The sequence below is a fragment of the Streptomyces sp. NPDC059255 genome, from assembly GCF_042752355.1.
Classification (GTDB): Bacteria; Actinomycetota; Actinomycetes; order Streptomycetales; family Streptomycetaceae; genus Streptomyces.
On the sequence record NZ_JBHYZP010000006.1, the window covers coordinates 180,001 to 283,803 of the forward strand.

The window sequence follows — 103,803 nt, forward strand, 5'->3', positions numbered from 1 at the left end:
GTACGTCGGCACCACCACCGTGATCTTGACGGCCGTCACCGGCCCACCCCCGTGGTCATCCTGTGCAGTTTTCGTGAAACATACCCAGGTGAACGCGGGAGGGGCTACTGAGTTACGGGCTCCGTGGCCGCCGCCGAGGCCTGGGCCTGGCCCCGGCCGAGGATCTGACGGAAGGTGAACTCGGCGACGTCGTCACCGATCGCGTAGACGTCCTCGTCGGTCTTGGCGACGTTCTTGCCGCTGGTGAAGCCGCCGACGGTGAAGTAGACGTACCGGCCGTACGAGTTGGTGGTCTTGCGGCAGATAGAGGGCGCCCGGCAGAAGGTGTCGACCCCGGAGCCGGAGAGCGAGGCGACGCCGCCCTGCGCCTGGTCCTTGGCCTTCAGCGCCTGGGCCTCCCGCTCGAAGACGGCGACGCCGACCGTGACGGCGACACCATCCTTGTGGTACGTGGCGCGGATGACCTGGTCGCAGCTGTTCGACGCGAGTACGGAGCCCAGGGCGCCCTGCGTCGCGGCGGCACAGTTGGTGGTGACGGTCGTGGCGGCCTTGAGGTAGACGCGGTCGCCCATGGTCAGCTTCTTGCCGGGGAACAGGGTGTCCTCGCTGAGCGGGGCCTTGTCCTTGTCGGCGCTGGATATGAAGTCCTTCGGGTCCGCGGGCGGCAGTGGCGCGGCCGACGGGAAGGACGGGACGGGATCGGCGTTCTGGTTCGGCGCATCGTTGCCGGGGGTGGGGAGTTGACCCGAGGCGTTCTCCGTACCACTGGCGCCGTTGCCGCTGCCGCCGTTCATCGAGACGACGGCCGTCGCGACGATCGCGGCGACGGCGCCGGTGGCGAGCACCCCGCCGCCGACCAGCAGCCAGCGCTTGCGTCGGCCGCGGGCGGCGGACGCGTCGGCCAGCGCCGCCCAGTCGGGTGTCTGTGTGCCGTAGGAGTCGCGCTCCGGGGGCTCGTACGGGTCCTGGTATCCGTACCCGCCCCGCGCCTGCTGTGATCCGTACGGATCCTGGTCCGGTGAACCGGGGCCGCCCCACGAAGGGCCCTGCCCCCCCTGCCCATGCCCAAAGCTCATGCCGCGCAGTTTAAGCCCCGCGGGGCGTCGCGCGCGCGTGCGTGCTGCCCCGGGGGCGGGGCCGGGAAACGGAACCGGTGCCCGGACCTGCGGCGGAAATGCTTCGGGACCGGGCCCAATTGGTTCGGGCTCCGGCCCGCACGGTCAGGGTCCGGACCCACATGGCCGGGGCCCCGGACCCAATTGGTTTGGGCTCCGGGCCCACCTGCGCCGACAATGCGGGGCATGGGACATCTAGAGGCCGCGCACCTGGAGTACTACCTCCCCGACGGGCGGGTGCTGCTCGCCGACGCGTCGTTCCGCGTCGCGGAAGGCGGTGTCGTCGCCCTCGTGGGGGCCAACGGCGCGGGGAAGACCACGCTGTTGCGGATGATCGCGGGAGAGCTGCAGCCGCACGGCGGCACGGTGACCGTGAGCGGCGGCCTCGGGGTCATGTCGCAGTTCGTGGGGTCCGTACGGGACGACGGCACGGGGCGCGACGAGCGTACGGTGCGTGACCTGCTGGTCTCGGTCGCGCAGCCCCGGATCAGGGAGGCCGCCGAGGCCGTCGACCGGGCCGAGCACGCGATCATGACCGTCGACGACGAGGCCGCGCAGATGACGTACGCGCAGGCGCTGAGCGACTGGGCGGAGGCACGCGGCTACGAGGCGGAGACGCTCTGGGACATGTGCACGACGGCGGCGCTCGGCATCCCGTACGACAAGGCCCAGTTCCGCGCGCTGCGCACGCTCAGCGGCGGCGAGCAGAAGCGGCTGGTGCTGGAGGCGCTGCTGCGCGGCCCCGACGAGGTGCTCCTGCTCGACGAGCCGGACAACTATCTGGACGTCCCGGGCAAGCGCTGGCTGGAGGAGAAGCTGAAGGAGACCCGCAAGACGGTCCTCTTCATCTCCCACGACCGCGAGCTGCTGGCCACGGCGGCCGAGAAGATCGTCAGCGTGGAGCCGGGTCCCGGCGGCTCCGACGTGTGGGTGCACGGCGCCGGGTTCGACACGTACCACCAGGCGCGGCGGGAGCGCTTCGCGCGGTTCGAGGAGCTGAAGCGGCGCTGGGAGGAGAAGCACGCGCAGCTCAAGCGGCTGGTGATCAATCTGCGGCAGGCGGCCTCGGTCAGCCACGAGATGGCGTCCCGGTACGCGGCGGCGCAGACCCGGCTGCGGAAGTTCGAGGAGGCGGGGCCGCCGCCCGAGCCGCCGCGCGAGCAGGAGATCACGATGCGGCTGCGCGGCGGCCGTACCGGCGTGCGGGCCGTGACCTGCACGGACCTGGAGCTGACCGGCCTGATGAAGCCGTTCTCGCTGGAGATCTTCTACGGCGAGCGGGTGGCCGTACTCGGCTCGAACGGCTCCGGGAAGTCGCACTTCCTGCGGCTGCTGGCCGGCGAGGACGTCCGGCACGGCGGGGAGTGGAAGCTCGGCGCGCGGGTCGTGCCCGGGCACTTCGCGCAGACGCACGCGCACCCGGAGCTGCTGGGGCGGGCGCTCGTCGACATCCTGTGGACCGAGCACGCGAAGGACCGGGGCGGCGCCATGAGCGTGCTGCGCCGGTACGAGCTGGAGCGCCAGGGCGACCAGCCCTTCGACAAGCTCTCCGGCGGCCAGCAGGCGCGCTTCCAGATCCTGCTCCTGGAGCTGGCGGGGACGACGGCGCTGCTGCTGGACGAGCCGACGGACAACCTGGACCTGGAGTCGGCGGAGGCGCTCCAGGAGGGGCTGGAGGCGTACGAGGGGACGGTGCTGGCGGTGACGCACGACCGCTGGTTCGCTCGTTCGTTCGACCGGTATCTGGTCTTCGGCTCGGACGGGGTCGTACGGGAGACGCCGGAGCCGGTGTGGGACGAGCGCCGGGTGGTGCGGGCGCGGTAGGCGGGGTGGTCCGGGCGGGGTGGCAGAGTGGTTCCGGGCGCGGGTGGCCGTCGGGCGGGGTTCGCGGGCCCGTGGGCCCCGTTTTGACCCGTACGGGGCGGCGGCGGTATTCTGCTGGTTCGTTATGCGTATTGGCTTGGTCGTTCTCACGCGAGGGGCCCTTACGCCGGTTCACCGGGCCGATGGACAGCGGCAGGTGCACGGGTTGCGTCCCCGTCGCACCGCCAGGGCTGTCGTGATCGTCCGGGTGGCCTTGTCAGGACCCGTCCCACAACCCTTCGCGGGCTGCGGGAACCTCATCACTGAAGAAGCGAAGGCATACGACCGTGCGTACGTACAGCCCCAAGCCCGGCGATGTGACGCGCCAGTGGCACATCATCGACGCGCAGGACATCGTCCTGGGCCGTCTGGCGACCACCGCCGCCAACCTTCTGCGCGGCAAGCACAAGCCGATCTACGCGCCGCACGTTGACACCGGTGACTTCGTCATCATCATCAACGCGGACAAGGTGCACCTGTCCGGCAACAAGAAGACCCAGAAGATGGCGTACCGCCACTCGGGCTACCCGGGTGGTCTGCGTTCCGTCCGCTACGACGAGCTGATGGCGAAGAGCCCCGAGAAGGCCGTCGAGAAGGCCATCAAGGGCATGATCCCCAAGAACTCCCTGGGCCGTCAGATGATCTCGAAGCTGAAGGTCTACTCGGGCGACCAGCACCCGCACGCTGCCCAGCAGCCGGTGCCGTTCGAGATCACCCAGGTCGCGCAGTAGTTCCGGCCACCCCCTAAGACGAAAAGAAATCTGAGGAGCATCGTGGCCGAGACCACTGCAGAGACCCCCGTCGAAGGCGCCGAGGTCGAAGAGACCTTCGACGCCGTGACGACCTTCGAGTCGGAGGTGCCCCTGGAGGGCGAGTACACCTCCGAGTCGCTCGCGGGCCGCTTCGGCGACCCCCAGCCGGCGGCCGGCCTGGGCCGTCGCAAGAACGCCATCGCCCGCGTCCGGATCGTCCCGGGCACCGGCAAGTGGAAGATCAACGGTCGCACCCTTGAGGAGTACTTCCCCAACAAGGTGCACCAGCAGGCTGTCAACGAGCCCTTCAAGGTGCTTGAGCTCGACAACCGCTACGACGTCATCGCCCGCATCTCGGGTGGCGGCGTCTCCGGCCAGGCCGGCGCGCTGCGCCTCGGCGTGGCCCGCTCGCTGAACGAGGCGGACGTGGACAACAACCGCGCCGCGCTGAAGAAGGCCGGCTTCCTGAGCCGCGACGACCGTGCGGTCGAGCGCAAGAAGGCCGGTCTCAAGAAGGCCCGCAAGGCGCCGCAGTACAGCAAGCGCTAAATCGCGCTCGGCCTGTTCAGGCTGTTCACAGCCTTTCGGCCTACCGAACGCCCCGGCGGCACTCCGTGCCGCCGGGGCGTTCGTTTATCGCGAGCCTCGGGCGTATAACAGCATGCAGGGTGCATGAAGCGTGCATCCGATGCTCAATGGCTTTACGCGCGTGTGCAGAGTTTCGCGTTTTCGGATCATTTTCGGATCGCTTGCGTTTTCGGAGCGCTTTCGTTCGGGGTGGCACTGGCGCCGCTCCGGCGTTTCTCGGAGGGAGAGCTGTGGGACGACTCTTCGGCACGGACGGCGTGCGCGGTGTCGCCAACGCCGATCTGACGGCTGAGCTGGCGCTCGGTCTGTCGGTCGCGGCGGCGCACGTGCTCGGTGAGGTGGGGACCTTCGAGGGGCACCGGCCCACGGCCGTGGTCGGCCGGGATCCCCGGGCCTCGGGCGAGTTCCTGGAGGCCGCCGTGGTGGCGGGTCTCGCGAGCGCGGGCGTGGACGTCCTGCGCGTCGGTGTGCTGCCCACCCCCGCGGTGGCGTATCTCACCGGTGTGCTGGGCGCCGACCTCGGCGTGATGCTCTCCGCGAGTCACAACGCCATGCCCGACAACGGCATCAAGTTCTTCGCGCGGGGCGGGCACAAGCTCGCGGACGAGCTGGAGGACCGTATCGAAACGGTGTACGAGCAGCACAGCACCGGAGAGCCGTGGGCGCGGCCCACCGGTGACGGGGTCGGTCGGGTCCGTACGTACGACGAAGGTTTCGATCAGTACGTGGCACACCTGATCGCCGTGCTGCCCAACCGGCTCGACGGCCTCAAGGTCGTCCTGGACGAGGCGCACGGCGCCGCGGCCCGCGTCTCGCCCGAGGCGTTCGCCCGCGCGGGTGCCGAGGTCATCACGATCGGCGCGGAGCCGGACGGCCTCAACATCAACGACGGCTGCGGCTCCACCCACCTCGGTCTGCTGAAGGCGGCGGTCGTCGAGCACGGCGCGGACTTCGGCATCGCCCACGACGGCGACGCGGACCGCTGCCTCGCCGTGGACGGCGCGGGCCAGGAGGTCGACGGCGACCAGATCCTCGCCGTGCTGGCCCTCGCGATGCGCGAGGCGGGCGCCCTGCGGGGCGACGCGGTGGTCGGCACGGTCATGTCGAACCTCGGCTTCAAGATGGCCATGGAGCGCGAGGGGATCCGCCTCGTCGAGACGGCGGTCGGTGACCGCTACGTCCTGGAATCCATGAAGGAGCACGGCTACGCCCTCGGCGGCGAGCAGTCGGGCCACGTCATCGTCCTCGACCACGCCACGACCGGCGACGGCACCCTGACCGGCCTGATGCTGGCGGCCCGCGTCGCCGCGACCGGCCGTACGCTCGCCGACCTGGCGGGCGTCATGCGCCGCCTGCCGCAGGTGCTGATCAACGTCCCCGACGTCGACAAGTCCCGGGTGACGACCTCGGCGGAACTGGCCTCGGCGGTGACCGAGGCGGAACGCGACCTGGGCACCACGGGCCGCGTCCTGCTCCGCCCCTCAGGCACGGAACCGCTGGTACGGGTCATGGTCGAGGCGGCCGACATCGAACAGGCCCGCACGGTCGCGGGCCGCCTCGCGGACGCGGTGAAGGCGGCGCTGGGGTAACCGGGGCGGGGTGGGCCGTCCGGCCGAGGGGCGCGGGCGGCTCCAGCGGGACACCCGGGGCGCACCCGGGCGCCCTGGTCCTTCCGTGACTTCCGCTACGAGACTCGTGGCATGAGCGATGACACGACCATCGGGGCGGGCGAGGGGTCAGCGGCGAACGACTCCGTGACTCCCCGTGGTTGTCGGATGCCGTCGATGATGCGGGTCCAGTTGTCGCCGCCGTGTCCGTCCTCGATCGCGCGCCGGTAGTGGGCCTGTACGGCCAGGGGGAGCGCGGGGTCGAGGCCGAGGGATGCGCTGGTCTCGACGATGTGGTCGGACGTGGCGCCCATCATGGTGACCGTGCTGAGGGCGCCGGGGTGCTCCCCGGCGTCCAGAGCGGCGCCCGGGGTTTCCTCGCCGGCGCGCAGGATGGCGCCGGTCGAGTCGGCGGAGGCGAGCAGCTCCGGCAGGGCGTCCCTGGCGTTCAGTCCCGCGGTGCCCAGCATCGCGGTGGCGTGCATCAGGGCGGACAGGGTGGTGAGGAACACCGTGAGCTGGGCCTGGTACATCATCTGGGCCAGGCCCGGGTCCTCGCCCAGATGCTTCGGTGTGCCGAGCGGTGCCAGTGTCGCGCGGTGGTGCTCCATCACTTCGTCGGGGCCGCTGTAGTAGACGTGGGCCGCTTCCGTACCGACCATCGGCGCCGGGACCATGACACCACCGGTGAGGAAGGCGGCGCCGTGACCCGCCGCCCAGGTCGCTGCCTCGCGGGTGCGGTCGGGGGTGTCCGAGCTGAGGTTGACCAGTGTCCGGCCGGTGAGCGAGGCGGTGGCGGTGCCGAGGATGTCGTACATCGCCCGGTAGTCGGTGAGGCTGAGGATCACGAGGTCGCTCGCTCCGACGGCCTCGCCGGGTGTCGCCGCGAGCGTCGCCCCGTCGGCCACGACGCCGTCGGCCCGGCCGGAGGTGCGGTTCCATACGGTGACCGGGTGGCCCGCGGTGAGAAGAGTACGGGTCATCGCCCGGCCCATCGGGCCGAGTCCGATCACGGTGACGCTGCTGTTCTGTTGTTCCTGTTGTTCGTTCACCTCTCCATGCTCGGAGAGCCCCACTATTCTCGGAAGTACCCACTATTTACTGCGGTACTTACCTTTTAGTAAGGGGGCCGGCGATGGCCAGGGCGCCGAGGAACGGGCCGTACATCTGCGGCATCGACGCCGGGCTCGATGTGGTGAGCGGCAAGTGGAAGGGGCTGATCCTCTGGGAGTTGGACGCCCATGGGGTACGCCGCTTCGCCGAACTCCGGCGCGGGCTGCCGGGCGTGAGCGAGAAGATGCTGACCCAGCACCTGCGGGAGATGGAGGAGGACGGCCTCGTCCACCGGAAGGTCTACGCCCAGGTGCCGCCCCGGGTGGAGTACTCCCTGACCGAGCACGGGCACACCCTCAACCAGGCGCTCGGGCCGCTCGGTGCCTGGGGAGTCGAGCGGATACGACGCGAGGGCTCCGCGGTCGTCGACGTGACAGGGACAGGGGCAGGGACAGGGAAAGGGGCCGGGGCCGGGACCTCGCACGGGGAGCGGCCCGTCCCACCGGAGTGGGACGAGCCGCCGGCCGATCCCGCGCCCGCTACTTCGGGTCGCGGTTGAAGAGCGACGTGGACCAGAGGTAGCCGAGCACGGAGAGGGCCAGGCACCAGGCCACCGCGAGCCACCCGTTGTGGCCGATCTCGGTGCCGAGCAGCAGTCCGCGCAGGGTCTCGATGGCGGGGGTGAACGGCTGGTACTCGGCGATCGGCCGGAACCAGCCCGGCATCGCGTCGACCGGGACGAACGCGCTGGAGAGGAGCGGCAGGACCATCAGCGGCATGGCGTTGTTGCTGGCCGCCTCGACGTTCGGGCTGGACAGCCCCATCCCGACCGCGATCCAGGTGAGCGCGAGGGAGACGAGCGCCAGCAGGCCGACCGCCAGGATCCACTCCAGGGCGGTGGCGTCCGTGGTCCGGAATCCGATGGCCACGGCGACGGCCCCGACGACGACCACGCTCATCACGCACTGCAGCACACTGCCGACGACATGCCCGATGAGTACGGAGCCGCGGTGGATCGCCATCGTACGGAAGCGGGCGATGATGCCCTCGGTCATGTCCATCGAGACGGACACCGCGCTGCCGATCGTGCTGCCGCCGATGGTCAGCATCAGGATGCCGGGGACGAGATACGCGAGGTACGCGGCCCGGCCCGCTCCGCCGTTCCCGATGCCCGCGCTCATCACGTCGCCGAAGATGTAGACGAAGAGCAGGAGCAGCATGACCGGGGTGAGCAGCAGGTTCAGGGTGAGGGAGGGGTAGCGCCGGGCGTGCAGGAGATTGCGGCGCAGCATCGTGTTCGAGTCGCGTACGGCGAGGGAGAGGGTGTTCATCGGACTTCCTCCTTGGGCTGGTTGGACACGGCGGAGCCGGTGAGGGCGAAGAAGACGTCGTCGAGGTCGGGGGTGTGGACGGTGAGTTCGTCGGCCTCGATGCCGGCGGTGTCCAGCCGGTCGAGGATGGTGCGCAGGGCGTGCTGGCTGCCGTCGCTGGGGATCTGGAGGGACAGCGCCTCGTCGTCCCGGGTGGTGTCGTGGAGTGCGGTGGCGGCGGTGCGGTAGGCGGCGGGGTCGGAGAAGCGGAGCCGTACGTGGCCGCCGGGGATGAGCCGTTTCAGCTCGTCGGCGGTGCCCTCGGCGGCGATCGTGCCGTTGTTCAGTACCGCGATGCGGTCGGCGAGTTCGTCGGCCTCCTCCAGGTACTGGGTGGTGAGGAAGACGGTGACGCCACCGGAGACCAGTTCGCGGATGATCTGCCACATGTTGTGGCGGCTGCGCGGGTCGAGGCCGGTGGTCGGCTCGTCGAGGAAGATGATGCGGGGGTCGCCGACGAGGGTCATGGCGATGTCGAGGCGGCGCTTCATGCCGCCGGAGTAGGTGGAGGCGGGCTTCTTCGCGGCCTCCACCAGGTCGAAGCGCTCCAGCAGTTCGGCGGTGGTACGGCGCCCCTCGCTGCGGGAGAGGTGGTGCAGGTCGGCCATGAGGAGCATGTTCTCCTCGCCGGTGATCAGGCCGTCGACGGCGGAGAACTGTCCGGTGACGCCGATCTCGGCGCGTACCCCGTCCGGTGCGGTGGTGATGTCGTGGCCCGCGACCTGGGCCCGGCCGCCGTCGGCGGTGATGAGCGTGGAAAGGATCTTCACCACGGTGGTCTTGCCGGCGCCGTTGGGCCCGAGCAGCGCGAAGACGGATCCGGCCGGGATGTGCAGATCGATGCCGTCGAGGACGGTCCTGTCCCCGTACGACTTGCGCAGACCGACGGCGGAGACGGCGGCCGGCGACGGGCGGGCGCCGTCCTGGGTGGACGTGGGCATGACAGATGAAGGCATGGAGCCCTCCTGTGTGAAGGGTGGGATGACGTGGGCTGCGCGAGTACGGGAGCGGGGGAACGGAGGAGCGGAGGAGCGGGGGAGTGCGCGGGGCCGGTGCTCAGGCCCGGGCGCGGCGGATGTCGATGTTGCCGTGCCGGGTACGGGCGCGGACCTTGACGGTGTCCTCGGTCTGCTCCGGGGTCTCGGACGAGGTGAGCGAGTTGCGCACCTGGCCGGAGCCCGAGCTGACGTCGAGCCAGGCGGCGGTGCCCTGGCGGATGCCGACCTCGATGGCGCCGTAGGAGGTCTCCAGCTGGACGGTGCCGCGGGCCACTTCGCCCACCCGCAGGGTGCCGTGGGCGGTGGTGGCGGTGACCGAGTCCTCGGCGCGCGCGATGTCGATGTCGCCGTTGGCGCCGCTCACCCGCAGCTCGCCGGTGGCGGCGCCGACGGTCGTGGTGCCGTGCGAGTTCTTCAGCACGGCGGAGCCGTCGACGAGGCCGACGCGCAGGCTGCCGGAGCTGGTGGTGATCTCGGCCGGGCCCTCGACCCGGTCCACGGTGATCGAGCCGTGCGACGCCTTCAGGTGCAGCGGGCCGGTGGTGTCGAGGCGGACGTCGCCGGACGAGGTCTTCACGCGGACCTCGCCGAGCCGGCCCTCGCCGAGCACCTGGGTCCAGGCGCCGGTCGTGTCGACGCGCGAGCCCGTGGGCAGTTCGACCGTCACGTCGACGGTGCCGGTGCGGCCGAGCAGATTGGGCTTGGGCGTCCTGACGGTCAGTACCCCGCTCGCGTACGTGACCTCGGTCTGCTCGGCCGTCCGCAGGTCCAGGTCCCGCTTCGGGTCGCGGGGGCGCACCTCGACGACGGTGTCGACGCGGTCGCCCGCGGTGAACTGGATGGAGCCGGCTTCCACGTGCGCGGTGGTGGAGATCGCCAGGGGAGTGTCGAAAGAAGGCATGGCTGTCCCGTCCTCTTGGGTCTTCGGGGCGTCCCCGCTGGTGGGGACGTGATGTGGATGTGGATGAAGTGATGCGTGCGGCTGGTGCTGGGCGCGGGGTGCTGGGGGGTGGGTGCGGCTAGCGCACCCACCCCGAGAAGCTCTGTCCGATGGCGTGGGTCTTCTCCGTCGTACGGGGCCGCGTACCGCCGTCGACCGCGGCCGACACGGCCCGCACCAGCCACGCGTTGACCGACAGGCCCTCCCGGCCCGCAGCCTCCTCGGCGCGCGCCTTGAGGTGAGCCGGCAGCCGCAGATTGACGCGGGCGGTGCCCCCCTCGTCGCCGTCGGCCGGGGCCGGTGCGGAGGTCCTGAGCGGTTCGACGGGCGAGGTGGCCGCTTCCGTGGTGCCACTGTCGGAGGGCGGTGGTGTCACCACGAAGTCGGGGTCGAGTCCGCGCAGCCGTACGTCGACCGAGCCGGGGGCCAGCTCGCGGGTGATCTCGTCCATCGCGGCGGAGAGCACGTTGAGCATGGTCAGCCGGGTCGCCGACTCCAGGGGAGCGGTGAGCCGCTCGGCCAGTTCGCGGGCGTCTTCGCCGCCGGCTTCGGCGGCCACCGCGAGTTCGCGGCGGAGGGTGTCGACGTACGGGGTGAGGTCCATGACGCCATCATGGCACCGTTATGGCGTCACGCGCAAGCCTGAGTGGCACCTTCCGTGGGCGGGTGTGGTGCCACCCTCGTTCACCTGCGGAAACGTGGGGCGGGCGGGCCTGATCGTGGTGATGGAGTACGTATCCGTGCTCTTCGGGGGGCGTGGAATGGCGCCGGATGGCACCGGATGGCGTCAAGTGGTGCCGCGTGATGCCATGTGGGGCGCCATGGGGCGCCATGGGGTGCCATCCGGGGTGATGCGGGAAGCCGGCTGGTCAGAGCTTGCGCAGGGAGAGCCGCTGGACCTTGTGGTCCTGGCCCTTGCGCAGGACCAGAGTGGCGCGGCCCCGGGTGGGCGCCACGTTCTCCAGCAGGTTGGGCTTGTTGATGGTCCGCCATGTCGTACGGGCGTACTCCAGGGCCTCCTCCTCGGAGACCTGGGTGTACTTCGTGAAGTACGACGACGGGTCCTGGAACGCCGTCTCGCGGAGCTTGCGGAACCGGTTCAGGTACCAGCTCTCGATGTCCTCGGGCCGCGCGTCGACGTACACGCTGAAGTCGAAGTAGTCGGCGAGCGCGACCCGCGTCCTGCCGTCCTTGCCGGGCAGCGCGGGCTGGAGGACGTTCAGCCCCTCCACGATGAGGATGTCGGGGCGCCGTACGGTGAGCAGTTCGCCGGGGACGATGTCGTAGATGAGGTGCGAGTAGACGGGCGCGGTGACCTCGTCCTTGCCCGCCTTGATGTCCGCGACGAACCGGGTGAGGGCCCGCCGGTCGAACGACTCCGGGAACCCCTTGCGCGACATCAGCCCGCGCGCCTGCAGCTCCTTCATCGGGTACAGGAAGCCGTCGGTGGTGACGCGTTCGACTCGCGGGTGTTCCGGCCAGCGGGCCAGCATCGCCTGGAGGAGCCGCGCCACGGTCGACTTGCCCACGGCGACGCTCCCCGCGACCCCTATCACGAACGGGGTGCCGCGCTGCGCGCCGTGTCCGTTGCCCGCGCCCCCGAGGAAGGTGTTGAGGGCGCCGCGCAGCCCGGCGGTGGCCTGCACGTACAGGTTGAGCAGCCGGGAGAGCGGGAGGTAGACGTCCCCTACCTCGTCCAGGTCGATGACGTCCCCCAGCCCGCGCAGCCGCTCGACCTCCTCGGCGGTCAGCGGCAGTGGCGTCCTGTCGCGCAGCGCGCTCCACTCGGCCCGGCTGAGGTCGACGTAGGGCGTCGGCCCGTGGTCGGCCCGGCGGGCGGGGCTCCGTGGCGGCGGTGACGTCGGCGTGGTGATCACCCGGCCATTGTCCGGGGCGGGCGGAGGCGTGCGGGAGTCCGCCGGGGGTGGGGTCGGTCACGTGGCGTGTACGCGAGGTCCCCGCGCGCCGGTGCGCGGTCTGCGACGATGCCGCCCGGAACGAGGGGGAAAGCAGGCAGAGCGATAGAACAGCCAGGAAAAGCCAGAAAAAGCCAGGAAAAGCAAGGAACAGAAAAGAACAGCCAGGAAGGGAACGGTATGTGCGGAATCGTGGGTTACGTGGGCGGACAGTCGGCGCTCGATGTGGTCATCGCGGGACTCAAGCGCCTGGAGTACCGGGGGTACGACTCCGCGGGGGTCGCCGTCCTCGCCGACAGCGGGCTGGCCGCCGCCAAGAAGGCGGGCAAGCTCGTCAACCTGGAGAAGGTGCTGGTGGAACGCCCGCTGCCGGGCGGTGTCACCGGCATCGGCCACACCCGCTGGGCCACGCACGGCGGCCCCACCGACGCCAACGCCCACCCCCACCTCGACAACGCGGGTCGCGTCGCCGTCGTCCACAACGGGATCATCGAGAACTTCGCCGCGCTCCGCGCCGAGTTGGCCGAGCGCGGTCACGACCTCGGCTCCGACACCGACACCGAGGTCGTCTCGCACCTCCTCGCCGAGGCGTTCTCCTCCTGCGGCGACCTCGCCGAGTCGATGCGTCAGGTCTGCCGGCGGCTGGAGGGCGCCTTCACGCTCGTCGCCGTCCACGCGGACGCGCCCGATGTCGTCGTCGGCGCGCGCCGCAACTCGCCGCTGGTCGTCGGGGTCGGGGAGGGCGAATCGTTCCTCGCCTCCGACGTGGCCGCGTTCATCGCCCATACGCGCTCGGCGATCGAGCTGGGCCAGGACCAGGTCGTGGAGGCGCGCCGCGACGGCGTGACCGTGACGGACTTCGACGGCGCCCCGGCCGTGGTCCGCTCGTACCACGTGGACTGGGACGCCTCCGCCGCCGAGAAGGGCGGCTACGCCTCCTTCATGCTCAAGGAGATCGCCGAGCAGCCGAAGGCCGTCGCGGACACCCTCCTCGGCCGGATCGACGCCGAGGGCGCGCTCACCCTCGACGAGGTGCGCATCCCGGCGGCCGTGCTGCGCGAGGCGGACAAGGTCGTGATCGTGGCGTGCGGTACGGCCTTCCACGCCGGGCTGATCGCCAAGTACGCCATCGAGCACTGGACGCGGCTGCCCTGCGAGGTGGAGCTGGCCAGCGAGTTCCGCTACCGCGACCCGATCCTGGACCGGCGCACGCTCGTCGTCGCGATCTCCCAGTCCGGGGAGACGATGGACACGCTGATGGCGCTGCGGCACGCCCGCGAACAGGGCGCGAAGGTGCTGGCCATCTGCAACACGAACGGCTCGACCATCCCCCGGGAGTCCGACGCGGTCCTCTACACGCACGCGGGCCCGGAGGTCGCCGTCGCCTCGACCAAGGCGTTCCTGACCCAGCTCGTGGCCTGCTATCTGGTCGCGCTCTACCTGGGCCAGCGGCGCGGCACGAAGTGGGGCGACGAGATCCGCGACGTCGTGCGCGACCTGGGGCGGATCGCGGGCGAGGTGGAGCGCGTCCTGGCCACGATGGAGCCCGTACGGGCCCTGGCGCGCACTCTGAAGGACAAGGGGACGGTGCTGTTCCTGGGCCGGCACGTGGGGTATCCGGTGGCCCTGGAGGGCGCCCTCAAGCTCAAGGAACTCGCGTACATGCACGCGGAGGGGTTCGCGGCCGGCGAGCTGAAGCACGGCCCGATCGCCCTGGTCGAACAGGATCTGCCGGTGGTGGTCGTCGTACCGTCGCCGCGCGGGCGCTCGGTGCTGCACGGCAAGATCGTCTCGAACATCCAGGAGATCCGGGCCCGGGGCGCGCGCACGATCGTGATCGCGGAGGAGGGGGACGAGGCGGTGGTGCCGTACGCGGACCATCTCATCCGGATCCCCGCGACGCCTACGCTGCTCCAGCCGCTGGTCGCCACGGTGCCGCTGCAGGTGTTCGCGTGCGAGCTGGCGACGGCGCGGGGCAACGAGGTGGACCAGCCGAGGAATCTGGCGAAATCGGTCACGGTGGAGTAGCCGCCGTGGTGGAGTGATGCGGAGAGAGGGAGTTCAGTGATCATCGGGGTGGGGATCGACGTCGCGGAGATCGACCGGTTCGGGGAGTCGCTGCGGCGCACCCCGCAACTGGCCGACCGGCTCTTCCTGGAGAGCGAGTTGCTGCTCCCCGGCGGCGAGCGGCGCGGTACGGCCTCCTTGGCGGCGCGGTTCGCCGCGAAGGAGGCCCTGGCCAAGGCGCTCGGCGCGCCCGGCGGGCTGCACTGGACGGACGCCGAGGTGTACGTCGAGGAGACCGGACGGCCACGGCTGCGCGTGACGGGCACGGTGGCCGCGCGCGCCGCCGAACTGGGCGTACGGAACTGGCACGTCTCGCTCAGCCACGACGCGGGGGTGGCGTCGGCCGTGGTGATCGCGGAGGGTTGAGGCGAGAGGAACGGCAGGGGAGCCGGGGAGCCGGAGAGCCGCTGAGGAGAGAGCAGGAGAGAGCAGGGCTGATGCGTACCGCCTACAGCGTGGAGACCGTGAGGAACGCCGAGCGCGAGCTGATGGCGCGGCTGCCGGAGGGTGCGCTGATGCAGCGCGCCGCCGCCGGTCTCGCCGCCGCCTGCTCCGGGCTGCTGAAGGACCTGCTCGGACGGGTGTACGGGGCACGGGTCGTCCTGCTCGTCGGCAGCGGCGACAACGGCGGCGACGCCCTGTACGCCGGTGCCCGGCTGGCCCGCAGGGGCGCGGGCGTCGCGGCGGTGCTCCTCGCCCCCGACCGGGCGCACGCCGGCGGGCTGAAGGCGCTGCTCGGCGCGGGCGGCCGGGTCGCGGACGACCCCTATGAGGCGCTGGCCGCCGCCGACCTGGTGGTGGACGGCATCACCGGCATCGGCGGCCACGGCGGGCTGCGGCCCGACGCGGTGCCGGTGGTGAGGGCGGCGGGCGGCGCGGATGCCGTGATCGTCGCCGTCGACCTGCCGAGCGGGGTCGAGGCGGACAGCGGCGAGGTCGAGTCGGCGGAGCGGGCGGTGCGCGCGGACGCGACGGTCACCTTCGGCGCGTACAAGCCGGGCCTGCTCATCGACCCGGCGCGCGAACACGCGGGCGCGCTGCGGCTGGTGGACATCGGCCTCGCCCCGCACCTGCCGTCCGTCCCCGACCTGGAGGCGCTGCAGCACGCGGACGTGGCGCGGCTGCTGCCCGTGCCGACCGCGGAGAGCGACAAGTACCGGCGGGGCGTCGTCGGCGTCGTCGCCGGCTCGGCGCGCTACCCGGGCGCGGCGGTCCTCGCCGTCTCGGGCGCGCTGCGCGGCGGCGCGGGCGCCGTACGGTACGTGGGCCCCGGCAGCGAGGCGGTCCTCGCCCGCTTCCCGGAGACACTGGTGCACGAGGGCCCGCCCTCGGAGGCCGGCCGCGTCCAGGCGTGGGTGGTGGGCCCCGGGCTCGGTGAGGGCTCGTGGGCCCGCTCGGCGGTGGCGGAGGTCCTGGCCTCGGACGTCCCGGTGCTGGTCGACGCGGACGGCCTGCGCCATGTCACCCCGGAGGCGGTACGCCCCCGTACGGCGGACACGCTGCTCACCCCGCACGCGGGCGAGGCGGCGGCGCTGCTCTCCGTCCCCCGCGCCGAGGTCGAGGCGGGCCGGCTCGCGGCCGTACGGGAACTGGCCGCCCGGTACGGCGTGACGGCCCTGCTGAAGGGCTCGACGACCCTGATCGCCGCCCCGGACCCGGCGACCCCGGTCCGCGTCAACCCCACGGGCACCCCCTGGCTCGCCACCGCGGGCAGCGGCGACGTCCTCTCCGGCCTCGCGGGCTCCCTCCTCGCCACCGGCCTCCCCGCCCGCGACGCCGCCTCGGCCGCCGCCTACCTGCACGGCCTGGCGGCCCGCCTGGCCTCGCACGGCGCACCGGTGGCGGCGGACGACGTGGCGGCGGCCGTGGGGGAGGCGTGGCGGAACGTGGTGGGGGACGGGGGCTGACGGGGATGAGTGAGCAGATCACGGCGGAGCAGTACGACTCCTGGACCGAGGCGCGGTGCGCGGGTATCGAGATCGTGGACGGGACGGTCGTCGTGAGCCCCCGCGCGTCGAAGCGGCACAACCGCTTGGCCCGAATTCTGGCCAACGCCCTGGATACCGCCGCCGGTCCCGACTGGAACGCCGATACGGACTTCGACGTCCGGCTCCAGGACGTGCCGCTCACCAATCGCCGTCCGGACGTCGTCGTGTACCGGGCGGACACCATCGACATCACCCCGACCCGTCCCGAGCATGTGCTGCTGGTCGTGGAGGTTGTCCCGCCCGGCTCGGAGACCACCGACCGGATCGTGAAGGTGGAGCAGTACGCCCGGGCCGGCATCGCCTTCTACTGGAGGATCGAGCAGACCGCGACCGGCGTTCCCCTCCTGTACACCTATGTGCTCGATCCCGCGGCCAGGGTCTACCGGAACGGGGACGTGTTCACCGGTGTGGTCAAGGCCGTGGCGCCGTTCCCGGTGGAGATCGACCTCGGCCGGATCTGACCGGGCGGGTGCCCGCGCGGGCGCCCGCCGTACCGTGATCACACGGGCCGGCCGGGGAACTGAGAGACTGGGCCCGATGACCGGAATCATGCAGACCTCGGCCACCCCGCGGGCGCGGGCCGAAGTCGATCTCGCCGCCCTGCGGGGCAATGTGCGCGCGTTGCGTTCCCGGGTCGGGGACGACGTCGCGGTGATGGCTGTCGTGAAGTCCGACGCGTACGGACACGGCATGCTGCCCGTCGCCCGCGCCGCCCGCGCCGCCGGGGCCGCCTGGCTGGGGGCGGCCACGCCGCAGGAGGCGCTCGCGCTGCGGGCCGCCGGGATCGGCGGGCGGGTGCTGTGCTGGCTCTGGACGCCCGGTGATCCCTGGCGGGAGGGGATCGAGGCCGATCTCGACATGTCCGTCAGCGGGCTGTGGGCGCTGCGCGAGGTGACCGCCGCCGCGCGCGCGGCGGGGCGGCCCGCGCGGATCCAGCTCAAGGCTGACACCGGGCTGGGCCGCAACGGCTGCCAGCCCGCCGACTGGCCGGAACTCGTCGGTGCCGCGCTCGCCGCGCAGGCCGCCGGGGAGGTGCGGGTCACCGGGCTCTGGTCGCACTTCGCCTGCGCCGACGAGCCGGGACACCCGTCGATCGCCGCCCAGTTGGAGGTCTTCGACGAGGTGGTGACGTACGCCGAGAAGGCGGGCGTCGAGCCCGAGGTACGGCACATCGCCAACTCGCCGGCCACGCTCACCCTCCCCGAGTCGCACTTCGACCTCGTACGGACGGGCATCGCCATGTACGGCATCTCGCCCAGCCCGGAGCTGGGCACCCCCGCGGAGTTCGGCCTGCGCCCCGTGATGACGCTCTCCGCCTCCGTGGCGCTGGTCAAGCAGGTGCCGCCGGGGCACGGGGTCAGTTACGGCCACCACTACGTCACCCCGGGGGAGACCACCCTCGGCCTGATCCCGCTCGGTTACGCGGACGGCATCCCCCGGCACGCCTCCGGGCGCGGCCCCGTGCTGGTCGGCGGGGTGCGGCGGCGGGTGGCCGGGCGGATCGCGATGGACCAGTTCGTCGTCGACCTCGGCGGCGACACGCCGGAGCCGGGCGCGACCGCCGTCCTCTTCGGCCCCGGCGACCGGGGCGAACCGACCGCCGAGGACTGGGCGCAGGCCGCCGGGACCATCGCGTACGAGATCGTCACGCGCATCGGATCCCGCGTGCCCCGCGTCTATGTGAATGAGCCGACAGGAGTGAATGAGCCGACAGGACCGACGGGACCGACGGCGCCTACGACGGGGGACGCACCGTGACGGAGAGCGGCAACTGGCGCAAGGCGGGCTTCGCCGGCGCCGCCATAGGCGTGATCGCCGCCGGGGCCGCCGCCGGTGTGGCGATCGAGAGGATGACCGTCGGGCGCGGCATACGCCGGAAGGCCCGGCTCGCGCTGGACGCGTCGGGACCGTACGGCACCCTGCGCGGCACCCCGGGCCGGGCCCTCGCGGACGACGGCACGGAGCTGTACTACGAGGTCGACGACGTCACCCCGGAGGCGGCGGCGGACGCCGGGGCGAAGGGCACCGGCGCGTCGGCCGCCCCGCGCCGGCGGCGGCTCTTCGGCCGGAAGGCGCCCGCGCCCGTCACCGTCGTCTTCAGCCACGGCTTCTGCCTCAACCAGGACGCCTGGCACTACCAGCGCGCCGCGCTGCGCGGCCTCGTCCGTACCGTCCACTGGGACCAGCGCAGCCACGGCCGCTCCGCCCGGGGCGTGGCCCAGCGCGGCCCCGACGCCGTACCGGTCACGATGGACCAGCTCGGCCGCGACCTGAAGGCCGTCATCGAGGCCGCCGTGCCCGACGGTCCCGTGGTGCTGGTCGGCCACTCCATGGGCGGCATGACGATGATGGCGCTGGCCGACCAGTACCCCGAGCTGATACGGGACCGGGTCGTCGGCGTCGCGTTCGTCGGCACGTCGAGCGGGAAGCTCGCCGAGGTCACCTACGGGCTGCCCACCATGGGCGTCAACGCCGTACGGAGCGTGCTCCCCGGCGTGCTGCGGGCGCTCGGCTCGCAGACCGAGCTGGTCGAGCGCGGGCGGCGGGCCACGGCGGAGATCTCCGCCGGGCTGATCAAGCGGTACTCCTTCAGCTCGAAGGACGTGGACCCGGGCGTCGCGCGGTTCGCGGAACGGCTCATCGAGTCCACCCCGATCGATGTCGTCGCCGAGTTCTACCCGGCCTTCACCGAGCACGACAAGGCGACCGCGCTGCCCGCCTTCCTGGAGATCCCGGCGCTCGTACTGGCCGGGGAGAAGGACCTGGTGACCCCCAGCACCCACAGCGAGGCCATCGGCGATCTGCTGCCGGACGCGGAGCTGGTGCTCGTCCCGGACGCCGGGCACCTGGTGATGCTGGAGCACCCGGAGGCCGTCACGGACCGGCTGGCCGACCTGCTGATACGGATCGGGGCGGTGCCCGCACCGTCTAACGTTGGTACGCATGGAAGCACCGCACAGCCCGGCGTCTGACGCCGCCCGTACCGACGCCGCCCGTGCCGACGTCACCCGTACGGCCGCGACCCGCACGGTCGTCACCGTCGACTCGCCCGAACGGATGACGGAGCTGGGCCTGCGCCTCGCCGCGCTGCTCCGCCCCGGCGACCTGGTGATGCTCACCGGCGAGCTGGGCGCCGGCAAGACGACCCTGACGCGCGGCCTCGGCGCGGGCCTGGGGGTCCGGGGCGCCGTCACCTCCCCGACGTTCGTGATCGCCCGCGTCCACCCCTCGCTGACCGGCGGACCCGCGCTGGTCCACGTCGACGCGTACCGGCTCGGCGGCGGTCTCGACGAGATGGAGGATCTCGACCTCGACGTCTCGCTGCCGGACTCCGTGGTGGTCGTGGAGTGGGGCGACGGCAAGGTCGAGGAGCTGTCGGACGATCGGCTGCACGTCGTCATCCACCGGGTCGTCGGCGGGACCGCCGCCGCGCCGGAGGTCGGGACGGACCCCGCGGCGACGGCCGAGGACGACCGCCGCACCGTCACCCTGACCGGCCTCGGCGCCCGGTGGGCGGAGACGGATCTGGCCCCGCTGGCCGCGCCGGCCGCGTAGCACCCACCGCCCCGCCCGCCGACCGGGCACCGGTCAGCTCGGCGATTCGGTCAGTCGTTCCGTACGTTCCGACAAGACGTCGGCAAAATGTTGCGCGTGCCGTGCCGTGCGTGGTCACATGGTAGGAAGACTTGGTTAGGTCTACCTAACCATGCCTGCCCCCGGAGCCCCAGGAGGCACCCATGCCGGCGCCCGAGCGTGACATCCGTCCGCGGTCCTCGTCGTATCCGGCGCGGTCGCCGTCGCCGTCGTCCGTCCCCATGCACGACCTGCTCGCGTCCTGCGCCGCGGCGGCGGCCGTCTCGACGCCCCCGCGCGCGCCCGAGCCCGACGCGGAGCAGGACACGGCGGTGGAACTGCGGAGAGAGAGCGGCGACCAGGGCGGGCAACAGGCCGGACAGCAGTGCGGCGCCGCGCATGAGCGCGACGCCGCATAACCGAAACGAAACGGACCGAAACGGACCGGACCGGACCGGGAACAGGAGGCCGGGAGCCGGGGGCCGGGGACTACGGGATTACTTCCACCTTCGAGCCGACCGTCGCGAAGGTCCACATCGCGTTCCCGTCCGCCACCCGCATCCTGACCCCGCCGGTCTTCAGCGTCGGGTCGGGGCTGGTGAGCGTGCCGTCCACCGCCGCGCTGAACCCGATCGCCACGTTGTCGACGGTCGTGAAGCGCACCACGTGCTCGATCCGTACGCCGTCCGAGCCGGTCACGGAGCCGGACCGCGAGGTCACGGTGTACGAGCCGGGCGTCGGGTTGACCGTGCTCGGCATGACCGTGAACGTCCGGGTCGACCTGCCCTTCTCGTCCACCAGCCAGACCCGCCGGTCGGCCAGTGCGTAGACGACTCGCATCCCCGAGCCCGAGTCGGCCGGCAGGGCCGTCGGGTTCTTCGGTTTCTGCGCGGGGGCACCGCCGGAGGCGGCGGGCAAGGAGCTGGGGGCCGCTTTTGTGGGCTTCCCGAGAGTGTCGGGTACGTTCGCCGATGCCTGGAAGGCGAGGAAACCGACCACGGCGACAGCCGCTGCGGTGAGCCCGGCCACGATTCCCGAGCTGCTCCTGGACACCTTGATCCACCTCTCGTACGTATGACTCCGTGGTGACGTTAGCAGTAGCGGGATGACGGGGCGGGGCGCCGTGCCCCGGCGCCGGGAGCCGTAGGCTGTTTGCGTGCTTCTGCTCGCCGTTGATACCGCCACGCCCGCCGTCACCGTCGCTCTCCACGACGGTTCCTCCGTCCTGGCCGCCGAGAGTCTGGTCGACGCGCGCCGCCACGGGGAGCTGCTGCTGCCCGCCGTCGACCGGGTCCTCGCCCGTGCCGGACGGAAACTCGACGCCGTGACGGATGTGATCGTCGGGGTCGGGCCGGGACCGTACACCGGGCTCCGGGTCGGCCTGGTGACGGCGTCGACCTTCGGGTCGGTGCTCGGCGTCCCGGTGCGCGGGCTCTGCACCCTGGACGGGCTGGCGTACGCGTCCGGCCTGACGGAGCCGTTCGTGGTGGCCACGGACGCCCGCCGCAAGGAGGTCTACTGGGCGCGGTACGCCGACTCCCGTACGCGGCTGACCGAGCCCGCGGTGGACCGCCCCGGCGACCTCGCGGACCGGTTCGGGGACGAGCTCGCGGGCCTGCCCGTGGTGGGCGCGGGGGCGCTGCTCTACCCGGAGGTCTTCCCGGACGCGCGGGGCCCCGAGCACCAGTCGGCCGAGGCGCTGGCCGCGCTGGCCGCCGAGCGGATCGCGGCGGGCGGGGAGTTCCTGGCGCCGCTGCCGCTCTATCTGCGGCGGCCCGACGCGCAGGTGCCGAAGAACTACAAGGTGGTCACCCCGAAGTGACCGCCTCATCGGATTCCACTTCTGTGGTCCTGCGGGAGATGCGCTGGTGGGACATCGAGCCGGTGCTCGCCCTCGAACAGGAGCTGTTCCCCGAGGACGCCTGGTCACCGGGGATGTTCTGGTCGGAGCTGGCGCACGCGCGCGGCCCGGCGGCGACGCGCCGCTACGTCGTCGCCGAGACGGCGGCGGGAACGGACACCGGGACGGACGCGGCGGGCGCGCGGCGGATCGTCGGGTACGCGGGACTCGCCGCCGCCGGTGGCCTCGGTGACGTACAGACCATCGCCGCCGCCCGCGACCAGTGGGGCACCGGCCTCGGCTCCCGCCTCCTCACCACCCTGCTCCAGCACGCCACCGCCTTCGAGTGCGACGAGGTGCTGCTGGAGGTACGGGTCGACAACACGCGGGCGCAGAGGCTCTACGAACGGTTCGGCTTCGAGCCCATCGGCTTCCGGCGCGGCTACTACCAGCCGGGCAACGTCGACGCGCTCGTCATGCGCTTCCGCGCCCAGGACGACCGGACGACTCGGACCGACCGGGCCGACCGGGCCGACCGGGCCGCCGAAGACACCGACGGAACAGAGACGCAGGGAACTGAGAACCATGGCTGACGAACCGCTCGTCCTCGGCATCGAGACCTCCTGCGACGAGACCGGTGTCGGCATCGTGCGCGGTACGACACTGCTCGCCGACGCCGTCGCCTCCAGCGTCGACGAGCACGCGCGCTTCGGCGGCGTCGTGCCGGAGGTCGCCTCGCGCGCGCATCTGGAGGCGATGGTCCCGACGATCGAGCGCGCGCTGAAGGACGCCGGGGTCACCGCGCGCGACCTCGACGGGATCTCCGTGACGGCGGGTCCGGGGCTCGCCGGGGCGCTGCTGGTGGGGGTCTCGGCGGCCAAGGCGTACGCGTACGCCCTCGGCAAGCCGCTCTACGGCGTCAACCACCTGGCCTCGCACATCTGCGTCGACCAGCTCGAACACGGCCCGCTGCCCGAGCCGACGATGGCGCTGCTGGTCAGCGGCGGGCACTCGTCGCTGCTGCTCGCGCCCGACATCACCAGTGACGTACGGCCGTTGGGTGCGACGATCGACGACGCGGCGGGCGAGGCGTTCGACAAGATCGCGCGCGTGCTGCACCTCGGCTTCCCCGGCGGGCCGGTGATCGACCGGCTGGCGCGGGAGGGCGATCCGGCTGCCATAGCGTTTCCGCGCGGGCTGACCGGGCCGCGTGACGCCGCGTACGACTTCTCCTTCTCCGGGCTGAAGACGTCCGTGGCGCGCTGGATCGAGGCGAAGCGGGCCGCGGGCGAGGAGGTGCCCGTACGGGACGTGGCGGCCTCCTTCCAGGAGGCGGTCGTCGACGTACTGACGCGCAAGGCCGTCCGCGCCTGCAAGGACGAGGGTGTCGACCATCTGATGATCGGCGGCGGTGTCGCGGCCAACTCCCGGCTGCGCGCGCTCGCGCAGGAGCGGTGCGAGCGGGCCGGGATCCGGCTGCGGGTGCCGCGCCCGGGGCTGTGCACGGACAACGGGGCGATGGTGGCGGCGCTGGGCGCGGAGATGGTGGCGCGCGGGCGGCCGGCGTCGGACTGGGAGCTGTCGGCGGACTCGTCGCTGCCGGTGACCGAACCGCATGTGCCGGGCGCCGTGGAGGACGGCCACGGGCACGGCCACACCGCGCACGGCCACACCCACGCGCACGATCACGATCACGATCACGTTCATGAACTCGCGAAGGACAACCTGTACTCATGAGTGAGGCTCGCAGGACACCCATGACGGTCGCGCTGATGTGGGAGGCCAAGGCCGTGCCCGGCCGGGGCGCGGAGCTGCTGGCGTGGGCCGGGGCGTACGAGCTGGCGCCCGCGCCGCTGCGCCGTGAGCTCTTCCGCGCCCCGGGGGAGGCCGGGGACCGGGTCCTCGTCATCACCTGGTGGGAGGGTTCCTACGACGCCGAGGTCCCCGAACTGCCGGACCCGGCGCCGGACCTGATCGCCCGCCCGGTCCACCGGTGGCGCTTCGAGGCGCTCGACGCGGTCTGACCCCCGTGCGGGCCGCGCCGAGCGCCCTCCACCGCGAGCTACCAGCGCACCGGCAGCCGGTTCAGCCCGCGCAGCAGGCCAGGACGCCACTCGAGCGCATCGGCACCGGCTCCAGCACCGTCGCCTGCGGCGCCCGTCTCGTCCAGGGCGAGCCCCGGGAAGCGTTCCAGCAGCGTACGCAGCGCGACGGCGCCCTCCAGGCGGGCCAGCGGGGCGCCCAGGCAGTGGTGGATGCCGTGGCCGAAGGAGAGATGGCCCCGGGTGACGGCCGGGTCGCGGCGGATGTCGAAGCGGTCCGGGTCGGGGAACCGCTCGGGGTCCCGGTTGGCCGCCGCGATCGAGAACATGACGGGCTCGCCCGCGGCGATCCGGGTCCCGCCGAGGGTGACGGGCTCGGCGGTGTGACGGTACGACGTGGCCTGTACGGGCGGCTCGTACCGCAGCGTCTCCTCGATCGCGCCGTCCAGCAGCGTCCAGTCGGCGCGCAGCGCGGCGAGCTGGTCGGGGTGGCGCAGCAGGTGGTGGACGGCGCTGGAGATCAGGTGCGCGGTGGTCTCGTGCCCGGCGACCAGCAGCACGAAGGCCATGCCGAGGAGTTCCTCGGTGTCGAGCCGCGCGCCGTCCCCGTCCCCGTTCTCGTCGGTGGAGTGGATCACCGCGTGCAGCAGATCGCTCTCCGCGGCCCCGGCCGGGAGGGCGCGCTTCTCCTCGATGAGGCCGAGGAAGTACTCCGTCATCTCCCGGTTGGCCCGCTGCCCGGCCTCCGGGTCGGTCACCGCGACGATCTGCGCCGACCAGGCACGGAACGGCTCCCGGTCGCCGGCCGGGACGCCCAGCAGCTCGCAGATGACCGTGACCGGCAGCGGGAAGCCGTACGCGTCGACGAGATCGGCGCGGCCGTCCGCCGCCACGGCGTCGAGCAGCCCGTCGGCGATCTCCTGCACGCGCGGGCGCAGCGCCTGCACCCGGCGCTGCGTGAACTCCCTGGCGACCAGGCGGCGCAGCCGGGTGTGGTCGGGCGGGTCGACCTGGAGCATGTTGCGGCCGACGGCATGGCCTCCGTCGCTCTTCCAGGAGGAGGAGTGGCGGATGTCGTTGCGCAGCCGCTCGGTGTCGGTGAGGGCGGCGCGGGACGTGGCACCGTCGGTGACGAGCCACTGCGGCGCCCCGAGGGGGAGGCTCACGGGGTGGACGGCACCGGCCGCGCGGAGCCGCGCGTAGCGCGGGTACGGGTCGGCGGTGAAGCCGGGCCAGTCGCCCAGGGCGAGGTCTTCGGCGCCGGCGTCCCCGGCACGTACCCCGTCGCCGGTGGAACCAGCAGAAGCAGGGCCGGTGGAGATGGAGTCGGTGGGCATGGTGGTCTCCCGGATCCGTCCGAGGGTGCGGGTGAAATGGGGAGTGCTCCCCATTTATTGCTTCCGACGATAACAGGGAAACCGGAAAACGGGGAGTAGTCCACACTTGTCGGCGTCACGGTACGGTACGGCCGTGAGACAGGACGCGCAGCGCAACCGGGAACGGGTGATCGCCGCCGCCCGCGCGGTCTACGCGGAGCAGGGGGTCGAGGCCCCGCTCGACGTGATCGCCCGCAGGGCCGAGGTCGGCAACGCCACGCTCTACCGCCGTTTCCCCGACCGGGCCGCGCTGATCGAGGCCGTATTCGGCGACGGGCTCGCGGCGACCATCGAGGCAGGGGAGCGAGCCCGGGAGGCGGCGGACCCGTGGGCGGGGCTGGTGGCCTATCTGGAGCGGACCTTCACGGGGCTGGCCATGGACCGGGGCATCACGGACCTGATGACGACCGCCATGCCGGGCGTGCCCACGCTGGAGGCGCTGCACGTCCACAACGCCGCGACGATCGGCGCCCTGCTGGCGCGGTGCCGCGAGGAGGGCACCGTACGCGACGACGTGTCGGTGGAGGACGTGCTGTTCGCGCTGGCGGCGCTGGGCCGTGCCGTACCGGCCGCCGAGACGGCCGCGTCCGGATCCTGGCGGCGGCTGCTCGCGCTCTTCCTCGACGGGCTGCGCGCGGAAGGGGCCCGCCCGTTGCCGGGCGAGCCCCTCACTTCCGACGCGCTGCGGACGGCGCTCGGTGAACTGCACGGCCCCGGCCGTACGGACGCGGCCGCACCTCGTCCGTAACGGCCCCTGAGCCGTAAGGCCTTACGGCTCAGCCGCCCTGCTGCGACATCTCCTTGGCCCGCTTCTCCGTGACGAACTTCCAGGCCCCGTCGTCGCCGTCGGTGCACTTCTTGACCACGAGCGGCGCGTCCGGGCCGTAGTCGTCGACGTTGGGGTCGGCGCGACTCAGCTTCAGGCACATGTTGTCGCTGGCGAGGTTGCGTATGAAGTAGTGCGACAGAGTGTCGTTGCCGTTGTTCTGGAGGTCGAGCCACCAGAGCTGGTTGTCGCTGGTGGTGCCGTCACAGGGGAACTCCGCGACCGGGGTCCCGGGGTCCACACCCTCGTAGCCGCCCAGGTCCATGCACAACTCGTCCGTGACGTTCCGGATCTGGAAGACACTGGTCCCGTTGGGGGCCTTGTTCTTGTAGCGGACCTCAAGGTTCCAGAGCTGGTTGTCCTCTTCCGGGGGGTTGCAGAACGAGTGCAGGACCGGTCCGTTCGGGGCGCCCTCCTCACGGCCGAGGATGTCGGCGCACTTGTCGGTCCGCACATCCCTGACCTGGACGCGGGTACGCGACGCCGGGTCCTTCTTCTCCTTGGGCTCGTCCCCGCCCGAGCCACCGCCACCGCCACTGTCGCCGTCGCCGTCGCCGTCGCCCGGATCGGGCTTCGGCTGGTCCGGGGTCACCTCGGCGGCGGGCGGATCGGGCAGCTTCGGCGCCGCGGACTCGGAGGGCTTGATCGACTCGGCGGCGACCGACTCGATCTTCTCCTTGGCCAGGCTCCGTACATTGGGCTTGAAGTTGAACCAGAGGATCAACCCGGTGACGGTGAGCACCAGCAGCAGGCTCATCACCGTCATCAGCCAGTACGGCATGACGCTGCGCTGTACGTACGTCCCGTCCACCGGCGTCGGCTCCGCGCCCGACCTGCGGATGTCGAGGGTGTACGGCCGCTCCTGCTTCTGCCCGGCCCAGGTGATCTGGCGCGGCTTGAGCGTCGCCTTCACGAACGCGGCGCGCCCCGGCTCGATCTGGATGCTGCCGGGGAAGATCTCGTAACTGAGTTGATCGCCGTTGTCGCTGCCGCTGATGGACCCGGTGAGTTTCACGTTGCCGAGGTTGTCGACGGCCAGCTTGGGCCGGCCCCGGAACCGGCCCTTGACGGTCGGCGGCACGAGCTCGGCGCGCAGCTCCGAGAAGGGGGCGATGGTGATGTTGCCCTCGGCGACCGTCGTGGCCTCCGGATGCTCCGTGGGCACGACCTGCACTCCGTACGGGTGCGGTCCCGCGGTGGAGTCGGGGGTGCGCGGCGGCGCGAAGGTGACGGTGACGGTGCCGGTCGTACCGGGGTAGAGCCGGAGGGTCGCGGGTTCGACGGTGGAGTACGGTGCGAGGTCGCCGACCGGGACGAAACGGTACTCGTCGACCACGTCACCGGTATTGCGCAGCCGCAACGTCACGGATCTGGTTCCACCCGCGTCCATGGTCGTCGAGGCAGGTTCGAGGGAAGTCCATAGGCTCACTCCCCCGACCCTAGAGGCGGCCGGGCACGATGAGCAGCGGCACAGGGGCATGATCGCCGTCCGGGAGGGCCCGGCGTGCTGCCCGAAGGCGCACCGGGCCCCGGTCGAAAGATCTTCGAAAGAATTTCCCGGCGTGTGTCGATCCGGGCGTCTCCCGTTCGACGTAAAGGTGAGAGGCGGGAAACAGCCCGCCCCACACCTGAGGAGTCACCATGCCGCGCTTTCTGTCCCTGGTACGTATCGACGAGGCCACCGCACCGGCCGGCGGCCCGAGCCCCGAGTTGCAGCAGCGTATGGGAGCGCTGCTGGAGGAGATCACCAAGGCCGGCGTCATGCTCGACACCGCCGGGCTGACGCCGACCTCCGAGGGGGTGCGGGTCCGGCACGAGAAGGGCGGGAAACTCACCGTCACCGACGGGCCGTTCACCGAGGCCAAGGAGGTCATCGGCGGATACGCGCTCATGCAGGCGAAGGACCGGGCCGAGGCCGTCGAGTGGGCGCGGCGCTTCGTCGAGGTGCATGGGGACGAGTACGACGTGACCTGCGAGGTCCGGCAGATCGCCGAGTAAGTCGAGTAAACCGGGTAGGTCGAGCAAACCGCGTAGGGCGCGTAAGCCGAGCAGCCCGGGCCGGACGGGCTCGCCGCGCCCCGCGCCGGTGCGTGTGCTCTGATGGGTGCCCGTGAGGGCAAACGGCGGGTCGGACGGACCGGGTGGGGCGGGCGGGGCAGGCGCGGAGACCGGCGCGGACCGTGCGGCCGCCGCGGAGCGTGCGCTGGAGGCGGTCTTCAGGATCGAGTCCCCGAAGATCATCGCGGCGGTCGCCCGTGTCGTACGCGACATCGGCATCGCCGAGGAGATCGCGCAGGACGCACTCGTCGCGGCGCTGGAGCGGTGGCCGGAGTCGGGCGTCCCGGACCGGCCGGGAGCCTGGCTCATGGCCACGGCCAGGCACCGCGCCATCGACCTCGTACGCCGCCGGGAGACGTACGCCCGCAAGCTCGCCGAGGTCGGCCGGGCCCTGGAGGACGCTCCCGGGCCGGAGACCCCCGACGCGGCGGTGCTCGGCACCGGAGACACCGGCGGGAGCGGGAGCGGCACCGACGGCGGAGGCGCTGATGGCGGAGGCAGCGGCGGCGGAGGCATCGGGGAGGAGATCGACGACGACCTCCTCCGCCTCATCTTCACCGCCTGCCACCCCGTCCTCTCCACCGCGGCCCGCATCGCCCTCACCCTGCGCCTCCTCGGCGGACTCACCACCGACGAGATCGCCCGCGCCTTCCTCGCCCCCGAGGCGACCGTCGCCCAGCGCATCGTGCGCGCCAAGCGCAGCCTCGCCGCGGCGGGGGTGCCGTTCGAGGTGCCGTACGGTGCGGAGCGCGCGGCGCGGCTCTCCTCCGTCCTGGAGGTCATCTACCTGGTCTTCAACGAGGGTTACTCGGCCACCGCGGGGGACGACTGGCTGCGCCCCGGGCTCTGCGAGGACGCCCTGCGCCTCGCCCGCGTACTCGCCGGCCTGATGCCCGGCGAACCCGAAGTGCACGCGCTCGCCGCCCTGCTGGAGCTCCAGGCGTCCCGGACACCCGCCCGCACGGGACCCGACGGCGCGCCCGTCCTGCTCGCCGACCAGAACCGGGCGCGCTGGAACCAGCTCCTCGTCCACCGCGGCTTCGCCGCCCTCACCCACGCGGGCTCCCTCGCCGCGCGCGCGGGCGCGGCGCCGGGGCCCTACGCCCTCCAGGCGGCCATCGCGGCCTGCCACGCCCGCGCGGCGACGTACGAGGAGACGGACTGGCCCGCGATCGCCGTCCTGTACGGCAGACTCGCCGCGCTCACCCCCTCCCCGGTGGTCGAACTCAACCGCGCCGTCGCCGTCTCCCTGGCGGAGGGCCCGGCGGCCGGACTCGCGCTGGTGGACGCCCTCGCCGACGACCCGGCGCTGAAGGCGTACCACCTGCTCCCCAGCGTCCGGGGCGACCTGCTGGCCAGGCTGGGACGCCCGGAACAGGCGCGGGCCGAGTTCGAGCGGGCGGCCGGGCTCACCCGCAACGCGCGCGAGCGTGAACTGCTCCGGCGCCGCGAGGCCGAACTCGGGAGACCGGGACCGTCGTAGCGTGAGACCGACAGCGTCTGTCGGCCGGTCGGACCGGTCGGCTTCGATCAGTCCGGTCGGCCCGTCGGTCAGCTCCGCCAGATGGCCAGCGCCAGCGAACCGCCCAGCGCCAGAACGGCAAGCACGTACGCGACCTGCTGCGCGCTCGGGCTCACCGCGACACCGCCAGCCGGTCCTGCAGCCGCCTGCGGAGCAGCGGCGGCCCGATCTCGTCCACCGAGGTCCAGCGCGCCCGGCCCAGCGCGGCCATCGCGGGGACGAGGACGCGCGAGTGCGCCCGGAAGAGATAGCGGAAGCCGTACCGGATGCGGCGCCCGTCCTCGGGGGCGGCGGGCGAGGTGTCGACCAGGATCGGGCCCTCCTCGCCGGGCGCCGTCCAGACGTTCTGGACGCCCGCGAACTCCTCCAGCACGCGCGTCGCGGTCCGGCTGAGCGACTGGTCCGAGGGGTCGGGCGCGCCCTCGGCGAACCCCCAGGCGTCCCCGTACCGCAGGGCGAGCGCCCGCCCCTGCTCGTCCATCAGGATGGCCCCCGCCCTGACCACCGGGCAACTGCCGTGGTGCAGGCACAGGCCCTGACGGGAGTGGTCGAGCAACGCGTCGAACAGGGGCATCGTCGCCGACGTCTCGTCAGGGTGGCCAAGCAGGTAGTGGTTCAACTCCTTGATGATGGCGCTCTCTTCGACAGCCACGGTCAGCTCAACTCCTTGCGCTCTCAGACCTGGGCCCGGACCCGGACCGGAATTCGACCCCCGTCCCGGTTCCGAATACGGACCCCGGCTTTTCGGCGACCGGCAACGGAATCGCGCACCTGATGTCCTTTCCGGACGCGGTGAGTACGGTCTCCCAGTGCTCGGTCAGCTCCTCGATCAGGATCAGCCCTCTGCCGTCCTCCGCCGTGGAGGAACGGGCTAGCTTCGCTGGAACGGCCGTAGTGAAATCACTGACGGTGACGGACAGATGGGCCTCGGTCGGTGTGACGAGGAGGCCGCATCGGCCACCGGCGTGTTTGTGAACGTTGGTCAGCAGCTCCGTCACGACCGGAACCGCTACGTCCGAGACCGCTTCGCAGCCCCACGTCACCAACGTTTCTACCAGTTCGCGACGGATACGTCCCAGTCCGTCCGGCCGCACGACGAAGTCGATTCTCAGTTCCCGTTCGATGCCGGCCACGTTCACCATGGCTCCTCCTGTGCCGCCTTGAGGGCCGCGTGATCGATCGACAGCGAGTCACCACGAGGAGCGGTGCCGCGTTTCGGCACGATGGTGTGGGGCGAACCATTTGCCGGGCAAGATATTCCGATGCTGCTTCATACTGACGAGTGAATCCGCCCCGAAGACATCTCTATGCGGAGAAGCGGCGCGCCACGATGTGGGCATGGCTCACAGCGACATGCCCACGATGCGCAGCAAGCGGCTCGGCAACGAGTTGAAGCGGCTCCGTGTCGAACGGGCATACAAAGTCCAGGACATCGCCGACAAACTCCAGTGCGGGCAGCCGAAGATCTCGCAGATCGAGAACGGCAAGCGGGGGATAAGGCCGCTCGATCTGACGGTGCTGCTGGAGTTCTACGGAATCGAGGACGCGGCGTATGTGGCGAGCATCAAGCGGCTCGCCAAGGAGATCCACAAGGTGGACTGGTGGAGCAGCGAGGGCCCGCTGCTCCATGACGAGCTTCGGGACTATCTGACCCTGGAGGCGGACTCGGAGCTGGTGCGTGAGTACGACCCCGCGGTGATCCCGGGGCTGCTCCAGACCGGGGCGTACATGCGGGAGATCTTCGAGGCCCGCTACCCCGCGGAGAGGATCGCCCCCTTGGCGGAGACCCGGATCAAACGACAGGAACTCCTCGACTCCCAGCTGGACTTCCGCCTGCGCACGATCATCGAGGCGTCCGTCCTCCACCGCATCAGCAAGTCCGGTGAGGTGGTCCGGGAGCAGTTGGAGCACCTGCTGGAGATGGGCAGGCGGAGCAACGTCAACATCCAGATCCTGCCCCTCGACGCGGCGATCCCGGCCGAGCAGTACACCCCGTTCACGCTCTTCTCGCTGCGCGGTGAACCCTCCATCGACGTCACATGGTTGGAGCATGTCACCGGGGGTACGTTGTTGGAGCAGCGGACCGACGTACAGGTATACGCGCAGGTGTGGGACGAGTTCACCGCCGCGGCCCTTTCGCCGTCCGCCTCACAGAAGTACATCCGTGATCTCCTCCAGGGCAGTGGACAGTGATCTCCGAGGTCTCCGGCGAGTTCGACGGCGCGCTCTGGCACAAGAGCACATACAGCGGCAGCAACAACGGCTGCGTCGAACGCGGCCGGTTGCCCGGCGGACGTCAGGCGGTCCGTGACACCAAGGACCGCGCCGTGGGCACGGCGGTCTTCGCCCCCGCCGCCTGGCAGACCTTCGTGGACGCGGTCCGCGCCGGGGTCCGCTTCGACGCTTGAGCGTCGGGGGTCGATAGCCTCGTGTGCATGTCACGTCGTACGCCGCTGCCGCCACCCCCGCCCCCTGAGCACCTGCGCTCCTGGCCCGACCGCCCGGCCCTGCTCGCGGACCGGGCCGGGGTGCTCTCGTATCTCGGCGGTCGCAGCCTCGGGCCGGTCGAGTTGGTGCGCTTCTGGCTGCTGGTGCTGGGGGTGCAGTTCGGGTGGTTTCTGGTCGGCGAGGTGCTGGTCTCGCTCGGCAACGGGGCGGATCCACTCGGCGTCATGTTCGCCGTGCCGTTCCTCGCGATCGGGCTGGGCGTGCTGGTCACGGCCGTGGTCTTCCTCGGGCTGTCGGTCCGCGAGGAGCGTGCGGTGCGCGGGCTGATGACGCGGTGGGCGGCGCTGGACAGCGACCCGGAGAGCGACGGCGGGCTGCGGATGGCGGGGCGCAGCCTGAGCTGGCTGCTGACGTCGTTCGTGGCCGGCGCCGCCGGGCTGTGCGTCGCGTTCGTCGTACCGGCCACGGCGGAGCGCGGCGAGGACACGTACGCGGAGGTGGCGTACGCGATGGGCGCGGGCACCATCCTGTGGATCGCCGGACTGATCGGCGTGGCGCGGGCGGTGGGGCACTACCGGTGGGCGGTGCGGCTGGTCGCACCGGGGGCGGCCCGCTGAGACGACGCATGCCGAGACGGCCCGCTGAGACGGTGCGCGCCGAGACGGCCCGCCGAGACCGTGCGCGCCGCCCGGACGGGACCGCTCCCCGACGCCCCGCTACCCTCTGCCGCATGATCAACCGCCGGTCCCTGCCGCCGCCCCCGCCGCCCGAGGAGCTGTGCTCCTGGCCCGACGACGCGGCGCGCCTCGCCGACCGGTCCACGGCTCTGGTGGAGCTGAGCAGACGCGGCCTGGGGATCGTACGGCTGGTGCTGCTGTGGTTGACGGGGGCGGTCGCGGTGCTCGGCTGGGCGTGCGTCGGGCTGGCCGTCCAGAGCTTCGGGGAGGTGGGCTTCGACCCGGTGAGCGGGGTCGTGGCGCTGATCCTCGCGGCGGTCCTGCTGGTGCCCGCGGCGATCGCCCTCGGCTTCTGGCTGCACCGGGGCCATGTCATACGGCTGCGCCTGGAGGCGTGGGCGGCCCTCGACCCGGCGCCCGTGAGCGAGGCGCAGTCCCTGGCGCACCGGAGGTCGGTGCTGTGGCTGCTGCCCTCGGTGGCGCTCTGCCTGGCGGGGGTGGGCCTGGTCGGAGCCGCCCTGGCCGAGGCCTCGTCGCGGACGGCGAAGGTGAGCAGCACGACGTACCTGGTCGGGCTCGGGGCCACGGTCCTGCTCACCGGGATTCTCGGCCTCGCCCAGTCGTTCTCGCAGCGGCGCTGGTCAGCGCAGTTGCGCAATACCGTCCCGGTCCGCCGGGGCGGAGGCGCGCATCGCTGAGGCTGTTCCTACCGGCGCCGTCCTATCCTGAAGAGGGAACGCATACGCCATTCAGGTGTAAGGGGCGGCCGATGGACTGGCTTTGGTGGATTTTCGTCTTCTTCATCGTGGGCGGGTTCGGCTGGGTGGCCGACACGGGCCGGACCGCCCTCAAGACCCGGCATGAACGAAAAATCGAACGCTTCAAGCTGGCGGAGGGCGAGCGCCAGGCCGAGCGTCAGGCTCTGGAAGAGGCCCAGAAGCTTCCGGAGCCGATCTGCGGCTGCTCACACCACCTGGCGAAGCACGACCGGCAGGGCAAGTGCCACGAGGACGTCGAGACCCCGACGGAGTGGGACGAGAACAAGAAGCCGCTGCGGTACGAGCTCAGACAGTGCAACTGCCAGCAGTACGTGGGCCCGCAGCCGCTCTCCCAGATCTACGCGGACGAACTGACGGACCTCGGTTGACGCGCTGTCGCCGGCCGCGGTCAGACGAGCCGCGCGGCGACGCTGCTGAGCCAGCCGCTGGGGGAGTACGGCGCCGGCGGATCCATCTCCATGCCCAGTTCCGCGACGGCGAGGGCGTGGTCGGATTCGGTGAGCGGCAGAGCCAGCAGCTCGTACAGTTCGCCCGCGAGACGGGCCACCAGGCCGGGGTCCGTGGTGTCGAGATAGTCCTGGAGCGCCGCGTCATGGTCCGGGAACTCGTCCGGCATGTCCTGGGAGAACCAGCCGCCGAGGAACTGGGCGAGCTCCGGGAAGCGGGCGTGCCACTCCCAGTGCGTCTGCGGTACGGCCGGCGGCGGAGCCTCGCCGGCCTCGACGCTCTGCTTGATCCGGTCGGCGAGTTCCCGGAGCCAGTCCTGGATCTCGGTGTCGGGCAGGCCGACGTCGGGCACGGGGTAGAACTCACCGAGGCGCAGCCGGAGCCGACCGGGCGGGTTCGCCGCGTACTCCCGGAGCTGGTGCTCGGCGACGGCGAGAGCCCAGGGGCGGGTACGCCAGACGTGCCGCAGGTACGCGGTCAGCGCCTCCTCGTCTCCGGCGGTCCGGCCGAGATGGGCGCGGACGACCTCGTCGAGCTCGCCGTACTTGCGGTCGTGTTCGAGCGGCTTCAGGGACACGGAACGGGCCTCAGAGGTAGATCGGGAAGGTGGCGTGGACGGTGAACCCGTGCGGGGTGGTGGCGTCCCGCCTGAGGACGACGCGGGCCGCGCGTACATCGACCGGGTCACGCCCGGCCAGCATCATGGCCTGCAGAAGGACCCTTCCGACGGGCTCGGGCCGCGACGGCCAGGCGGCCTCGATGGTGAGGCGCTGCCGGGTGGACTGGGCGAGCCAGCGGTGAATGACCTGTTCGTTACGGGTGACGACCTGCTGGGTGGCCCATTGGGCGGTCCCGCGGTCGGGATAGGCGGCGGATCGGGTTCGCATCGTCGGTGGCCTCGTCATGTGCTGTGGGTGGTGTACGCGCTTCATGCTCCCTGCCACTCCCACAGAGGCGGGTGGGACCGTGTCACGTGATCGAGGCACGCCTGTGCGAGCGCGGGGAAGAATTCCACGAAGTCCAAGGTCCCTGACCCTCCGTTGAGCGCGCTGGAGAAGAACCGGTCCATCGTCTCTTCATCGTTTCGGAAGAGGACCAGGGCCTCATGGCATTCGCCGGCCAGCCCCGGCAGATGCCAAGGACACGCGGGGTGGACATCGTTGATCACCATGGCGATCTGCTTCGGGATCGCGTGGGGAATATTCTTCAGCGCCGGCGACGTGCCCGCAGGATCGTCATCGAAGAGGTCGGCGGCTGTCCGGAGCTGGTCCCCGGACAGGCGGAAGTACTCCCTGGCTCCCTGGCCTTTGCTATGCATCTTCAAATCTCCAGGCAATGAGGAGATGCTCCGATGAGATCGCAATCAGGGAAACATCATAGAGTGTCTCTGCCAGTGAATTGAAGTGGAAGCTGGATGCGAAGAAATCTGCTTCCTCGCCATCCTCGGCGTGGCCATGATTCGTAAAGAATTCTGCCTCTTCGCCCACTGTCCCGATGATTTCTCGGACGCAGTCGTCCCTTGCTGGGTCCGCTTTCCGGAGTGACGCATCAGGACCGGAGTAAAAGGATCCGACCGCGAGGAGCTTCATCAGGTCCTCGGCGCCACGGCGGGACACGGGCAACAGGCTCTGGCGTAGATCGTCCGCTGTGACCCCCTCGAACATCGTGGTGGGGTCGATTCCCAGAAGCTCGCTGATGTTCGAGCCGTGCAGCGCCGACAGTACGTCCTCGTACCAGTCCTTGCTCACCCGTCGCGCCAGCAGCAGAAGCGTGTGGTGCTCGTCGAAGATCCGGCGTGCACACTCGGGCAGTTTCCCGATGCTCACGGATATCACACTCAATCAGGTGTCTGGTGTCAGGGGTGGGCCGGCATGGAAGTGTAGACGACGTACGGAGGGTCAATCCCGTTCTTGTATTTCAGTACCACCTTGACGCTGTGTGTATCGCTCGCCGACGACGAACCAGCAGGTATGGTCCGTCCGGTGGCGTAGTCGAACTCCACCGGGTCGAGGGTGAGTATCGAGTTGTCCCCGCGTGGTCTGGACAGCCAATTCTCGATCTTCTGCGGGTTGTTGACTCCCAGGTTCGGCTTGCCGGCATTTTCCGGCTTGCTGGGGTCTGGTCCTATCTCGTCCATCGAGTCCTGAGTCGCCTTCTGTGCGATCGCGAGATCGGGGAAGGTGGACGCGGCAGCGATGGTGGGTTGATCCCTGAGCCGGTTCAGCAGCTGACTGTCACTCTGTCCCACATGCTTGTCGAGGACGTGACTTCCGTGCACACCTTCCTGGTTCGCAAGGTCGACAGGGTAGAAGTGATTCTCCTTGTCCTCGCCTGGGACCGTATACTTCGGCTGCTGCTTGAACTCGTTGAGTGCTCTCGCCCCGAACCCCTGCGAACGGGCCACCTCCGCCTGGTACGTCGGAGCACTCTCGTACGCCTCGTCAAGCGCGGGAAGCAGTGCTTTAAGCCTTGACTCCAGCTCGCCCAGGCGGCCCTCGTATTTTGTCACGGCCGCGTTGATGGCGCCGGTGTCGATGTTCAAGGTGATGTTGAGGCCCAGGTTCTTCCCCATCTTGAGGAGACTCTTTCCCAGCTTTTTGAAGTCGTCGAGATCAAGTCCGTCCTTGATGTTCGGCAACGATTCGAAAGCGGCGTCCCGGAATACTTGGTGAACGTTCCTGCGCATCTCCTCCGCCGCTTCGGCGAACTCGCGCATTATTTTACTGACTTGCTGTGTGGTGTCGAACAGGACGGTCATGACGGGATGGCTGCTGCTGCCGCCCTGGCCCGTGGGTGTGTCGTGCTTCCACTCGTATCCTGCGGTCGACTTGCCCCATGCGGTGGTACCCCAGAGGGAACTGGTGAACTGCCGCATGGCTGCTTGCCACTCACCGTTGTTCGGATCGGTGATTCCGGACACCGCTCCTGTCAACGTGCTGTCGACCTGAGAAACCGCGAATCCGGGGCGCAGCCATGCCAGTGCCACCTTGTCGATCTCCAGATAGTCGGGAAGCGGCAGGATGTCGCCTGCCTTTCCCCACCGGTACACGTGATGTATCAGATCGCGCAGGATGTCCATGGCCCAGTCGGGAATTCCCTCCAGAATCCATGATATCAAGTTGCTGCTGTAGTCATCCATGTCGCCCCACCGGAGATCGCTCATCCGTTGGTAGACCGGTTCCTTGTCGATCACCTGTGGGATCGGGTAAAGGGTGGGTTGCTTCGACCCTGAGGGATGACTGGCGGCCTCCGCCGTGGTGTAGTTGTTGGCCGTCGTGGTGAATCCGACCGCAACGCCGCCGACGCTGACGATGCTTCTGGCCCACACGTCGAGGAAGCGATTCCCGACCTTTACGTAAGCGGCAGAGAGATTCTTTGCCGCCGTTCCGTATCCGCCGCAGTCCGGATACTTGATGAGCTCGAAAACAAAATCTCCGGCCGATTTGTTCAGCATGGACTGCTGGGCAGCCACGATCCCCGATACGCGGTTCAGATCCGATGGCTTGACGTCGAAACCACCGCTCTGTGCCGGCGGCGGGGTGGTCATCAGGCGGCGCCCCAGCCGCGGAGTACCGCGCGGTGCGCGGCGGCGTAATTGGTGTGGCCCGTGGTGACGACCTCATGGAGCCATGCCTGCGCCGCCTGGAGGTCCTGCATCGAGTGGTCCCACTTGTCGAGTTCGTCGACGAAGACGTCGCGCGCTTCCCCTTCCCAGGTCAGGACCACCTTTTCGGTGCGGTCGTAGAGCGTCTCCAGACGCTCGTTGAGCTGCTTGAGAATGTCCTCCAGCTCACCGGCGAGGTCGTGCAGGGTGGTGAAACTGACCCTGATGCTGTCATCGTCCGACATGTGCTGTTCCCCCAGTGCAGGTGTCGAAGCGAGCGGGTGGCCGACCGTGGCTCAGAGGGAGTCCAGACGGCTCCGGGGCGGCGGGGCCTGGGGCGGTGGATCCGACGACAAGTCCTGTGCCTCGCGCGCCACATCGACCGCGGACTCGACGCTCCGCATCTGCCGCAGTACTTCCAGCTCCTGCTCGGTGAAGCCGTCCCGGCTGAGCAGCGTCGCGCGTTCCAGGACGGTGAGGATTTCCCGTATCCGTACAGCGTCCTCGGCCGCGCCCCTGTGCAGTGCGCGATAGCCCTTGGCGGCCGGGCCCTGCCAGCCGGCCTCGATCCGGTCGACGATCGCGTCCATCCGCCGTACCTGCTGGTTGAGGTGGCGCCGCATCTCACCGAGATCGCCGGAGAGGCGCGTCAGATCGTCGCTCGACACATCGAGGTTAGGCCGGTCCGCCATTTCTGCCCCGTCTCGCTGCTGTCCGGTGATCCCTCGATGAGCGAAACATCGTAGCAACGGTGTCTGTGGTACGGGCTCTGCTGTAACGGGAGTTACATCGGCTCGCGGCCGGCCGGCGTGCTGTCGCCCCTCCGTCACCCGGCGATGTCGAGGGCGGTTCCGTCGGTCGTCATGCCGCGTGGCAACTGCCCGTGGCGCCGGGGCTATTCCGCCGGGACCCCGGGGGCGCCGGCCGGGTGGCCCAGGAGCATGGTCGGGGCGCCTGCCACGCGGGTCAGGAAGACCGTGGCCGTGTGCGGGCCCTTGAGCTTGAGGCGGCGGCGCAGCTCCTCCGGTTCCACCGCCGAGCCGCGCTTCTTCACGGTCAGGACGCCCACCTCGCGGGCGCGCAGCAGGGCCTTCAGCTTCTTGAGGTTGAAGGGGAGTTCGTCGGTGATCTCGTAGGCAGTGGCGTACGGGGTGGGGCGCGGCTCGTCGGCGGTGACGTACGCGATCGTCTCGTCGATCAGCCCCCCGTTCAGCTCCTCGGCGACCTCCGCGACGAGATGGGCCCGGATGACGGCGCCGTCCGGCTCGTACAGGAAGCGGCCGACCGGGCGGACGGGCGGGTCGGGCAGGCCGCGTCCCGCGAGGGTGATGGGGGCGGTGGGGGAGCCGGTGGTCGTGCGGGGGGAGAGGAGGGTGGCGCGGCGGAGGCCAGGTGTGACGGGGGCGACGGGTGCGGAGGGGGTGGGAGGTTGCGGTGTTCGCTGCCCGGCGTGCCAGAGCACCGCCTCCTTGACGTCGCCGCCGTCCGAGATCCACTCCGCCTCGAAGTCGTCCGGGACCAGCTCGTGCGGAATGCCCGGCGCGATCTTGATCGCGCCCGCGCCCACCCGCCGTACCGCCTCCACCGCCCAGGAAAGCGGCGGCGAGTACGCCTCCGGATCGAAGATCCTGCCCCGGCCGCCGCGCCGCGCCGGGTCGATGAAGAGGGTGCCGGCGCCGGTCAGGTCGTACTCCAGGACGTCCGCGCGCGTCACGGTCACGGGCGGGGCGCCGGGGGCCAGGGTGCGTACGTTCGTACGGGCCATCTCGCAGGTCAGCGGGTCGAGATCGACGGCGGAGACGGCGAAGCCCGCCCGCGCCAGTTCGATCGCGTCGCCGCCGATGCCGCAGCAGAGGTCGGTGACCCGGGGCGCGTCCCCGCCCGTCGTCGCCGCGAGGGTGCGGAACCTGGCCGCCCGGTAGGCGGCGACGGAGCCGCGCGTGGCCTGTTCGACGCCGTTCGGCGTGAAGTACATGCGGTACGCGTCCGTCGCGCCGAACTTCGCCACCGCGCGCTGGCGCAGCCGCGCCTGGGCCAGCGCCGCGGAGACCAGCTCGGCGGGGTGGTCGCGGCGCAGCCGGGTCGCGAGCGCGAGTTCGCCGGCCGGGTCGTGGTCGCGCAGCTCGGCGAGGAGGGCCTGGCCCTCGGCGGAGAGCAGCGGCGCGAGAGAAGGGGAGGCGGGGGCGCGGTCGGTCACCCGGTCCATTGTGGGCCAGGCGGGGGATGGTGCGCGCCGGGCGGCGGTGTCGGCCGGGCGGAGCCGCCGGGCGCTGACAGGATGCGGCGCCATGCAGCTAGTAAGACAAAAAGAACAAAAGGAAGTGGTAGGGGTACGGGTCACCTCGGAGGCGCCCCGGAACCTCCGGGCGTCCCGGCGGCGCGGCAAGCGGTGCGTGGCCGCCCTGGCGACGCTGCTCGTCGCCGCGATCGGCTCGGGCTGCGCCTCCGGGACCGGTGACCCGGGGCACTCCGCCTCCGCCGGGCAGGGCCGGCCCGGCGAACAGGGCGAACACGGTGAACATCGCGAACACGGCGAGCACGGCGAGCACGGCCAGGTGGCCTCCGGCGCGCCCGGCGGGCAGCAGGAGGGCGGCGCGGGGACGCTCTCGTACGCCGAGCAGACGCGCCGTACACAGGCCGCGCGCGCCGTCGCGGCGAAGAAGTGGGGACTCGCCAGTACGCCCCTGGCCGCGCCCCCCGCGCCCGCCGTCAAGCCGGAGATCACCAACCGCAAGGGCTTCGAGATCGAGGACGAGGCGGAGGGCGAGAACCTGCCGCCCGTCTTCACCACCGTCCCGGTCAAGGACCGGGTCGTCTTCCTGACGATGGACGACGGTTCGGAGAAGGACCCCGAGCTGCTGCGGATGATGACCGAGCTGAAGATCCCGTACACCGCCTTCCTCAGCGACTACGTCATCAACGACAACTACGGCTACTTCAAGCAGATGCAGGACCGCGGGGTCACCATCCAGAACCACACGCTCAACCACCCCTACCTGCCCGGGCTCTCCTACGAGGAGCAGCGCACGGAGATCTGCGACCAGCAGGACAGGCTGGGCAAGCGGTACGGGAAGCGCCCCACGCTCTTCCGGCCGCCGTACGGCAACTACAACCACGACACGCTGCGCGCCGCCAAGACCTGCGGGGTGCGGGCCGTGCCGCTCTGGACGGCCGAGGCGTACCCCGACCACATGGAGTGGCGCGAATGGGACCGGGACCTGCACCCCGGCGACATCGTCCTCACGCACTTCCGCGGCCGCGAGGACTGGAAGGGCACGATGCCCGACATGATCCGGCACGCGATGAAGGTGATCACGGACAAGGGATACGCCGTGGCCAGGCTGGAAGACTACGTATGAGACCCGGGCACCGGCTGCTGGCCGGAGTGCTGGCGGCCGGTGCCCTCCTCACCGTCGGCTGCGCGCAGTCGGTGGACCCCATCGAACGGCTCGGGCGCAAGGCGGCGCAGCGGGTCGGCCCGCGGGCGTGGCAGGCCCCGCCGATCGCGGGAGTCTCACGGGGACCCGGTGTCGCCGGTGTCCCCGGTGTCGCCGGTGTCCCCGGAATCGCCGGTGTCCCCGGAATCTCCGGTGTCCCCGGTATTCCGCGCGTGGCGGTTCCGGAGCCCGTCTCGCGTGCCGTCGTCGTACGCCGGAGCTGCGGGCGGTCCGCGCCGCCGGGGCGGGCGGGGAAGCGGTGGACGGGGAAGCGGACCGCGAAGTGCCGGGGGCCGGCCCGCCCGGCCCGTGGGGCGGCCGGTGGCGTACCCGGCACGCCGTCCCGCGCACCCGACACGCCGCCTGACGCACCCGGCGCGCGCAGGGCGCCCGACACGCCCGACACGCGCTGACCGCGCCCGAACTCGCGTCCGGAACCATGCCCTCTCCGCTTGCGTTTCCCCCTCGGGGGCTCACGCCGCGACCGTCCGTATTGGCACTCCGCTTGACCGAGTGCTAATCGCGGTCATAGTCTCAGGCCTGGCACTCCCCACTGGAGAGTGCCAAAGCGCGACTGACGGATCCGGCACCCGCGACGACGGGTCCATCTGGTCGCCACCCTCAGACAGTTAACCCCGTGAGATCTCCGAAGGGGGAGGTCGGATCGTGACGACCGCCAGCACCAAGGTTGCCATCAAGCCGCTCGAGGACCGCATTGTGGTCCAGCCGCTCGACGCCGAGCAGACCACGGCCTCTGGCCTGGTTATCCCGGACACCGCCAAGGAGAAGCCCCAGGAGGGCGTCGTCCTGGCTGTGGGCCCGGGCCGTTTCGAGAACGGCGAGCGGCTCCCGCTCGACGTTTCCGTCGGCGATGTCGTTCTGTACAGCAAGTACGGCGGCACCGAGGTGAAGTACAGCGGCGAGGAGTACCTCGTCCTCTCGGCTCGCGACGTGCTCGCGATCATCGAGAAGTAACTCACCGAAGATTTACTTTTGCTTTTGAGCTGCGCCCCTGGCCCCCCTGCGAATGCCGGGTGGACAGGGGCGCAGCTCATTTGAGAGGACAGAGAAGCTCCCATGGCGAAGATCCTGAAGTTCGACGAGGACGCCCGTCGCGCCCTCGAGCGCGGCGTCAACAAGCTTGCCGACACGGTGAAGGTGACGATCGGCCCCAAGGGCCGCAACGTCGTCATCGACAAGAAGTTCGGCGCCCCCACCATCACCAACGACGGCGTCACGATCGCCCGCGAGGTCGAGCTCGACGACCCGTACGAGAACCTCGGCGCCCAGCTCGTGAAGGAGGTGGCGACCAAGACCAACGACATCGCGGGTGACGGCACCACCACCGCCACCGTGCTGGCGCAGGCGCTGGTCCGCGAGGGTCTGCGCAACGTCGCCGCGGGTGCTTCCCCGGCCTCCCTGAAGAAGGGCATCGACGCCGCGGTCAAGGCCGTCTCCGACGAGCTGCTCGCGACCGCCCGCCCGATCGACGACAAGTCCGACATCGCCGCCGTCGCCGCGCTCTCCGCGCAGGACGAGCAGGTCGGCGAGCTCATCGCCGAGGCGATGGACAAGGTCGGCAAGGACGGTGTCATCACCGTCGAGGAGTCCAACACCTTCGGTCTGGAGCTGGACTTCACCGAGGGCATGGCCTTCGACAAGGGCTACCTGTCCCCGTACATGGTGACCGACCAGGAGCGTATGGAGGCCGTCCTCGACGACCCGTACATCCTGATCCACCAGGGCAAGATCGGTTCGATCCAGGACCTGCTCCCGCTGCTGGAGAAGGTCATCCAGGGCGGCAGCTCCAAGCCGCTGCTGATCATCGCCGAGGATGTCGAGGGCGAGGCGCTCTCCACTCTCGTCGTCAACAAGATCCGCGGCACGTTCAACGCCGTCGCGGTCAAGGCCCCCGGCTTCGGTGACCGCCGCAAGGCCATGCTCGGCGACATCGCCACCCTCACCGGTGCGACCGTCATCGCCGAGGAGGTCGGCCTCAAGCTCGACCAGGCCGGTCTGGACGTGCTGGGCTCCGCCCGCCGCGTCACCGTCACCAAGGACGACACGACCATCGTCGACGGTGCGGGTGCCGCCGACGAGATCACCGGCCGCGTCAACCAGATCAAGGCCGAGATCGAGTCCACGGACTCCGACTGGGACCGCGAGAAGCTCCAGGAGCGCCTCGCGAAGCTGGCCGGCGGCGTGTGCGTGATCCGCGTCGGCGCCGCCACCGAGGTGGAGCTGAAGGAGAAGAAGCACCGCCTGGAGGACGCCATCTCCGCGACCCGCGCCGCGGTCGAGGAGGGCATCGTCTCCGGTGGTGGCTCCGCTCTGGTGCACGCCGCCAAGGTGCTGGAGGGCAACCTCGGCAAGGAGGGCGACGAGGCCACCGGTGTCGCGGTCGTCCGCCGCGCCGTCGTCGAGCCGCTGCGCTGGATCGCCGAGAACGCCGGCCTTGAGGGCTACGTCATCACCTCGAAGGTGGCGGACCTGGACAAGGGCCACGGCTTCAACGCCTCCACCGGCGAGTACGTCGACCTGGTGAAGGCCGGCGTCATCGACCCGGTCAAGGTCACGCGCTCCGCCCTGGAGAACGCCGCGTCCATCGCCGCGCTGCTGCTCACGACCGAGACCCTGGTCGTCGAGAAGCCGGCCGAGGACGAGGCCGACGCGGGCCACGGCGGCCACGGCCACAGCCACTGACGTCCTCTGCGGCTTGACCGCCGCCGCTTTCGCGGAGGCGGTCGCCCGTCGCGGGGATTCCCCGGGCGCGGGCCGTGGTGAGAACGGACCTGAGGTGACAAGCAGCCGGGCCCGGTACCCCCTGGAGGGGCGCCGGGCCCGGCTGTCGCCGTGGTGCCATGTCACTGCGGGCCGTACTTGCGCCCCGCCTTCGAGGTGATCCCGCCGAGCAGCCCGCGCGGGGCCAGTTTCGCCGCGCCCATCAGCGCCTTGTACCGCGGATCCGGTACGGACACGGTCTTCCCGCGCGCCAGGTCCGCCAGCGCGGCCGCCACCAGCTTGTCCGCGTCCAGCCACATCCACCCCGGGATGTTGTCCGTGCCCATCCCGGCCCGGTCATGGAACTCGGTCCGCGTGAAACCGGGGCACAGCGCCATCAGCCGCACCCCCGTGCCGGCCAGATCCCGCGCCGCGCCCTGGGTGAACTGCACGACCCACGCCTTCGAGGCGCCGTACGTCCCCCGCGGCAGGAACGCGGCGACCGACGCCACATTGACGACCCCGCCCCGCCCGCGCGTCCGCATCCCCGAGACACCGGCCGACGTCAGCCGCAGCACCGCCTCGCAGTGCACCTTCAGCATCGTCAGCTCGTCCTCCATCGACACGTCGAGGAAACGGCCCTTGCTGCCGAAGCCCGCGTTGTTGACCAGCAGGTCCACCGCGTGAATGCGGTCCGAGAGCCGCTTCTCCACCGCCTCGATCCCGGCGTCCGTGGACAGGTCGGCGGTGAGCACCTCGGCCTCGATGCCGTGCAGATCGTGCAGTTCCGTCGCCTGGTCCCGCAGGCGCTCGGTGTCGCGGGCCACGAGCACGAGATTGTGCCCGTCCGCCGCCAGCCGCCGCGCGAAGGCGGCGCCGATGCCCGCCGTCGAGCCCGTAATCAGAGCAGTCGTCATACGCGCACGGTAATGCCTGTGCCAGGGCGGCCCGGGCCCCGGCGGGGCATGGGGCCTCTCGTCCGGGTCATGCCGGGCCCGCCCGAGCCGGACGGCAGGGCCTACACGAGACCGCCGTGCTTCGCCACATACGCCCGCGCGGCCCGCAACTCCTCCCCGTGCAGCGCCTCCCCGGCGGCGAGGACGCGCGGCAGCAGCTCCCGCTCCGTCGTACTCGCCCGGAACGCCAGGGCCACCGTCACCTCGTGGTCCGGCCGGTGGACCACCTCGATCGGGTCACCCGCGCGGATCTCCCCCGGAGTGATGACCCGCAGATACGCGCCCGTCACCGCCTGCCGCGTGAAGCGCCTGACCCAGCCCGCCTCGCCCAGCCACGCCTGGAACGTACGGCACGGGATCCGCCCGCTCGTCGCCTCCAGCACCACCTCGGAACCGATCCGCCAGCGCTCCCCGATCAGCGCCTCCGTCATGTCGAGGCCCGACGTCGTGAGATTCTCACCGAAACTGCCGTTGGGGAGCGTCCGCCCCAACTCCCGCTCCCAGTGGTCGAGATCCTCCCGCGCGAACGCGTACACCGCCTGGTCGCTGCCGCCGTGATGGCGCAGGTCGCAGACCGCGTCACCGGAGAGCCCGCTCGCCCCCTCGCCCTTGGGGCCCGGGTCGGCCACCCGGACGGGCCCCTCCGCCGGGCGCTTGTCGATACCCGTGAAACCGCCGGGCGCATCCGTGTACTCCACGGACTTCGGCCGTCCCACATTCACGGTCAGAAGCTTCATGGCGCCACGCTAGTCACCCCGGCTCAAGTGATCCACTCATCATGGGGCGGTATCAGTGCCGGGCTCACCGCCGCGGAGGAGGAGACGGCCGCCATCGCCGGGCTGCGCGCGGGCCGGGTAGGGGGCACGGCTCGCGGAGGCCGGCCGGGCCGCGCTCGGCGAACTCGCGGGGGAAGCGTGGATCGCGGGGTGCCCGCGCTGTCGTAGCCAACTCGTCGACGCGTGCGGGGCGGCGGGGTTCACGCCCAGGATCGACTTCGCGACCGACGACTATCCGGCCGTGATCGGGCTGGTCGCCGCGGGGCTCGGGGCGGCGATGCCGCCGGGGCCGGCGATGCGGTCGGTCCGTACGGACGGGGTGCGGGCGCCGACGGTCGAGCCGCCCGTGGAACGGGAGGTCGTCGCGCTCACGCTGCCGGACCTGGCACGGGTCCCGGCGGTCGCGGCCACGCTCGAACAGCTCACGCGCGCGGCGGCACACTGACGCGCACGGTGCGCCGTGAGCCTTCTTGAGGCGCGCGCCTCGTAGCACTGCCCCGCACGGGTACGAGAGGCGTGCAGGAACGTTTCTTCCTTTGGGTGGAGGCTGCGTTCAATCACCCTGCTGATGGCTTCCCGGCCCGGCCCCTCCGGCCTGCCCCGGCCCGGAGCCCGACGGGGCGGAGTGTGCCGTGATCAGCCGGGTGCGGGCCCGTCCCATCAGCTCTTCCCGCTCGTCCTCCGTCAGCCCGCCCCACACTCCGTACGGCTCCCGTACCGCCAGCGCGTGGGCCGCGCACTCCGCGCGGACCGGGCACCGCATGCACACCTCTTTCGCCGAGTTCTCACGCGCGCTTCGTGCCGCGCCCCGTTCCCCCTCCGGGTGGAAGAAGAGCGAACTGTCCACACCGCGGCAGGCGGCGAGCAGCTGCCAGTCCCACAGATCTGCGTTCGGTCCGGGAAGGCGGGAGAAATCTGCCATTGCTCATGTCCCCTTGAAACCGTGCTGAGGCGGATACGCGCCGCTTGGACGCCGGGTACGAGCCCGGCGCGTGCCCGCTCCGGTGCTCCCGACCGTACATCTACTATGTAAGTAGATGTAAATATGACTCATTGCGAATCTAGCTACAGACACCAGCAAAAGGGAAGAAAAGCCGCTAAATGGGGCATGGCTCCGATTGGGTACCGAAAGACTTCCGTCGCTCTCCTCCGTGTGCGTCTCCTCACGGGGAGTGCCGAACCGGGTCGTCAGACCCGTAACTCTTTCGAGTGACCGTCGTTGAGTGTGCGAGGCGGTTGAGAGAATGAGCGATCGGGCACATGTCCGAGAGCGTCAATCGCACAGGTGACGACATGTACCCAGCCTGGAGGCTCAAGGTGACGCGCACTAGCTGCGGAGGACGGTCATGACATCCGTCCTCGTCTGCGACGACTCCCCGCTTGCCCGAGAGGCGCTCCGCCGCGCGGTCGCGACCGTGCCCGGTGTCGAGCGCGTGACGACCGCGGCCAACGGCGAGGAAGTCCTCCGCCGCTGGGGTGCCGATCGGTCGGATCTCATTCTGATGGACGTACGGATGCCCGGTCTCGGCGGGGTCGAGACCGTCCGCCGGCTGCTCTCGGCCGATCCGGGCGCCCGGATCATCATGCTCACGGTCGCGGAGGATCTGGACGGGGTCGCGCTCGCGGTCGCCGCCGGGGCCCGCGGCTATCTGCACAAGGACGCCTCGCGCGCCGAGTTGCGCGCGACGGTCACACAGGCGCTCGCCGACCCGACCTGGCGGCTCGCCCCGCGCCGGCTCCGGTCCGCCGAGATGGGCGCCGCGCCGACGCTCACGGCGCGCGAGATCCAGGTGCTCGAAGGCATGAGCCACGGCCGTTCCAACGCCGAGATCGGCCGTGAGCTGTTCCTTTCGGAGGACACGGTCAAGACGCACGCCCGGCGGCTCTTCAAGAAGCTGGGTGCCTCCGACCGCGCGCACGCGGTGGCGCTCGGCTTCCGCTGGGGCCTGGTCCGCTGACGTACGTACGGCCTTGACCCCTCGCCCGCCGGCGTTCTCCGACGGCGGGCGAGGGTGTGTTCGCGGTGCCGCGTACGGTGCTTTCCGGGCGAAGGGTGAGACAACGTACGCCCGTACACACCCGTTTCCCGCGCTATGCCGCATCCTTGAGATGTGGACTTCCACGGGGACGAGTCGGACGAGCGCGAGGGGAGAGCGCAGGAGATGAGTTCTGCCGCACCCGCTCATAACGCTTCGGTGCACAACTACGGACGCAGTGCCACCGATCAGCAGCCGCCAAGGCACCATGGACCGATGCGCGAAGACGAGCCCACGGTGATTGGTGCGCTCGTTCACCGCGCCGTCGACGGCGACGAACGGGCGACCCACGATCTGCTCGCCCGCGTGCACCCGCTCGCGCTGCGTTACTGCCGTACGAGACTCAACCGGCTGCCGGGTGACGCGCGCCACTTCGTCGAGGACCTCGCGCAGGAGGTCTGCGTCGCCGTGCTGATGGCGCTGCCTCGCTACCGCGACACCGGACGGCCCTTCGAGGCGTTCGTCTTCGCCATCGCCGGACACAAGGTCGCCGACCTCCAGCGGGCCGCCATGCGCCACCCGGGATCCACGGCCGTACCGTCCGACGAGATGCCCGAGCGCCCCGACGACTCGCTGGGCCCCGAGGAGCGCGCGCTGCTCAGCAGCGATGCCGAATGGGCCAAGAAACTGCTGGCCAACCTGCCGGAGAACCAGCGCGAGCTGCTGGTGCTGCGGGTCGCCGTGGGGCTCACCGCGGAGGAGACCGGGCAGATGCTGGGCATGTCCCCGGGAGCGGTACGGGTCGCCCAGCACCGCGCGCTGAGCAGACTGCGGGCCCTCGCCGAGCAGTGAGACGGAGCCTCCCCGGGCGGGTCGGAGCCTCCCCCGGACGGTGCGCGCGGTGACAAGGCGTGGCGGGCGGGGGTACGGGGAGTACCCGGCCCGGACACGGGGAGTGCCGGGGGCGGGTACGGGGAGTGCCCGGGGCGTACGGGGCCGTTTGCCGTACGAACGTACAAAGCCGGATCGGTGATCTCAAGCGTGGAATGAGAGGCCCGCAGAGGCCGTTAGCATGGACATCCGCACCGATCAAGGCCATTTGGGGAAGGTGTCATGACTGCAAACGTCGACGGAGTGCCCGAGAAGTTCGCGACGCTCGGGCTGACATACGACGACGTGCTGCTGCTGCCGGGCGCCTCGGAAGTGCTGCCGAACCAGGTGGACACCGCGTCTCTGGTCTCGCGGAACGTCAAGGTGAACATCCCGCTGCTCTCCGCCGCGATGGACAAGGTCACCGAGTCCCGCATGGCGATCGCCATGGCCCGTCAGGGCGGCGTCGGTGTGCTGCACCGCAATCTCTCCATCGCGGACCAGGCCAACCAGGTCGACCTGGTGAAGCGCTCCGAGTCCGGCATGGTGACCGACCCGATCACGGTCCACCCGGACGCGACGCTCGCCGAGGCGGACCAGCTCTGCGCGAAGTTCCGGATCAGCGGCGTCCCGGTCACCGACCGCGCGGGCAAGCTGCTCGGCATCGTCACCAACCGTGACATGGCCTTCGAGGCGGACCGTACGCGCCAGGTGCGCGAGGTCATGACCCCCATGCCGCTGGTCACCGGCAAGGTCGGCATCTCCGGCGTGGACGCCATGCAACTGCTGCGCCGCCACAAGATCGAGAAGCTGCCGCTGGTCGACGACGCGGGCATCCTCAAGGGTCTGATCACGGTCAAGGACTTCGTCAAGGCCGAGAAGTACCCGCACGCGGCCAAGGACGCCGAGGGCCGGCTGCTCGTCGGCGCGGCCGTCGGCGCCAGCCCGGAGGCGCTGGAGCGCGCCCAGGCACTGGTCGCGGCGGGCGTCGACTTCCTCGTCGTGGACACCTCGCACGGCCACAACAGCAACGCGCTGAGCTGGATGTCCAAGATCAAGTCGAGTGTCGGCATCGACATCATCGGCGGCAACGTCGCCACCCGGGACGGCGCCCAGGCGCTGATCGACGCGGGCGTGGACGGCGTCAAGGTGGGCGTGGGCCCCGGCTCGATCTGTACGACCCGTGTCGTCGCCGGCATCGGCGTCCCGCAGGTCACGGCGATCTACGAGGCGGCCGTGGCGTGCCAGGCGGCCGGGATCCCGGTCATCGGCGACGGTGGCCTCCAGTACTCCGGCGACATCGGCAAGGCGCTCGCCGCCGGGGCGAGCACGGTCATGCTCGGCAGCCTGCTCGCCGGGTGCGAGGAGTCGCCGGGCGAGCTCCAGTTCATCAACGGCAAGCAGTTCAAGTCGTACCGCGGCATGGGTTCGCTCGGCGCGATGCAGTCGCGCGGCCAGGGCCGCTCCTTCTCGAAGGACCGCTACTTCCAGGCCGAGGTCGGCTCCGACGACAAGCTCGTCCCCGAGGGCATCGAGGGCCAGGTCCCGTACCGCGGCCCGCTCGCCGCCGTACTGCACCAGCTGGTCGGCGGACTGCGCCAGACCATGGGGTACGTGGGTGCGGCGTCCATCGACGAGATGGAGCGCAAGGGCCGCTTCGTACGGATCACGTCGGCGGGGCTCAAGGAGAGCCACCCGCACGACATCCAGATGACGGTCGAGGCGCCGAACTACACGGGCCGCTGAGACCGCGATCGCGGCTCTTCGCCGAGAGGGGGCTCTGATGCTCTATGCCGTGAAGTACAGCGAGGAAGCCGCCCGAGTACGTGACGGACTGCCGGCGGACCGGCGGGCCCTCCTGGAACGCGGCCTCGCCGTACTGGCGCAGGAGCCCCGCCCGAAGATGTCGGTGCCGCTCTCGGAGGACGAGTCGACGCGCTCGCTCGCGCTGACGCCGAACATCGGAATCGAGTACCTGGTCAGTGATGGCCTCCTCCTTGTACTCGTCGTCCACGTGATCGACTTCACCCAGGTCCTCCTTGAGGAGTGACCGCGGGGATACTGGCACGGCAGACATAGAGGGAAAGGCCACACATCGTGACTGAGATCGAGATCGGGCGCGGCAAGCGCGGCCGCAGGGCGTACGCCTTCGACGACATCGCCGTCGTCCCCAGCCGGCGCACCCGGGACCCGAAGGAGGTCTCGATCGCCTGGCAGATCGACGCCTACCGGTTCGAGCTGCCGTTCCTGGCCGCTCCGATGGACTCCGTGGTCTCGCCGAGCACCGCCATCCGCATCGGCGAGATGGGCGGTCTGGGCGTCCTCAACCTGGAAGGCCTGTGGACCCGGTACGAGGACCCGCAGCCGCTGCTCGACGAGATCGCGGAACTGGACGAGTCGAGCGCGAACCGCAGGCTCCAGGAGATCTACGCCGAGCCGATCAAGGAAGAGCTGATCGGGCTGCGCATCAAGGAGGTGCGGGACTCGGGCGTCGTCACGGCCGCCGCGCTCTCGCCGCAGCGCACCGCGCAGTTCTCCAAGGCGGTCGTGGACGCCGGGGTCGACATCTTCGTCATCCGCGGTACGACGGTCTCCGCCGAGCATGTCTCGGGAGCCGCCGAGCCGCTGAACCTGAAGCAGTTCATCTACGAGCTGGACGTCCCGGTCATCGTCGGCGGCTGCGCCACGTACACCGCCGCGCTGCACCTGATGCGGACCGGCGCGGCGGGCGTGCTGGTCGGCTTCGGCGGCGGCGCGGCGCACACCACCCGTAACGTGCTGGGCATCCAGGTCCCGATGGCGACGGCCGTCGCGGATGTCGCGGCGGCCCGCCGTGACTACATGGACGAGTCCGGCGGCCGGTACGTCCACGTCATCGCGGACGGCGGCGTCGGCTGGTCCGGCGACCTGCCGAAGGCGATCGCCTGCGGCGCGGACTCGGTGATGATCGGCTCCCCGCTGGCCCGCGCGACGGACGCGCCGGGCAAGGGGCGCCACTGGGGCATGGAGGCCGTCCACGAGGACGTGCCGCGCGGCAAGCTGGTGGACCTGGGCATCGTCGGCACGACGGAGGAGGTCCTGACGGGTCCCTCGCACATCCCGGACGGGTCGATGAACTTCTTCGGCGCGCTGAAGCGGGCGATGGCGACGACGGGCTACAGCGAGCTGAAGGAGTTCCAGCGCGTCGAGGTGACGGTGGCGGACTCGCAGCACCGGCGCTGAGCGCAGGCTCTCTTCCTCTTCCGAGCGGACGGGCCACCTCCTGAGGAGGTGGCCTTTTTCGCGTCCCGCATCCGGTGTGACGCCCATCCCGGTGTGACACACATCACTCCGTAGCGAGAACCCTTTCGAAGGGCCCGGCGTCTGGCTCGTGTGAGAGCACGCAGGAGATCACCGCACCAGCTCGACGAGGAACGCCTCGTCCGCCGGGTGAGCAAGGGCGACCGCGAGGCGTTCGACGAGCTGTACCGGCGTACGTCGCCGTGGCTGGCGGTGCGGCTTCGCCGCCGCTGCGCGGACGAACAGATCGTCGCCGAGGTCATGCAGGAGACGTATCTGGCCGTGTGGCGCGCCGCGGGCGCGTTCGCCGGGAGCGCGGTCGACGGGACCGCCGCCGGGTGGCTGTGGACGATCGCGGCACGCCGCCTGGTGGACGCCTTCCGGCGCCGCGCCCACCACGCCGACGTACCGGCCGAGGTGTTCGCGCAGGCGAGCGCGCCCGCCGCCGAGGAGGTGGCGCTGGCCGGAACCGTGGACGGCGATGTCGGTGACGCCCTGCGCCGGCTGGCGCCGGAACTCCGGCAGGTACTGCAGGCCACGGTGCTCGACGGGTTCTCCGTGAGGGAGACCGCCGTACTGCTCGGGCTGCCCGAAGGCACGGTCAAGACCCGGGCCCGCCGCGCCCGGATCGCGATGCGAAAGGCGCTGGCATGAGCGTGGAGCACGCTTCCGTACGGCTGATCCACCAGTACGCGCGGGGTGACATCCTGACCGCCACCGACGAGGTGTGGGCCCTGGAGTCGCATCTGGAGGGCTGCGGGTCCTGCCGCGAGCGGCTGGCGGCCGCGGTCGCCGCGGAGTCGCCGGAGCTCACGTCGCTGCTGAGCACCGTGCGCTCCGGCCTGGAGCCCCTGCTGGACGCGGCCGTCCCGATGCCGCACCGGCGCCGGTGGGCGCGGCTGTTGGCGTGGCTGACCCCGGTGCTGGCCCCGTGGCTGTTCATGCCCCTGTGCCTGACGCTGATCGCGCTGCTGCTGGAGGCCGCCGCCCCGGACTTCGGGGAGGTGTCGCCGCTGCTGCTGCTGGCTCCCGTCCTCCCGCTCGCCGGTGTCGCCGCTTCCTGGTCACGTCATCTCGACCCGGCGCACGAACTGACGGCCGCCACACCGCGGGCCGGGCTGTATCTGCTGCTGCGACGCACCACGTGCGTGCTCGCGCTGCTCATCCCCGTACTGCTGGTGGGCGGAGTGGTGACGGGGGTCGCCGCCGCGCAGTGGCTGCTGCCCGCGCTGGCCTTCGCCGCGGCGGCCCTGGCGCTGGGGAGCCTCATCGGGGTCAACCGCGCCGTCGTCTCGCTGGGAGCGGTGTGGGGGGCGGTGATTCTGGCGCCCGCCCTGATCACCAGTCGTATGCCGTTCGTCCTCCAGCCGGAACAGCTGCGGGTGTGGGGGCTGCTTCTGGTCCTCGGCGTCGGCGTCCTGATCGCCCGCAGGGGCGTGTACTCCGCACGGGGCGGCTCCCATTGACATGGGGGCGGCTCACATATGAGCCGTTCACAGGGAAGCGGCTCACATCGAACACGAGAAAGGGTCACCGTATGACAGCCGCAGCCGCGGCGAGCTCGGCCGACATCGCGCCGAAGACGTATGCGTGGGAAATCCAGGCGAAGGATCTGAAGGTACGGGCGGGGCGGAAGAAGATGGCCGTCGACGGCCTCGATCTCTCGCTCGGCCTCGGGGCCCACGGCCTCCTCGGCCCCAACGGGGCGGGAAAGACCACCCTGATCCGGTCGCTGTCGACCGTACTGCGCCCCGCCGCGGGCGAACTGGCCCTGTTCGGGACCTCCGTGGGCGGGATGACCGACCTGCGGGCGCTGCGCCGCCGTATCGGCTACCTGCCGCAGGAGTTCGGCTACTACAAGCGCTTCACCGTGCGGGAGTTCGTCGAGTACATGGCCTGGCTGAAGGAGGTGCCGAAGAGGGACATTCCCGCCGCCGTCCAGCGGGCCGTGGAACGGGTGGGCCTCGCGGACCGCGCCGACCAGCGGATGAAGGCCCTCTCCGGCGGCATGGTGCGACGGGCCGGGATCGCCCAGGCCATCGTCAACGACCCCACCCTGCTGCTGCTCGACGAGCCCACGGTGGGCCTCGACCCGGCCCAGCGGCTGCGCTTCCGCGAACTGCTGCAGGAACTGGGCCGTGAGGCGTGCGTGGTCGTCTCCACCCACCTGGTCGAGGACGTCGCCGCCGCCTGCTCCGACGTGGTCCTCGTCGCCGACGGCCGTCTCGTCTTCCAGGGCACCCCGGACGAGCTGGCCGCGGCGGGCGACGCGAAGCAACCCGGCGACAGCCCGCTGGAGCGCGGCTACTCGGCGCTGCTCAGCGGCACCGGGCAGGACTCCGGGCAGGACTCCGGGCAGGACTCCGGGCAGGAAAGGAACACCTGGTGAACGGCCGCGTACTCCGTACCGAGCTGAGGCGTTCCGCCGCCCCGTGGGCGGGCCTGATCGTCGTGGCGGGCGCCCTGGGGCTCCTCGCGCTGCTGGACGACGCGTGGTGGGGAGGCACCGCGCCGGGGACGTCGCAGTGGACACCGATGGCGCTGCTGACCCGTACCACGCTCTACTACGTCCTGCCGCTCGTCGTGGGCGTCGGGGCGCTGCAGGGGCTGCGTGACGCCCGCTCCCGTACGACCGAGCTGCTGATGACCACCCCACGGCCCGCGTGGAGCCGCGCGATGCTCCCGGCGGGCGCGACGGCGATCGCGCTGGTGTCGGGCTTCGGTCTCCTCACCCTGTGGGGCGGCGTCCAGGTGTTCCTGAGCGGTACCTCCTACACCCACCTCGGGTGGCTGCCGATCTCCCTCGTCGGGGTGCTGGCCCTGGTGGCGGGGGCCTGGTTCGGCATGGGGGTCGCCCGCGCGCTGCCCTCCGTCCTCACCCCGCCGCTCCTGGTGGTGGCCTGCCTCGCGGCGATCATCCTGACCCAGCAGAACGCGGACGGGGCGCTGCCGTCGGGCCTCGCGCCGAACAGGGTCTCGCTGCTGTCGCCGGCGACCCCGCAGCCGCGGGAGATGCTGCTGACCCTCGCCGGCCAGGTCCACCTGGGCCAGACGCTCTGGCTGCTGGGCCTGCTGGCCACCGGGTTCGCGCTGCTGGTGGCCGTGGGGCGCCGGGCCCGGCTGCTCGCGCTGACCCCCGTCCTGGTGGGCGCCGCCCTCGCCCTGTCCGTGCTCCCGGCCGAACCGCGCCGGTCCTACGTCGTCGACCAGGCCGCCGCGGCGCTGGTCTGCGACGGGCCGGTGTGTGTGACGCGGGTGCACCGGGAGGCCCTGGACGAGATGGCGCCGCGGGGCGAGGAGGCGCTGCGCCTGCTGCGTCAGGTGCTGGGTGACCGGGCCCCGGACTCCGTACGGGAGGAGACCGCGCTGCGCGCGTCCGGCGACCGCCGGAAGCTGTCCGCCGACACGGTGCTCGTGGACTTCGACGACCCGCTCCTCGCCGGACGCGGGGGCGAGGACCTCACCCGCTATCTGGTCGCGCAGGGGCTGGCGCCGCACTGCTACGCGCGCTCCGCCCGGGAGAGCGGCACTGTGGGGGACGTCGTCACCCAGAGCGTGGCCGCCGGCTGGGCGCTCGGGGACCGCGCGCTCGTACCGCTGGAGAAGGCGACGGAGGACGCGTACGCGAAGGAGGCATGGAAGGAAGGGGAGGCCGCGTGGGACAGCCTCTCCGCGGCCGGGCCGGCCGAGCAGCGCGCGCGGATCGCCGCGATGCACAAGGAGTCCCTGGCCTGCTCGTTCGACGGTATGAAGGCGCTGAAGGGGGGCGCGTCCCGGTGAGATGGCTCCTCCTCCACGCGCGGGCGCGGCAGGCACCGGCGTCGGCCGCCGCCCTCGCGCTCACCGCGCTGCTGGTCCTGTACCTCGCCCCGGGGGACGGGGACGCGGCCGTCGACCCGCGCCTGCCGCTCCTCGCCATCGGCCTGGGCGTGACCGCGACCGCCGTCGGGCTCGGCGGTGCCGACGTCGCGCTGGAGCGGACGGCCGCGATCCGGTGGGCGGTCCGCCGGGCGGCACATGTGCTCCTGATCGCCGCGCTCGTCAGCGCGGTGCTGATGCTCTCCGGGGTGTCGGGGCCGGGACTCGCGCCCGTCGAGTCGGTCGTCCGCGGCAGCGCCGGGCTGACCGGACTGGCGGCCCTGGGGGCGACGCTGTGCGGGTCGGTCTACGCGTGGGCCCTGCCGATGGGCTGGCTCGGGTTCTCCCTCTTCCTGCCCGCCCCGTCCGGCACCGCGGGGGAGATCGCCGGCTGGATGCTGCTGCCACCCGGTACGGAGGTGGCCACCTGGACCGCGTCGGTTCTGCTGACCGGGGGCACCGCGCTCTACGCCGTGGCGGGGGAGCGGCGGTGACACGGGGGCCGGGGGGTGTGCGGGACCGGGGGCGCTTCGGGAGCGGTGCGGCGGTGCCGCCCCCGGGGCCGGGGCGCGGCCTCAGAGGCGGTACGCCGCCCCGGCCGGGCTCGCGCCGCGCGTGTCCAGCAGGAGCTGCGCCTTGACCGCAAGGCCCTGGAGATCGTACGTACGGTGGTGCTGGAGAAGCACCGTCAGATCGGCGTTGGCGGCGGCCTCGTAGAGGGAGTCCGCGCGGGGTACGGGCTGTTCGCGTACGCGCCAGTCGGGGACGTACGGATCGTGGTAGCTGACCGCCGCTCCCAGGTCCATCAGCCGGCAGGCGATCTCCGTCGCCGGTGAGCTCTGCTGGTCGGCGAGGTCCGGCTTGTAGGTGACGCCCAGCAGCAGCACCCTGGCCCCGCGCGCCGACTTGCCGTGCTCGTTGAGGAGGGCGGCGCAGCGCTGGATGACGTACTGCGGCATCCGGTCGTTGATCTCCTGGGCGAGGCCGACCATCCGCAGCGGATGGCCGGGCGTACGGCCCGCGTGCGGCAGATAACCGGGATCCATCGGTACGCCGTGGCCGCCGACGCCCGGTCCCGGCCGGAACGCCTGGAACCCGAAGGGCTTGGTCTCCGCGCAGCGGATGACGTCCCAGAGGTCCACGCCGAGGTCGTGGCAGAGCACGGCCATCTCGTTGACGAGGGCGATGTTGACGTGCCGGAAGTTGGTTTCGAGGAGCTTGACCGTCTCGGCCTCGCGCGGGCCGCGCGCCCGTACGACCTTGTCGGTCAGCCGGCTGTAGAAGGCGGCGGCCGACTCGGTGCAGGCGGGGGTGAGGCCGCCGATCACCTTGGGGGTGTTGGCGAAGCCGTGGGTGCGGCTGCCGGGGTCGAGCCGGCCCGGCGAGTACGCGAGGTGGAAGTCGCGGCCGGCGCGCAGCCCCGAGCCCTCTTCGAGGAGGGTGCGGAGGAAGCCCTCCGTGGTGCCGGGCGCGGCGGGTGACTCCAGCAGCACGGTGGTGTGCGGGCGCAGCCGGGCGGCCAGGGCGCGGGCCGCTGTGCCGACGGCGCTGAGATCGGGGGTGCGGTCGGCGCCGAGAGGGGTGGGCGCGCAGATCACGGCGGTACGGACCCGGCCCAGCTCGGCCGGGCTGGTGGTGGGCCGGAAGCCGCCGGCCAGCATCCGGCGGACGTCGGAGGCGGTGAGCGGGCCGTCGACGGGGGTGTGGCCGGCGGCGAGTTGCGCGACGGAGCGCGGGTCGGTGTCGAAGCCGACGGTCTGGATCCCGGCGGCTACGGCGGCCTGGGCGAGGGGCAGTCCGAGATGACCGAGTCCGATGACGGCGAGATCTGCGGGCATGGCGATGGCCGTCCTTCCCTTAGCCGGAGTGGACAGTGAGCGCAAGCCCTGTGGACAGAACGAGCGAGCGCACTGTCAGACTAGGCGTAAATATGACCGTTATGCGGCATTGCGTGGCCGGGGAGTCGCGCCGTTCGTGCGATCTCCGCTCACCGGTCGTGCGGCGCCGGCTCACCGGTCGTGCGGCGCCGGCTTGCCGGTTGTACGGCGCCGGCTCATCGGTCGTGCGGCGCCGGCTCGTCGGTCGTGCGGCGTCGGCTTCCCGTGGGCGGGGTCCGGCCGGGGTTATCCACAGCCGGTGGCTGAAGTCGGCGAGTGCGGACAGAATCGAGATGTGAGCCCGACCACGTGGGGGACGACGGGAGGCAAGCGGTGAGGACAGCGACACTGGGACCCGCGGAGCGCGTCCAAGCGCTCGCGGCGATGGCCGAGCGCGAGTTGGACGTACTGGTCGTGGGCGCGGGTGTGGTGGGAGCGGGGACCGCGCTCGACGCCGCGACCCGCGGTCTGGCGACCGGACTCGTGGAGGCGCGGGACTGGGCCTCCGGCACGTCGAGCAGATCGAGCAAGCTGATCCACGGCGGTCTGCGCTATCTGGAGATGCTCGACTTCGCGCTCGTGCGGGAAGCCCTCAAGGAACGGGGGCTGCTGCTGGAGAAGCTGGCGCCCCACCTCGTGAAGCCGGTGCCGTTCCTGTATCCGCTGAAGCACAAGGGCTGGGAGCGGTTCTACGCGGGCTCGGGCGTCGCGCTGTACGACGCGATGTCCGTCTCGTCCGGGCACGGCCGGGGCCTGCCGGTCCACCGCCACCTCTCCCGGCGGGGCGCCCTGCGGGTGGCACCCTGCCTGAAGAAGGACGCCCTGATCGGCGCCCTGCAGTACTACGACGCCCAGATGGACGACGCGCGCTTCGTGGCCACCCTGGTCCGTACGGCGGCCACGTACGGCGCGCATGTCGCCAGCCGGGCGCGCGTCACCGGCTTCCTGCGGGAGGGGGAGCGGGTCGTCGGCGCCAGGGTGCGGGCCGTCGACGGGGCGGTGGCCGGCGGGGAGTACGAGATCCGGGCGAAGCAGGTTGTCAACGCGACCGGGGTGTGGACGGACGACACCCAGGCACTCATCGCCGAGCGCGGGCAGTTCCATGTCCGCGCGTCCAAGGGCATCCATCTCGTCGTCCCCAAGGACCGGATCCATTCGACCACGGGGCTGATCCTGCGGACGGAGAAGTCGGTGCTCTTCGTCATCCCCTGGGGCCGACACTGGATCGTGGGCACCACGGACACCGACTGGGACCTGGACAAGGCCCATCCCGCGGCCTCCAGCGCCGATATCGACTACCTGCTCGAACATGTCAACGCGGTGCTGCACACGCCGCTGACGAGGGATGACGTCCAAGGGGTGTACGCGGGGCTGCGTCCGCTGCTCGCCGGGGAGTCCGACGCGACGAGCAAACTGTCGCGCGAGCACACGGTCGCGCATCCGGTGCCCGGCATGGTCGTCGTCGCGGGCGGCAAGTACACGACCTACCGGGTGATGGCCAAGGACGCGGTGGACGAGGCGGTGCACGGCCTCGACCAGCGGGTGGCCGAGTGCGTCACGGAAGACGTGCCGCTGCTCGGCGCCGAGGGGTATCACGCGCTGTGGAACGCGCGGGCCAGGATGGCGGCGCGGACCGGTATCCACGTGGCGCGCGTGGAGCACCTCCTGAACCGCTACGGGACCCTGGTCGAGGAGGTGCTGGAGCTGATCGCCGCGGATCCGGGGCTCGGTGAACCGCTGGGCGGCGCGGACGACTACCTGCGCGCGGAGGTGGTGTACGCGGCGTCGCACGAAGGGGCCCGCCACCTCGACGACGTATTGACGCGGCGGACCCGGATCTCGATCGAGACCTTCGACCGGGGGACGCGCAGCGCCCGGGAGTGCGCGGAGTTGATGGCGCCGGTGCTGGGGTGGGACAAGGGCCAGATCGAACGGGAGGTGGAGCACTACGAGAAGCGGGTGGAGGCGGAGCGGGAGTCGCAGCGGCAGCCGGACGACCAGACGGCGGACGCGGCGCGGCTGGGCGCGCCGGACATCGTGCCCACCTGATTTCGGGGAGTTTCAGCCGTTGCAGAAGTGACGGGAGCAACGGGAGTTGAGTCATCGGCGACTCTCCGCCGTACTGACCACAAGCGCGTGTGGGCAGCGCGCCCCGAGGGTGGTCGGGTGTGTCAACTCGCCCTCGATTGAGACGGGAGGGGTGACATGGGAGATACTCCCGTAACTCCCCTCGGGCTCCACGCGTCACATCATGCTCAGCCGTTACCGGGCATCTGTTCCGTTTTCCGAACGGGTGCCTGACCGGCGGGGTGCTCGGCCGGGCCCGGGGTAGTGGCAGGGTGGGGGCCCGGGAGCAGTCGTCGTCCCGGAGTGAGGGACAATGAAGGCTCTGCCAGGGCGCGTTACGGCACCGCGTGGTGAGGGCAGTCGCGGGCCAGGATCAGGGATCGCAGAGGGGACGCATGTCGGAGTCGGAGCAGTCGCGGGACACGGCGGAGGAACCTCGGCAGGGCGCGGGGAAGAGCGCCGACGGCAGCCCGGAAGGGCGCCTGCTCGCGGGCAGGTACCGGCTCGGCGGGGTGCTCGGGCGCGGTGGCATGGGCACGGTGTGGCGGGCGCTCGACGAGACGCTCGGCCGCACGGTCGCGGTGAAGGAACTCCGCTTCCCCTCCAGCATCGACGAGGACGAGAAGCGCCGGCTCATCACCCGCACGCTGCGTGAGGCCAAGGCGATCGCCCGGATCCGCAACAGCGGCGCGGTGACGGTCTTCGACGTCGTGGACGAGGACGACCGGCCGTGGATCGTCATGGAGCTGGTCGAGGGCAAGTCCCTCGCCGAAGCCGTGCGCGAGGACGGGCTTCTGACGCCGAGACGGGCCGCCGAGGTCGGGCTCGCCGTCCTCGACGTGCTGCGCTCGGCGCACCGCGAGGGCATCCTGCACCGCGATGTGAAGCCGTCCAACGTACTGATCGCCGAGGACGGCCGCGTCGTCCTCACCGACTTCGGGATCGCGCAGGTCGAGGGCGACCCGTCGGTCACCTCGACCGGCATGCTCGTCGGCGCCCCGTCCTACATCTCCCCGGAGCGGGCCCGCGGCCACAAGCCGGGTCCCGCCGCCGACCTCTGGTCGCTCGGGGGACTGCTGTACGCGTCGGTGGAGGGCTGCCCGCCGTACGACAAGGGCTCGGCGATCGCCACGCTGACCGCCGTGATGACCGAGCCGCTCGACCCGCCGAAGAACGCGGGCGCGCTCACCGAGGTCATCTACGGGCTGCTCGCCAAGGACCCCGAGCAGCGGCTCGACGACGCGGGCGCGCGGGCCCTGCTGGAGGACATCGTCCAGGCGCCGGAGGCGGAGCCCGAGCCGCCGCTCGACGCCACCCGGGCCGTCCCGATGCCGGTGCTGCCCGAGGAGCCGGCCGAGCGCCCCGGCCGTAAGCCCGCCGGGGAGTCGGCGGGCGACCGGGTGCGCGGCGCGCTCCGCACGGCGCGGAAGACCCCGGTGCCGGCCTCGGCCGTGGCGGCCTCCGTCGGCTCGGCGGCCACCGCCTCGGCGTCGGCGGGGCCGGCGCCGGAGCCCGCGGCGGCCCCGTACCGGCCGGCCACGCAGCGCGCCTCCATCACGGACGTGGTGCCCCGGCGCACGCTGGTGATCATCGCGGTCGTGGCCGCGGTCGCGCTGATCTCCACGGTCCTGATGGTCGCCCTGACCGGCGGTGACGAACAGGACGCGGGCGCGGGCCAGGCGGGTGACCGTAACAGCGAGGCGCCGGCCGTCCCCAAGGCCGCCGGTGCGAGCGGCAGTCCGGACGACGGCAAGAGCCCGGCGGAGAAGGGCAAGGACGCCGTCGCCACGGGTGGTTCGCACTCCGACGACGACTCCGAGGACGACTCCGGTTCCGGCAAGGGCTCGTCGGACGATTCCGGCGACGACGGCAAGCACGGTGGCGGCAAAGAGGACGACGGCGACGACTCGGAGGCGGGGCTGCCCGACGGGTACACCACCGTGAGCGACGGCCGGTTCCGCTTCACGATGGCGATGCCGGAGGACTTCAAGCGGACCGCGATAGCCGGCGCGAACTCCGGTGGCATTTACAACGAGTCCGAGGGCGCCTTCCCGCGCGTCCAGGTCGACTTCAACCCCAGGCCCACGGACGACGCCGCGGCCGCGTGGCGGGGGGCCGAGCCGGCGGTCGCGGGCAGTAGCAGCAACTACAAGCTCCTCGGCATCAAGGAAGTCGAGTTCAACGGCTACCCGACCGTCGCCGACTGGGAGTTCGAGCGTCAGCAGGGCGGCGAGCGGATACGGGTGCTCAACCGGGGCTTCAAGATGGACGGCACGCACGGTTACTCGATCATGGTGAGCTGCAAGGCGAGCGAGTGGGATGACACGGAGTGCAAGACCCTCCGCGAAACCGCGCACGCGACGTTCGCGTCCAAGGACTGAGCGGGACGAACGGACGGGTGAGTTCCGGCGGCGGACGGGAAGGATGCGGAATACCGGATGCGAACGTTCCGCAGCGGGTTGCCGCGACCCTGCGGCATGTTCCCCCGCCGCCACGTATCGTGAGAACTCGCGAACCGTACGCATCCACAATGAGCCGGTAAACGACCGGAATTGGCGGTTACGCGGGTCTCCGTGACCAGGAGACGGCCTGTTTGTGGGGAGGCGTCGTGGACGAATACGCGGGTCGAGTGCTCGCAGACCGCTATCGCCTGCCGTTGCCGCCCTCCGACGAGTACGAACTCGTCGAGACGCGCGCGTTCGACACGTACAGCGGACAGGAAGTCCTCGTCAGGCAGGTGCCGCTGCCGGAGGTCGTGGAGGCCGAGGTCGTGGAGACCGACGGCGGAGCGTCGCGGCGCGTCCACGGGCGTTCCTCGGCACGGAGGCATACGGATCCGGCGGTACGGCGGGCCATCGAGGCCGCGCAGAGCGCCGCCCAGATCCCCGATCACCCGCGCCTCGACCAGGTCTTCGACGTCTTCGCGGAGTCCGGTTCGCTGTGGATAGTGAGTGAACTGGTCGCCGCCAGGCCGCTGGCCGCGCTGCTCGCCGAGAAGCCGCTCAATCCCTACCGGGCGGCCGAGATCGCCTCCGACGTGCTCACGGCCGTACGCGTGGTGCACGCGCACGGCTGGACGCACCGGAACATCACCGTCCGCACCGTGCTCGTCTGTGACGACGGGCGGGTCGTGCTGACCGGGCTCGCGGCGGGCGCGGCCGAGGAGGCCCTGTGCGGCTACGCGCCGGTGCCGGAGCCGCCGGATCCCGATCCGGAGCCCGCCCTCGAACCGGATCCTGACACCTACTCGGGTCAGGGGCAGGGTCGGGGCCAGGGGCAGAGTTCCGATCCGGTCGACGGGGCGGGACGGCTGGGGGCCCAGGAGCACTTCGGCCCGGACGGTCAGCTCGGCTCCGAGGGGCGGCTCGGGCTGCCCGAAGGGTTCGCGCCGTCCGGCGGAGTGCCCGGCGCCACCCGCCAGGGACCGGCGTACGAGCCGGGGCCGACGGCGGGCCTGCCCGGCTCCTCCGGCCGCGCCGAACTGGAGAAGGCGCGCCCCGAGTCCCCGTACCGGGAGGGCGCCTCGTCCGGTACGTCCGGTGCCTTCCCCCGTCCGCAGGGCGCGACCCCGGGGGTGCCGGCCCCGTTCGGCGGCCAGCCCGCGCTGCCGAGCGGTAACGCCTCGGGAGACATCCGCGCCGCGCGCGCCGGCGCCATCGCCGCGTACCGCGCGGGCGCCCGCGCCGCCGCGCGGGCCGGCGAGGACCAGAACTCCGGCAGGACCGCGGTGCCCCCGCTCCCCGAGCCCGGCACCGGCTCCGTGGGCACCGGCACCGGCTCCGGCTCCGTGGGCACCGGCTCCGGCTCCGTGGATACCGGTACGCACACCGGCCCCGGCGCCGTGGGTACCGGGACCGGAGCGGATTCCGGTGAGGGCGGAACGGCGGACAGCGGCACGCGGAACGGGCCCCAGGAGGCGCCGCGCGGCGCCGGTCCCGAACCGGACTGGTGGGCCCAGCCGCGCGGCTTCTCGGCCGCCGATCCGGACGGTGACGCCGACGCGGACGAGGACGACGACCCGCCCACCCCCTACCGCCCCCAGCTCGCCGGGACATGGCGCGACGGCCCGGCGTCCTGGAACGACGCATCGGGCTCCGTACCCGCCGGTGGCGGCGGCCTCCCGGGCGGCGGCCCAACGCCCTACGGCGGCCCAGGGCCGTACGGCGCGGGCGGCGCCACCTCCGGGCTGCCCGCGCGCGGCGACGCGGACCACCGGCCCGGTACCGACCTGGTCATGGCCCGGGGCGGCGACACCCCGTACTCCGGCACCGGTCCCGGTTCCGGCGCGGGCTCCCCGGCAGGCTTCGGATCCGGGGCGGGTGCCGGGGCGGGCGACGTCGGGGCGGCCCGGCCGGGCCTCGGCACCGGCCGGTGGGACGAGGTCATGTCGAACAGCGCCTCGCCCGCCTACCGCGGTCCTGCCACGCCCCTCGCGGCCGAGCGCGCCCGGCAGGCCCGGATCGCCGTCGTCGGCGCCGTCACGGAGCGCTGGTCGCCCGAGCAGGCCGGTCCCGTACACGAGAACTGGCAGCTCGCGCCGCCCATCGGACCCGCCACCGACCTGTGGGCGCTCGGCGCGCTGCTCTACCGCGCGGTGCAGGGCCATGCCCCGTATCCGGAGGAGAGCGCCATCGAGCTGGTGCAGCTCGTCTGCGCCGAGCCGCCCGCGTTCGCCGAGGAGTGCGGGCCGCTGCGGCCCGTCGTCGAGTCGCTGCTGCGTCAGGACCCCACCGAGCGGCCGGACTTCGAGGAGCTGCGCGGCTGGCTGCGCTCGCTCGTGCGGTCCGCGCCCGAGCCGGAGGCCGGTCTGGACGTCGTCCCGCTGCTGTCCGAGGACGCCACGCGGCTGCCGATAAAGCGGCGCAGGGGCGAGCTGGTCCGCCGGCGGCGGCGCCGGGACCTGGGGCGGCACCGCCAGAAGAAGGGCAACGAGCGCAAGGAAAAGGCAGGGAAGGCGGGGAAGGCCGGGAAGTTCGAGACGGCGGGCAGGCCCCCCAGGGGCGGCGCCGAGGAGCTGAGGCGGTACGAGGCGCCGCTGGGGCCCGGGACCGAGGAACTCTTCCGGCAGGACCGGCACGACCGGCAGGACCAGCGCGACCGCTTCGACGACGGCGGCCTGGACAGCATGCTGGACGCCGGGTCCGACGACCGGCCGGGCGGCCGGTCGGGGGGCCGGCGGGACCGTGACGACAAGAGGCGCGGCCCGCGCTCCCTGGGCCGCACTCTGCTGATGCTGATACTGCTCCTCGTCGTCGGTGCCGTCGTGTACGCCGTGATGTTCATGCCGAAGGCCGACACCACCCAACAGCAGGGGCAGCGCGTCAGCGAGGAGTCCCCGGGCGCCTCGTCCGCGCCGCGGTCCCCGGACCCCACCCCGACCGGCGAGGCGTCCTCCGGCACCCCGACGGGCAGCCCGAACACCTCCGCGCCCCAGACCTCGGGACCCGCGGACAATGTCGCCAACGGCTACGAACTACGGGACGACACCGAAGGTTTCCGCACGGCGGTCGACAAGGACTGGCAGCGGCGTCCCATCAACGACAGCGGCCAAGTCCGCTACGTCGGAGGCGACTTCACCCTGATCGTCGTCCCCGGCCGGGACAGCGTGGCGGACAACGGTGACGACCCGCTCGCCTATCAGAGCGACAAGGAACGGGAGCTCCAGCCGTTCCGCGACTCCTCCTGGTCCAGCGCCACCGGACTTCGCCGGATCGACGTGGGCAGCCAGGCCATGGCGGAGGGTCAGTACACCTGGCAGGACAGCAGCGGACGCCAGGTCTACGTACGGAACCTGGCGATGATCATCGCAGGCCGCTACCACATAGTGCAGGTCATCGGCCCGGACGACCAGCGCGACAAGGTCTCCGAGATATACCAACAGGCCACCAACACCTACCGTGTGACGGGCTGAGAGGACCCGCGCTTCCCGTCACCCTGTTCCCTCCGTACCCTGTGGTCCCAAGGAACGGGGCTGGGACGTGGAGCATTCGCAGAGTATGGGCGCGGACACAGGCACGGGCGCGGCTACGGGTACGGACACGGCCCGGGCGGGTACCGGTGACGGACCGGTGCTTGCCGGGCGTTACCGGCTGGGCGAGGTCATCGGCAGCGGCGGCATGGGCAAGGTCTGGCGCGCGCACGACGAGGTACTGCACCGCACGGTCGCCATCAAGGAACTGACCGCGGGGCTTTACGTTTCCGAGGCGGACCGTGCCGTACTCCACCGCCGCACCCAGAAGGAGGCGCGCGCCGCCGCCCGGATCACCCACCCGGCCGTCGTCACCGTCCACGACGTCCTCCACCACGACGACCGGCCGTGGATCGTCATGGAGTACGTCGACGGCCCGTCCCTCGCCGACGCCACGAAGGAGTCCGGCCGGCTCGACCCCCATGAGGTGGCCAGAATCGGCCTCGCGGTCCTCGGCGGGCTGCGCGCCGCGCACTCCGCCGGGGTGCTGCACCGCGATGTGAAACCGGGCAACGTCCTGCTCGCGCGGGACGGCCGCGTCCTGCTCACCGACTTCGGCATAGCGGCGATCGAGGGCGACGCGACGATCACCAGGACCGGCGAAGTGGTCGGCTCCATCGACTATCTGGCGCCCGAGCGGGTACGGGGCAAGGACCCCGGCCCCGCCTCCGACCTCTGGTCGCTGGGCGTCACGCTCTACACGGCCGTGCAGGGGACCTCGCCGTTCCGCCGCAGTTCGCCGCTGACCACGATGCAGGCGGTCGTCAGCGACGAGCCGGCCCACCCCGACCGGGCCGGCGCCCTCGCCCCGGTCATCACGGCGCTGCTCCGCAAGGACCCGGCGGGGCGGCCGGACACCGCCGGGTGCGAGCGCATGCTCCGCGAGGTGGCCGCGGGGCGGAGCCCGGACGGGACCGGCGCCCCGGCGGCACCCGACGCGCGGGGCGAGGCGCCGACGTACGCCGCGACGCGCGTCGTGCCGACAGGCACCGACCAACCCGACAAGCCCGCCGAGCCCGCCGCGTACCCGGGGAGTCCCGGCCGGCCCGTCGACTCCGGTCGCCCGTCCGGCAGTTCCGCCACCGCGCACGTGCCCCGGGCCGAGCCGATGCCCGCCGCCGCGCCTCCGCCCGTACCCGTACCGGTGCCGGCCCCGACCCCGGCCGCGACGGCCCTGGGACGCCGAGGGCGCGGGCGCCGCTGGCGCACGGTGGCCGTGGCGGTCGTCGCGGCAGCGGTCCTCGGCGGCGGCGCCGGCTTCGTCGCCCTCAAGCTCTCGGACGGCGGCTCCGGCACGGCGGACGGCGCGGGCGGGACCAACACCTCGGCGGGGCAGTCGGACGGCGGCGCCGCCGACGACGAAGACGCCGACGGCTCCACCGGCGGCACCGTCGCCAAGGGCTGGAAGCGCGTCACGGCGCCGGAGGGCTTCAGCGTCAGCCTGCCCGAGGGCTGGACGCGGCTGACGGACAGTGCCCAGATCGACTACAGCCCGGACGGCGGACTGACGCTGCTGCGGATCAGCATAGGGGCGCCGGACTTCGAGACCCCGATGCTGCACGCGCAGAGCATGGAGCAGAGCCTGCGGGAGCGGCTGGAGTACACCCTGATCGAGCTTCAGCCCAACCGGTACCGGGATCAGGCGCAGGCCGCGCTCTGGGAGTTCACCTGGCTGGAGACGGGCGACCGCCCGGGCAAGCGGCACGCCATCGACCAGATCTACTACTCGGACGACAGCTCCACGGAGTACGCGATCTACATGTCGGGCCCTGAGAAGGGCTGGGCCAAGACCCGCAAGCAGTTCGACGCCATCCTGCGCAGTTGGACGGAGCCGCCCGAAGAATCCGGCGATTCGAGTGCGACCGGCGCGACCGGCGCGACCGGCGCATCGGGCGCGTCCGGCGGCTGAGGCGGAACACGGCAGTACGGGGCAGTACGCGGCGTAAGCAGGCGGCCGGAGGACACGGCGTACGAGGCTCCGGGCACGCGGAGGGCGCGGCATACGCGCCACCCGCGTCCGGGCCGGATCCCGCGCCCCGATTGGCTGTTACTGCTGGGTATTCAAAGCCTCGTCCACGGAATACGCTCGGTGCCATGACGGACTCGCAGGCCCCCGCCCCCACCTCCGCCGCCGATTCCGGCTCCGGCACCGCGCCCGACACCACGACCGGGGCCGCGACCGGCACCAACCCGGTGGCGCCCGTCCCGGCCGGGGTCCGTACGGCGGCCGATGTGGTGACCCCTGAGGTGGTCGCCCAGCTCACGCGCGGCGTCGTCGGCTCCGGCCGCACGGCCGGCCACACCCCGTTCACCGGGGAGAAGCTCGCGGACCTGCCCGAGTCCACCCCCGAGGACGTGGCGACCGCCTACGAGCGGGCCCGTGCCGCCCAGCCCGTCTGGGCCGCGCTGCCGGTGCGTCGGAGGGCGGCGGTGGTGCTCCGCTTCCACGATCTGCTCCTCCAGCGCCAGGCCGAGGTGCTCGACCTCATCCAGCTGGAGACCGGCAAGGCCAGGCTGCACGCCCACGAGGAGGTCCAGGCGGTCGCCGTGGCCGCCCGGCACTACGGGCGCAGGGCCGCGTCGTACCTGCGCACGAAGCGCCACACCGGCGCCGTGCCGCTGCTGACCCGGGTCACCGAGGCGCGCCTGCCGCGCGGGGTCGTCGGCCAGATCGCGCCGTGGAACTATCCGCTGGAACTGACCGTGGGGGACGCGCTGCCCGCGTTCGTCGCGGGGAACGCCGTCGTCATGAAACCCGACACGGAGACCGCGCTCACCGGGCTGTGGGCCCGTGACCTGCTGATCGAGGCCGGGCTGCCCGCCGAGGTCTTCCAGGTCGTCCTCGGGGAGGGGCCCGTCATCGGCCCCGAGGTGGTCCGGCACGCGGACTACGTCTCGTTCACCGGGTCCACGCGGACCGGCCGCGAGGTGGCCAGGGGCGCGGCGGACCGGATGGTCGGCGTCTCCCTCGAACTGGGCGGCAAGAACGCCATGCTGGTGCTGGCCGACGCGGACGTGGAGAAGGCCGCGGCGGGCGCGGTGCGCGCCTGCTTCTCGTCGGCCGGCCAGCTCTGCATCTCCATCGAGCGGCTGTACGTGCACGAGTCGGTCGCCGACGCGTTCGTGGAGCGGTTCGCCGCCCGGACGAAGGCGATGCGGCTCGGCAGCTCGCTCGCGTACGGCGCCGACATGGGCTCCCTCGCCGGGGAGCGGCAGCTGGCGGCCGTCGTGCGCCATGTCGAGGAGGCCGTCGCCAAGGGCGCCACCGTCGTCGCGGGCGGTGCCGCGCGCCCCGACATCGGGCCCTACTTCCACGAACCGACCATCCTCGAAGGCGTCGAGGCGCCCATGGCGGTCTGCGCCGAGGAGACCTTCGGCCCGGTCGTCTCGCTCTACCGGTTCGGTGACGAGGACGAGGCGATCGACCTCGCCAACAGCACGCCGTACGGCCTCAACGCGAGCGTCTGGACCCGGGACGCGCGCCGTGGCCGCGCGGTGGCGGCCCGGCTGCGCACGGGCACCGTCAACATCAACGAGGGGTACGCGTCCGCGTACGGCAGCGTCCAGGCGCCGATGGGCGGAATGAAGGAATCCGGTCTCGGCCGGCGCCACGGCGCCGAGGGCATCCTCAAGTACACCGAGGCCCAGACGGTGGCGGAGCAGCGGATCATTCCGATGGGGCCGTCCTTCGGGATGGACGACGAGGGGTACGCGGCCTTCATGAGCCGGAACCTGCGGGCGATGAAGGCGCTGCGGCTGCGCTGACGCCGCGGCGTTGCGCTGATGAGGAGAGCCGGTGGCACAGAAGAAGGACGCATACGACCCCGACCATGACGATGACGCCGGGTACGACTACGACGTGATCGTCGTCGGTTCCGGTTTCGGCGGCTCGGTCTCCGCGCTGCGGCTGACCGAGAAGGGGTACCGGGTCGGAGTCCTGGAGGCGGGCCGGCGCTTCACCCGTGAGACGCTCCCGAAGAACTCCTGGGACATAAGGAATTATCTCTGGGCCCCGGCCCTCGGTCTGTACGGCATCCAGCGCGTCCATCTGCTCGGCAACGTGATGGTGCTGGCGGGCGCCGGGGTCGGCGGCGGCTCGCTCAACTACGCCAACACGCTGTATGTGCCGCCCGCCGCCTTCTTCGAGGACCCGCAGTGGGCCGCCATCACCGACTGGGAGCAGGAGCTGAAGCCGTACTACGACCAGGCGCGGCGCATGCTCGGCGTACGGCTCAATCCGACGACGACCCCCTCGGACGTCCACCTCAGGGCGGCGGCCGAGGCGATGGGCGTGGGCGACAGCTTCCGTCCGGCCCCGGTCGGCGTCTTCTTCGGGGACGGCGAGGACGCGGCCGGTACGGCCACGGCCCGCCCCGGGGCGACGGTGGACGACCCGTACTTCGGCGGTACGGGACCGGCGCGCCGCGCCTGCACCGAGTGCGGGGAGTGCATGACGGGCTGCCGGCACGGCGCGAAGAACACTCTGACCGAGAACTACCTCCACCTGGCGGAGCGGGCCGGAGCGGTCATCCACCCCATGACCTCGGTGACCGCCCTCACGGAGGACGAGGAGGGCGGCCTGCGCGTCACCACCGTGCGGACGGACCAACGGCGCATGGGTCGTACAACAAGCCGTTCACGTTCAGAAGGTGGAACGGACGGCCCCGGAAAAGTGTTCCGGGCCCGTCATGTCGTGGTCGCGGCCGGTACGTACGGCACTCAGACCCTGCTGCACACGATGCGTGACCGGGGCCTGCTGCCGCGCCTCTCGTCCCGGCTCGGGGCCCTGACCCGTACCAACTCCGAGGCACTGGTGGGCGCGCGGACCGTGGACCGGCGCTACCGCGCACGCCACGGCGCGCCGAAGGCGGACTTCACCCGGGGCGTCGCCATCACCTCCTCCATCCACCCGAACCCGACCACGCACATCGAGCCGGTGCGGTACGGCAAGGGGTCCAACGCCATGGGCGCGCTCAGCATCCTCCAGGTGCCGTACGGCGACCACCGCGTCCGGAACTGGCTCGGGAACGCCGTGCGCCATCCGGTGCTGCTGCTCCGGTCGTTCTCGTACCGCAGATGGTCGGAACGGACGATCATCGGGCTGGTCATGCAGACGCTGGACAACTCCCTCACCACGTACCGCAAACCCGGCGGCGTGGGCAAGGGCCTGCTCACCGCCCGCCAGGGCCACGGCGCCCCCAACCCGACGCAGATCCCCGAGGCCACGCGCGCCGCGACCCTCGTGGCCGAGGAGATCAACGGCTTCCCCGGCAGCAACGTGGGCGAGCTGATGGGCACCCCGCTGACCGCGCACTTCCTGGGCGGATGCGTCATCGGGGCATCGGCGGAGGAGGGCGTGATCGACCCGTACCACCGGCTGTACGGGCACCCCGGGATCTCCGTGGTCGACGGCTCGGCGGTCTCGGCGAACCTGGGCGTCAACCCGTCGCTGACGATCACCGCCCAGGCGGAACGCGCGATGTCCTTCTGGCCCAACAAGGGGGACCGCGATCCGCGCCCGGAGCAGGCCGCGGGGACACCGTACGTGCGGCCCGCGCCCGTGGAGCCACGGTCACCGGTGGTCCCGGCGGGGGCGTTCGGCGAGCTGAGGCTGCCCTTCCTGGGGATACCGACGGTCCCGCCCCGAACGAACTGACGAGGACGCAGAGAGGCGCTGCACCCCCCTCCGAGTGCAGCGCCTCTCCAGCTTCAGCGGTTCCGTTCCGCCCGCGGGTGTTACGCGGCGGCGTCCCCGTCACGACGGCGCTTCATCGCGAACATCACACCGGCACCGGCGACGACGGCGATCCCGCCCACCATGCCGATGACGGGAACCGTCGAGGAGGAACCGGTCTCCGCGAGGTGACCCTGCGGCTTGATCTCGGTGTTACCGACCGGCTTCGCCGGGATCGGCTTCTTGCCACCGGTCTGCGGCTGCGGCTGCGGCGTGGCCTCGCCGGGGTTGCCCGCGTCCGTACCGGCGGCGGCGATGTCGAACTCGTACGACGCGAAGTCGTCCGCCAGGACGCAGTTGCCCTTGTCGTCGGCGTAGACGCCGATGCCGATGACGTAACCGAAACCGGCCGGGGCGGACTTGTCCACGCTCAGGCGCAGGTCGACGGAGAACGACTCCTTCGCCCGGATGTCGGTGTAACCGAGGTAGCCGGCGCCCTCGTCGTTCTCGTCCAGGGAGATGTTGATCCACTGGCCCGACACCGGGTCCTTGTACTGGAGCGTCAGGTGGCTGGAGGTGTCCTCCCAGGTCTTCTCGTCGATCTGGGAGGCGAAGACGGCGAGGTCGACGCGGGTGTAGACGTTCTTGCCCTTGTTCGACACATTGAACTTGAACCCGTGGAAGCCGCTGCCCGCGACGATCCGCTCCGGCAGGCCGGTCAGGCTGGTCTTGAGGTTCTCGTCGAACGCGAGCTCGCTGTCGTCGGCGCACTCGATCGGGTCGCCGGGGGCCTCGCCGGCCGAGGTCTCGGACGGCGCGGCCGCCGGTGTGCTCTGCGAGGTGCTGGGCGAGGGCTTCCCGGCCTCGGGAGCGCCCTCCTCCTCGGGCTCGGTGGGCGGAGTGTCCGGGGTCTCCTTCTCGGTCTCGGGGTCGGTCTCCGGCGGTGCCGGGGCCTCGTCGGTCGGCGGTGTTTCCACGACGGGCGGCGTTTCGCCGGTCTCACCGGCGCCGGCCTCGGGCGTCTCGGTGTCGGGCGTCTCGGAGCCGGGTGTCCCGGCGGAGGTCTGCGGGGTGGTGGTGTCGCCTTCGGTCGCGAACGCGGCGGGCGCCGCGAAGAACGCGGCGGGGGCGATGACGGCGGTCGCGGCTGCGACCGCCATGGCGCGGCGGAGCTTCATGAAAGACCTCAGCGAAATTCGGCGCACCGACAGGATGCGGTGCGGAGTCGTTGGGCCCTCCCAGATGATGTGGGGTCACGGGTGAGGCCGTTGTTTCGCATGCAAGACCTGTGACCCATGGGAATGGTTGCAGCGGTCTTCACGGAATCTTTATGTGGCCTGCGTCACAGCGTGTGGCCGCGAGGCCGGTCCCGGGCGTCCCCGGAACCGGCCGTTCCTCCGGCGACCGGGCGGCTGTCCCCTGCCGGCCGGTCACGGGCGCCGGGACGAGGTCCCACGACGTACCCGTCGCACGCCCCGGCGGAGCCACGCGGTCCTTCTCCCGACTGCGATGAAGTGTGCTGCGTGCCCGTACGGCCCAACGAACGGGCCCCGCGGGCGGTCACGGTGCCGTAAGGGTGAGACGAGCAAGGCCGGCGGCGGTGTCAGACGCGGCCCCGGCTCAGCTCCAGCAGCGTCATCGCCAGCGCGGTGCCCGGTTTGCCGAGGGCGTCCCGGTAGCGGGCGAGGATCTCCATCTCCCGGGAGAGATTCACGCGCCGCCCTCCGGAGGTGATCCGGGCGTCCTGGATCACGGCGGAGATCGCCATCCGTTCCTGGACGAGGCCGATGATGCGGTCGTCCAGCGCGTCGATCCGCTCCCGCGCGCCGCCGATGAGCGAGGCGGCCTCGGTGGTGCGGGCGCCGGTGTTCTCGCGGCGTGCGGTCGTGCGGGCGGCGGCGGTGCCGGTGACGGCGGTGGTGTCGGATGCCATGACGGGTCCTTGTCGGTTCGGGGGCCCTGAGCCGTACGGCCCCGAACGCGACAGACGCCCCGGGCCTTGTCGGCCCGGGGCGCCTGGGAAGTCGCTTGTCAGCTCAAGCAGCACGACCATGGCAGCCGGACGGGCCGGTGCCATAGGTAAAGACGAAGGTGAGCTGCTTGTGCATGGGCACAGTATGGACCCGGTGTCCGGGCGGACCGCAAAACGGGGCCGGATGATGAGACGGGGCGGGCTCCACCCGTCTCCACCCGTCTCCGTTCAGGGACCGCCCTTCACCTCCGTTCAGGGACCGCCCCTCGCCCGGCACCGCCCCCGTTAGACTCGGGAGAGCAGCACCGTGCTGTCCGTCAGCACCGTGTGAACGTCCCACCTCCGCCGGAAGGCCGCCCCCAGTGCCAGCAGCACCCCCCGCCGCCCCCGACGTCGTACTCGTCGTCGACTTCGGCGCGCAGTACGCCCAGCTCATCGCCCGCCGCGTCCGCGAGGCCCGGGTCTACAGCGAGATCGTCCCGTCCACGATGCCCGTGGCCGAGATGCTGGCCAGGAAGCCCAAGGCGATCATCCTCTCCGGCGGCCCGTCCTCCGTGTACGCGGAGAACGCCCCGAGCGTCGACCGCGCGCTCTTCGAGGCCGGTGTCCCCATCCTCGGCATGTGCTACGGCTTCCAGCTCATGGCGACGACGCTCGGCGGGACCGTCGACAACACGGGGGCGCGTGAGTACGGCCGTACCTCCCTGCGCGTCTCGAAGACCGGCTCCACCCTCTTCGAAGGGACCCCGGCCGAGCAGTCCGTCTGGATGTCGCACGGCGACGCCTGCTCCGCCGCGCCCGAGGGGTTCACGGTCACCGCCTCCACGGACGTCGTGCCGGTCGCCGCGTTCGAGAACGACGAGAAGAAGCTGTACGGGGTGCAGCACCACCCGGAGGTCATGCACTCCACGCACGGCCAGCAGGTCCTGGAGCACTTCCTCTACCGCGGCGCGGGCATCGAGCCGACCTGGACCACCGCCAATGTGGTGGACGAGCAGGTCGCGCTCATCCGTGAGCAGGTCGGCACCAAGCGCGCCATCTGCGGGCTCTCCGGCGGCGTGGACTCGGCGGTGGCCGCGGCGCTGGTGCAGCGGGCCATCGGATCCCAGCTCACCTGCGTATACGTCGACCACGGTCTGATGCGCAAGGGCGAGACCGAGCAGGTCGAGAAGGACTTCGTCGCCGCGACGGGCGTGCAGCTCCGGGTGGTCGACGCCGAGGAGCGCTTCCTCACCGCGCTGGCCGGGGTCTCGGACCCCGAGCAGAAGCGGAAGATCATCGGCCGGGAGTTCATCCGGGTCTTCGAGCAGGCCCAGGCGGAGATCGTCGCGGAGGCGGGCGCGGAGGGCGAGGACGTCGCATTCCTCGTGCAGGGCACTCTCTACCCGGACGTGGTGGAGTCCGGCGGCGGCACCGGCACCGCCAACATCAAGTCGCACCACAACGTCGGCGGGCTCCCCGACGACATCGAGTTCCAGCTCATCGAGCCGCTGCGCAAGCTGTTCAAGGACGAGGTCCGGATGGTCGGCCAGCAGCTCGGCCTGCCGGACGAGATCGTCCAGCGCCAGCCGTTCCCGGGCCCCGGCCTGGGGATCCGTATCGTCGGCGAGGTCACGCGCGAGCGCCTCGACCTGCTGCGCGACGCGGACGCCATCGCCCGCGAGGAGCTGACGGCGGCGGGCCTGGACCGCGAGATCTGGCAGTGCCCGGTGGTCCTCCTCGCCGACGTGCGCTCCGTGGGCGTCCAGGGCGACGGCCGCACCTACGGCCACCCGATCGTGCTGCGGCCGGTCTCGTCGGAGGACGCGATGACCGCGGACTGGACGCGGATGCCGTACGACGTACTGGCGAAGATCTCCACCCGCATCACCAACGAGGTGGCCGACGTCAACCGCGTGGTCCTCGACGTGACGAGCAAGCCCCCGGGCACCATCGAGTGGGAGTAGCCGCCCCTGGCTGGTCAACGCCGACGCCGTCGCTCATTCGTTTGGGCGGCGGCGTCGTCGTATCGCCTGGGTAGGCTGCTGGTAGGGGTCAGACTCCGTCGTATGGGAGTAATCATGAGCGCCGCACCTGAGCACGGGCTGGAACCGCGATACCAGTGGCCGATCCCGCCCGCCGGGGGCTGGACCGCGGACGACCTCGACCGGATTCCGGGCCTCCCGCCGCACACCGAGCTGATCGACGGGAGCCTCGTCCTCATGAGTCCGCAGACTCGATTTCATATGCGCACCATGCGTCTGCTGGAGCGTGCGCTGCTCGACCAGGCGCCTGATGAACTTGACGTCGATCGTGAGATGACCATCAGGATCGATCACAAGAATCGCCCTGAGCCGGACATCCTGGTGTACCGCGTGGAGGGGGATACCGGTCCGCGGCAGACCTGGCACAGGCCGGAAGACATTGTTCTCGCCGTCGAGGTCGTCTCCGACGACTCCGTGGAGCGCGACCGTGACGTCAAGCCGCGCAAGTACGCCGCCGCCGGGGTGCGTTACTTCTGGCGGGTCGAGGAAGAGCGCGGTTTCCCCGTCGTCTACAGCTACGAACTCGACCCGGCCACCCATGCCTACGTCCCGACCGGCATCCACCGCGAGCGGCTGGAGCTGAAGGAGCCGTTCGCCATCAGCATCGACCTCACCGCGATCAACCGGCGCCGTCCCACGGAGGGCTGAGCCCGGTGGTCCGGCGGGTTCGCGGGTCAACACCGTAACGATGTTGTCACCCGCACCGACCCGGCAAACTTCACATACCCCTCCCTTCGTGCGGGACAATTTCCTTGCGATGCAAGGAAGTTCATCCGGGCGGGACCCGGGCTGAGGCGCGGGGCGGGGAAGGCGGCAATCGGCGTGGCGGTGCAAGAGGTGCGGCAGGGCGTGCACAGCGGTGGCTGTGCGTGCGGGGACTGTCCGCACGGGGCTCGGGAAGGGCACCGGAGAGCCGTGGCCGCGTTTCTGGCGAAGCGCGATGAACTGGCCGCCGGGCAGGGGCTGCCCGCCGCTGTCGCGCACTCCGTGGGTGCCTCCCGGCAGTGGGTGTCCGACGAACTCACCCAGTCCGCCCGCGCGGTGGCGGACCGCAGCCGTGAGGCGGGGGACGCCTGGCTGCACACCGTCTGGCGGCACACCCTGTTCGCTGCCTGGGGCTGCGTCGTCCTGCTCCTGCTGGCGCAGGCGGTGACCGCGATCGGTACCGGCTGGACCCTCGCCCGGACGGCCGGACTGGTCGCCGCTGTCCTCTGCGCCGGGCTGCTGACCGCCGCCGCGTGGCTGCACCGCGCCCGCGGCGGGCTGCTCGCGCCGCTGATCGGTGAGGACAACCGGCTCTCGACCTCACGGACCGTCGCCTCCGCCTGGGTGCTGCTCGTCGTCTACGCCGTGCTCGTCCTCGCCTTCGAACTCGCCGGCGCCTCCGGGCACCGCCGCCGCGACGAACTGATCGCCGGTCTCGAACTGGCCCGGGGCGCGGGTCTGGTGAGCGTCCTCGCCGTGGTGTGCGCCATCGCCGTCGTCGTGCGCCGGGTGGTGTCCGTACGGGTGCTGGGCCAGCGGCTCCAGAAGGTGCGCGCCGACCGGCCCCGCCTCGCCGACCTGCTCTGCGACGACGGCGGACGCGGCAGCTTCACCGATGTGCAGTACACGCTGGTGAACGCCGTCGCCGTGGTCTTCGCCGCCGTACGGCTCGCCCGGCGCCCCGAGCAACTACCCGATCTGCCCTGGGCGCTGGCCCTCCTCGTCGGGGTCTCCGCCGCCACCTACTTCGCCGGGAAGTACGCCGAGGGCGGGCGCCCCGTCGTGCTCTCCGTCGTTCGGGCCAGGGAGGCGGGCGATCTCGACGCCCCCATCCGGACCGGCGACGACATCGAGATCCGCGGCGCCGGATTCGTCCCGCCCGGCGCCGGCACCCCGGACCGGCTGGCCCGGATGGTCGTCCGGATCGGCGCGGTCCACGTCCATGTGCCGCTGGTGCCCGTCCCCGGCGGATTCGCCAACCCGGCGGACACCTCACTCACCGTGCCCGTACCGGTGGAGGTGGAGCCCGGAGCCGTCGAGGTGCAGGTCGTCACCGCGGCGGGGATCGAAACCAACCGCGTGATCATCGAAGTCATGGACTGAGCGAATTCGGCCGATTGTTGCTCCTGTTTCGATGAAGAGTTTTCACGTCTTTTCCGGGTAGGCCCGCCCCGCGCTGCCCAACGGCTGGTTCACTGAGCGCCGGATGTGTTCCCTGCGTATGCAGGGACAGGGCACGTGGGGGCAGCCGCCTCCGCGGCAGCGGTGCGGGACAGGGAGAGGCGGACCCGGCGATGACACACGGCTACCGGATGGACGGTTACGGAGGGCTCGGCGGTGAGCGCCCCGGCCTGCGGGAGAGCGCCACGCGTCACGCACTCCTGCCGCTGAGGATCTTCCTCGGCGTCACCTTCATCTACGCGGGCATCGACAAGCTCACCCAGAGCGGCTTCTTCTCGGCCACCGGCAGCGGCTCCGTCGGCGAGATGATGCGGGGCGTCCGCGACAGCTCCGCGATCCCCGCCCTCGTCGACCTGGCCCTCAAGAGCCCCGCCGGCTTCGGATACGCCATCGCCATCGGTGAACTCGCCGTCGGCCTCGGCGCCCTCTTCGGCCTCCTCACCCGGATCGCCGCACTCGGCGGCGCCCTGATCTCGCTCAGCCTCTGGCTCACGGTGAGCTGGCAGGCCACGCCGTACTACTACGGCAACGACCTCCCCTATCTCATGGCCTGGCTGCCGCTCGTGCTCGCCGGAGCGCCGACGTTCTCCCTGGACGCCGTCCTCGCCGACCGACGCCGGCGTATGAGGTAGTGGCCCAAGGTCACCACGGCCGCCAGGAACAGCCCGAAGAAGACCAGGGGCAGCGCCGCGAACCACGGTGTGTGCCAGGCGTCCGCCGCGTCGCCCGCGTACGCGGCGGACGCCGTCAGCGCCGTCAGCCCCACGATCAGCCGGCCCGGCCGGAACTCATGAAGCAGCACGGGACACCTCCACCTGTCCGAGTCCGACCTTCAGGGTCAACAGCAGCGTCCCCGCCGGAGCGCTGCCCGCGGCCGGCGCCAGCACGCGCCCCCGCGACTGGGCCGGCGATATGTCCACATCGTTCGGCGGCTCACCCGGCAGCCGGATGTCCCCGAGACCGGCCTTCGCCGTCATTTTCACCGTCACTCCCTCCGGTACGACGACCTTGAGCTGTCCCGCGCCCACCTCGGCCGACGAAGTGACCGTCCGCCCCTTCGGAATGGCGAGCCCGCCCAGATCGAGGGTGCCGATGCCCGACCCCAGTTCGTAGCGCGGCTGCACCGCCGCCACCGACACCGGCGCCCAGTCCCGGCGAGCCCACTCCGTCGTGATGTTCTGCGGCAGGGCCGCGCTCCCGGCGAGCAGCCCCGCCGTGACCACCGTCAGAAAGACCGTGCCCGCCCCCGTACGGCCCAGGAAGCTGCTGACCGCGATCCCGAGCCCGAACACCGCGAGCGCGGCGGTCAGCCCGATCTCCAGGCTCGCGCCCAGTGGCCGGCTCTCCCAGGACAGCCCGGTCCCGGTCCCACCCGCCAGCAGCGCCAGCAGGAAGACGATCCCGGCGATCCCCCGCGGGCCCCGGGGGCGGGACTCCCGTATCCGGACACCGGCCCGGTCCCGGTCGCCCGCTCCGTCCCCGCCGTCCTTGTGCCACTCCCACGGCCGCGCCTCCATCCGCGCGTCCTCCGGCCCCCACATGTAGTCCGTCCCCACGGGGCCCGTGGAGCCGTCCTTCACGATTGGGTCCCGCCACCACGACGGGGTGCCCGGCGTCGGCGGCGCCTTCGTCTCCGGAGGAGCTTCCGCCACCATGTGCGCCGTCGCCGGATCGAGCGGCCCGCCGTCCGGCAGCGTCCCCCGCCGGTGCTGAGACCAGACCGCCGACCCCACGACCGCGATCGACAGCATCGCGGCGAAACTCAGCGTCTCCCCGTTGTCCAGCATCGACAGGAAAAGACCGCACCCCGCGAGCGCCATCAGCACGGCGATCAGCGACGCGCCGTCCACCCGCCCCGACAGCAGCCTGCGCGCCTCGTTCTCCTCCTCGCCCTCCAGCGGCAGCAGCAGCCACGCGAAGCCGTAGAAGATCAGCCCGAGCCCGCCCGCGGCCGCGAGGACACCGAGCACGATCCGGAAGATGACGGGGTCCACGTCGCAATACCGCCCGAGCCCCCCGCACACCCCCGCGAACACCTTCTGACGGGAACTGCGCTGCAGGGGCACGGACGCGCCCGGGACCGCGTCCGCGCCCGACGGCGGAGGTGACGCGTCGGACGGCGCGGTCGGCGAGGACGGCGGCTGAGTCGGCGGCTGGGTCATACGCCCATGGTGACGGTGCGAGGGCCCGGTCTCCACCGGCGACGACCCCGGTCTGACCCTGATATTGGCCCCGCCCCGCCCCCGGGAACGGATCAGGGTCGCGTCAGGGGTACGACCCTGATGCCCTGCCGCACCCCGCCGTGTGACCATCGGTGTCATGCCAGCCGCTCCGCCTCGCCCCGCCGCGCCGCCGCACTCCCGCGCCCCCGGGCCCGAGGAGCTGCCGCCGCGCAAGCTGTACCGCAGCGCGGACGGCCGGCTGCTCGGCGGCGTCGCGCGCGGGCTCGCCGGTCATCTCGGACTGCCGGTGGTCTGGGTCCGGCTCGTCTTCCTCCTCTTCTTCTTCTCACAGGGCCTGGGCGCCCTGCTCTACGCCGTGTTCTGGATCGTCGTCCCGCTCGGCGTCGGAGGACGGGCCGTCGAGTCGCGCCCGCTCTTCGAGATCAGCCCCGACGGCAGACGCCGGCTGCGCAAGCCCGACAAGGGGCAGCTCTTCGCCCTGCTCGCGCTGGTCGTCAGCGCGGCCACCTTCATCGGCAATGTCAGCCTGGGCCGCAGCCACGCCGACCGCTACATCTGGCCCATGCTGCTGATCGGCGTCGGCGTCGTCCTCGTCTGGCGACAGGCGGACAACGCGCGCCGTGCCCGCTGGACGGAGATCGGCCGCCGCCACCGCATATTCCAGCTGGCCCGGAGCCTCGCCGGCGTCGCGCTGGTCGGCCTCGGCCTCGCCGTCTTCGTGGTGGTGCGCGGCTCGGCGGCCCAGTTCGGCAATGTGCTGACGGGCGCGATCGCCGTCGTCGCCGGGACCGCCCTGCTCGCCGGGCCCTGGCTCGTCCGGATGACCCAGGACCTCTCCGAGGAGCGGCTGATGCGGATCCGCGCCCAGGAGCGCGCCGAGGTCGCCGCGCATGTCCACGACTCGGTCCTGCACACCCTGACGCTCATCCAGCGCAACGCGGACGACGGGGGAGAGGTCCGCCGGCTCGCCCGCGCCCAGGAGCGCGAGCTGCGCGCCTGGCTCTACAAGCCGGAGGGCACCGGCAAGGACGAGGCGGACGAGCCCACCACCCTCGCCGACGCGGTGAAGCGGACGGCGGCCGAGGTGGAGGACTACCACGGGGTCCCGATCGAGGTCGTGGTCGTCGGCGACTGCCCGCTCGACGAGAAGCTGTCCGCGCAGATGCAGGCAGCGCGCGAGGCGATGGTCAACGCCGCCAAGTACGGTGGCGAGGGCGGCGCCGTCCAGGTGTTCGCGGAGGTCGAGGGGCGTACGGTCTTCCTCTCCGTGCGCGACCGCGGCCCGGGATTCGACCTGGACGCCGTGCCGGACGACCGGATGGGCGTCCGCGAGTCGATCATCGGCCGGATGCAGCGCAACGGGGGCACGGCCCGGCTGCGCGCGGTGCCCGACGGCGGCACGGAGGTCGAGCTGGAGATGGAGCGCGCCGACGACTGACGGACGGAGCGCGCCGGCCGCGGGGAGAGAACGCGCCGGCCGAGGGGACGGAGCACACCGACCCACAGGGGATGGACCGGTCGCCGGGCGGGGACCGTACGGTACGAGAGCCGCGCAGACCGCGGCGGAGCGACGAGGGCGAGGGGCACAGACCATGAGCGAGGGCGTACACGCCGAATCCACTCCCGCGGCGAGCGGGGACCCGGCGGGGGACGGCCGCCGGGTCCGCGTCGTGCTCGTCGACGACCACCGGATGTTCCGTACGGGCGTCCAGGCGGAGATCGGCCGCACGGAGGAGACCGGCGTCGAGGTCGTCGGCGAGGCCGCCGACGTCGACCAGGCGATCACCGTGATCACCGCGACCCGTCCCGAGGTCGTCCTGCTCGACGTCCATCTGCCGGGCGGCGGCGGGGTCGAGGTGCTGCGCCGCAGCGCCCCCATGATGGCGGCGGCGGAGAACCCGGTGCGTTTCCTGGCGCTCTCGGTCTCGGACGCGGCGGAGGACGTCATCGGCGTCATCCGGGGCGGCGCCCGCGGCTATGTCACCAAGACGATCACCGGCACGGACCTGGTCAACTCGATCTTCCGGGTCCAGGAGGGCGACGCGGTCTTCTCGCCCCGGCTGGCCGGCTTCGTCCTGGACGCCTTCGCCTCGACGGACGCGCCTCCGGTCGACGAGGACATGGACCGGCTCACCCAGCGCGAGCGCGAGGTGCTGCGGCTCATCGCCCGCGGATACGCCTACAAGGAGATCGCCAAGCAGCTCTTCATCTCGGTGAAGACCGTGGAGTCCCACGTCTCCGCGGTCCTGCGCAAGCTCCAGCTCTCCAACCGGCACGAGCTGACCCGCTGGGCGACGGCCCGCCGACTGGTCTGACGGCTCACGGCTCAGGCTCACGGCCGCCCGGCGGGCCGGACGGCTACGAGCAGTGCCACCCGGTGACGTACAGCCGCCCCCGGTGGTCCAGCACGCCGCGGATGCACTCACCGGGCAGGGTGTCGATGACGCCGGTCAGCTCGGCGCGGCCGTGCCGGGTGGGCTGTGTGCCGAACCAGCCGGGGAAGGCCGTGAGCCGGGCGTCCTTGCGCTGGTAGCCGAGGCGTACGCGGATCTCGGGCTCGTCCCCGTGGCGTACGTACCGCGTGGTGAAGGGGCCCGCGCCGCCGATAGGACCCTCGACGCAGAGTCTGCCGCCGGAGAGATCCCCGCAGCCTTTCGGGGTTACCCCCACGGGGGCCAGGACGAACAGTGCGCCGGCCACGAGGGCCGTTGCCCTGACAGCGGTGGCTCGTCTCACGACCGCCCCTCTCCGATCACCCCGCCGTTCCCGGCCCGGCGTGCCCCGTCTCACCTCGCGGGCCGATGAGCGGACCGCTTGCTGCACATCGTGACCCGCAACCGCGGGCGGGGCACTCCGGCGTGGGCCGTCAGGGGCGGTCGGAGGCCGACGACGCGTGGACGGACCGGAAAGGGCGTCAGACGGACGCTCCAGGAAGGGTGTCAGGCGGTCCGGGAGGGAACGTCAGCCGGACCTGGGAGGGAGCCTGGAGGGAGCCTGGAGGGACGCTAGAGGGGCCGGGCGGCGCCCGCGAACGGCATCTCGTCGACCGGCGCGAGCCGGACCGCCGTACCGGGCCTGGGTGCGTGGATCATCTGCCCGCCGCCCACATAGATCCCGACATGGCTGATGCCCGAGTAGAAGAACACCAGGTCACCGGGGGCCAGTTCGGAGCGGGCGACGCGCCGGCCCGTGTTGATCTGCGTGTAGGTGGTACGGGGCAGGGCGACCCCGGCGGCATGCCACGCGGCCTGGGTCAGCCCCGAGCAGTCGAAGGAGCCGGGACCGGTCGCGCCCCACACGTACGGCTTGCCGATCGCGCCGTAAGCGAAGGCGACGGCGGCCTCGGCCCGCGCGTTCGGCGCCGCTGCCGTGCCGCGTGGCGTCCCCCGGTCCGCGCGGGCCGGGTCTCCGCCGTCCTGCTGCCCCGTTCCGCCCCGGGCCTCGTACCGGCCGCGCTGCTCGGCGGTGAGCTCGTCGAGCAGTCGCTGGGCGGAGCCGATCTTCCGCTGGATCGTGGACTTGTGCCGGGCCAGCTCGGCGCGGCGGGCCGTGAGATCGGCGAGCTGGGTGTCCGCCCGCGAGCGCAGCCCGGCGATCCGTGACAGCTCCCGGCGGATCCCCGCGACGCCGGCCGCCTGCCTGCTGCCGGCCCGCTCCGCGACACCGGCCTGCTCCAGGTAGTCCTCGGGCCGGGAGCTGAGGGCGAGCTGTACGGCGGGGTCGAGGCCGCCGCTGCGGTACTGCGCGGTGGCGATCGAGCCCAGCTCGGCGCGCGAGGCGTTGAGCCCGTCGGTCCTGCGCGCGGCCTCGTCACGCAGCTCGGTGAGGGAGGCACGGGCCTCGTCGGCCTTCACCTTCGCCCCGTTGTACTGCTCGGTGGCCGCCTCCGCCTGCGCGTACAGCGTGTCGACCTCGGCCTTGATCTGCGCGGGGGTGAGCCGGGGCTCGCTCTGCGCGGGGCCCGCCGCGGTGGCGGTCGCGGCTCCCGCGAGCGCGAGCGTCGCCGCGGTGCGGCCGGCCTGGCCGGTGAACAGGCGCTGTCTGGGCTTGCGGTGGTTTCGGTGCGCTGCCACGGGGGCGGGGTCCGTTTCCTTCGGTTCCGTTGACTCCGTGCGGTACGGCCGCCCGGTACGGCCCCATGAGGGCCGTACGCAGGACGTTAGGGCGCACGGTCACAGCCCGGCCTCGACATGGCGGGTATTGGCGGGAGGTGAAGGTTCCGGAGCGTTTCGCGATCATGACGGCCAGGTGGAGCGTGCTCTTCCGGACGGACCCGACCGATAGCGGAAGTAAGCCACACCTCACCGAAGGCGGGTGATATGGGCCGGGCTACGCTCCCGGCATGGACGTACTGATCAATGTCTTCGTCGCCCTGCACATCATCGGCATAGCCGCCCTGCTCGGCGGTTTCCTGACCCAGATGAAGGCGATGAGCGCCGGTACGGCGCGCTTCACCCCGGCGATGCTGCACGGCGCCCTCACCATGCTGATCACGGGGATGGTGCTGGTGGGCCTCAACCAGGCCGACGACCAGCCGCTCAACAACATCAAGATCGGCGTCAAGCTGGCCGTCCTGGTCGTGATCATGGGCATCGTCTACGTGAAGCGGGACGACGAGGCAGCCGAGAAGCCGTTGTTCGGCGCGGTGGGCGGGCTGACCGTGGCCAACATCCTCATCGCCACGCTCTGGACCTGACCCCGGCCCCCGACGGACCCGACCCCGGTGGGTCGGATCCGTCGGGTCCGCAGGGCGCCGTGACGGGGTCCGCAGGGCGCCGCGGCCGGGTCAGGCTCAGGCCGGGCGGACGCTGCCGTAGATCGGCAGGTAGTAGATCGATTCCTCACGCACGTTCGCACCCGGCTTGGGCGCGTGGATCATCATGCCGTCGCCGATGTAGATGCCGGCGTGGCTGATGTCGTCGTAGAAGAAGACCAGGTCGCCGGGGAGCAGGTCATCGGTGGTGACGCGCGTGCCGGTGTCCACCTGGTCGCTCGTGCTGCGCGGCAGCTCGACGCCGGCCGCCCGCCACGCCGCCTGGGTCAGGCCCGAGGAGTCGTACGAACTCGGCCCCGAGGCGCCCCAGACGTACGGCTTGCCGATCTGGGTGCGTGCGAAGGCGAGCACCTTCGCCGCCTTGGCCGCGTAGATGCCGGCGGTGTCACCGCCGGTCACGGCCTCCAGTCCGGGGCCGGCGGCCGTTCCCGCGTTCGCACCTGCGATCGTTGCCGCGTCGGTGCCCGTTCCTGTGCCCGCTCCCGTGCCCGTGCCGGGGTCGGCCGACGGAGCCTGGGGCTGCGACAGAGGCCGGATCAGCTCCGCCTCGCGCCGGCGCTCCGCCTCGGCCTCCGCCTTGTCGCGGGCCTCCGCCTTCGCCTGCGCCTCCGCCGTACGGCGGGCCGCTTCTTCCTTCTTGCGCTCCAGCGCGGTCAGCCGCGCCTGCTCCTCCGCGGTGAGCCGCGCCAGCAGCGCGCGGGCCTCGGCGAGCTTCTTCTGGATCTGCTCCTTGCTGGTCCGCAAGGACTCCTGGGACTCGTCCGGCGACTCCGGGGCGCGGGTGTCCGCCCCGGAGCTCCAGGGGTCGGCGACGGGGCTCTGCTGACGGTCGGTCAGCCGCTCCGTCATCCCCGTCTGCTCGGCGTACGTCTGCGGGCTGTCCGCGAACAGTACGGCGGCGGGGGCCGTGGCAGGCATGGCGGGGGCTGTCGCGGGCATCGCCGGTACAACAGGGGCGACAGAGGCGGCCGGGGCTGCCGGGGCGGCGGAAGCGGCCGGGGCGACAGGGGCGCCCGCGGGGGTGCCCCCGCCGCCCCCGGACTGCGCGGCCGTGTAGGAACCGAGCGTACGGCGGGCCTCGTTCAGCTTGTCCGCGCTCTTGGCCACGCCGTCGATGACCCGGTCGACCGTGCGCTTCTGCTTGGCCGTCGCCTCCTTCGTCCTGGCGGACCTCTGCGCGTCGCCACCGGCCTGGCGGTACAGGTCGCTGACCTTTTTCTCCACCTCTTCGACCGACGGCGAGGACTTCGATTCCGTGGGCGCGGCGTCCGCGCTCTGCGTCGACAGCAGCGTGACCGAGGCGAGGGCGGCCGTCGTGATTCCGACGGCAGGGGTGTTGGTGCGTACCCCGCTACGGCTGCGCGCCTTGCGATGCGACGCCAAGTTCGGCATCTCCTTCCGTGGACCGCCTACCGGGTTAGCTGTCGGGTTCGGGCGGAACGGAAGGCTGCCCTACGGGCGTTGTACGTACGGCGAACGTACGGCCCGATTCACCCCGGTCTTGCAGAGTGGGTCCCCGGTTCCGAACTTCCCTGTGGAAAGCCCGGATTCGGCGTGGGCCGCCCGCTCGGCGCGGATCGCCTTCAGAGGTACGGGCTGCCTGATCGAGCACGCTAGCCAAGATGTGGCGCTGATGTGAAGGTGGATGGCCGATATGCCCGATACATTTCTGTGACCATTTGCTCGTGCGGAGTGCAGGGAGGCGCAATAGGGGGTATAGCGTTACGCTCCGTGTGTGAGCCGGAGCCGTCCGCCTTCAGGGGCGGATCCGCCGGACCGGCTTCGCCTGACCGGCTTCGCCGGGCGGGCTCCGACTGTCGGTGCGGCGGCCTAGACTCGTTAAGCGATGAGCAGCCTCTTTGACGACAGCTTCCTGGCCGACCTCCAGCCCTCCGGCGACGAGCACCCCCCGCCGCCCGAGGACCTGGACGAACACGCCCAGGAGCAGGTGCCCGACGACCTGTTCCAGGGGGCGTACGACGTGCCCCCGGCCCGGGATCCGTACCACCGCAACGGGTCGGCCCGTACGGTCATCGACCCGGCCTCGCTCCTCGAAGGGCTGAACGAGGAGCAGAGCGCGGCCGTCGTGCACACGGGGTCGCCGCTGCTCATCGTCGCCGGGGCCGGATCCGGCAAGACCAGGGTGCTGACCCACCGGATCGCCCATCTCCTCGGCACCCGCAGCGTCCACCCCGGCGAGATACTGGCGATCACCTTCACCAACAAGGCCGCGGGCGAGATGAAGGAGCGCGTCGGGCAGCTCGTCGGCCCGCGCGCCCAGGCGATGTGGGTGCTGACCTTCCACAGCGCCTGCGTGCGGATCCTGCGGCGCGAGTCGAAGCGGCTCGGGTTCACCTCGTCGTTCTCGATCTACGACGCCGCCGACTCGAAGCGGCTCATGGCCCTGGTCTGCCGCGATCTGGACCTCGACCCCAAGCGCTATCCGCCGAAGTCCTTCAGCGCCAAGATCTCCAACCTCAAGAACGAGCTGATCGACGAGGAGACCTTCGCGGGACAGGCCGTCGACGGCTTCGAGAAGACGCTCGCCGAGGCGTACCGGATGTACCAGGCACGGCTGCGCGAGGCCAACGCCCTGGACTTCGACGACATCATCATGACCACCGTCCACCTGCTCCAGGCGTTCCCCGACGTCGCCGAGCACTACCGGCGCCGCTTCCGGCACGTCCTGGTGGACGAGTACCAGGACACCAACCACGCGCAGTACACCCTCGTGCGCGAACTGGTGGGCCCCTCCGGCGAGGGCGAGGACCCCGCGGAGCTCTGCGTCGTCGGCGACGCCGACCAGTCGATCTACGCCTTCCGCGGCGCCACCATCCGCAACATCCTCCAGTTCGAGGAGGACTACCCGGACGCGACGACGATCCTGCTGGAGCAGAACTACCGCTCCACGCAGACGATCCTCAGCGCCGCCAACGCGGTCATCGAGCGCAACGAGAGCCGCCGCCCGAAGAACCTGTGGACCAAGGCCGGCGCCGGCGCCCAGATCACCGGTTACGTCGCGGACACGGAGCACGACGAGGCGCAGTTCGTCGCCGACGAGATCGACCGGCTGACGGACGCGGGCGAGGCCAAGGCGGGTGACGTCGCCGTCTTCTACCGGACGAACGCGCAGTCCCGCGTCTTCGAGGAGATCTTCATCCGGGTCGGCCTGCCGTACAAGGTCGTCGGCGGAGTGCGCTTCTACGAGCGCAAGGAGGTCCGTGACGTCCTGGCCTACCTCCGGGTCCTCGCCAATCCGGAGGACAACGTACCGCTGCGCCGGATCCTCAATGTGCCCAAGCGCGGCATCGGGGACCGTGCGGAGGCCATGATCGACGCTCTCGCGCTGCGGGAGAAGATCACCTTCCCGCAGGCGCTGCGGCGGGTGGACGAGGCGTACGGCATGGCGGCCCGCTCCGCCAACGCCGTCAAGCGCTTCAACACCCTGATGGAGGAGCTGCGTACGATCGTCGAGTCGGGCGCCGGGCCGGCGCTGGTCCTGGAGGCCGTGCTCGAACGGACCGGCTATCTGGCGGAGCTTCAGGCCTCGACCGACCCGCAGGACGAGACCCGGATCGAGAACTTGCAGGAACTGGCTTCGGTGGCGCTGGAGTTCGAACAGGAGCGCAGCCAGGCCGCCGCGGGCGCCGGTGACGGCGACGGCGACGGTGACGGGACCGCCGGCGCGGAGACCGCCGCGGGAGAGGGCGGAGGCGGTACGGAGGCTGCCGCTCCGGCCGTGGCCGCGACCCCGACCCTCGCCGAGTTCCTGGAGAAGGTCGCGCTCGTCGCCGACTCCGACCAGATCCCCGACGAGGACGAGGACGGCTCCGGCGTCATCACACTGATGACGCTGCACACCGCCAAGGGCCTGGAGTTCCCGGTGGTCTTCCTCTCCGGCATGGAGGACGGCGTCTTCCCGCACATGCGCGCCCTCGGCCAGACGAAGGAGCTGGAGGAGGAGCGCCGTCTCGCGTACGTCGGCATCACGCGCGCCCGTGAACGGCTCTATCTGACGCGGTCGTCGATGCGCAGCGCCTGGGGGCAGCCCTCGTACAACCCGGCCTCGCGCTTCCTGGAGGAGATCCCGGCACACCACCTGGAGTGGAAGCGGACCGGCGCGCAGATCCCGGCGGGTCCGACGTCCGGGATCACGTCGTCGCTCTCCTCCACCGCCGCGCGCTCGCGGTCGGGCGGCGGGCCTTCGGGCTTCGCCACGCGGCGTACGGGCGACAGGCCGGTGATCGCGCTGGCGGTGGGCGACCGGGTCACGCACGACCAGTTCGGGCTCGGCACGGTCATGGAGGTGACCGGCGCGGGCGCGGACGCACAGGCGACGGTCGACTTCGGGGACACCAAGCCCAAGCGGCTGCTGCTGCGGTACGCGCCGGTCGAGAAGCTGTAGGCCCGGGAGGGGCGGCCGGCCCTGCCGGGTGGCAGGGCACGCGGGGCACGTACGGCCTGGCGGGAGGGCGAGGGCGTACGTGCCGAGTTTTACGTCGGGTCGAGGCCGTGGCTGCGGAGCCAGGCCAGCGGGTCGATCGCCGCGCCGCCGCCGGGCCGTACCTCGAAGTGCAGGTGCGGACCGGTCGAGTTGCCCGAGTTGCCCGAGTAGGCGATCACGTCACCGGCCTTGACCGAACCGGAGCGGATCTTCGTGGTGCTGAGGTGGCAGTACCAGGTCTCCGTGCCGTCGGCGGAGGTCACGATCGCCATGTTGCCGTACGCGCTGTTGTACTGCGTGCGTACGGTGCCGTCGGTCGCGGCCATGACAGGCGTGCCGTACGACACGGGGAAGTCGATGCCGGTGTGCATGGACATCCAGTTGACGCCGGCCTGGCCGTACTGGGCGCTGAGTCCGTTCTGCGAGACGGGAAGGGCGAACTTGGGGCGGAGCGCCTCCTTGCGCGCCGCCTCTTCCTTGGCGCGCTGCCGCTCCGCCTCCTTCCGCTCCTGGAGGTCGATCCGCTCCTGTGTGCGACTGGCACGGTCGCCGAAGTCGCGGGCGTCGGCGCTGAGCGCGGCGAGCTGCGTGTCCAGCTTGTTGTTGGCGGCCGCGGTGACGGGCTTGGTGGAGGCGGTGTCCTCGGCGGAGGCCGTGGTGGTGGAGTCGTCCTTGGCGTCCTCGCCGGTGAGTCCGCCGACGGAGGCCGCGGCGATGCCGGCGACGCCCATCACGCAGGCGGAGGGAACGGCGACGGTGAGCAGGGCCGAGCGCTTGGCGGGGGTACGGCGCCGGCCCCGGCTGCCGCCACCACTGCCGCCGGCCCGGCGCACGGGGCGGGGGACGGCTGTCACGGCGGGGGTGGCCATCGTCGGGGCCATGTGCAGCCCGTCGGGGTCGTCATCCGGAGCGCCGGACTCCGCGGGGCTCTCGGAGTCCTTGGTGAAGTCGACGGCCGGCGTGGGATGTTCCGCCTCGGCCGCCGGTCCGGTCTCCGGTGCGGCGTGGACCTCGGTGGCGACGGTCTCGTAGCCGGGCTCGCTCTCGTAGCCGTGCTCGGTCTCGTGCTCGGGCTCCGTGCCGTAGGCCCGTTCAGGCTCGGGGCCGGGGGCGCCGTACGCGTACGACGTGTCCTCGTGCGGCGCGGTGGCCCCGTTCCAGGCCGTGGCGTCGTACGAACCGCTGTCGAACGTGGACGCGGTCCACTGAGCCGTCGCCTCGTACTCGAACGGTGCGGCTTCGAACTGCGTTGCCTCGAACTGCGTTGCCTCGAAGGGCGTTGCCTCGAACTGTGCCGCCTCGAACTGTGCGGTTTCGAGTTGAGCCGCCTGCGCGGGATCGAACGCGGCGGTCGCCGTCGCCCCGGGTGTGTCGTAACCGTACGGGGCGCCGTTGAACTGCGTGCTGTCGAACTGGCCCGTTCCGTCAGGGCTGTTCGGCTGGACGACCTGGTGCCACGCGCCGGAACCCCACTCACCCGTGGCGTCCTGCGGATAGCCGCCGCCGTCGGTGGCGGCGGTCGGGGAGGTCGGGGCGACGGTGGGCCACTGGCCGCTGGTGTCGTACGCCTGTGTGCCGTACGCGTCGTACCCGGTGGCCTGGTGGTGGGCGCCGGTGTCCCACTGGCCACTGTCGTAGTGGTCGGCCTGCACGGTCGCGTACTGGCCGGTGGAGGCGGAAGCGCCGCCGTATCCACCCGCGCCCGCGGAACCGTCCGGCAGGGAGCCGAAGAGAGGATCTGTCTCGAAGCTGCCGTTCTGGTAACCGTCGTATGCGGTGTACCCGGCGTGGGCGTGCTGGTCGTTCACCAACTTCTCTCTCGCCTCGGCAGCAGAACCAGGGTCTGGGAAATCCGGCCTTGATGGAAGGAACCCCAGAGGGAAAGCAGTGGCCGCGACTGTACCCGGCGGTATGCGACGGCGACAATCTTCCGCGAGTTTCGTGCTTTGCGGAAACGGGCATTCGGCCGTGTTTCGGCGAACTGTGGGCGCAGGCTTGGCCATATGTTCGAAACGTGTTCGAGTGTGAGGCTCGTGCGCGTCCCTCAGGACGGGGCGTCGGGCACGGAGTTCAGGCGACGGAGATGGACCCTGATCCGTCCTCCGGCGGTGCCGGTTCGGAGCCTTCGCCGGAACCGGGGCCGCCGAGCGCGTGCCGGATCCCCGCGGCGACCCCCGGGTGGACCGGCAGGGCGAGATGGCCGACGCCGCTCACCAGTACGTTCTCCACGAGAAGGTCCGGATGTTCGATTCTGGCCGTGGAGACGGGCGCCATCAGCGGGTCGGCATCGCTCCAGAAGCTCACGAACCGCGTACGGCAGCCGGGGGCGGGCAGCCGCAGCTCCTCGATGACCGGCGATCCGGGGCGCATCTGCCGTACGACGGGGTGGGCGTCGGCGAGCGGCACGGCCGAGGTGCCCTCGTGCGGAGTGCCCAGCGTGATCAGCGTACGTATCCGGCTGTCACCGCCCAGGCGCTGTACGTAATACCGCGCGATCAGGCCGCCCAGGCTGTGTCCGACGACATCGACCCGACGGTGGCCGGTGCGGGCGCGGATCTCCTCGATGTGCTGCCCCAGCAGCTCGGCGGCCGTACGGATGTCGCAGGTCAGCGGCGAGTAGTTGAGGGAGACGAGATGGCGCCAGCCGTGCCGGGCGAGGGAGCGGCGCAGCAGGACGAAGACGGACCGGTTGTCCACGAAGCCGTGCAGCAGCACGACAGGCGGGTGTGCGCGGCCCTCGGTGGGCAGCGGGGAGGCCTCGGGCGGCAGGGGAGCGGCGCGGCGCTCCTGGATGATTCCGGCCGGATAGAGGAGCAGGTGCCCGGTGAAGATCGCCAGATCGAGCGCGCCGGCCCGCACGGGGGCGGTGACACGCAGGGGGAGGGCGGCCGAGCCCGCCGTGCGTACGCGGCCCACCTGGCGCAGAAAGGGCGACAGGAGGGGCGTCAGGAAGGCTGGGCGCGAGAGGGACGACGACAGCGACGACAGTGACCGGAGCGACCAGAGTGATGCGAGCAATGGGAGCGGCTGGAGCGGTGAAAGTGGTCCGAACGGCGAGAGTGGCGCGAACGGCGTGACCTTCATGGCCGACCTCCGAACGGCATACGGGAGGCGGCTCTGTCCCCCGTATGCCCTCATGGGGCGCCACGGCGACATGTCGGGAGCCGTCGGGTCGTGACGGCTCCGTCCGCGGCTCCCCTTGCGGTCGTTCCTGCCCGGCCGAGTGGGCCGGGCGGTGACGGAACGGCGCAAAGCGAACATGTCCCATGTGTGATTTCCCCCTCGGCGGCCTCCGCGAAACGGCTGGTTGCGCGATGCTGTGGATAACGTTCGTTCACTACTCCGGGCCTTGGCGGGCGCGGGGGCCCGTGCCAATGACAGCGCAAGTCGGTAGGTGGAGGCAGTGATGGGTGTGACAGGTCCGATCCGTGTGGTGGTCGCCAAGCCGGGACTCGACGGGCACGACCGTGGGGCCAAGGTGATCGCCAGGGCCCTGCGGGACGCGGGGATGGAGGTCATCTACACGGGCCTCCACCAGACGCCCGAGCAGATCGTGGACACCGCGATCCAGGAGGACGCCGACGCGATCGGCCTGTCCATCCTCTCCGGCGCGCACAACACGCTCTTCGCCAAGGTGATCGAGCTGCTGGAGGAGCGGGACGCGGCCGACATCAAGGTCTTCGGCGGCGGCATCATCCCGGACGCGGACATCGCCCCGCTGAAGGAGAAGGGCGTCGCGGAGATCTTCACCCCGGGGGCGACGACGGCGTCGATCGTTTCCTGGGTCGAGGCCAACATCCGTCAGCCCGCGGGGGCGTGACGGGTTCCGCTGCCCGGGGCCACGTCCGTTTGCCGCCAGGGCCCGTCGTGGGCTCGTCGTGGGCCCGTCGTGTGGATCGGGCCGGATCAGGGCGCAGGGTCTGGTGGCCCCGGGTGTTCCGGCCTCGTACCGGGCCGGGTGGCCGGTGGCTCCGGTATTCGCGGTTCCAGTTCGGCGAGCATCAGGGCGCGCAGGCGCAGGGTGGACACCAGGCGCTGGAACGCCTCCGACCAGTAGCCGCCCGCGCCCGGTGACGCGCCCTCCGGTTCGTCCGGGGTCGCCGTGAGCAGTTCCAGCCTGTTCACCTCCACCGGGTCCAGGCACCGTTCGGCGAGGCCCATGACGCCGCTGAAGCTCCAGGGGTAGCTGCCCGCGTCCCTGGCGATGTCGAGCGCGTCCACGACCGCCCGGCCGAGCGCGCCCGACCAGGGCACGGCGCAGCAGCCCAGCAACTGGAACGCCTCCGGCAGGCCGTGCGCGTCGATGAACGCGGCCACCCAGTCCGCCCGTTCCGCCTCGGGCAGTGTGGCCAGCAGCTTCGCGCGCTCGGCGAGCGAGGTCGCGCCGGGGCCGGTGTCGGGCGGGCTCGCGGGCGGCCCCAGCAGCGCGGCCGACCAGCGGGCGTCCCCCTGCCGTACGGCCGCCCGGCACCACGCGGCGTGCAACTCGTCCGCCCAGTCGTCCAGGACGGGCAGGGCGACGATCTCCTCGGGAGCCCGGCCGCCGAGCCTGGCCGGCCAGCCGGAGAGCGGGGCGGCCTCCACCAACTGCCCCAGCCACCAGGACCGTTGGCCCCGGCCGCCGGGCGGCGCGGGGACCACCCCGTCGCGCTGCATGTCCGCGTCGCACTCGTGCGGCGCCTCGACCGCGATGACCTGTCCGCCGCCGGTGCGGTCCATGCTGACGCAGGTGGCCGCGCGGGCCGCCATCCGGCCCGCGAGGGCGGATCCTGGCAGCGCGGAGAGCAGCTCGGCGGCGGTGGAGCGCACATTGCGGCTGCGGTCCGACAACGCCTGTTCGAGAAAGGGCTCATCGGCCCCGGAGAGCCCGTCGCGCAGGGAGTCGAGGAACATCAGCCGGTCCTCGGCGCGCTCGGTCGGCCAGGTCGAGGCGAGCAGCGCCCGCGCCGCCTCCGCGTCCCTGGCCCGTACGGCGGAGAGCAGGGCGACCCGCTCGGCGAACAGGCCCTCCTCCCACAGGCGTCGTGTCCCCGCCCCGTCCTCGGCCGCGGGCAGGACGGCGCCGCCGGAGGCCCCGCGCAGCGCGAACTTCCACTCCGGGTTGAGCCGGGCGAGCCAGAGCCCGCGGGGCCCGGCGAAGGCCAGGGCCTGCGGCCGCAGATCGGTGCGCGCGCGGGCCGCGTCCAGCAGGGCGGGCAGCACCGGGGCGGGGGCCGCGTAGCCGCGCGCGTTGGCCACGGCGAGCCACTGCGGCAGCAGCTCCGTGAGGTCGGGTGCCGTACCGCGACGGCCCCCGCCGCTCGTGGGCGCCGCCCGGTCGGCCAGCAGCTGTCCGAGCCGCCGCTCCGCCGCCTCGGGCAGGCGCGCGCGGCCGTCGTGGGCCGCGGGCGCCGGGGGCTCGGCGGCCGGCGCCGGCCGCAGCCCCGCCCTGCGCCGTACGGTGTGCAGCGCGGCGGCGTCCAGCAGGGCGACCGGGGCGTCCTGGCCGGCGGCGAGGACCTCCGCGGGCGGAGTGCGGCGGTCGGTGCCGAGCAGCGCCGAGGTGACGAGCCCCTCCCAGGACGACTCCCAGGGCGCCCCCGCCCCCGCGGTGTTCGTGAGGGTCCGTGCCGTCGTGTCCTGGGTGACGTGCGTGTCGTTCGTGTCGTGCGCGCCGGGCATCTCGTGGGATTCGTGGGTGCTGTGGGTGGCGTGCCTGTCGGGCGTGCTGGACGAGTGGGACGTGCTGGACATGCTGGGCGAGTTGGACGTGCTGAGCGTGCTGGTCATCAGGATGTACTCCGTCCGTACGTCGCATCAGGTCTGCGGGTGCGTGCGCGAGTTCAGGTGAGCGGGACCGTCCCCGGTGTCTCCGCCGACCAGGCGGTGAGGGGCCGGAAGCCGCGGTGGCCGCATTCGCCGAACACCGTGACCGGGCCGCCGCCGGAGAGGGCGGCCAGCTTCCACAGCCCGGGGTGGCCGAGTGAGGCCGGCGCGACCGGCAGTGCGGAACCGCCGTCGGCGTCGGCCAGTTGCCAGCCGCCGCCCGCCCCGGGCACCGGGATGACGTCGCGGAGCGTCACCGGGCACGACTCCAGCCAGGGATCGGCGCGCAGCGCGGTGCCGTACGCCTCGATCGCCGCCGTCACGGAGCCACCCGGCGGCGGCTCCTCGATCAGGACCGGGGGGCCGAACCGCTCACCCCAGTCGGCCCGCAACTGCCCGGCGCCCGGGTGCGGAACGATCTCGGCGTCGATCATCACCCCCACCGGCAGCGCCAGTTCGGGGGCGCGCCCCGCCGCGCCGAAGGAGAGCAGCACCGCCGAGCGCCCCGAGTCCCGCCCGTACAGCCGGATCCGGCGGGTGACGAGCTTGCCGTCCGGTATGTCGTACTGCGCGAGGACCAGCCAGTGGTCCCGGACCGGCGGGCCCCCGGCGGGCGACGGGAGGCCGACCCTGGTGCGGACCGTCGCCGCCAGCGGTTCCGGCAGCCGGTCGAGCCCCAGCCACGCCGTGTCCAGCAGATGCAGCAGCGCGGACTCCTCCAGCAGCCGCACCGGCCAGCCGGGACCCGAACCCGGTATCGCCCCCAACTCCCGCACGCGGCCAGCCAGCCCCGGTGCCTGTGCGTCGACCATGCGCGCCGCCGTCTCCTCCCACAGTCCGTAACCCGCCTGCTCCGCCGAGGCGAGACCGCCGCGCAGCAGGTCCGTCAGCCGCTGCTCCAACTCCGTGGCGCCCGAGGTGATCCGGGCGGCCCTGCGCTCGGCCCTGCGCCGGGCGGCCTCCGGATCGGCCGTCCTCGCCGCCCCGCCCGCGGTCTTCTCCGCCGCGCCCGCCGCTTTCTCCGCCAGTCGCTTCCGGCGCCCGTCGAGCCACTCCCCGGCCCAGCCGGGCGCCTCCGCGCTCTCCGCCACGCTCTGTCCGTCCGCCGCCCAGAGCAGCAGCAGGCCCAGCGCGTGCTTGCACGGGAACTTCCGGCTCGGGCAGGAGCACGTGCAGGCCGGGCCCGTCGTGTCCACCACCGTTCGGTACGGCTTGCCGCCGCTGCCCTTGCACAGCCCCCACACGGCGCCCGTGGTGTCGCACCCCGTCTCCGACCAAGGCCCCGCCGTGCCGAGCTTGCCGCCCGCCCTGCGTGACGCGTCGTCAGGAGCCAGCGCGAGCACTTGTTCCGACGTCCAGCGCACCCCCGTCTGATTCATGTCCACGACGTTAGGCGGCCCCACTGACAATCGCTCTGACCTGCGGATTCGTCGAGTTTTCGGGTATGTGACGCGGTGTCGGTCTTGCTATGCTCGAAGGGCTTCAGCATCACGACCAGGGGGGAAATCACCGATGGACCGCACCGCCCGTACCAGAAGAACCGTCCGCGCCAGACGTACCGTCCGCGCCGCCCTCACGACCCTCGCCGTCACCGGTCTCGCGCTGGGCCTCGGCGCCTGCTCCGAGACCGCCGAGCGGGTCGACAAGGCGGTGACCGACGAGGTCGACAAGGCCGTCAACGAGACCTACGAGGTCACCTACGAGGTGACGGGCAAGAACATCGACACGATCGACTTCCACGGCGGCGGGGGCGACGCCATGGAGCCGAAGATCGAGACGGTCGAGAAGCCCACGCTGCCCTGGAAGAAGACGGTGACGCTCCGCGGCATCATGCCGCCCGCCGTCATGCCGATGGCGCTGGGCGCCGACGCCGAGGTCACCTGCAAGATCCTTTACAAGGGCGAGGTCATCAAGGAGGAGACCGACGCGGGCAAGGCCGCCGCCGGCGGCTGCGTCGCGGTCTCCCCGATCGCCGGGTGAGGCGCCCGCCCGCCGCAGGACCACCGCCCCGCGCCCGCCCGATCTCCTCCGGTGGGCGCGGGGCGCCTTCCGTCGTGGCGCCGGTGCATCGGCCCGGACGGTTCCGGCCCGGCGCGGCCCGGCCCGCCGCGGGCCCGGCGTGGGACCGGCTCTGACTGGCCCTGACAGGCTCTGACCTGCGCGGACGGTCGATTGTCAGTGGCGTGGTGCACCGTGGGATCCACAACAGGTCGACCGATCTGGAGGGGGATCCATGACCATGCCCGAAACCACCTCGACGACGGCCGGGACCACCGGCGACCAGGCCCTGCGCCCGCACGCGGAGGACGCGTTCGCCCACGAACTGGCGGCCCTGGCCGCGGCGGACGACCGGCAGCGGCCCGCCCGCTGGCGGCTCTCGCCGTGGGCCGTGGCCACCTATCTCCTCGGCGGGGCGCTGCCGGACGGCACGGTGATCACACCGAAGTACGTGGGGCCGCGCCGGATCGTCGAGGTCGCGGTCACCACGCTCGCCACCGATCGCGCCCTGCTCCTCCTCGGCGTGCCGGGCACCGCCAAGACCTGGGTCTCCGAACACCTCGCGGCGGCCGTCAGCGGTGACTCCACCCTGCTGGTGCAGGGCACGGCGGGGACACCCGAGGAGGCGATCCGCTACGGCTGGAACTACGCCCAGCTTCTCGCCAACGGCCCCAGCCGTGCCGCGCTGGTGCCCAGCCCGGTCATGCGCGCCATGTCCGACGGCATGACGGCGCGGGTCGAGGAGCTGACCCGGATCCCCGCCGATGTGCAGGACTCGCTCATCACGATCCTGTCCGAGAAGACACTCCCCGTCCCGGAGCTGGGAGAGGAGGTGCAGGCCGTCCGCGGCTTCAACCTGATCGCCACGGCCAACGACCGCGACCGCGGGGTCAACGACCTCTCCAGCGCGCTGCGCCGCCGGTTCAACACGGTCGTCCTGCCGCTGCCCGCCACCCCCGAGGCCGAGGTCGACATCGTCTCCCGGCGCGTCGGGGAGATGGGCCGCTCGCTCGAACTGCCGGACGGCACCGAGGGCATCCAGGAGATCCGCCGGGTCGTCACGGTCTTCCGGGAGCTGCGGGACGGCGTCACCACCGACGGCCGTACGAAGCTCAAGTCCCCCTCGGGGACGCTCTCCACGGCCGAGGCGATCTCCGTCGTCACCAACGGCCTCGCGCTCGCCGCGCACTTCGGCGACGGGGTGCTGCGACCGGGCGACGTGGCGGCCGGGATCCTCGGCGCGGTCGTCCGCGACCCGGCGGCGGACCGGGTGATCTGGCAGGAGTACGTGGAGACGGTCGTCCGCGAGCGCGACGGCTGGAAGGACTTCTACCGCGCCTGCCGAGAGGTGAGCGCATGACCACGGCCGCACCGCGTCCCGCGGGGCCGCTGCTGCTCGGGGTCCGGCACCACGGGCCCGGGTCCGCGCGGGCGGTACGGAGCGCGCTCGACGCGGCGGAGCCGGGCGCCGTACTGATCGAAGGGCCGCCGGAGGGCGACGCGTTGCTGCCGCTCGCCGCCGACGAGGCGATGCGGCCGCCCGTCGCGCTTCTCGCGCACGCCGTGGACGATCCGGGGCGCGCCGCGTTCTGGCCGCTGGCGGAGTTCTCCCCCGAGTGGGTCGCGATCCGCTGGGCGCTCGCGCACGATGTGCCGGTCAGGTTCATCGATCTGCCGGCCGCCCACTCGCTCGCGCTCACCACGGAACCGGACGCCGAGCCGGCCGGGACCGGCGCGGCGGAGGGCGGCCGGACCGGGGCGGCGGAGGGCGGCGGCACCGAAGCAGCGGGGGACGGGGCGGAAGGCGTGCGGATCGACCCGCTCGCGGTGCTGGCCAGGACCGCCGGGTACGACGACCCCGAGCGCTGGTGGGAGGACGTGGTCGAGCACCGCGCCTCCGGCCTGGCGGACGACCCCTTCGCACCGTTCGAGGCGGTCGCGGAGGCCATGGGCGCGCTGCGCGAGGAGTACGGCTCCGGCGGACACCGGCGGGATCTCGTCCGCGAGGCCCATATGCGGATCCAGCTCCGCGCGGCCCGCAAGGAGTTCGGCGACGGAGCGGTCGCCGTCGTCTGCGGCGCCTGGCACGTACCGGCGCTGCGCGTGAAGACCACCCTGGCCGCCGACCGCGCGCTGCTCAAGGGCCTGCCCAAGGTGAGAACCGACCTCACCTGGGTGCCCTGGACCCACCGCAGGCTCGCCCGCCACAGCGGCTACGGCGCGGGCATCGACTCGCCCGGCTGGTACGGACACCTCTTCAGCGCACCCGACCGGCCCGTCGAGCGCTGGCTCACCAAGGTCGCCGGGCTGCTGCGGGAGGAGGACCACGCCGTCTCCTCCGCCCATGTCATCGAGGCGGTACGGCTCGCGGGGACCCTCGCCGTGCTGCGCGGCCGGCCGCTGGCCGGGCTCACGGAGACCGTCGACGCCGTACAGGCCGTCATGTGCGAGGGGTCCGAGGTGCCGCTCGGCCTGATCCGGGACCGGCTGATCGTCGGCGATCTGCTCGGCGAGGTCCCCGACACGGCGCCCGCCGTACCGCTCCAGCGCGACCTCACCCGGCTCCAGCGTTCCCTGCGTCTCAAGCCGGAGGCGTCGGAGCGCGAGCTGGACCTCGACCTCCGCAAGGAGACCGACACGGCGAAGAGCACCCTGCTGCACCGGCTGGGGCTGCTGGACATCGGCTGGGGCGAGGCGACCGCGGGACGGGGGAGCACCGGCACCTTCCGGGAGACCTGGCGGCTGAGCTGGGAGCCCGAGCTGTACGTACGGGTCGCGGAGGCAGGGATCTGGGGCACGACCGTGCTCGCCGCCGCCACCGCCAAGGCCGTGTCGCGGGCCCGGTCGGCGACCGCGCTCACCGAGGTCACGGCCCTCGCGGAACGCTGCCTGCTCGCCGCGCTGCCCGACGCCCTGCCGGTGGTGATGCGGGCCCTCGCCGACCGCGCCGCGCTCGACGCCGACATCGGCCGGCTCGCCGAGGCGCTGCCCGCGCTGGCCAGATCGCTGCGGTACGGCGACGTACGGTCCACCGACACCGCGGCGCTCGGTGAGGTCGCGGCGGGCCTCGCGGAGCGGATCTGCGTCGGCCTGCCGCCCGCGTGCACCGCGCTCGACGCGGACGGCGCCGCCGAGATGCGCGGCCACCTCGACAGCGTCCACACGGCGATCGGCCTGCTGCGGACGGGCTCCGGTCGCTCCGAAGGGCATTCCGGGGACGAGGGCTCCGGGGACAGGGGGCCCGGGGACGCGAACGCCGGGGACGAGGGCTCCGCGGAAAGGGGGCCCGGGTACGGGGACCTCGGCGGGCGGTGGGCGGCCGTGCTGGCCAAGCTCGCCGGGCGGGACAGCGTGCCCGGCGAGATCCGGGGGCGGGCCGCCCGGCTGCTGCTGGACGACGGACGCCTCGCGGAGGACGAGGCCGCTCGGCTGATGGGGCTCGCCCTGTCGCCCGGCACCCCGCCGGCCGACGCCGCCGCCTGGGTCGAGGGCTTCGTCGGCGGCGCGTCCGGGAGGGGCACGTCGCCGGGGGCGGGCTCCGCCGGCGGCATGCTGCTGATCCACGACGAACGCCTCCTCGGCCTGGTCGACGCCTGGCTGACCGGTGTCGCGCCGGAGGCCTTCACCGATGTGCTGCCGCTGCTGCGCCGCACCTTCTCGGCGTACGAACCGGGCGTCCGCCGCACCCTGGGCGAGCTGGTCCGGCGCGGCCCGGCCGCCCCTGGACCGACGGCGGCCGAGGCCACCGCACCGGGCTTCGGCCCGGGGCTCGACACGGCGCGCGCCGACGCCGTACTGCCGGTGCTCCGGCTGCTGCTGGGCGCCGACCGCGACGACAACGACCTGGTGGGGGCGGACACATGACCACGGACACGGACAGGGCCCCGCAGGCGGCCCCGCACACGGACCCGGCCACCGGCACGGCCACGAGCGCGGCGACGGACGGGTCGGCCGCCGAGGAGCGGCTGCGCCGCTGGCGGATGGTGCTCGGCGGGGACGCCGCCGACGGCACGGGGCACGCGCTCGCCGGCCGGGACGCGGCGATGGACGGCGCCCTGACCGCGCTGTACGGCGGCCGGGGCGGCGGCAGGAACGGAGCGGGCGGCGGGGGCCGGTCCGCCGGGCTGGGCGGCTCCGCGCCCTCCGTGGCCCGCTGGCTCGGCGATATCCGTACGTACTTCCCCACCTCCGTCGTCCAGATCATGCAGCGCGACGCCATCGACCGGCTCGGGCTCGCCACGCTGCTGCTCGAACCGGAGATGCTGGAGGCCGTCGAGGCGGACGTCCATCTCGTCGGCACCCTGCTCTCGCTCAACAAGGCGATGCCGGAGACGACCAAGGAGACCGCGCGCGCCGTGGTCCGCAAGGTGGTCCAGGACATCGAGAAGCGGCTCGCCACCCGCACCAGGGCCACCCTCACCGGCGCGCTCGACCGCTCCGCGCGGATCAGCCGGCCGCGCCACCGCGACATCGACTGGGACCGTACGATCCGGGCGAACCTGAAGAACTACCTCCCGGAGCAGGGCACGATCGTGCCCGAGCGGCTGATCGGGTACGGCAGGGCGGCGCAGTCGGTGAAGAAGGACGTCGTGCTCTGCATCGACCAGTCCGGGTCGATGGCCGCCTCCGTCGTCTACGCCTCCGTCTTCGGCGCGGTCCTGGCGTCGATGCGCTCCCTCGACACCCGTCTCGTCGTCTTCGACACGGCGGTCGTCGACCTCACCGATCAGCTCGACGACCCGGTGGACGTCCTGTTCGGCACCCAACTCGGCGGGGGCACGGACATCAACCGCGCGCTCGCCTACTGCCAGTCGCGGATCACCCGCCCCGCCGACACCGTCGTCGTCCTGATCAGCGACCTCTACGAGGGCGGGATACGCGACGAGATGCTCAAGAGGGTCGCCGCGATGAAGGCGTCGGGCGTGCAGTTCGTGGCGCTGCTCGCGCTCTCGGACGAGGGGGCGCCGGCGTACGACCGCGAGCACGCCGCGGCGCTCGCCGCCCTGGACGCACCGGCCTTCGCCTGCACACCCGACCTCTTTCCTGAGGTGATGGCCGCGGCGATCGAGAAGCGCCCCCTCCCCGTACCGGACGGCGACCTGCCACGGTGCTGAGACAGCCGTTCGGGCAGCCGCGCCCTGTGTGTGACGGGTATCACCGCTCTGTGACAGGTATCACCGCTCATCTGTGATCTGCGATTTAGGGACCCACGGCCCACGGGGATAACCTGCGAGACGGACATGCCGCGTAGCGGACACCGCGTACGCCTTCCTCAGTGACAGCGCAGTCACGTTGCCCTTCGCGGCACGCCCACGCAGACAACGAACCCGCGATCACCAGGCTGCGGTTAAAAAGACAAAGGGACGGACACGCGTGGACCTGTTCGAGTACCAGGCGAGGGACCTCTTCGCCAAGCACGGTGTACCGGTGCTGGCCGGTGAAGTCATCGAGACGCCCGAGGCCGCCCGCGAGGTGACCGAGCGTCTCGGCGGCAAGGCCGTCGTCAAGGCGCAGGTCAAGGTCGGCGGACGCGGCAAGGCGGGCGGCGTGAAGCTGGCCTCCGACCCGGCCGACGCCGTCGAGAAGGCCGGTCAGATTCTGGGCATGGACATCAAGGGCCACACGGTCCACAAGGTGATGCTGGCCCAGACCGCGGACATCGCGGAGGAGTACTACGTCTCCTTCCTGCTGGACCGCACCAACCGCACCTTCCTCGCGATGGCCTCCGTCGAGGGCGGCGTGGAGATCGAGGTCGTCGCCGAGGAGAACCCCGACGCGCTCGCCAAGATCCCGGTCGACGCCCACGAGGGCTGCACGCCCGAGAAGGCCGCCGAGATCGTCGCCGCCGCGAAGTTCCCGGCCGAGATCGCCGACCAGGTCGCCGACGTCCTGCAGAAGCTGTGGACCGTCTTCATCAAGGAGGACGCCCTCCTTGTCGAGGTCAACCCGCTGATCAAGTCCGGCGACGGCAAGATCATCGCGCTCGACGGCAAGGTCTCGCTCGACGAGAACGCGGACTTCCGCCAGCCCGAGCACGACGCGCTCGAGGACAAGGCCGCGGCCAACCCCCTCGAAGCCGCCGCCAAGGCCAAGAACCTCAACTACGTCAAGCTCGACGGCGAGGTCGGCATCATCGGCAACGGCGCGGGTCTGGTCATGTCGACCCTCGACGTCGTCGCGTACGCCGGTGAGAACCACGGTGGCGTGAAGCCCGCCAACTTCCTCGACATCGGCGGCGGCGCGTCCGCCGAGGTCATGGCGAACGGCCTGGAGATCATCCTCGGCGACCCGGACGTCAAGTCCGTGTTCGTCAACGTCTTCGGTGGCATCACCGCGTGCGACGAGGTCGCCAACGGCATCGTCCAGGCCCTCGAACTGCTGAAGACCAAGGGCGAGGACGTCACGAAGCCGCTGGTCGTGCGGCTCGACGGCAACAACGCGGAGCTGGGTCGCAAGATCCTTTCCGACGCCAACCACCCGCTCGTGCAGCGCGTGGACACCATGGACGGCGCGGCCGACAAGGCCGCCGAGCTGGCCGCGGCCAAGTAAGGGACGAGGGAAACCACAACCATGGCTATTTTCCTGACCAAGGAAAGCAAGGTCATCGTCCAAGGCATGACCGGCGCCACCGGCATGAAGCACACCAAGCTCATGCTCGCCGACGGCACCAACATCGTCGGCGGTGTCAACCCGCGCAAGGCCGGTACCTCCGTCGACTTCGACGGCACTGAAGTACCCGTCTTCGGCTCCGTGGCCGAGGCCATCGAGAAGACCGGGGCCGACGTCTCCGTCGTCTTCGTGCCGCCGGCCTTCGCCAAGGCCGCCGTCATCGAGGCGATCGACGCCGAGATCGGCCTGGCCGTCGTGATCACCGAGGGCATCGCGGTCCACGACTCCGCCGCCTTCTGGGCGTACGCGGGCAGCAAGGGCAACAAGACCCGGATCATCGGCCCGAACTGCCCTGGCCTGATCACCCCCGGCCAGTCCAACGCCGGCATCATCCCGGGCGACATCACCAAGCCCGGCCGCATCGGTCTCGTGTCCAAGTCCGGCACGCTGACCTACCAGATGATGTACGAGCTGCGCGACATCGGCTTCTCCTCCGCCGTCGGCATCGGTGGCGACCCGGTCATCGGCACGACGCACATCGACGCGCTCGCCGCGTTCGAGGCCGACCCCGACACCGACCTCATCGTGATGATCGGCGAGATCGGCGGCGACGCCGAGGAGCGCGCGGCCGACTTCATCGCGAAGAACGTCACCAAGCCGGTCGTCGGCTACGTCGCGGGCTTCACCGCGCCCGAGGGCAAGACCATGGGCCACGCCGGCGCCATCGTCTCCGGCTCCTCCGGCACGGCCCAGGCGAAGAAGGAGGCCCTGGAGGCCGCCGGTGTGAAGGTCGGCAAGACGCCGACCGAGACGGCCGGGCTCGCCCGCGCCATCCTCGCCGGCTGATCCATCGCCTTCCGTACGGACAGACGTACGGATGTACGGACCACACGCGCGTGGGCCCGCACCCTCTCCGGGTG

95 protein-coding genes, 1 pseudogene and 1 riboswitch (1 of these 97 only partly in view) are annotated in these 103,803 nt (G+C 71.7%); of the genes and pseudogenes, 61 read left to right on the forward strand and 35 right to left on the reverse strand.

Annotated elements, in window-relative coordinates:
- Positions 1 to 39: the 5' end (the start) of a glycosyltransferase gene (locus ACFXKG_RS11205; protein ID WP_384835667.1), read on the reverse strand. Its footprint begins 2,931 nt before the window's first position; only the first 39 of its 2,970 coding nucleotides appear in the window; its start codon is at positions 37 to 39; its stop codon lies beyond the left edge, outside the window.
- 65 nt (positions 40 to 104) lie between these two features.
- Positions 105 to 1,076: a hypothetical protein gene (locus ACFXKG_RS11210; RefSeq protein WP_384835670.1), complete on the reverse strand. Its 972-nt coding sequence runs from the start codon at positions 1,074 to 1,076 to the stop codon at positions 105 to 107.
- Positions 1,077 to 1,292: 216 nt separating this feature from the next.
- On the opposite strand from ACFXKG_RS11210, the gene ACFXKG_RS11215 reads away from it, so the two are divergent.
- The 4 genes from ACFXKG_RS11215 to glmM all read left to right on the forward strand — a co-directional run bounded on the left by ACFXKG_RS11215 (position 1,293) and on the right by glmM (position 5,907).
- A complete protein-coding gene (locus tag ACFXKG_RS11215; protein WP_384835673.1) occupies positions 1,293 to 2,939 on the forward strand; it encodes an ABC-F family ATP-binding cassette domain-containing protein in 1,647 nt (548 codons plus the stop codon).
- Positions 2,940 to 3,265: 326 nt separating this feature from the next.
- A complete protein-coding gene (rplM, locus tag ACFXKG_RS11220; protein WP_384835677.1) occupies positions 3,266 to 3,709 on the forward strand; it encodes a 50S ribosomal protein L13 in 444 nt (147 codons plus the stop codon).
- A gap of 42 nt (positions 3,710 to 3,751) precedes the next feature.
- Positions 3,752 to 4,279 (forward strand): 30S ribosomal protein S9, encoded by a 528-nt coding sequence (gene rpsI / locus ACFXKG_RS11225; RefSeq protein WP_384835681.1) that lies wholly within the window; start codon positions 3,752 to 3,754, stop codon positions 4,277 to 4,279.
- A gap of 269 nt (positions 4,280 to 4,548) precedes the next feature.
- Entirely contained in the window at positions 4,549 to 5,907 is a 1,359-nt protein-coding gene (glmM, locus tag ACFXKG_RS11230; RefSeq protein ID WP_384835684.1) for a phosphoglucosamine mutase, read from the forward strand.
- Positions 5,908 to 6,002: 95 nt separating this feature from the next.
- Here glmM and ACFXKG_RS11235 read toward each other — a convergent pair whose 3' ends face one another.
- Positions 6,003 to 6,977 carry an NAD(P)-dependent oxidoreductase gene (locus tag ACFXKG_RS11235; protein ID WP_384835687.1) on the reverse strand — a complete coding sequence of 325 codons (975 nt, stop codon included), beginning with the start codon at positions 6,975 to 6,977 and terminating at the stop codon, positions 6,003 to 6,005.
- Between the two features lie 83 nt (positions 6,978 to 7,060).
- Here ACFXKG_RS11235 and ACFXKG_RS11240 point away from each other — a divergent pair, with 83 nt between their 5' ends.
- Positions 7,061 to 7,537: a winged helix-turn-helix transcriptional regulator gene (locus tag ACFXKG_RS11240; RefSeq protein ID WP_384835689.1), complete on the forward strand. Its 477-nt coding sequence runs from the start codon at positions 7,061 to 7,063 to the stop codon at positions 7,535 to 7,537.
- On the opposite strand, the gene ACFXKG_RS11245 is transcribed toward ACFXKG_RS11240, so the two are convergent.
- The 5 genes from ACFXKG_RS11245 to coaA form a co-directional block, all read right to left on the reverse strand.
- Positions 7,518 to 8,309, reverse strand: a complete 792-nt coding sequence (locus ACFXKG_RS11245; RefSeq protein ID WP_384835692.1) for an ABC transporter permease — start codon at positions 8,307 to 8,309, stop codon at positions 7,518 to 7,520. The genes ACFXKG_RS11240 and ACFXKG_RS11245 overlap by 20 nt on opposite strands.
- Complete coding sequence (locus ACFXKG_RS11250) at positions 8,306 to 9,304, reverse strand: ATP-binding cassette domain-containing protein (protein ID WP_384835695.1); 999 nt, start codon at positions 9,302 to 9,304, stop codon at positions 8,306 to 8,308. Before ACFXKG_RS11250 ends, ACFXKG_RS11245 begins: the two co-directional genes overlap by 4 nt.
- Before the next feature lie 100 nt (positions 9,305 to 9,404).
- A complete protein-coding gene (locus ACFXKG_RS11255; protein ID WP_384835698.1) occupies positions 9,405 to 10,247 on the reverse strand; it encodes a DUF4097 domain-containing protein in 843 nt (280 codons plus the stop codon).
- A gap of 118 nt (positions 10,248 to 10,365) precedes the next feature.
- Positions 10,366 to 10,890: a hypothetical protein gene (locus ACFXKG_RS11260; RefSeq protein WP_384835700.1), complete on the reverse strand. Its 525-nt coding sequence runs from the start codon at positions 10,888 to 10,890 to the stop codon at positions 10,366 to 10,368.
- Between the two features lie 265 nt (positions 10,891 to 11,155).
- Positions 11,156 to 12,160 carry a type I pantothenate kinase gene (coaA, locus tag ACFXKG_RS11265; protein WP_384835938.1) on the reverse strand — a complete coding sequence of 335 codons (1,005 nt, stop codon included), beginning with the start codon at positions 12,158 to 12,160 and terminating at the stop codon, positions 11,156 to 11,158.
- 222 nt (positions 12,161 to 12,382) lie between these two features.
- Between coaA and glmS the strand changes: the two genes are divergently transcribed.
- The 8 genes from glmS to ACFXKG_RS11305 all read left to right on the forward strand — a co-directional run bounded on the left by glmS (position 12,383) and on the right by ACFXKG_RS11305 (position 20,249).
- A complete protein-coding gene (glmS, locus tag ACFXKG_RS11270) occupies positions 12,383 to 14,230 on the forward strand; it encodes a glutamine--fructose-6-phosphate transaminase (isomerizing) (protein WP_384835703.1) in 1,848 nt (615 codons plus the stop codon).
- A 36-nt stretch (positions 14,231 to 14,266) separates the two neighbouring features.
- Positions 14,267 to 14,635, forward strand: coding sequence for a holo-ACP synthase (locus ACFXKG_RS11275; protein WP_384835706.1), 369 nt, complete (start codon positions 14,267 to 14,269; stop codon positions 14,633 to 14,635).
- A 71-nt stretch (positions 14,636 to 14,706) separates the two neighbouring features.
- Positions 14,707 to 16,176 (forward strand): NAD(P)H-hydrate dehydratase, encoded by a 1,470-nt coding sequence (locus tag ACFXKG_RS11280; protein ID WP_384835709.1) that lies wholly within the window; start codon positions 14,707 to 14,709, stop codon positions 16,174 to 16,176.
- A gap of 5 nt (positions 16,177 to 16,181) precedes the next feature.
- Positions 16,182 to 16,718, forward strand: coding sequence for a Uma2 family endonuclease (locus ACFXKG_RS11285; RefSeq protein ID WP_384835712.1), 537 nt, complete (start codon positions 16,182 to 16,184; stop codon positions 16,716 to 16,718).
- A gap of 76 nt (positions 16,719 to 16,794) precedes the next feature.
- Positions 16,795 to 18,015, forward strand: a complete 1,221-nt coding sequence (gene alr, locus ACFXKG_RS11290; protein ID WP_384835715.1) for an alanine racemase — start codon at positions 16,795 to 16,797, stop codon at positions 18,013 to 18,015.
- Entirely contained in the window at positions 18,012 to 19,229 is a 1,218-nt protein-coding gene (locus tag ACFXKG_RS11295; protein ID WP_384835718.1) for an alpha/beta fold hydrolase, read from the forward strand. The genes alr and ACFXKG_RS11295 overlap by 4 nt, the downstream gene beginning before the upstream one ends.
- Positions 19,201 to 19,812 (forward strand): tRNA (adenosine(37)-N6)-threonylcarbamoyltransferase complex ATPase subunit type 1 TsaE, encoded by a 612-nt coding sequence (tsaE, locus tag ACFXKG_RS11300; RefSeq protein WP_384835721.1) that lies wholly within the window; start codon positions 19,201 to 19,203, stop codon positions 19,810 to 19,812. The genes ACFXKG_RS11295 and tsaE overlap by 29 nt, the downstream gene beginning before the upstream one ends.
- A 182-nt stretch (positions 19,813 to 19,994) precedes the next feature.
- Positions 19,995 to 20,249: a hypothetical protein gene (locus ACFXKG_RS11305; protein ID WP_384835724.1), complete on the forward strand. Its 255-nt coding sequence runs from the start codon at positions 19,995 to 19,997 to the stop codon at positions 20,247 to 20,249.
- Between the two features lie 70 nt (positions 20,250 to 20,319).
- Here the strand turns inward: ACFXKG_RS11305 and ACFXKG_RS11310 are convergent, their stop codons facing one another.
- Positions 20,320 to 20,883 (reverse strand): hypothetical protein, encoded by a 564-nt coding sequence (locus ACFXKG_RS11310; protein WP_384835727.1) that lies wholly within the window; start codon positions 20,881 to 20,883, stop codon positions 20,320 to 20,322.
- A 103-nt stretch (positions 20,884 to 20,986) separates the two neighbouring features.
- Here ACFXKG_RS11310 and tsaB point away from each other — a divergent pair, with 103 nt between their 5' ends.
- Genes tsaB through ACFXKG_RS11330 form a run of 4 tightly spaced genes read left to right on the forward strand, consistent with a single transcriptional unit; the run spans position 20,987 to position 23,694 of the window.
- Entirely contained in the window at positions 20,987 to 21,652 is a 666-nt protein-coding gene (gene tsaB / locus ACFXKG_RS11315) for a tRNA (adenosine(37)-N6)-threonylcarbamoyltransferase complex dimerization subunit type 1 TsaB (RefSeq protein WP_384835730.1), read from the forward strand.
- A 38-nt stretch (positions 21,653 to 21,690) separates the two neighbouring features.
- Positions 21,691 to 22,263, forward strand: coding sequence for a GNAT family N-acetyltransferase (locus ACFXKG_RS11320; RefSeq protein WP_384835941.1), 573 nt, complete (start codon positions 21,691 to 21,693; stop codon positions 22,261 to 22,263).
- Positions 22,256 to 23,407 carry a tRNA (adenosine(37)-N6)-threonylcarbamoyltransferase complex transferase subunit TsaD gene (gene tsaD / locus ACFXKG_RS11325; RefSeq protein ID WP_384835733.1) on the forward strand — a complete coding sequence of 384 codons (1,152 nt, stop codon included), beginning with the start codon at positions 22,256 to 22,258 and terminating at the stop codon, positions 23,405 to 23,407. The genes ACFXKG_RS11320 and tsaD overlap by 8 nt, the downstream gene beginning before the upstream one ends.
- A 20-nt stretch (positions 23,408 to 23,427) precedes the next feature.
- On the forward strand, positions 23,428 to 23,694 hold the full coding sequence (locus ACFXKG_RS11330) for a hypothetical protein (protein WP_384835943.1): 267 nt from the start codon (positions 23,428 to 23,430) through the stop codon (positions 23,692 to 23,694).
- 38 nt (positions 23,695 to 23,732) lie between these two features.
- On the opposite strand, the gene ACFXKG_RS11335 is transcribed toward ACFXKG_RS11330, so the two are convergent.
- Positions 23,733 to 25,049, reverse strand: a complete 1,317-nt coding sequence (locus ACFXKG_RS11335; RefSeq protein WP_384835735.1) for a cytochrome P450 — start codon at positions 25,047 to 25,049, stop codon at positions 23,733 to 23,735.
- Positions 25,050 to 25,182: 133 nt separating this feature from the next.
- On the opposite strand from ACFXKG_RS11335, the gene ACFXKG_RS11340 reads away from it, so the two are divergent.
- Positions 25,183 to 25,836, forward strand: coding sequence for a TetR/AcrR family transcriptional regulator (locus ACFXKG_RS11340; protein ID WP_384835738.1), 654 nt, complete (start codon positions 25,183 to 25,185; stop codon positions 25,834 to 25,836).
- Between the two features lie 28 nt (positions 25,837 to 25,864).
- On the opposite strand, the gene ACFXKG_RS11345 is transcribed toward ACFXKG_RS11340, so the two are convergent.
- Positions 25,865 to 27,343, reverse strand: a complete 1,479-nt coding sequence (locus ACFXKG_RS11345) for an RICIN domain-containing protein (protein ID WP_384835741.1) — start codon at positions 27,341 to 27,343, stop codon at positions 25,865 to 25,867.
- Between the two features lie 212 nt (positions 27,344 to 27,555).
- Between ACFXKG_RS11345 and ACFXKG_RS11350 the strand changes: the two genes are divergently transcribed.
- Together ACFXKG_RS11350 and ACFXKG_RS11355 are read left to right on the forward strand one after the other, a co-directional pair.
- Complete coding sequence (locus tag ACFXKG_RS11350; RefSeq protein WP_384835744.1) at positions 27,556 to 27,912, forward strand: YciI family protein; 357 nt, start codon at positions 27,556 to 27,558, stop codon at positions 27,910 to 27,912.
- A 205-nt stretch (positions 27,913 to 28,117) separates the two neighbouring features.
- Positions 28,118 to 29,455 carry an RNA polymerase sigma factor gene (locus ACFXKG_RS11355; RefSeq protein ID WP_384835946.1) on the forward strand — a complete coding sequence of 446 codons (1,338 nt, stop codon included), beginning with the start codon at positions 28,118 to 28,120 and terminating at the stop codon, positions 29,453 to 29,455.
- A 151-nt stretch (positions 29,456 to 29,606) separates the two neighbouring features.
- Here the strand turns inward: ACFXKG_RS11355 and ACFXKG_RS11360 are convergent, their stop codons facing one another.
- Together ACFXKG_RS11360 and ACFXKG_RS11365 are read right to left on the reverse strand one after the other, a co-directional pair.
- Positions 29,607 to 30,146 (reverse strand): NUDIX domain-containing protein, encoded by a 540-nt coding sequence (locus ACFXKG_RS11360; RefSeq protein WP_382888699.1) that lies wholly within the window; start codon positions 30,144 to 30,146, stop codon positions 29,607 to 29,609.
- 7 nt (positions 30,147 to 30,153) lie between these two features.
- On the reverse strand, positions 30,154 to 30,636 hold the full coding sequence (locus ACFXKG_RS11365; RefSeq protein ID WP_384835748.1) for an ATP-binding protein: 483 nt from the start codon (positions 30,634 to 30,636) through the stop codon (positions 30,154 to 30,156).
- Between the two features lie 196 nt (positions 30,637 to 30,832).
- Here ACFXKG_RS11365 and ACFXKG_RS11370 point away from each other — a divergent pair, with 196 nt between their 5' ends.
- The 5 genes from ACFXKG_RS11370 to ACFXKG_RS11390 all read left to right on the forward strand — a co-directional run bounded on the left by ACFXKG_RS11370 (position 30,833) and on the right by ACFXKG_RS11390 (position 33,766).
- Positions 30,833 to 31,687 carry a helix-turn-helix domain-containing protein gene (locus ACFXKG_RS11370; protein WP_384835751.1) on the forward strand — a complete coding sequence of 285 codons (855 nt, stop codon included), beginning with the start codon at positions 30,833 to 30,835 and terminating at the stop codon, positions 31,685 to 31,687.
- The gene (locus tag ACFXKG_RS11375) at positions 31,684 to 31,902 is read left to right on the forward strand and encodes a DUF397 domain-containing protein (RefSeq protein ID WP_384835754.1); all 219 of its coding nucleotides are present in this window, start codon (positions 31,684 to 31,686) and stop codon (positions 31,900 to 31,902) included. Before ACFXKG_RS11370 ends, ACFXKG_RS11375 begins: the two co-directional genes overlap by 4 nt.
- 27 nt (positions 31,903 to 31,929) lie before the next feature.
- Positions 31,930 to 32,559, forward strand: a complete 630-nt coding sequence (locus tag ACFXKG_RS11380; protein WP_384835757.1) for a hypothetical protein — start codon at positions 31,930 to 31,932, stop codon at positions 32,557 to 32,559.
- A 113-nt stretch (positions 32,560 to 32,672) separates the two neighbouring features.
- The gene (locus ACFXKG_RS11385; RefSeq protein WP_384835760.1) at positions 32,673 to 33,317 is read left to right on the forward strand and encodes a hypothetical protein; all 645 of its coding nucleotides are present in this window, start codon (positions 32,673 to 32,675) and stop codon (positions 33,315 to 33,317) included.
- A gap of 71 nt (positions 33,318 to 33,388) precedes the next feature.
- Positions 33,389 to 33,766 (forward strand): hypothetical protein, encoded by a 378-nt coding sequence (locus ACFXKG_RS11390; RefSeq protein ID WP_384835763.1) that lies wholly within the window; start codon positions 33,389 to 33,391, stop codon positions 33,764 to 33,766.
- 20 nt (positions 33,767 to 33,786) lie between these two features.
- On the opposite strand, the gene ACFXKG_RS11395 is transcribed toward ACFXKG_RS11390, so the two are convergent.
- From ACFXKG_RS11395 to ACFXKG_RS11430, 8 genes are all read right to left on the reverse strand, one after another.
- Positions 33,787 to 34,422, reverse strand: a complete 636-nt coding sequence (locus tag ACFXKG_RS11395) for a contact-dependent growth inhibition system immunity protein (protein ID WP_384835766.1) — start codon at positions 34,420 to 34,422, stop codon at positions 33,787 to 33,789.
- A gap of 10 nt (positions 34,423 to 34,432) precedes the next feature.
- The gene (locus ACFXKG_RS11400) at positions 34,433 to 34,732 is read right to left on the reverse strand and encodes an RNase A-like domain-containing protein (RefSeq protein ID WP_384835769.1); all 300 of its coding nucleotides are present in this window, start codon (positions 34,730 to 34,732) and stop codon (positions 34,433 to 34,435) included.
- Positions 34,733 to 34,773: 41 nt separating this feature from the next.
- Entirely contained in the window at positions 34,774 to 35,163 is a 390-nt protein-coding gene (locus ACFXKG_RS11405) for a hypothetical protein (RefSeq protein WP_384835772.1), read from the reverse strand.
- Positions 35,156 to 35,671, reverse strand: a complete 516-nt coding sequence (locus ACFXKG_RS11410; protein ID WP_384835775.1) for a hypothetical protein — start codon at positions 35,669 to 35,671, stop codon at positions 35,156 to 35,158. Before ACFXKG_RS11410 ends, ACFXKG_RS11405 begins: the two co-directional genes overlap by 8 nt.
- A gap of 29 nt (positions 35,672 to 35,700) precedes the next feature.
- Positions 35,701 to 37,392 (reverse strand): RNase A-like domain-containing protein, encoded by a 1,692-nt coding sequence (locus ACFXKG_RS11415; protein ID WP_384835778.1) that lies wholly within the window; start codon positions 37,390 to 37,392, stop codon positions 35,701 to 35,703.
- Positions 37,392 to 37,694: a WXG100 family type VII secretion target gene (locus ACFXKG_RS11420; protein WP_384835781.1), complete on the reverse strand. Its 303-nt coding sequence runs from the start codon at positions 37,692 to 37,694 to the stop codon at positions 37,392 to 37,394. The genes ACFXKG_RS11415 and ACFXKG_RS11420 overlap by 1 nt, the downstream gene beginning before the upstream one ends.
- Before the next feature lie 51 nt (positions 37,695 to 37,745).
- A complete protein-coding gene (locus ACFXKG_RS11425; protein ID WP_384835784.1) occupies positions 37,746 to 38,141 on the reverse strand; it encodes a WXG100 family type VII secretion target in 396 nt (131 codons plus the stop codon).
- Between the two features lie 203 nt (positions 38,142 to 38,344).
- A complete protein-coding gene (locus ACFXKG_RS11430; RefSeq protein WP_384835949.1) occupies positions 38,345 to 39,655 on the reverse strand; it encodes an SAM-dependent methyltransferase in 1,311 nt (436 codons plus the stop codon).
- A gap of 82 nt (positions 39,656 to 39,737) precedes the next feature.
- On the opposite strand from ACFXKG_RS11430, the gene ACFXKG_RS11435 reads away from it, so the two are divergent.
- The 4 genes from ACFXKG_RS11435 (at position 39,738) to groL (ending at position 43,589) form a co-directional block, all read left to right on the forward strand.
- Positions 39,738 to 40,808: a polysaccharide deacetylase family protein gene (locus tag ACFXKG_RS11435; protein WP_384835787.1), complete on the forward strand. Its 1,071-nt coding sequence runs from the start codon at positions 39,738 to 39,740 to the stop codon at positions 40,806 to 40,808.
- Positions 40,805 to 41,299 carry a hypothetical protein gene (locus tag ACFXKG_RS11440; RefSeq protein ID WP_384835790.1) on the forward strand — a complete coding sequence of 165 codons (495 nt, stop codon included), beginning with the start codon at positions 40,805 to 40,807 and terminating at the stop codon, positions 41,297 to 41,299. Before ACFXKG_RS11435 ends, ACFXKG_RS11440 begins: the two co-directional genes overlap by 4 nt.
- Positions 41,300 to 41,552: 253 nt before the next feature.
- Positions 41,553 to 41,861 (forward strand): co-chaperone GroES, encoded by a 309-nt coding sequence (gene groES / locus ACFXKG_RS11445; protein WP_023539274.1) that lies wholly within the window; start codon positions 41,553 to 41,555, stop codon positions 41,859 to 41,861.
- A gap of 102 nt (positions 41,862 to 41,963) precedes the next feature.
- Positions 41,964 to 43,589 (forward strand): chaperonin GroEL, encoded by a 1,626-nt coding sequence (groL, locus tag ACFXKG_RS11450; RefSeq protein ID WP_384835793.1) that lies wholly within the window; start codon positions 41,964 to 41,966, stop codon positions 43,587 to 43,589.
- A gap of 161 nt (positions 43,590 to 43,750) precedes the next feature.
- On the opposite strand, the gene ACFXKG_RS11455 is transcribed toward groL, so the two are convergent.
- Positions 43,751 to 44,524 carry an SDR family oxidoreductase gene (locus ACFXKG_RS11455; RefSeq protein WP_365807149.1) on the reverse strand — a complete coding sequence of 258 codons (774 nt, stop codon included), beginning with the start codon at positions 44,522 to 44,524 and terminating at the stop codon, positions 43,751 to 43,753.
- A 101-nt stretch (positions 44,525 to 44,625) separates the two neighbouring features.
- On the reverse strand, positions 44,626 to 45,300 hold the full coding sequence (locus tag ACFXKG_RS11460; RefSeq protein WP_384835796.1) for an MOSC domain-containing protein: 675 nt from the start codon (positions 45,298 to 45,300) through the stop codon (positions 44,626 to 44,628).
- A gap of 121 nt (positions 45,301 to 45,421) precedes the next feature.
- On the opposite strand from ACFXKG_RS11460, the pseudogene ACFXKG_RS11465 reads away from it, so the two are divergent.
- Positions 45,422 to 45,784, forward strand: a pseudogene (locus ACFXKG_RS11465) (LysR substrate-binding domain-containing protein); the annotation flags it as partial.
- A 108-nt stretch (positions 45,785 to 45,892) separates the two neighbouring features.
- Here ACFXKG_RS11465 and ACFXKG_RS11470 read toward each other — a convergent pair.
- Positions 45,893 to 46,261 (reverse strand): WhiB family transcriptional regulator, encoded by a 369-nt coding sequence (locus ACFXKG_RS11470; protein WP_384835799.1) that lies wholly within the window; start codon positions 46,259 to 46,261, stop codon positions 45,893 to 45,895.
- 424 nt (positions 46,262 to 46,685) lie between these two features.
- Here ACFXKG_RS11470 and ACFXKG_RS11475 point away from each other — a divergent pair, with 424 nt between their 5' ends.
- The 10 genes from ACFXKG_RS11475 (at position 46,686) to ACFXKG_RS11520 (ending at position 55,816) form a co-directional block, all read left to right on the forward strand.
- Positions 46,686 to 47,297 (forward strand): response regulator transcription factor, encoded by a 612-nt coding sequence (locus tag ACFXKG_RS11475; RefSeq protein WP_003948568.1) that lies wholly within the window; start codon positions 46,686 to 46,688, stop codon positions 47,295 to 47,297.
- 294 nt (positions 47,298 to 47,591) lie between these two features.
- Positions 47,592 to 48,167 carry a sigma-70 family RNA polymerase sigma factor gene (locus ACFXKG_RS11480; protein ID WP_329828701.1) on the forward strand — a complete coding sequence of 192 codons (576 nt, stop codon included), beginning with the start codon at positions 47,592 to 47,594 and terminating at the stop codon, positions 48,165 to 48,167.
- Positions 48,168 to 48,428: 261 nt separating this feature from the next.
- Complete coding sequence (gene guaB / locus ACFXKG_RS11485; RefSeq protein WP_384835803.1) at positions 48,429 to 49,931, forward strand: IMP dehydrogenase; 1,503 nt, start codon at positions 48,429 to 48,431, stop codon at positions 49,929 to 49,931.
- 37 nt (positions 49,932 to 49,968) lie between these two features.
- Positions 49,969 to 50,235 (forward strand): hypothetical protein, encoded by a 267-nt coding sequence (locus ACFXKG_RS11490; protein WP_382888715.1) that lies wholly within the window; start codon positions 49,969 to 49,971, stop codon positions 50,233 to 50,235.
- A gap of 47 nt (positions 50,236 to 50,282) precedes the next feature.
- Entirely contained in the window at positions 50,283 to 51,407 is a 1,125-nt protein-coding gene (locus tag ACFXKG_RS11495) for a GuaB3 family IMP dehydrogenase-related protein (protein WP_365807158.1), read from the forward strand.
- 150 nt (positions 51,408 to 51,557) lie between these two features.
- Positions 51,558 to 52,118, forward strand: a complete 561-nt coding sequence (locus ACFXKG_RS11500; protein WP_384835808.1) for an RNA polymerase sigma factor — start codon at positions 51,558 to 51,560, stop codon at positions 52,116 to 52,118.
- Positions 52,115 to 52,930: a zf-HC2 domain-containing protein gene (locus ACFXKG_RS11505; protein WP_384835811.1), complete on the forward strand. Its 816-nt coding sequence runs from the start codon at positions 52,115 to 52,117 to the stop codon at positions 52,928 to 52,930. Before ACFXKG_RS11500 ends, ACFXKG_RS11505 begins: the two co-directional genes overlap by 4 nt.
- Before the next feature lie 71 nt (positions 52,931 to 53,001).
- Positions 53,002 to 53,853: an ATP-binding cassette domain-containing protein gene (locus ACFXKG_RS11510; protein WP_384835814.1), complete on the forward strand. Its 852-nt coding sequence runs from the start codon at positions 53,002 to 53,004 to the stop codon at positions 53,851 to 53,853.
- The gene (locus ACFXKG_RS11515) at positions 53,850 to 55,244 is read left to right on the forward strand and encodes a hypothetical protein (RefSeq protein WP_384835817.1); all 1,395 of its coding nucleotides are present in this window, start codon (positions 53,850 to 53,852) and stop codon (positions 55,242 to 55,244) included. The genes ACFXKG_RS11510 and ACFXKG_RS11515 overlap by 4 nt, the downstream gene beginning before the upstream one ends.
- Positions 55,241 to 55,816 carry a hypothetical protein gene (locus ACFXKG_RS11520; RefSeq protein ID WP_384835820.1) on the forward strand — a complete coding sequence of 192 codons (576 nt, stop codon included), beginning with the start codon at positions 55,241 to 55,243 and terminating at the stop codon, positions 55,814 to 55,816. Before ACFXKG_RS11515 ends, ACFXKG_RS11520 begins: the two co-directional genes overlap by 4 nt.
- Positions 55,817 to 55,897: 81 nt before the next feature.
- Here ACFXKG_RS11520 and ACFXKG_RS11525 read toward each other — a convergent pair whose 3' ends face one another.
- Positions 55,898 to 57,160: a nucleotide sugar dehydrogenase gene (locus ACFXKG_RS11525; RefSeq protein ID WP_384835823.1), complete on the reverse strand. Its 1,263-nt coding sequence runs from the start codon at positions 57,158 to 57,160 to the stop codon at positions 55,898 to 55,900.
- Between the two features lie 372 nt (positions 57,161 to 57,532).
- On the opposite strand from ACFXKG_RS11525, the gene ACFXKG_RS11530 reads away from it, so the two are divergent.
- The 6 genes from ACFXKG_RS11530 to ACFXKG_RS11555 all read left to right on the forward strand — a co-directional run bounded on the left by ACFXKG_RS11530 (position 57,533) and on the right by ACFXKG_RS11555 (position 70,890).
- Positions 57,533 to 59,248 (forward strand): glycerol-3-phosphate dehydrogenase/oxidase, encoded by a 1,716-nt coding sequence (locus ACFXKG_RS11530; protein ID WP_382888722.1) that lies wholly within the window; start codon positions 57,533 to 57,535, stop codon positions 59,246 to 59,248.
- Positions 59,249 to 59,661: 413 nt separating this feature from the next.
- Complete coding sequence (locus ACFXKG_RS11535) at positions 59,662 to 61,647, forward strand: serine/threonine-protein kinase (protein ID WP_384835827.1); 1,986 nt, start codon at positions 59,662 to 59,664, stop codon at positions 61,645 to 61,647.
- A 227-nt stretch (positions 61,648 to 61,874) separates the two neighbouring features.
- Positions 61,875 to 65,177, forward strand: a complete 3,303-nt coding sequence (locus ACFXKG_RS11540; protein ID WP_384835830.1) for a protein kinase — start codon at positions 61,875 to 61,877, stop codon at positions 65,175 to 65,177.
- An 85-nt stretch (positions 65,178 to 65,262) separates the two neighbouring features.
- Complete coding sequence (locus tag ACFXKG_RS11545; protein ID WP_384835833.1) at positions 65,263 to 67,143, forward strand: serine/threonine-protein kinase; 1,881 nt, start codon at positions 65,263 to 65,265, stop codon at positions 67,141 to 67,143.
- 185 nt (positions 67,144 to 67,328) lie between these two features.
- A complete protein-coding gene (locus tag ACFXKG_RS11550) occupies positions 67,329 to 68,999 on the forward strand; it encodes a succinic semialdehyde dehydrogenase (protein ID WP_384835836.1) in 1,671 nt (556 codons plus the stop codon).
- Positions 69,000 to 69,030: 31 nt separating this feature from the next.
- Complete coding sequence (locus ACFXKG_RS11555) at positions 69,031 to 70,890, forward strand: GMC oxidoreductase (RefSeq protein WP_384835839.1); 1,860 nt, start codon at positions 69,031 to 69,033, stop codon at positions 70,888 to 70,890.
- 80 nt (positions 70,891 to 70,970) lie between these two features.
- On the opposite strand, the gene ACFXKG_RS11560 is transcribed toward ACFXKG_RS11555, so the two are convergent.
- The gene (locus ACFXKG_RS11560) at positions 70,971 to 72,086 is read right to left on the reverse strand and encodes an LAETG motif-containing sortase-dependent surface protein (RefSeq protein ID WP_384835842.1); all 1,116 of its coding nucleotides are present in this window, start codon (positions 72,084 to 72,086) and stop codon (positions 70,971 to 70,973) included.
- A 425-nt stretch (positions 72,087 to 72,511) separates the two neighbouring features.
- Entirely contained in the window at positions 72,512 to 72,841 is a 330-nt protein-coding gene (locus ACFXKG_RS11565) for a chorismate mutase (RefSeq protein ID WP_384835845.1), read from the reverse strand.
- 401 nt (positions 72,842 to 73,242) lie between these two features.
- Here ACFXKG_RS11565 and guaA point away from each other — a divergent pair, with 401 nt between their 5' ends.
- From guaA to ACFXKG_RS11585, 4 genes are all read left to right on the forward strand, one after another.
- Positions 73,243 to 74,826 (forward strand): glutamine-hydrolyzing GMP synthase, encoded by a 1,584-nt coding sequence (gene guaA / locus ACFXKG_RS11570; protein WP_384835848.1) that lies wholly within the window; start codon positions 73,243 to 73,245, stop codon positions 74,824 to 74,826.
- 114 nt (positions 74,827 to 74,940) lie between these two features.
- The gene (locus tag ACFXKG_RS11575; protein ID WP_384835851.1) at positions 74,941 to 75,552 is read left to right on the forward strand and encodes a Uma2 family endonuclease; all 612 of its coding nucleotides are present in this window, start codon (positions 74,941 to 74,943) and stop codon (positions 75,550 to 75,552) included.
- Positions 75,553 to 75,726: 174 nt separating this feature from the next.
- A complete protein-coding gene (locus tag ACFXKG_RS11580) occupies positions 75,727 to 76,992 on the forward strand; it encodes a hypothetical protein (RefSeq protein WP_384835854.1) in 1,266 nt (421 codons plus the stop codon).
- Positions 76,993 to 77,183: 191 nt separating this feature from the next.
- Positions 77,184 to 77,702 carry a DoxX family protein gene (locus tag ACFXKG_RS11585; RefSeq protein WP_384835857.1) on the forward strand — a complete coding sequence of 173 codons (519 nt, stop codon included), beginning with the start codon at positions 77,184 to 77,186 and terminating at the stop codon, positions 77,700 to 77,702.
- Between the two features lie 156 nt (positions 77,703 to 77,858).
- On the opposite strand, the gene ACFXKG_RS11590 is transcribed toward ACFXKG_RS11585, so the two are convergent.
- On the reverse strand, positions 77,859 to 79,232 hold the full coding sequence (locus ACFXKG_RS11590; protein WP_384835859.1) for a PspC domain-containing protein: 1,374 nt from the start codon (positions 79,230 to 79,232) through the stop codon (positions 77,859 to 77,861).
- 157 nt (positions 79,233 to 79,389) lie between these two features.
- On the opposite strand from ACFXKG_RS11590, the gene ACFXKG_RS11595 reads away from it, so the two are divergent.
- On the forward strand, positions 79,390 to 80,691 hold the full coding sequence (locus ACFXKG_RS11595) for a PspC domain-containing protein (RefSeq protein WP_384835862.1): 1,302 nt from the start codon (positions 79,390 to 79,392) through the stop codon (positions 80,689 to 80,691).
- A 154-nt stretch (positions 80,692 to 80,845) separates the two neighbouring features.
- Positions 80,846 to 81,568, forward strand: coding sequence for a LuxR C-terminal-related transcriptional regulator (locus ACFXKG_RS11600; RefSeq protein WP_382888736.1), 723 nt, complete (start codon positions 80,846 to 80,848; stop codon positions 81,566 to 81,568).
- A gap of 43 nt (positions 81,569 to 81,611) precedes the next feature.
- On the opposite strand, the gene ACFXKG_RS11605 is transcribed toward ACFXKG_RS11600, so the two are convergent.
- The gene (locus tag ACFXKG_RS11605; protein WP_384835865.1) at positions 81,612 to 81,989 is read right to left on the reverse strand and encodes a hypothetical protein; all 378 of its coding nucleotides are present in this window, start codon (positions 81,987 to 81,989) and stop codon (positions 81,612 to 81,614) included.
- A 269-nt stretch (positions 81,990 to 82,258) separates the two neighbouring features.
- The gene (locus ACFXKG_RS11610; RefSeq protein WP_384835868.1) at positions 82,259 to 83,326 is read right to left on the reverse strand and encodes an NlpC/P60 family protein; all 1,068 of its coding nucleotides are present in this window, start codon (positions 83,324 to 83,326) and stop codon (positions 82,259 to 82,261) included.
- A 269-nt stretch (positions 83,327 to 83,595) separates the two neighbouring features.
- Here ACFXKG_RS11610 and ACFXKG_RS11615 point away from each other — a divergent pair, with 269 nt between their 5' ends.
- Positions 83,596 to 83,949: a hypothetical protein gene (locus ACFXKG_RS11615; RefSeq protein WP_365807200.1), complete on the forward strand. Its 354-nt coding sequence runs from the start codon at positions 83,596 to 83,598 to the stop codon at positions 83,947 to 83,949.
- A gap of 96 nt (positions 83,950 to 84,045) precedes the next feature.
- Here the strand turns inward: ACFXKG_RS11615 and ACFXKG_RS11620 are convergent, their stop codons facing one another.
- A complete protein-coding gene (locus tag ACFXKG_RS11620; RefSeq protein WP_384835871.1) occupies positions 84,046 to 85,410 on the reverse strand; it encodes an NlpC/P60 family protein in 1,365 nt (454 codons plus the stop codon).
- A 7-nt stretch (positions 85,411 to 85,417) separates the two neighbouring features.
- Positions 85,418 to 85,592: riboswitch (cyclic di-AMP (ydaO/yuaA leader) on the reverse strand.
- A gap of 281 nt (positions 85,593 to 85,873) precedes the next feature.
- Between ACFXKG_RS11620 and ACFXKG_RS11625 the strand changes: the two genes are divergently transcribed.
- Positions 85,874 to 88,432 carry an ATP-dependent DNA helicase gene (locus ACFXKG_RS11625; RefSeq protein ID WP_384835874.1) on the forward strand — a complete coding sequence of 853 codons (2,559 nt, stop codon included), beginning with the start codon at positions 85,874 to 85,876 and terminating at the stop codon, positions 88,430 to 88,432.
- Between the two features lie 89 nt (positions 88,433 to 88,521).
- On the opposite strand, the gene ACFXKG_RS11630 is transcribed toward ACFXKG_RS11625, so the two are convergent.
- Positions 88,522 to 90,279 (reverse strand): M23 family metallopeptidase, encoded by a 1,758-nt coding sequence (locus ACFXKG_RS11630; RefSeq protein WP_384835877.1) that lies wholly within the window; start codon positions 90,277 to 90,279, stop codon positions 88,522 to 88,524.
- Positions 90,280 to 90,541: 262 nt separating this feature from the next.
- Positions 90,542 to 91,555: an esterase/lipase family protein gene (locus ACFXKG_RS11635; RefSeq protein WP_384835880.1), complete on the reverse strand. Its 1,014-nt coding sequence runs from the start codon at positions 91,553 to 91,555 to the stop codon at positions 90,542 to 90,544.
- A gap of 322 nt (positions 91,556 to 91,877) precedes the next feature.
- Here ACFXKG_RS11635 and ACFXKG_RS11640 point away from each other — a divergent pair, with 322 nt between their 5' ends.
- Positions 91,878 to 92,291, forward strand: a complete 414-nt coding sequence (locus ACFXKG_RS11640; RefSeq protein WP_384835883.1) for a cobalamin B12-binding domain-containing protein — start codon at positions 91,878 to 91,880, stop codon at positions 92,289 to 92,291.
- An 86-nt stretch (positions 92,292 to 92,377) separates the two neighbouring features.
- Here ACFXKG_RS11640 and ACFXKG_RS11645 read toward each other — a convergent pair whose 3' ends face one another.
- Positions 92,378 to 94,240, reverse strand: a complete 1,863-nt coding sequence (locus tag ACFXKG_RS11645; protein ID WP_384835886.1) for a DUF5691 domain-containing protein — start codon at positions 94,238 to 94,240, stop codon at positions 92,378 to 92,380.
- 53 nt (positions 94,241 to 94,293) lie between these two features.
- Positions 94,294 to 95,655, reverse strand: coding sequence for an SWIM zinc finger family protein (locus tag ACFXKG_RS11650; protein ID WP_384835889.1), 1,362 nt, complete (start codon positions 95,653 to 95,655; stop codon positions 94,294 to 94,296).
- 133 nt (positions 95,656 to 95,788) lie between these two features.
- Here ACFXKG_RS11650 and ACFXKG_RS11655 point away from each other — a divergent pair, with 133 nt between their 5' ends.
- The 6 genes from ACFXKG_RS11655 (at position 95,789) to sucD (ending at position 103,729) form a co-directional block, all read left to right on the forward strand.
- Entirely contained in the window at positions 95,789 to 96,256 is a 468-nt protein-coding gene (locus ACFXKG_RS11655; protein ID WP_384835892.1) for an MmpS family transport accessory protein, read from the forward strand.
- A 253-nt stretch (positions 96,257 to 96,509) separates the two neighbouring features.
- On the forward strand, positions 96,510 to 97,634 hold the full coding sequence (locus tag ACFXKG_RS11660; protein WP_384835895.1) for an AAA family ATPase: 1,125 nt from the start codon (positions 96,510 to 96,512) through the stop codon (positions 97,632 to 97,634).
- A complete protein-coding gene (locus tag ACFXKG_RS11665; RefSeq protein ID WP_384835898.1) occupies positions 97,631 to 100,138 on the forward strand; it encodes a DUF5682 family protein in 2,508 nt (835 codons plus the stop codon). The genes ACFXKG_RS11660 and ACFXKG_RS11665 overlap by 4 nt, the downstream gene beginning before the upstream one ends.
- Complete coding sequence (locus ACFXKG_RS11670) at positions 100,135 to 101,388, forward strand: VWA domain-containing protein (protein ID WP_384835901.1); 1,254 nt, start codon at positions 100,135 to 100,137, stop codon at positions 101,386 to 101,388. The genes ACFXKG_RS11665 and ACFXKG_RS11670 overlap by 4 nt, the downstream gene beginning before the upstream one ends.
- Before the next feature lie 259 nt (positions 101,389 to 101,647).
- A complete protein-coding gene (sucC, locus tag ACFXKG_RS11675; protein ID WP_384835904.1) occupies positions 101,648 to 102,823 on the forward strand; it encodes an ADP-forming succinate--CoA ligase subunit beta in 1,176 nt (391 codons plus the stop codon).
- Positions 102,824 to 102,844: 21 nt separating this feature from the next.
- Positions 102,845 to 103,729, forward strand: a complete 885-nt coding sequence (gene sucD, locus ACFXKG_RS11680; RefSeq protein ID WP_384835907.1) for a succinate--CoA ligase subunit alpha — start codon at positions 102,845 to 102,847, stop codon at positions 103,727 to 103,729.
- The last annotated feature ends 74 nt before the right edge of the window (positions 103,730 to 103,803 follow it).

Excerpts from the sequence above, each read along its gene's own strand:
- ACFXKG_RS11470 (WP_384835799.1), bottom strand. The coding sequence starts at position 46,261 with ATGGCAGATTTCTCCCGCCTTCCCGGACCGAACGCAGATCTGTGGGAC.
- ACFXKG_RS11545 (WP_384835833.1), top strand. The coding sequence starts at position 65,263 with ATGGGCGCGGACACAGGCACGGGCGCGGCTACGGGTACGGACACGGCC.
- ACFXKG_RS11625 (WP_384835874.1), top strand. The coding sequence starts at position 85,874 with ATGAGCAGCCTCTTTGACGACAGCTTCCTGGCCGACCTCCAGCCCTCC.
- ACFXKG_RS11320 (WP_384835941.1), top strand. The coding sequence starts at position 21,691 with ATGCGCTGGTGGGACATCGAGCCGGTGCTCGCCCTCGAACAGGAGCTG.
- ACFXKG_RS11430 (WP_384835949.1), bottom strand. The coding sequence starts at position 39,655 with ATGGACCGGGTGACCGACCGCGCCCCCGCCTCCCCTTCTCTCGCGCCG.
- sucD (WP_384835907.1), top strand. The coding sequence starts at position 102,845 with ATGGCTATTTTCCTGACCAAGGAAAGCAAGGTCATCGTCCAAGGCATG.
- ACFXKG_RS11305 (WP_384835724.1), top strand. The coding sequence starts at position 19,995 with ATGCCGGCGCCCGAGCGTGACATCCGTCCGCGGTCCTCGTCGTATCCG.
- ACFXKG_RS11535 (WP_384835827.1), top strand. The coding sequence starts at position 59,662 with ATGTCGGAGTCGGAGCAGTCGCGGGACACGGCGGAGGAACCTCGGCAG.
- ACFXKG_RS11245 (WP_384835692.1), bottom strand. The coding sequence starts at position 8,309 with ATGAACACCCTCTCCCTCGCCGTACGCGACTCGAACACGATGCTGCGC.
- ACFXKG_RS11560 (WP_384835842.1), bottom strand. The coding sequence starts at position 72,086 with ATGAAGCTCCGCCGCGCCATGGCGGTCGCAGCCGCGACCGCCGTCATC.
- ACFXKG_RS11435 (WP_384835787.1), top strand. The coding sequence starts at position 39,738 with ATGCAGCTAGTAAGACAAAAAGAACAAAAGGAAGTGGTAGGGGTACGG.
- ACFXKG_RS11650 (WP_384835889.1), bottom strand. The coding sequence starts at position 95,655 with ATGAATCAGACGGGGGTGCGCTGGACGTCGGAACAAGTGCTCGCGCTG.
- ACFXKG_RS11280 (WP_384835709.1), top strand. The coding sequence starts at position 14,707 with ATGCGTACCGCCTACAGCGTGGAGACCGTGAGGAACGCCGAGCGCGAG.
- ACFXKG_RS11640 (WP_384835883.1), top strand. The coding sequence starts at position 91,878 with ATGGGTGTGACAGGTCCGATCCGTGTGGTGGTCGCCAAGCCGGGACTC.
- ACFXKG_RS11420 (WP_384835781.1), bottom strand. The coding sequence starts at position 37,694 with ATGTCGGACGATGACAGCATCAGGGTCAGTTTCACCACCCTGCACGAC.
- ACFXKG_RS11505 (WP_384835811.1), top strand. The coding sequence starts at position 52,115 with ATGAGCGTGGAGCACGCTTCCGTACGGCTGATCCACCAGTACGCGCGG.
- ACFXKG_RS11250 (WP_384835695.1), bottom strand. The coding sequence starts at position 9,304 with ATGCCTTCATCTGTCATGCCCACGTCCACCCAGGACGGCGCCCGCCCG.
- ACFXKG_RS11510 (WP_384835814.1), top strand. The coding sequence starts at position 53,002 with ATGACAGCCGCAGCCGCGGCGAGCTCGGCCGACATCGCGCCGAAGACG.
- ACFXKG_RS11425 (WP_384835784.1), bottom strand. The coding sequence starts at position 38,141 with ATGGCGGACCGGCCTAACCTCGATGTGTCGAGCGACGATCTGACGCGC.
- ACFXKG_RS11660 (WP_384835895.1), top strand. The coding sequence starts at position 96,510 with ATGACCATGCCCGAAACCACCTCGACGACGGCCGGGACCACCGGCGAC.
- ACFXKG_RS11440 (WP_384835790.1), top strand. The coding sequence starts at position 40,805 with ATGAGACCCGGGCACCGGCTGCTGGCCGGAGTGCTGGCGGCCGGTGCC.
- ACFXKG_RS11575 (WP_384835851.1), top strand. The coding sequence starts at position 74,941 with ATGAGCGCCGCACCTGAGCACGGGCTGGAACCGCGATACCAGTGGCCG.
- ACFXKG_RS11380 (WP_384835757.1), top strand. The coding sequence starts at position 31,930 with ATGTCACGTCGTACGCCGCTGCCGCCACCCCCGCCCCCTGAGCACCTG.
- ACFXKG_RS11600 (WP_382888736.1), top strand. The coding sequence starts at position 80,846 with ATGAGCGAGGGCGTACACGCCGAATCCACTCCCGCGGCGAGCGGGGAC.
- ACFXKG_RS11390 (WP_384835763.1), top strand. The coding sequence starts at position 33,389 with ATGGACTGGCTTTGGTGGATTTTCGTCTTCTTCATCGTGGGCGGGTTC.
- ACFXKG_RS11490 (WP_382888715.1), top strand. The coding sequence starts at position 49,969 with ATGCTCTATGCCGTGAAGTACAGCGAGGAAGCCGCCCGAGTACGTGAC.
- ACFXKG_RS11260 (WP_384835700.1), bottom strand. The coding sequence starts at position 10,890 with ATGGACCTCACCCCGTACGTCGACACCCTCCGCCGCGAACTCGCGGTG.
- ACFXKG_RS11335 (WP_384835735.1), bottom strand. The coding sequence starts at position 25,049 with ATGCCCACCGACTCCATCTCCACCGGCCCTGCTTCTGCTGGTTCCACC.
- ACFXKG_RS11255 (WP_384835698.1), bottom strand. The coding sequence starts at position 10,247 with ATGCCTTCTTTCGACACTCCCCTGGCGATCTCCACCACCGCGCACGTG.
- ACFXKG_RS11645 (WP_384835886.1), bottom strand. The coding sequence starts at position 94,240 with ATGACCAGCACGCTCAGCACGTCCAACTCGCCCAGCATGTCCAGCACG.
- ACFXKG_RS11370 (WP_384835751.1), top strand. The coding sequence starts at position 30,833 with ATGGCTCACAGCGACATGCCCACGATGCGCAGCAAGCGGCTCGGCAAC.
- tsaE (WP_384835721.1), top strand. The coding sequence starts at position 19,201 with ATGGAAGCACCGCACAGCCCGGCGTCTGACGCCGCCCGTACCGACGCC.
- ACFXKG_RS11240 (WP_384835689.1), top strand. The coding sequence starts at position 7,061 with ATGGCCAGGGCGCCGAGGAACGGGCCGTACATCTGCGGCATCGACGCC.
- ACFXKG_RS11525 (WP_384835823.1), bottom strand. The coding sequence starts at position 57,160 with ATGCCCGCAGATCTCGCCGTCATCGGACTCGGTCATCTCGGACTGCCC.
- ACFXKG_RS11565 (WP_384835845.1), bottom strand. The coding sequence starts at position 72,841 with ATGGCATCCGACACCACCGCCGTCACCGGCACCGCCGCCGCCCGCACG.
- ACFXKG_RS11415 (WP_384835778.1), bottom strand. The coding sequence starts at position 37,392 with ATGACCACCCCGCCGCCGGCACAGAGCGGTGGTTTCGACGTCAAGCCA.
- ACFXKG_RS11595 (WP_384835862.1), top strand. The coding sequence starts at position 79,390 with ATGCCAGCCGCTCCGCCTCGCCCCGCCGCGCCGCCGCACTCCCGCGCC.
- ACFXKG_RS11670 (WP_384835901.1), top strand. The coding sequence starts at position 100,135 with ATGACCACGGACACGGACAGGGCCCCGCAGGCGGCCCCGCACACGGAC.
- ACFXKG_RS11285 (WP_384835712.1), top strand. The coding sequence starts at position 16,182 with ATGAGTGAGCAGATCACGGCGGAGCAGTACGACTCCTGGACCGAGGCG.
- ACFXKG_RS11330 (WP_384835943.1), top strand. The coding sequence starts at position 23,428 with ATGACGGTCGCGCTGATGTGGGAGGCCAAGGCCGTGCCCGGCCGGGGC.
- ACFXKG_RS11385 (WP_384835760.1), top strand. The coding sequence starts at position 32,673 with ATGATCAACCGCCGGTCCCTGCCGCCGCCCCCGCCGCCCGAGGAGCTG.
- guaB (WP_384835803.1), top strand. The coding sequence starts at position 48,429 with ATGACTGCAAACGTCGACGGAGTGCCCGAGAAGTTCGCGACGCTCGGG.
- ACFXKG_RS11550 (WP_384835836.1), top strand. The coding sequence starts at position 67,329 with ATGACGGACTCGCAGGCCCCCGCCCCCACCTCCGCCGCCGATTCCGGC.
- ACFXKG_RS11400 (WP_384835769.1), bottom strand. The coding sequence starts at position 34,732 with ATGCGAACCCGATCCGCCGCCTATCCCGACCGCGGGACCGCCCAATGG.
- ACFXKG_RS11455 (WP_365807149.1), bottom strand. The coding sequence starts at position 44,524 with ATGACGACTGCTCTGATTACGGGCTCGACGGCGGGCATCGGCGCCGCC.
- ACFXKG_RS11615 (WP_365807200.1), top strand. The coding sequence starts at position 83,596 with ATGGACGTACTGATCAATGTCTTCGTCGCCCTGCACATCATCGGCATA.
- ACFXKG_RS11655 (WP_384835892.1), top strand. The coding sequence starts at position 95,789 with ATGGACCGCACCGCCCGTACCAGAAGAACCGTCCGCGCCAGACGTACC.
- glmS (WP_384835703.1), top strand. The coding sequence starts at position 12,383 with ATGTGCGGAATCGTGGGTTACGTGGGCGGACAGTCGGCGCTCGATGTG.
- ACFXKG_RS11480 (WP_329828701.1), top strand. The coding sequence starts at position 47,592 with ATGCGCGAAGACGAGCCCACGGTGATTGGTGCGCTCGTTCACCGCGCC.
- ACFXKG_RS11215 (WP_384835673.1), top strand. The coding sequence starts at position 1,293 with ATGCGGGGCATGGGACATCTAGAGGCCGCGCACCTGGAGTACTACCTC.
- ACFXKG_RS11665 (WP_384835898.1), top strand. The coding sequence starts at position 97,631 with ATGACCACGGCCGCACCGCGTCCCGCGGGGCCGCTGCTGCTCGGGGTC.
- ACFXKG_RS11365 (WP_384835748.1), bottom strand. The coding sequence starts at position 30,636 with ATGGTGAACGTGGCCGGCATCGAACGGGAACTGAGAATCGACTTCGTC.
- ACFXKG_RS11350 (WP_384835744.1), top strand. The coding sequence starts at position 27,556 with ATGCCGCGCTTTCTGTCCCTGGTACGTATCGACGAGGCCACCGCACCG.
- ACFXKG_RS11210 (WP_384835670.1), bottom strand. The coding sequence starts at position 1,076 with ATGAGCTTTGGGCATGGGCAGGGGGGGCAGGGCCCTTCGTGGGGCGGC.
- ACFXKG_RS11460 (WP_384835796.1), bottom strand. The coding sequence starts at position 45,300 with ATGAAGCTTCTGACCGTGAATGTGGGACGGCCGAAGTCCGTGGAGTAC.
- alr (WP_384835715.1), top strand. The coding sequence starts at position 16,795 with ATGACCGGAATCATGCAGACCTCGGCCACCCCGCGGGCGCGGGCCGAA.
- ACFXKG_RS11405 (WP_384835772.1), bottom strand. The coding sequence starts at position 35,163 with ATGCATAGCAAAGGCCAGGGAGCCAGGGAGTACTTCCGCCTGTCCGGG.
- groL (WP_384835793.1), top strand. The coding sequence starts at position 41,964 with ATGGCGAAGATCCTGAAGTTCGACGAGGACGCCCGTCGCGCCCTCGAG.
- ACFXKG_RS11585 (WP_384835857.1), top strand. The coding sequence starts at position 77,184 with ATGACACACGGCTACCGGATGGACGGTTACGGAGGGCTCGGCGGTGAG.
- ACFXKG_RS11635 (WP_384835880.1), bottom strand. The coding sequence starts at position 91,555 with ATGAAGGTCACGCCGTTCGCGCCACTCTCGCCGTTCGGACCACTTTCA.
- tsaD (WP_384835733.1), top strand. The coding sequence starts at position 22,256 with ATGGCTGACGAACCGCTCGTCCTCGGCATCGAGACCTCCTGCGACGAG.
- ACFXKG_RS11475 (WP_003948568.1), top strand. The coding sequence starts at position 46,686 with ATGACATCCGTCCTCGTCTGCGACGACTCCCCGCTTGCCCGAGAGGCG.
- ACFXKG_RS11590 (WP_384835859.1), bottom strand. The coding sequence starts at position 79,232 with ATGACCCAGCCGCCGACTCAGCCGCCGTCCTCGCCGACCGCGCCGTCC.